The sequence below is a fragment of the Paenibacillus sp. F411 genome (assembly GCF_017582705.1).
Lineage (GTDB): Bacteria > Bacillota > Bacilli > Paenibacillales > Paenibacillaceae > Paenibacillus_AQ > Paenibacillus_AQ algicola.
The window spans coordinates 1-115,343 of sequence record NZ_JAGFIP010000007.1; the positions used below are offsets into that span (position 1 = coordinate 1).

Here is a 115,343-nt window from a genome sequence, read left to right on the forward strand (position 1 = left end):
GCATTCCCACGGTGAGAGACCGCGTCATCCAGATGGCAGCGAAACTCGTCATGGAACCGATCTTCGAGGCGGATTTTCAGGAAACGTCATTCGGATTCAGGCCAAAACGAAGTGCAAAGCAAGCGTTAGATCGCATTCGGAAAGCATGCAACCGCAAAGGGAATTGGGTGGTCGACGTCGACATCCAAGGGTACTTCGACAACATTAATCAGGAGAAACTCATTAAGCTGGTAGAAATGCGAATCAGCGATAGACGAATTCTGAAGCTGTTGAGGAAGTGGCTAAGTGCAGGTGTCATGGAGGAAGGCAATGTCAGACGCTCAGATTTGGGTACACCACAAGGTGGGGTCATTTCACCACTGCTGGCGAATATCTACCTGAATTACTTTGATCTCCTGTGGGAACGGCATGGCAGAAAAATGGGGGAACTCACACGTTACGCGGACGATCTGGTGGTCATCTGCAAAACAAAGAAGGATGCAGATCGGGCGTACGAACTCATTAGAGTTATTATGGACCGCCTAGAGCTAACGTTACATCCAACCAAGACACGCATCGTTGGACTATGGACAGGAGAAGAAGGCTTTGATTTTCTAGGCATGCACCATCGAAAGACGAAAGCCGAGACATCCAAAGGCAAAGTATACTATACGACCCAGCAGTGGCTGTGTCGCAAGGCGGAAGAGCGAATCCGAGAGGTCGTGAAGGAGCGACTTGCTCCGCCGAATATGCGTCACAAGACTTTCCAGGACCACCTGGGATATTTAAACCCAAAAATACAGGGGTGGCGCAACTACTACTACACAGCCTACAGCCAAAAGAAGATGGCAAAACTAGATTGGTACATCTTGCAGCGCTTAGCAAAGTGGGTTGCCAAGAAGCGTCAACGCACGCGATGGATGAGTTCATTAAGCGAAGTGAAAGCATTGTCCAAACAATATGGACTTAAAACGCTCTTGTGATCTGCACGCACATGAATGACGAACATCGGAAAGCCGTATGAGGGAAAACCTCACGTACGGTTTGATGAGGAGGGGCAGAATTTATCTGCCCTTTACTCTAGTATGCCTTGGTGAAGAGCAGACTCTAGCACAAGGCTGTACATATTCTTCTCTCCCGGTTCATAAAATGGGACAAAGCTTATGGCTGTGGGGAGGGCGCAGGATGTTCGGAAGCGAAAGCAGGAAAAAAATAGCGGTGCTGACAGCTACGGTGGCTAGTATTAGCAGTCTTGCGGTGATAACAGGGTCTGTGGATTATGTGAGACAGCTGTCTCATTCTGCTGTCATGTATGATGAAGTGCAGAGCACAGCGGTGGATGTTCAGCTTCTGGAACGCATTCAAGCCGAAGCGGCTCAGAACAGAGTAGAACCCATCGATGCTAAAGTGGATTCCGTATGGAAGGCCATCCCCGGCTATAACGGCCGTGAAATAGACGTGGAGGAAACCTACAGACGCGCTCTGAAAAGGAAAAGCGTTGAAGAAATTCCTTACGTGTACCGGGAAATTCCCGCCAAGGTGACCCTGCAGGACCTCGGTCCCCATCCCATTTACCGGGGGAATCCGAACAAGCCGATGGTGTCGCTCATGATTAACGTGGCTTGGGGCAACGAGTATATCAAGCCCATGCTGCATACGCTGGAGACGGAGGGCGTGAAGGCCACTTTTTTTCTGGATGGGAGCTGGCTAAGCAAGAATCGGGAGCTAGCGTTGGACATTGTGAACGGGGGGCATGAGGTAGAGAATCATGCGTATACCCATCCCAATATGAGCCAGCTTAGCGCCCCCCGTGCAGAGAGCGAGATTACGAGAACCCAGGAGCTGCTCAAAGAGAGCCTTGGCGTCACCAATACCTGGTTTGCACCGCCTTCCGGCGACTATAATCAACAAACGGTACAGCTTGCCCATGCCAGAGGCTTGAAGACCGTGCTATGGACACTGGATACGGTAGACTGGAAGCATCCTCCAGCTCAAGCGGTCGTCGATAAAATATCGGCTAAGGTCGAGCCGGGCTTCTTGATCCTGATGCATCCGACGGACTCCTCCTCGCAGGCACTTAAAGGTATGATTCAGGGAATCCGCGCAAAGGGACTGCATATCGGAACCGTATCCCAAACCTTGTCCCCGGAGCGTGTGCCGCCTTCTGAAAGTTGAGTGGATCTGGCAAGTTTGCTACAATGTGTGGATGGAAAGAATCATCTAATAGAACAATGGTGTCAAGTCAGGAGGGCCCCGCGTGAAAAAAATAGAGCTGTCGAACGGCCTGAGAATTGTGATGGAGCAAATTCCGACCTGTCGTTCGGTTTCCTTCGGGATCTGGGTCAAGACCGGATCGCGGAATGAGACGCCGGAATTGAACGGGATTACACATTTTATCGAGCATATGATGTTTAAAGGAACGGAGCGCTTTGATGCTCGGGCGATCGCGGAGCAGTTTGATGCCATCGGCGGGAATGTTAATGCGTTTACTTCTAAGGAATATACCTGCTATTATGCGAAAGTGCTGGATGAGCATTTGCCGATTGCGGTTGACGTCTTATCGGACATGTTTTTTCATTCCAAGCTGGACTCTGGCGAGCTGGAGAAAGAGAAGAACGTCATTCTCGAGGAAATCTCCATGTACGAAGATACTCCAGACGATCTGGTCCATGATTTGATGTCGATCTCGGCTTATGGCGACCATCCGCTGGCATATCCTATTCTGGGCACGAAAGAGCGCTTGGAAGCCATGGACTCTGCGGCATTGAGATCCTATATGAATCGGCATTATACGATCGAGAACACGGTCATTGCTCTCGCAGGAAATATCGACGACTCCGTTATTGAGCTGCTGGAGCGTCATTTTGGCAAGTTCCAAAACCGGGGTGAGAACGATGTGCTGAGCGTCCCGGATTTTCAGGATGGCCTGCTGTTCCGTAAAAAGAAAACCGAGCAGAACCACATCTGCCTCTCCTTCCCGGGGAGCTCGATGCATGATGAGCTGCAGTATGCCATGGTGCTGCTCAATAATGCGATTGGCGGCGGTATGAGCTCGCGCCTGTTCCAGGAAATCCGCGAGAAGCGCGGATTGGCTTACTCGGTATATTCGTACCACAGCTCCCATGCAGACAGCGGTATGTTCACGATCTACGCTGGAACAGCTCCGAAGCAGACGAAGGAGGTCCTGGAGCTGACTCGGAATATGATGGCCGAGCTGGCTGAGAAGGGCATGTCGGAGGAAGAGCTGGCTAAAGGAAAAGAGCAGCTGAAGGGCAGCCTTATTCTGAGCCTGGAGAGTACGGGAAGCCGAATGAACCGGCTGGGCAAGAATGAGCTCATGCTGGGCAGACACTACAGCCTTGACGATATGATCTCAAGAATTGAAAAGGTGTCTATGGAGGATATGGATAAAGTACTGGACCGGATGTTTGCGGTTCCGTTCGCCCTGGCGATGGTAGGATCAAACGACAAGGCGCTGAATGGAATGAGGAGGGACGAGTTTGTTGCACTACGTACAAATTAAACGCATGCCGGGCTGCGAGGATATTCACCTCCCGGTAAAGATGACTGAGCTTGCCGCAGGATTCGATCTGCACGCTGCCTTGCAGGAGCCTGTCGTGCTAAACCCGGGGGAACGCACGCTGATTCCTGCCGGCTTCGCTATGGCGATGCCAGGCGGTCTGGAAGCGCAGATACGCCCGCGCAGCGGCCTGGCGTACAAGCATGGCATCACCTGCCTGAATACACCGGGGACCATTGATGCAGATTACCGCGGAGAGGTAAAGGTACTGCTGGTGAACCTGGGGCAGGAGCCGTTTGTCATTGAGCGCCATGAACGAATTGCTCAAATGGTGTTCCAAAGCCTTCCTCAGGTGGAGCTCCAGCAGGTCGAGGAGCTGTCCGATACGGTAAGGGGAGCCGGGGGCTTCGGCCATACCGGGAAGTAGAAGAAGCAGCATGTATGTGCTGTCATAGCTTCATCATAAGCTGCAGCCGTTCCGGACTATCCGGAACGGTTTTTTTGTCTTTCCTTGAGGTGCTGCACACCTCCGGCTGGGCCTCCGCATAAGATGCCGTATACTGCTATTGGAAAGGAGCGAGGCCCTGCATGCTGACAGGAATCCGGACGGTCTTGATTGGTGGCGATGCACGCCAGGTTGAGGTTATCCGAAAATTGGCGGAGATGGATGCTTCCGTAGCCATCGCTGGCTTTGACACACTGCAGGATTCCTTTCAGGGCGTACTCCGGGAGCCGCTTACTGCGAAGCTGCTGTCTGGCGCAGACGCTCTGATTTTACCTGTGGTAGGCTGTGACGATGAGGGATTGATCGGCGCTTTATATGCGGAAGGCTCGCTGAAGCTGGAGGAAGAGCATATCCAGGCGATGCCAAAGCATGGGGTAGTTTACACAGGTATGGCTAAGTCGTTTCTGAAATCACTATGTGCAAAGCACAGCATCAGGCTGGTGGAGCTGCTGGATCGGGACGATGTGGCGATATACAATTCCATTCCAACGGCGGAAGGCGCCTTGATGATGGCCATTCAGCATACGGACTTTACGATACACAAATCCACCTGCATGGTGCTTGGGATGGGTCGCACCGGCTTTACAATGGCCCGAAGCCTTCAAGGGCTAGGAGCCCGGGTCAAAATGGGCGTTCGCAGAAGCGAGCATTATGCCCGCGCCGAAGAAATGGGCTGGCAGCCTTTTATGATGAAGGATCTCGAGCAAGAGGCGGCTGACATTCAGCTCTTGTTTAATACGATTCCTGCCATGGTCGTGACGGCGCAGGTGTTATCCAGAATGCCGCGGGAGGCTGTCATCATTGATCTGGCCTCGGCACCTGGCGGCTGTGATTTCAGATATGCGGAGAAGCGGGGCATCAAAGCGATGCTTGCCCCCGGACTCCCGGGAATCGTTGCCCCCAAAACAGCGGGAATCATCATGGCCAATACACTGGTCGAGCTGATTTCGGAGCAAACCAAAAGTCGGGAGGAAGCTTGAGATGAACTGGAACGGAAAAACGGTCGGCTATGCCTTGACCGGCTCTCACTGTACGCTGGAGGAGGTTATGCCGCAGATTCAGCGGTTTGTTGACGGAGGTGCGCGTGTCGTTCCCATCGTATCCAATACGATCATGAATACGGATACCCGATTCGGATCATCGGAAAATTGGCAGAAACAGTTGAAAGAAATAACGGGGAATGATATTATTTCTACAATTGTTGAAGCAGAGCCGCTGGGTCCTTCCAAGCTGCTGGATGTGCTGGCGATCGCACCTTGCACCGGCAATTCCATCAGCAGGCTGGCCAATGCGATGACAGACAGTCCGGTGCTAATGGCCGCGAAGGCTCAGATGCGAAATGGGCGCCCGCTGGTGCTGGCGATCTCGACGAATGACGGGCTGGGACTTAATGCAGCTAATATCGCGAAGCTATTGGTAACCAAAAATATTTATTTTGTACCATTTGGACAGGATAATCCCCAGCAGAAACCGAATTCCCTCGTGGCCCGCATGGATCTGGTTCCGGAAACCTGCGAAGCGGCTCTGACGGGGATGCAGCTGCAGCCGATGATTATCGAACGGTTTCAATCAGCATGATTCTTAAAGCTTGACCAGAAGTTATTCATGAAGGGGAGACGTGTCAGATGAGCGAGCAAAAGTATAACGTAGCCGTTGTAGGAGCTACAGGAGCGGTAGGAGAACAGATTCTGAGCCTGCTGGAGAAAAGAGATTTTCCGGTAGCAGAGCTGAAGCTTCTGTCTTCCGCGCGTTCTGCAGGCAAGGTTCTTACATTCAAAGGACAGGACGTAGTTGTAGAAGAAGCAACCCCTGACAGCTTTAAAGGCGTGGATATCGCTTTGTTCAGTGCCGGCGGTGATGTGAGCAAGGAGCTGGCTCCACATGCAGTTTCCCACGGTGCCGTATGTATTGACAATACGAATGCATTCCGTATGGACCCTGACAAGGTACTGGTTGTGCCAGAGGTGAATCCGGAGAAAATTCAGGAGCATAACGGGATTATTGCGAATCCGAACTGCTCTACCATTCAGATGGTCGCAGCACTGAAGCCGCTCCATGATGCCTTTGGCATCGCCCGGATCATTGTGTCCACCTATCAGGCCGTGTCCGGAGCAGGACACAAGGCCATTGAGGAAATGCTGCGTCAGAGCAAGGAGATTCTCAATGGAAACGCTGACGTTCAGCCTGATATTTTGCCGGTGGGCTCCTTGCCAGTCAAGCATCAAATTGCATTTAATGCGATTCCCCAAATCGATAAATTCACAGACAATGGATATACATTGGAAGAAATGAAAATGGTCCGTGAGACTAAAAAAATCATGGGCGACGAATCTATCGAAGTGTCAGCAACCTGTGTCCGCATTCCTGTCATTAACGGCCATTCCGAATCCGTATATGTGGAATTCAAGAATGACTATGAGCTGGAGGAAGTAAAGTCGCTTCTAGAGAAGGCTCCGGGAATTACGCTGGTGGATGATCCTGCATCCCAAGCTTACCCGCTCGCTAGTGATGCGGTCGGTAAGCCGGATGTCTTTGTGGGACGTCTGCGCCGTGATCTGACTCATTCCCGCGGTCTCAATATGTGGATTGTATCGGATAATCTGCTGAAGGGCGCGGCCTGGAATGCTGTGCAAATTGCAGAAATTATCGTTTCCAACCGAAACGGCCGGGCTTAACAGCCGGCCGTTTCAGCCGCTCGGCGCCTGGTTTATCGTCTTGCGGTTCCTCAAACGGAGGAATCTTCATGCGCATCCTGGTTCAAAAGTTCGGCGGAACCTCGCTATCGACTCCGGAAGCAAGATCCAGAGTCATTCAGCACATCAGGCGGGAGCTGGAGCAGCAGCTTCATCTGGTAGTTGTAGTATCCGCTATGGGGCGGAAGGGAGATCCCTACGCTACAGATACTTTGCTGGAGCTTGCTTCGAGCAATAATGCCCTGCTTCCCGTAAGAGAGAGGGATCTGCTGCTCTGCTGCGGAGAACTTATATCAGCCGCAGTGCTGTGCGGCCAGCTATGTCGAGAAGGCATTGCTGCAACGGCGCTTACCGGCGCCCAGGCCGGTTTCATTACGGATGATCATCATGGCAATGCCCGTATTCTTTCGGTCAAGCCTGATCGTATATTACAGGAGCTTGAGGCTTCCAGGGTTGTTATCGTAACCGGGTTTCAGGGACAGAGCAAATCCGGAGAACTGACGACACTGGGAAGAGGCGGCAGTGATACCTCAGCGACGGCGCTGGGAGCCGCGCTCCACGCCGAGATGGTCGATATATATACCGATGTAAACGGAATTTTGACGGCAGATCCCCGGATTGTAGAGGATGCCCGGCCGTTAAAATACGTCAGCTATAGCGAGATTTGCAATATGGCTCAGCAGGGAGCGAAGGTGATACATCCACGGGCTGTGGAAATCGCAATGCAGTCGCAAGTCCCGCTGCGTGTCCGCTCTACGTTCTCTGACAATGAGGGCACATTGGTTACCCGGCCTGAGTCCTTCAAGGATGCTGCTGAGGCCGACATTGTGGATCGGTATGTAACCGGTGTAACCTACATGAGCCATATCACGCATATTTCAGTGGACTGTGCCTCGCTGCAGGATACGCCGCTTCGTATATTCCGAAGAATGGCGGAGCACGCCATTAGTGTAGACTTTATTAGCGTAACGCCGGAAGGCGTGCGTTACACGGTATTTGATGATGACGCACAGAAGGCGGAGCAAGCGCTCAAGGACTTAGGACTGAATCCTCACATTTCCAAGGGCTGCGCCAAGGTATCCATTATTGGCGGAGGAATCAATGGAGTGCCGGGGATCATGTCCCGTATTATAGAGGCACTGAGTGAGCATGGTATTCCAATTCTTCAATCCGCAGACTCCAACACGACGATCTGGCTGCTCGTCCGGAATGAAGATATGGGAAATGCACTTCGCTCGCTGCATAGCAAGTTTGAGCTTCACCGGTAATGTCAGCCTAGAGCTTTTGTGCCGGATAACAGTTAGGAGGAAACGATAGTGGACTTCGGAAGATTAATTACCGCCATGGTCACGCCCTTTGATGGAGATGGAAATATCCACTGGGACGAGACCGCCAGACTGATCAATTACCTGATTGAGGATCAGCTGTCCGACAGCCTAGTCATTGCAGGAACCACCGGGGAATCCCCGACCTTATCCGAGGATGAGAAGCTGAAGCTGTTCTCCTTCGCCGTGGAGAAAGCGGCTGGCCGGTGCAAGATCATTGCCGGCACGGGAAGCAACAACACCCATCATTCGATCGAGCTGACGAAGAAGGCGGAGCAGTGCGGTGTTGACGGCATTCTGCTGGTGGCGCCTTATTATAACAAGCCTAGTCAGGAAGGGCTGTATCAGCATTTCCGGGCGATCGCCGAGAGCACAAGCCTGCCTGTGATGCTTTACAATGTACCGGGACGTACGGGAATCAGCCTGGGAGTATCCACAACACTCCGTCTTGCAGAGCTGGATAACATCGTCGCAACGAAGGATTGCGCGTCTCTAGACCAGCTGACCCAGATTGCATCCGCTGCACCTGCCGGATTTGCCGTATACTCCGGCGATGATTCCTCAGCGCTGCCGGCATTGTCTGTAGGAGCCTATGGAATCGTCAGCGTAGCGAGCCATGTTGCCGGAGCACTCATGAAGGATATGATTCAAGCGTATCTGGAAGGGCGCAACAGCGATGCTGCTGCCCTCCATCAGAAGCTGTTCCCGCTGTTCAAGGGATTGTTTGAGTGTCCTGAGCCGCTTCCAAATCCGTCTGCAGTGAAATTTGCGCTTGCGGAGCAAGGATTTCCAGTCGGCTCCGTGCGGCTCCCGCTGCTGAGCCCGAATGATCAGGAGGCCGAGTTCATCCGTAGTCTGCTGGCCTCCTTGTCCTCATAAATACAGCACTGACGGTGTAAGACAGCCGGCGCTTCTCCATTTGGAGAGCGCATCGGCTGTTTTTTTGTATTTTGCATGATCACACGCGATAAAAATTGAACTCAGCAGGGCATCCTATATCTCACTGGGTGGGCGACTTGTGTTTAACGTTTTTTTTCATGTATAATGGGTTCAAGAGACTGGGTGCGGTATATTTTAGTAAATTAATATAACATTGGTCGACGTCCAAAACCATAGGAGGGTTAGATACACTTGTCAAAAAAAAATAACAGCGATAAATTATCGATTTTTGCCCTGGGCGGCGTCGGTGAAATCGGGAAAAATATGTATGTCATTCAATATGCTAACGACATCGTTGTCGTGGATGCGGGATTGAAGTTTCCGGAAGAGGACATGCTGGGAATTGATATTGTCATTCCTGACATTTCTTATTTGACAGAGAATCGTGACAAGGTGAAAGGCATTGTGCTGACTCACGGACACGAGGATCACATCGGCGGCCTGCCATACGTGCTGAAGCACTTGAACGTTCCTGTTTACGGTACCAAGCTGACGCTTGGGCTGGTAGAGAACAAGCTGAAGGAAGCAAATCTTCTTGGCGAAACCAAAAGAGTGCTGATTCATGCCGATTCCGAGATCAAGCTCGGAGAAACACTGACAGCCACCTTCTTCAGAACCAATCATAGTATTCCGGATTCCGTCGGCGTATGTATTGATACACCAGAGGGAAGCGTGGTTCACACCGGTGACTTCAAGTTTGACCACACTCCGGTAAATAACCAATATGCAGACCTGCAGCGCATGGCGGAGATCGGCAGCAAGGGTGTACTCGCACTGCTGTCGGACAGCACCAACGCAGAGAAGCCAGGCTTCACGCCATCAGAGAAGAATGTAGGCGTGGTGCTGGAGGATATTTTCCGCAAGGCGGAGCAGCGCGTGGTAGTAGCCACCTTTGCTTCGAACGTTCACCGTATTCAACAGGTTGTGAATGCAGCCGAGGAGACTGGCCGCAAGGTAGCTGTAATTGGACGCAGTATGGTAAATGTTGTGTCTATCGCTTCGGAGCTTGGATACCTTCACGTGCCTGAAGGCATGCTGATTGAGCCGGAGGAAGTAAACCGCATGGCAGCAGACCGGGTCGTTGTGCTCTGTACCGGCAGCCAGGGTGAGCCAATGTCTGCGTTAACACGCATGGCCCGCTCGACTCACCGTAAAGTGGACATTCTGCCAGGCGATACTGTAATTATTGCAGCCACACCAGTGCCGGGAAATGAGAAGTACATCGGCCGGACCATTGATGAGCTGTTCCGTCTTGGGGCAGAGGTCATCTACAGCGGTTCCAATTCCGGCGTACACGTATCCGGCCACGGTAGCCAGGAAGAACTAAAGCTGATGCTGAATCTGATGAAGCCCCAGTTCTTTATTCCTATCCATGGTGAATACCGGATGCAGCGCAAGCATGCACTGCTGGCAGAGACCGTCGGTGTAGAGCCTGACAACATCTTCATCACGGATTTGGGAGAAGTGGTTGAGATTCAGAACGGCTCGGCTCGGAAGGCTGGTAAAGTGACAGCTGGCAATGTACTGATCGATGGACTCGGCGTCGGTGACGTCGGTAACATTGTCCTGAGAGACCGTAAGCTGCTGTCTCAGGACGGTATTCTGGTCGTTGTCGTAACTCTGAGCAAGCAGAATGGCTCCATTGTTTCTGGACCGGACATTATCTCTCGAGGGTTTGTATATGTTCGTGAATCCGAAGGGCTGCTGGAAGAAAGCAACCGCATCGTTTCCAGTACGCTGCAGAAGCTCATGAGTGAGAACGTAAACGAATGGGCTTCCTTGAAGACCAGCGTGAAGGATGCGCTGGGTCGCTTCCTGTACGAGCAGACTCGCCGCAGACCGATGATCCTTCCGATCATCATGGAGGTATAGCCGCGATACCGTTTCATTCATAAGGCACACAGTCGCCCTTTTCCGCGAGAACGTTGGACGGTTCTTGCGGAGAAGGGCTTTTTGCTGCGTTTAAGGATGCCAAGGATGATTCAGCATGCTTTCTGACATAATAGCTAGGAGGAAGGTAACCAAGCAGAAGGGCAGGGGACATGCATGAGTATGAAGCAAAACGAAATTGCACGCAAAACAGCCGGCAAGGGTGAGAGTATGCCGGAGGCTGATATGCCAAGTGAAGAGCACAAGAAGCAGGCATCTTTAGAAGCGGTTCAACAGCTTGGCCAGACGGGTGTGGCGACATCCGGAGAATCCAATATCTTCTGTATGACCATTATCGGCCAGATTGAAGGACATACCGTTTTACCACCGCAAAATAAGACGACCAAATACGAGCATATGATTCCACAGCTGGTGGCGGCGGAGCAAAATGCTAAAATTGAAGGACTTCTTATTATTCTCAATACGGTTGGCGGTGATGTTGAAGCTGGTCTGGCCATTGCAGAAATGATATCCTCATTGACTAAGCCGACGGTGACAGTGGTGATTGGCGGAGGTCACAGTATTGGTGTTCCGATCGCCGTTGCGGCGGATTACTCTTTTATTGCCGGCAGTGCGACCATGACCATACATCCCATTCGCATGAGCGGATTGGTGATCGGTGTTCCGCAAACCTTTGAATATATGGAGAAAATGCAGGAGCGGGTCGTCCGATTTGTAACTCAGCATTCCGGCATTACAGAAGCCCAGTTCAAGGATCTGATGTTCAAGACGGGAGAGCTGAATCGGGACATCGGGACCTCGGTGTCGGGAGCCGATGCGGTTAAATACGGCTTGATGAATGAGGTTGGCGGTATTGGCCAGGCACTGGCGAGACTAAACGGCATGATTGGAGAGCGTAAGACCTTGGGTGCAGGAGGGCTTACGCAATGACCTTATATACAGTAATGCCACTGGAGATGGTGTTCTCTGGAGGAGAGCCTGCCGCACCGGATTCACCGCTTGTGATCGAAATGCGGCTTAACGGCGTTCTGCTGGAGGCGGAGATCATCGACCATCAAAGCGCCAGGATCGTAAGGCTGCTGGATTGCCAGCTGTCGGATTATTTAAATCCGGCGTATATGCCTGGCAGCCAAATATCTTTTATTCCGGTCCTCCATGCATAAGGGGGGCCGTTTTTTTGACACCTGGCGAATGCCAGAGTGCACAGCTTTTTGGCGCCACCGCATTTATTTTTGCCCGCGAAACAGAACATAGGTACGCCATGGTAATGTATGCTATAATATGGCTTCGGGGGTGACATTATTGGCAAAGCGTAAGCGGAAGAAGAGGGCTGTATTTGCCTCGGTGCTGAAATATGAAATTTATGGAATTATATTGATGACCTTATCGGTTATCGCATTATCGGGAGAAGCACCGGTAGGACGTTCACTATCCAAGATGTCGGGCTACGTGCTTGGTAAATATTATTTTGTCATACCCTTGATCGGCATTTACTATGGATTAATGGTGATGATTCACCGAAAATGGCCCAAGGTCTGGAACAGCCGCCGAACCGGCGTGCTGCTGCTGCTGCTGGCACTTACACTTATGAGCACCATCAGCGCTATGGAAGCCAAGCTGGCACCGATTGGGCAGTTTACTTCCGGCAATGTGCTGTCTCAAATACATAGTGATTTACAGGGTGAGCTGCTTTATGCAGAGAGTGATGGAAACCATCCTGTTCTGGGCAAGGATATCGGAGGCGGGTATGTGGGAGCTTTGCAGCTTTCAGCACTGCTGCTGTTCTTCGGAGCCATTGGAGCACGCCTCATTATGATTGTTATGCTTATCATCAGCTTTATGCTGATCACCAACTTGTCATATGTTGAGCTGATGAGAATGCTCCGCACGAGAGCGGTAAGAGCAAGCGGCTTGCTTCAGAAAAGAATGCAGTCGTACAAGTCTGCCAAAGCCTCCGGCGTGCGTAAAGGAAATCCTCGGCTTCCTGATGATGACGATGATCTGGACGATTTGGAGGAGCCAGAGCTCGCTTCCCGTCCGGGGCGGCCCGTGTTCTTCCAGCTTTTTAATCGGGAGGGCAAGGACCAGCATTCCGGAAAAGGATCACAGACAGAGCTGCAGGATGAGGAAGCCTTCGGGCCCCAGGATATTTTGTACGGAGGGGATTCGCTGAATACTGACGATCAGGAAGCATTGCAGGATGGGGCAGCCACACACGAGACCGCAGAGGCGCCCGGCGGTGCACCGATCATCCGGGATTTCTTTGAGCATGTGAAGTATGAGGATGCCCGGGAAGAGGATGAGCTTCACGATCATGATGCATTGCCGATCCAAGACGCATTGACTCCGCTGCATGCGGAAGGCCAGTCCCAGGACGTAAGCCTGATGGATACCAAGGCGGATTCTATGGATAAGGACAGTAACGGGGAGGGTGCCGAGCCTGCGTTGTCTGCAGACGTAGAGGGTCAGCCCGAGGCGCCGCTGGCTCCGCCGATGCCACCGCCGAAGCCTTACAGGCTGCCGCCGTTCCGCCTGCTCTCGAAACCTGCCGGAAGCGGAAAGCCTGGAGATCAGAATGATTACAAGCAGACCGCCCGGAAGCTGGAAGCTACGATGGAGAGCTTTGGCGTTCGCGCCAAGGTGCTGGAGGTCGTTAGAGGGCCTTCCGTGACCCGCTACGAAATCCAGCCGGATATCGGAGTAAAGGTCAGCCGGATTGTCGGTCTTACGGATGATATCGCGTTAGCGCTTGCTGCGAAGGATATCCGTATGGAGGCTCCCATTCCCGGAAAGTCAGCAATCGGCATTGAGGTGCCGAATCACGAGGTGTCCCTCGTGACGATGCGAGAGGTGATGGAAACGCCGCTGTTCCAGGATGCGGAGTCCAAGCTGTCCATTGCCTTTGGACGCGATATTTCAGGTCAATCCATTGTTGGAAATTTGGCGCGGATGCCCCATCTGCTCGTTGCCGGTGCAACCGGCTCCGGTAAATCCGTGTGTATTAACGGCATTATTACGAGCATTTTGTATAAGGCGAAGCCCGATGAGGTCAAGTTTCTCATGGTCGATCCCAAGATGGTGGAGCTTAACGTATACAACGGCATTCCTCATCTCATGGCTCCGGTAGTCACGGATCCTAAGCGAGCCTCATTGGCCCTGAAGAAAATTGTAGTGGAAATGGAAAAGCGATATGAGCTGTTCTCGAAATCCGGGACACGGAATATTGAAGGCTACAATACTCTGGTAAAGGATAATCCTTCCGCTGTACTGCCCTATATTGTAGTCATTGTGGATGAGCTGGCTGATCTAATGATGGTGGCCGCGAACGACGTGGAAGAGGCGATTACCCGTCTTGCGCAAATGGCCCGTGCGGCGGGCATCCATCTGATTATTGCGACTCAGCGCCCATCTGTAGACGTAATTACCGGCGTCATTAAAGCGAATATCCCATCCAGGATTGCGTTTGGTGTTTCGTCTCAGGTGGATTCAAGGACGATCCTCGATATGGCCGGCGCGGAGAAGCTGCTGGGACGCGGAGATATGCTGTTTATGCCGATGGGGGCGTCGAAGCCCATCCGTGTTCAGGGAGCTTTTATGAGTGATCAGGAAGTAGAGAACATCGTCAATTTTGTGCGGGATCAGGGTCAGGCGGAATATGATGATTCGCTTGTGCCGGAAGTGGAGGACACGATCTTAGGAGAGGATGATACCCTGGACGAGCTGTATGACCAGGCTGTATTGATTATTCTGGAAGCCAAGCAGGCTTCGGTCTCTCTGCTGCAGCGGCGAATGCGTGTTGGATATACGCGTGCGGCACGATTGATTGACTCGATGGAGGCGAGAGGCGTGATTGGTCCATATGAGGGCAGCAAGCCCCGCGAGGTCATCATGTCTCTGGAGCAGTATCAGCAAAGCAAGATCAGTTCATAATGCAGAAGAGGCTGTCTCACAAGATCTAGGGTCTTGCGGGATGGCCTCGTTTGTTGTTGCGAGATGCTCGGCGTACGAAACGTTCCTCACCTCCCTCACTCCACCATGTCTTTATTTTTGTTTCAGATCTCACTCAAGTGAGCTGCCTCATTAAACAAGAATCTACTTTTGGTACAGCCTCTTTTTATGTTTTGCTGGGATCGCGATCCATCGTTATTCCTCCTGCGGCAGTCGATACAGCTTGCGGTACTGGCTTGCGGTCATCTTGATCGTTTTCTTAAAGGTGCGGTCAAAATGGGTCAGGCTCTCAAAGCCGGTTTGCTCTGCGATATCAACGATCTTCGTGTCAGTCTCGCTGAGCCTTCTCTGCGCCTCCCGGATTCGGGTGAGATTGACATACGAGATGATGGTGAAGCCGGTCACTTCCTTGAACATCCGGCTTAAATAGTAAGGACTGATGTAGAAGGTATCGGACAGCAGCTCCAGCGTTATTTTGTTCTGAAAATGCTGATGAATGTACTGCACGATGTCCATCATCTTCTCATGCAGCGGATTGATCGGATAGGCTGCAGGCGCTGAAGGGCGCTGCTTGAAGCGAGAGATGAGCAGCAGCAGCTCGGTCAGCAGCAGCTGGAGATAATCCTGATAGCCGTCCTTTTGCAAGGTAGCCTCCTGAGACATTTTATTGAAAATCTGCAGGGTCTGTGCCTGCTCCTGGGGCTGCAGTGGAACGAGCGGATCGCCCTGCGAGAACAGTGGCAAGGCAGTCTGCCCACCGGAAAGAGCAAACGACTCATCAAAGTTGATGACTATCCGCTCATGCTCAGGTCCGCCGCTCATAAAGCTTTTATGCACATCGTATCTGTTAATCATAACCAGGCAGCCTGGCTGAATCCGATACAGCTTCTCCTTGATGAAGTAATTCCGTTCTCCGGACATGAGATAATATATCTCATACGTGCTGTGATAGTGGTTATTCCGCTCGAACGGGAGCCGGCGCCTTATATGATCGAAATAGAATGAGGATTCCTCATCCCCGTAACTGGCGAGCGGCAGATCCTCTGGGTGAGCCATGGATGCTTCCTCCTCTGCGAAAAGCAAGATATGTCCTATTATAACGGAAATGAGCAATAAATGAGAAGAAAATAAACCAATGATGCTTTATGATAGAACCAAACTACAGAACTGGCGGTGAGCTTTTATGAAACCTTTTATGGATGAACATTTCTTGCTCAATAGTGAAAGTGCTAAAACGCTGTATCATGACTATGCCAAACCAATGCCCATTATCGACTACCATTGTCACCTGAGCCCGGCAATGATTCGCAGCAATCACCGGTTTCAGAACCTGACTGAGGCCTGGATTAACGGAGATCATTATAAATGGCGCGCGATGCGTGCAAACGGCGTGGAAGAAGCTTATATTACGGGCGGTGAAGGGGTCAGCGATTATGACCGTTTCCTGGCTTGGGCAAGAACGGTGCCTATGACGGTTGGCAATCCGCTCTTTCACTGGTCCCATCTGGAGCTGCGCCGAATATTCGGGATTCACCATCTGATCAATGAGCAAAATGCGGAGAAAATCTGGCAGGAGGCCAATGAGAAGCTGAAGGAAGACAGCTTTACAACCCGCGGGTTGATTCAAGCCAGCAACGTTGAGGTTGTGTGCACGACAGACGATCCGGTGGATACCTTAGAGGATCACATTGCTCTGGCGAAGGAGCCGGGCGTTCCGTTCCAAATGCTCCCTTCCTTCCGTCCGGATAAAGCGCTGGAAATTAACCGAAATACGTTCCTTCCTTGGCTTGATAAGTTAGGGCAGGTTTGTGGAAGTGACATTCGCAGCTATGAGGATTTGCTTACAGGATTGAAAAAGCGCGTGGAATTTTTCCATCAGGCTGGCGGACGAGTGTCTGACCATGCATTGGATTATGTGCCATATCATAAAGCTACCCGGGAAGAGGCAGCGGCAATCTTTATGAAAGCGCTCAAGCAGGAGAAGGTGTCCCATACCGAAGAACAGCAATACAAGACCTATACACTGCTGTACCTGGGCAAGCTGTATGCCGAGAAGGGCTGGACGATGCAGTTCCATATGAATGCGAGCCGAAACAACAATGCTTTAATGATGCAGCAGCTGGGACCGGATACGGGCTATGACAGCATCGGTGACAGTCCGGTTGCGGCTCCATTGGCTTCCCTGCTGGATGAGCTGGAAACGGCAGGGGCCTTGCCGAAGACGATTTTGTATTCCTTGAATCCGAATGATAATGACATTCTTGCGGCGCTGATCGGAAGCTTCCAGGGCGGCGGTATTCCAGGCAAAATTCAATTTGGCTCGGCCTGGTGGTTTAATGATACGAAGGATGGCATGATTGCGCAGTTGAGCAGCCTGGGCAATATGGGACTGCTGAGCCGTTTCGTCGGAATGCTGACGGATTCGCGGAGCTTCTTGTCCTACACCCGGCACGAATACTTCCGCCGAATTCTATGTAATCTGCTCGGCGAGTGGGTAGAGCAGGGCGAAGCGCCGGCTGATATGCAGTGGCTTGGAGGAATTGTACAAGATATTTGCTACGGCAATGCAGAGCGCTACTTCCAATTCGGGGGAGCCAAGGGAGGGACTTCGCATGGATAATGTGAAGCAGGCAAGCCTCTTATCTCTGGAGCAGCTCCAGGATTCAGAAAAAAAGCAGGCCGAAGCGTTGAGAGAACAGCCGGTCAAGGTGCTTCAATTCGGTGAAGGAAACTTCCTGCGGGGCTTTGCAGACTGGATGCTGCAGCATTCCTTCAAGCAGGGACATTTTCGGGGCACGGTGGCTGTAACTCAGCCCCGCCCTACCGGACGTATGAAGCTTGAGCGGCTGCGAAGCCAGGACGGGCTGTATACACTGCTAACCCGGGGGATACAGAATGGGGAGCAGGTTGATCAGCAGGAGGTTATATCGGTCATCAGCCGTATGATTGATCCTTATGAGGAGTGGAATGATTTTCTGGCGCTGGCAGAGCATCCGGAGCTGGATATCATTATCTCCAACACGACAGAAGCGGGACTGACTTACACACCGACTCCTTATTCCCTGAATGAGCCTATGCTGTCATTTCCGGCGAAGCTGACGCTGCTGATGTACTGCAGATATCAGTTTTTCGAAGGGGCAGGGGATAAGGGATGGATGCTGCTTCCCTGCGAGCTGATCGAGCGCAATGGAGAGCGGCTGCAGGAAATTGTGCTGATGCACGCCCGCGACTGGAAGCTGGAGGAAGGCTTTATCGCATGGGTGCAGGAGCATAATCTGTTCTTGAATTCACTAGTGGACCGGATTGTACCGGGCGCTCCTTCGGATGCCGCAAGCTGGCAGGCTCAGCTCGGCTATCAGGACCAGATGCTGAATACGGCTGAGCCGTATCATCTGTGGGTGATTCAGGGACCTGCTTCTCTGGATGAACGTCTGCCGCTTCAGCGGGCAGGACTGAATGTACATTGGGTAGAGGATCTGGCACCCTATCAGCTCCGCAAAGTGCGTCTCCTGAATGGGACCCATACCTTGATGGCATCCATCGGATTGGTGCATGGCTGTCAGAGTGTCCGGGAAATCGCTGAGCATGCCGAATGGGGAGCAGAGGCCCGCAAGGCGATGCTGGAGGAAATGGTTCCCGCTGTGCCGCTGCCCGCGCAAGAGATGCAGGTGTATGCAAGCGAAGTGTGGGAGCGGTTCCTTAATCCGTTCGTAGAGCACCGGCTGGGCGATATTTGCTTGAACAGCATGTCCAAATTTCGTGTTCGGCTGTTGCCGACCCTAAAGGCCTATCACGAGCAATTTGAGAAGCTGCCTGAAAAGGTTGTGAAGGCACTGGCATGCCTCATCTTTCTGTACGATGCACAGGAGCAGGACGGAGGATGGTCAGGCCGGACACTGGATGGCGCAAGGGTTAAGCTTTCGGATGATGAAGGCGCACTCCGCTTTATGCAGAGCAGCTGGGACGAATACCGAAACGGTGCGGTCAGCCGCTCCGGGCTCATCCAGCGTATTCTCGGCAATGAAGAGCTATGGGGTGAAGATCTAAATGAGATTTCAGGACTGCCTGAGGCCGTTTGGGCGGAACTGGAGGAATTGGAGCTGAGTCAGTCATGAGTCATGTCATATTACTACAGGACACCGATAATGTTGCAGTAGCACTTCATCCGCTGACTGCCGGCAGCGGTGCAAACTACCGTCTGGATGGCAAGGAGCATGGTCTGGAGGTGCTGAATGATATTCCGAAGGGACATAAGCTGGCTGTACGCCTTATCAAAGCGGGCGAGCCTGTAATGAAATATGGATACTCTATTGGCGTTGCTGTGTGCGATATTCCGGCAGGCACATGGGTTCATTCCCATAATTTAAAGACGGGACTGGGCGACGTTCTTGAATATCAATACGAGCCGTCAGCACCTGCACAATGCTCAGCCGAACCCGCAGCGCCTCTATACTTTGAAGGGTACACACGTGAAAATGGCGAGGTCGGCATCCGCAATGAGATCTGGATTATTAATACGGTCGGCTGTATTAATAAATCCTGCGAATTGCTGGCCAAGCTGGCGCATGAACGCTACCGCGGCCAAGGGGTAGACGGGGTGTATCACTTTGCTCATCCTTACGGCTGTTCCCAGCTGGGCGATGACCTGTCTTATACGCAGACTCTGCTGGCCTCTCTGGCTCAGCATGGTAACGCTGGAGGGGTGCTCGTGGTCGGTCTCGGGTGTGAGAACAACCAGATCGAGTCCTTCAAGGAGCTGCTGGGAGATCTGGATCCCGATCGGGTGCGCTTTATGAAATCGCAGGCGGTAGAGGATGAGATTGAAACCGGACTTGAGCTGATTGATCAGCTGGTGTCCCGTGCCTCGCGCTATCAACGAGAGCCGCTGCCGTTCAGCAAGCTGAAAATCGGCCTGAAATGCGGCGGATCGGACGGATTATCAGGAATTACAGCCAATCCGTTAGCAGGACGCATCGCGGATACGATTACGAATCAGGGAGGAACCGCTCTGATGACGGAGGTGCCGGAGATGTTTGGTGCCGAAACCATCTTTATGAACCGCGCAGTAAATAAAGAGCTGTTCCAGCAAGTATGTCATCTGGTAAATGATTTCAAGCAGTATTTCGTGGATCATAACCAGCCGATCTACGAAAATCCTTCACCCGGCAATAAGGACGGCGGGATAACGACACTGGAAGAGAAATCGCTTGGATGTACGCAAAAAGGCGGCCAAGCCCCCGTCACCGGGGTACTGAAATACGGAGAACGTGCGAGTCTGCCGGGCTTGAATCTGATTCAGGGTCCTGGCAACGATCTGGTATCCGTTACAGCATTGGCCGCTTCCGGGGCTCACCTCGTGCTGTTCACCACCGGCAGAGGCACCCCCTTTGGGGGCCCGGTCCCAACGGTGAAGATTTCCACCAATTCCGAGCTGGCCAAGCGCAAAAAGCACTGGATTGATTTCAATGCAGGCACGCTCCTGGAAGGTCAGAGCATGGATGAGCTTCATCAGGATCTGCAGGAATATATTGCAGCACTCTGTTCTGGCAAAGTGGCGGCTGCCAATGAAAATAACGGCTTCCGTGAAATCGCGATTTTCAAGGACGGAGTTACCTTGTAATACAGACCGTTTTGGTCGCCATGGATCAACGATGTGTCTATTCATTCATTATTGCACGCGAAACACGAAGCCGGGCTCATGCTGCCCGGCTTCTTCCTGCTTCCTTGGCGGAGCTGCTTGAAATTGCCGTTTATGGTGCATAGGAACGCAGCGGCCTTGTCATAATAAGGTCAGCGAGCATTGCAAACCACCATAGAAAGGTAGAGTGCAGCATGAACAATACCAAGGTATGGCTGCTGATCGGCATTGCAGTCATTGTATCCGCCGCCGTATTCCGCACCGAGCCGGCAGACCAGCCTGCTCCTACTCCTATAGCGCAGGTCCCATCTATGCAGGAAGAGCAGGAGCTACTGCCTGTGTTTAGCCAGGAGGCTGTGAAATACGGCTCCACTGGTGAGGATGTCTATGAGCTGCAGGGCAGATTAAAGCATCTGGGTTTCTATAACGGCAAGATTGACAGTGTCTTTGGGCCTGACACCCTGAAATCGGTGAAATGGTTTCAGTCCAGGTTCGGCATGAAGGTTGATGGCATTGTAGGCCCGAAGGTCAAGCTGAAGCTGTACAATGCTACGAAGGACTTCCGTCCGACTGAGCCGAAGCTGCATGAGAACGACGGCAAGAGTGCAGGTGAGCAGGAGCAGGGTGGAGCCGCCAGCTTGGCCTCTGGCAATACAATGGGCCTTTCAGACAATGAGCTGAAGATTATGGCGAATGCTGTTTATGGAGAAGCCCGCGGCGAGCCCTTTGAGGGACAGGTTGCTGTCGCGGCAGTAATCCTGAATCGGGTCAAATCGCCCACCTTCCCGAATACGCCATCCGGCGTTATTTTCGAGCCCCGGGCCTTTACTGCGGTAGCAGACGGACAAATCTGGCTGGAGCCGAACGAGCAGGCTAAGAAGGCGGTGATCCAGGCGCTGAACGGCTGGGATCCTACGGGCGGCTGCACCTACTATTTTAACCCGGAAACGGCCACATCACCGTGGATCTGGACCCGGCCTCAAGTAAAAACCATAGGCCAGCACATCTTCTGCATGTAATGGTTTGAGTGAGAGCAGCCGAGGCTTGTCTTCGGTTGCTTCTTCTCTTTGAAGTGGGTTAGAATGGAAGTTAACGATATGCCAATGAAATAAGAAATCTACGTGGTAAGGGAGTTTTGGACGTTGACGACAATAACGGGATTTGAACACGGCCAGGTCGGCGGAATACGGATCCATGTGCTGCCCACCCGGCGCTTTAAGACTTTTGCCATCTCGCTGTATGCCGGTACTTCCCTATCGGAAGAAACTGTGACTTCCACTGCCTTGACTCCATTCGTGCTGCGCCGCGGGACGGTCAGCTATCCGGAAACCCGGGCTTTCCGTGAGCGTCTGGAGCAGCTGTACGGAGCCGGCTTCGGCTTTGACGTCTATAAACGGGGCGACCATCAGATTGTTCATTTTCGGATGGATACGATTAATGATTCATTCGTGCAGAGCGAGGAAGGCCTGCTGGAGTCTTCCTTCGCCTTTCTAGGGGAAGCATTGTCCTCTCCGGTGCTGGAGCAGGGAGTGTTTCGCAGCTCCTATGTGAAGACAGAGCGTGACACCGTGCGGAAGAAGCTGGAAGCGATTATTAACGACAAGATCCGTTATGCCGCTGAACGCTGCGTGGAAGTGATGTGCAGTGATGAGCCTTACCGCCTTCATCCTTTGGGTCAGCGGAGCGATCTGGACAGCATCACACCGGAGAGCTTGTACGCAGCATACACACAATGGCTGAAGAATGCTGTCTTTGATTTATATGTGGTTGGCGATACCGATCTATCGCAAGTAGAGGAGCTCGTTGCGGAGCATTTTCAGATAAATCGCACTGAGCCTTCCCAGTATGAGTCCTCGGTCGTGACCACAAGATCCCGGGAGCCGCAGACCGTGGTAGAAAAGCTGGATGTCAACCAGGGCAAGCTGAATCTCGGGCTGCGAAGCACAATCACATACCGCGATGAGGATTACGCTGCTGCACTCATGTATAACGGAATACTAGGCGGTTATCCGCATTCCAAGCTGTTTGTGAACGTCCGTGAGAAGGCTAGTCTGGCGTACTATGCATCCTCCCGTTACGACGGTCACAAAGGGATTGCTACGATTCAGTCCGGCATAGAGATTCCGAATTATGAGAAGGCTGTGGAGATTATTAAACAGCAGCTTCAGGATTTGGCCTCCGGGCAAATTACAGAGATGGAAATGACGCAGACCAAGGCGATGATCCGCAATGTCGTGAAGGAAATGCAGGATTCTGCATTTGAGATGATTGCTTATGATTTTAACCGGGTCATTTCCGGAAAAGAACGCACGGCCCAAGAGCTGCTGGAGCAGGTTGAGTCCATTTCTGTAGATGATGTTCAGCGCGCCGCGAGCTCTTTTCAGCTGGACACGATATATTTCCTGAAGGGTCAAAAGGAGGAGTAGCCGGTGGAACGCATACAATACGACAACCTGCAGGAGACACTGTATTACGAAGTGCTGGATAACGGATTGCATGTTTATGTGCTGCCGAAGCCCGGCTTCCAGAAGACCTATGCCACCTTTGCCACGAAATACGGATCGGTCGATAACCGATTCCAGGTGCAGGGCCAGGAAGAAACCTCGGTGCCGGATGGCATTGCACATTTCCTGGAGCACAAAATGTTTGAAGAGCCGGAAGGCGGTGACGTCTTCGCCAAGTTCGCATCCAAGGGCGCATCGGCGAATGCGTTTACGAGCTTTGATCAAACGGTTTATCTGTTCTCGGCTACCGAGCATGTCCTGGATAATCTGGAGACCTTGATTGACTTCGTGCAGACTCCGCACTTTACGGATGAGAATGTAGAGAAGGAGAAAGGTATCATTGGCCAGGAAATCAATATGTATCAGGATAATCCGGACTGGCGTTTATATTTCGGTTTAATTGAAGCGATGTACAAGGTGCATCCAGTTCATATTGATATTGCAGGAACGATTGAGTCGATCGGAACGATTACGAAGGAAGATCTGTATACCTGCTACAATGCCTTTTATCACCCTAGCAATATGCTCTTATTCGTCGTGGGCGGGGTAGACCCGGAGCAGACCATTGCGATGGTCAGAGAGAACCAGAGTCGGAAGTCGTACCCGCCGCAGGGTCAAATTCGGCGTATTTTTGACGAAGAGCCGCAGGCGCCGTTCCAGGAGCGGAAGGTAAGCAGATTGGCTGTCTCGCTGCCTAAATGCTTGTTTGGCTTCAAGGAGAAGGTCACGGGACTTGGGGCCGAGGAGCAGCTGCGAAGAGATCTGAGCAGCAAGCTGATGTTGGATCTACTATTCAGTCCCAGCACGGAGCTGTATCAGAAGCTGTATGATGAGGATTTAATTTCGGATAATTTCTCTCACGAATTCAGCAGCTCGGTACAGTATGCATTCTCTGCGGCCGGCGGGGACACGAGAGATCCGGAGCTTCTGCTGAGCCGGATTCGTCAAGAGCTGGAGTCTCTGAAGGCAAAGGGATTTCATGCTGAGGATTTTGAACGGGCCAAAAAGAAAAAAATGGGCGGGTATCTGCGCATGCTTAACTCGCCGGAGAACATTGCGCATGAGTTTACCCGCTACCAATTCCGGGGCGCAAACCTGTTTACTGTCTTGCCGATCTATGAATCCATTACACTTGAGGACGTTAACCAGCGGCTTCAGGAGCATGTGCAGTGGGATCAGCTGGCCGTATCTCTGGTACTCAGCCCGGAATGATCTCACGGGGAGAGGTGAAGCCGATCGGGGAGATGACGGTGCTGGTAACGGGGGCCAGCCGGGGCATCGGGGCTGCAATTGCGGAGCGGTTTGCCGCGGTTGGCATGAATATCGTCATCCATTATTCAGCCTCCCATGAAGCGGCCAATGAGGTCGCGCGCAAATGCATGGCGAGCGGTGCGAAGGTGCTGACGGTCTCTGCCGACCTAAAGGATAAAGAGCAGATTCTGCGAATGAAGGAGAAGCTGCTGGACCACGGGATGGAGCCGGATATTCTGGTGAATAATGCCGGCATTGCCCATTATGGCCTGCTGTCAGACGTTTCCGAAGAGGAATGGGATGAGCTGATGGCTGTCAATCTGAAGGGGCTGTTTCTGTGCGCTCAGGCTTTTATGGGCCGCATGGTTTCCCAGCGCTATGGACGCATTATTAATGTGTCCTCGGTCTGGGGACAGTCCGGGGCAGCCTGCGAGGTGCTGTACTCCACCAGTAAAGGCGGAGTGAATGCATTTACGAAAGCGCTGGCCAAGGAGCTGGCTCCTTCCGGTGTTACCGTGAATGCGGTGGCCCCGGGCGCAGTGGATACTTCAATGCTGGATCATCTTCAGGGAGACGATTTGAAGCTGCTGGAGGAGGAAATTCCTGTCGGGCGCCTGGCCCAGCCGGATGAAATCTCTTCGCTGGTGTACTTTCTGGCCCTGCCGGAATCCGGTTATATTACAGGGCAAGTCATTAGTCCGAACGGTGGCTGGATGACCTGATCCATCAAGGTGAAGCATGACTTGGATGCTGCGGGTGGCGGATTTACCCACGCATAGCTGAGGAAGAGGGCGGACATATTAGTATTGTTCATCCCTAACACCCAATGCGAAATCACAAGGAGGCTTACATCATGTCATCCGTACTCAAGAACTTCGATTCCTGGAAAAAGTTTCTCGGCGAGCGTGTCGTTCAGGCCGAAAAAGCAGGCATGGACGAGAACACTATTTCTCAGCTGGCCTATGAAATCGGTGATTTTCTGGACGAAAAGGTCGATCCCGGCAACCATTCCAACCGCGCTCTGAAGGAAATTTGGGATGTGGGCAACGAGGAAGAGCGCCGCACGATCGCGAAGCTGATGGTCAAGCTGGCCAAAAATAACGCCTAAATCACCGCTAAGACCGGTGCTTTGCAAAAGTCATGAAAAGCCCCCTTGCTTCAGGGGGTTTTTTTATCCCAGGTTACAGAGTTGTCCTTGCCTTTCATTTTCATTTTATATATCATTAACGTGACCCGTTTCTCGACTTTTTACCTTTGAAGTTTGTCGAAATGTGATGGGAAAGAAGCAATGATGAGGTGTAATTGTGGAACCTAAACAATGGTATATGGAGTACAAGATACATAAGAACCGACCGGGCCTGCTGGGTGATATCGCATCCATGCTAGGGATGCTGGAGGTCAATATTCTGACCATTAACGGGGTTGAGGGACAGACCCGGGGCATGCTGCTCGAGACAAGTGATGATGAGAAAATCTCTCTGATGGGCCAGATGCTGAATAAAGTAAGCAACATTACAATTACTGCCCTGAGACCGCCTAAGCTGGTGGACATTCTGGCGGTTCGACATGGCCGTTACATTGACCGGGATTCGGACGATCGCAAAACGTTCCGTTTTACACGTGATGAATTAGGACTTTTGGTGGATTTTTTAGGAGAACTGTTTAAGAGAGAAGGCAATCAGGTGATTGGACTTCGGGGTATGCCCCGTGTCGGCAAAACAGAGTCTATTATCGCCGGCAGTGTCTGCGCGATGAAGCGCTGGACTTTTGTATCCTCTACGCTGCTGCGTCAAACGGTTCGCAGTCAGCTGTCGGAGGAAGAGCTGAATCCATCCAATGTTTTTATTATTGATGGGATTGTGAGCACGATTCGCTCGAATGAGCGGCACTATCAGCTGCTTCAGGATATTATGAGCGCCCCGAGCACGAAGGTGATTGAGCATCCGGATATTTTTATTCGGGAATCGGAATACAGCTATGATGATATTGATATTATTATTGAGCTTCGAAACAACCCGGGCGAGGAAATACTCTATGATACGATTACCGGCACATATAGTGATGATCTATAGAGGGTGATCTAGCACCGTAAAATCCAAGGGGAGGTGATGGCATGTCCGAACTGGGACAACAATTGAGAGAAGCGCGTCTTCAAAAAGGAATGAGTCTGGATGACGTGCAGGAGATAACGAAAATACGCAAACGCTACCTGGAAGCCATCGAGGCTGGCGATTATAAGGTGCTTCCCGGCAGCTTCTATGTACGGGCCTTCATCAAAACCTACGCGGAGGCGGTGGGTCTGAATCCGGATGAGCTGATGGAGGGACATAAGCAGGATATGCCGAAGGCTGCACCGGAAGCCACGATGGAGCCCGTTATTCAGAAGCGCTCGAGCCGAGCTTCCTCGGATCGCAACACAAGCTGGCTTCCGACGGTATTGATGTGGACTTTTCCGGTATTAATCGTTGCAGTCATCGTATACTACGCTTTCCTCGCGAACAAAAGTGATCCGAATGAAGGCTATACAGCTGTGCCGCCTGCCCAAGAGCAGCCAAGCGGCGAAGGCGCGTCCGGAGAGGGCGGCGGCGGGGAGCAGCCTGCCGAGCCATCGGATAACGGGGAAGCGGGAACAGATAATGCGCCTGTTGATGAGGAACCGGCTGAGGGCTCCGGAGAGGATGCTGAGGGCAACGGAGACGGTGCAGAGGACGGCAATTCGGAGGAAGAACCCGCCGAGGAGGAACCTGTGAATGTGTCTGTTACGCAGGACCGCTCGGAAGGAAAGTATACGATCTTTAAAGTGGCATCCCCTGCGGGTGCCGGTGTACCGGTTGAGATTACAGCCAGCGGAACGAGCTGGGTTGAAATTTACCGGGGCTATAATTCTCAGGGTGAGAATTTATATTATGGCAACATGAATGCGGGCGATGTTTTCACCGATGAGATGGATGCTCAGGGGCTGTACATCAAGTCAGCCTACTCTCCAGCGACAGTTATTAAAGTAGGAGGACAGGTCGTTACTGACGGCAAGTCCACCTCGAGACTGTTTTTTGAGCCTGTGGATGCTGAAGCTAGCGGTGAATGATCTCTCCGGTGATGATGGTGCTGGCAACGGGCCTGAATAAGGCTGGCATACACCGGGAAGAGTAACAGGTATAAGGTTTGCGATGCAGACCTGCCTGTACTCTCTTGGAAAAGGATGGCCTTGTTATGACTGTGAGCTGGATCGTTACGGGGCTGGGCTTCATTGTCAGCCTGTTAGGCTATTATCTGATCCCTTCGGATTGGGGCTACGGCATTCTGGGCTTTGGTCTGGCGCATATTGCGCTTGGTGTTCTGGATATGTTCCGTCAGCCTGCCCGCAGCGGCGAAAAGTCCTAAACTGCAGCAGCCCTGTTTCCGTTGAAGGAGACGGGGCTGCTGTTTATCTCTGTCCGTTCTGCTGTATATATTTAGGGGCATTAGACTTCATGCCTAACAATCTCTTATAATAGATAAATATTATGTCGTTGAAAGGAATGGTCACAGCTAATGGCTTCAGAAAATTCGTTTGATATTGTATCCAAGATGGACATGCAGGAGCTGAACAATGCCGTCACTCAAACGGAGCGGGAGATTGAGAACCGCTTTGACTTCAAGGGCAGTAAGAGCAGCCTGAAGCTGGAGAAGGACGCATTGGTTATTGTTTCGGATGATGAGTATAAATTGAATGCGGTCATTGATATTTTACAGACCAAGATGGTCAAGCGCGGCTTGTCGCTGAAAAATGTCGAATACGGCAAGCTTGAGCCGGCCTCCATGGGCACGGTGCGTCAGCGTCTGTCCTTGAAGCAAGGAGTTGATCAGGAGAATGCGAAGAAAATTAACATTCTGATCCGTGATTCTAAGCTGAAGGTAAAGAGCCAGATTCAAGGGGACCAGATTCGTGTAACTGGCAAGAGCCGGGATGATCTGCAGGACGTTATGCAGCTACTGCGTAAGGCCGATCTGCCGCTGGACCTTCAATTTACGAACCTGAAATCATAATGTAGGCTCACACGGAAGAAACTCGTTCTCTTTTTGACACGGTGCAGTGCTTAATATTATACTGAAACTCGGCATTGAGGCATTCAGTAGGTTATGCATTTACATACAACTACGGCGCTGGAAGCCGATTCGCTTGAAGCTGACGGCACGGCTCGTTAGGAGAAGAACCCCATTGCAGGGAGGCTGTTTCATGAATTTACCGAATCGCATAACGATCGCGCGAATTTGCTTGATTCCCGTTATGATGATTTTTCTGCTCGTCGATTTTGATTTTTATCCGGAGCCGATTGTGTGGGAGGGCTTCTCGCTGCCCTTTAATCAGCTGATCGCAGCCTTGATATTTATTCTGGCTGCAAGCACGGACTGGATAGACGGGTACCTGGCCCGGAAGCACAATATGATTACCAACCTGGGAAAGCTGCTTGATCCGCTGGCTGACAAGCTGCTCGTTGCGGCGGTACTGATTTCTCTGGTCGAAATGGGCAAGGTAGAATCATGGATCGTGGTCGTCATCATCAGCCGGGAGTTTGCGGTTACAGGCCTGAGGCAGATTGCTTTGCTGGACGGCGCAGTAGTAGCTGCAGGAAATTCTGGAAAGCTGAAGACGATTGTTCAGATTGTGGCGATCTCGGCGCTGTTGATCAACAATTTTCCGTTCGTATTTGTCGGAATTCCGTTTGATCGCATTGCCATCTGGGCTGCAGCGATCATAACGATTTACTCCGGAGTCGAATACTTTGTAAAGAACAAGCATCTTTTGCGCGGTGTTGGCGCGTCATAGCAATAGGAGAAATCCTATTGCTTTTTTCTTCCATAAAGTGCCCATCGTATAGCTATAAAATTTGAGATCACGACATACAGAGAGGCTGGGAGCTATGAAGGCTGAAATTATTGCTGTAGGTACAGAGCTGCTGCTGGGGCAGATCGTGAACACGAACGCACAATTTTTATCCAGAGAGCTGGCTGGAATGGGAATCGATGTGTATTATCAGACTGTTGTGGGCGACAACCTGTCACGTCTGAAGGAAGCGCTGCAGCTATCCAGCGCGAGAGCCGATATTGTCATTCTCTCCGGTGGACTGGGTCCGACCCAGGATGACTTGACGAAGGAAGCGGTGGCCGAATACTTGGGCACGAAGCTTCACTATGACCGTCTTGCGCTGGATAAGCTGGAGCGCTTTTTTCAGGATCGCAGCAAGCCGATGACGGAGAACAACAAGCGCCAAGCACTGGCCATTGACGGCGGTACCCCGCTGGACAATGAAACCGGGCTTGCAGTAGGCAATGCGGTGTCTAAAGATGGCAGACATTATATAATGCTGCCGGGACCACCCAAAGAGCTGATCCCCATGTTTCAACAGGAGGTCAAGCCGTGGCTGTTGCAGCATGTTCTGACCGATGAGCTGCCTATTTACTCCAAGATGCTGAAATTCGCCGGCATTGGAGAGTCGGCATTGGATGACCGTCTTACAGACCTGATTACGGCCCAGAGTGACCCTACGATTGCGTTATACGCCAAAGATGGAGAGGTTACGGTTCGTATTTCCACGAAAGCAGACAGTGAATTGAAGGCGATGGAGAAGCTGGATCAGCTGCAGGCTGAGATTGAAGCTATCGTGCCGGATCACATGTATGCCAGCCAGGATGTGCCGATCGAGCAGGTGATCGTAGACCTGATGGCCGATCAGGGCCTGACACTGAGCGCTGCCGAAAGCTGCACCGGGGGGCTCGTTATGGAAACGCTGACGTCCATTCCGGGAAGTGCCACAATGCTGCGCGGAGGTGTGGTCTGCTACACGAACGAAATGAAGCATAAGCTGGTAAACGTACCGTTACATTTGCTGGAAGGGGAGAACGCGGCAGGAGCGGTCTCAGCAGAAACGGCCGAGGTGCTCTGTGAGCAAATCCGAATGATTACAGATAGTGATTTCGGTTTGTCGATCACAGGGGTGGCTGGTCCGGGATATGCGGAGCGCAAGCCGATCGGGCTTGTATATATCGGAATTGCCGAGCGCGGTAAGAAGACAGAGGTTCACGAGCTGCACATCAAGGGAAATCGGGAGACGATTCGGGTTCGGGCGACCAAAGCATTGCTGTATCGTTTGTGGAGACGCTTGAAAGCAACCGAGCAGTAAAATTTTAACATTTTACTTGCCGCATTCTCCTCAGACAGGTATAATGGAGATACGGAAGAACCGTGGCATTCTATAGAGGAAAGCCGCGGTTCTTATTTTTTTGTCACGTGCCGGGGCTCCTTGAGGGGGTAAACAGCGGCACACAAAAAAACGAATGTATGTTCGAAAAAAAGCTTGGCAAACGTATCAAAACAAGGTATTATTATGTTATCAACATTTGAAGGGTTGTGGATGAATTGTCAGATCGTCGTGCTGCGCTGGATATGGCGCTCCGCCAGATTGAGAAACAGTTCGGTAAAGGCTCCATCATGAAACTCGGTGAGTCTACTCATATGCAAGTTGAAATCGTGCCAAGCGGCTCCTTGGCGTTAGATATAGCTTTAGGTACAGGCGGACTTCCAAGAGGCCGTATTGTTGAGGTATACGGACCGGAATCCTCGGGTAAGACAACAGTGGCACTGCACGCCATCGCTGAGGTTCAGAAGGTGGGCGGACAGGCTGCATTCATTGATGCGGAGCATGCGCTGGATCCATCTTATGCAAACAAACTGGGCGTTAACATTGACGAACTGCTGCTTTCCCAGCCGGATACGGGAGAACAGGCTTTGGAAATTGCCGAAGCACTGGTTCGCAGTGGGGCGGTTGACATTATTGTCATTGACTCTGTAGCAGCACTGGTGCCGAAAGCGGAAATCGAAGGCGATATGGGTGATTCCCACGTGGGTCTGCAGGCGCGTCTGATGTCACAGGCTCTGCGTAAGCTTTCGGGTGCTATCAGCAAATCCAAGACCATTGCAATCTTTATCAACCAGCTGCGCGAGAAAGTTGGCGTCATGTTCGGTAACCCGGAAACGACGCCGGGCGGACGAGCTCTGAAGTTTTACTCTACGGTACGTCTGGACGTGCGCCGGATTGAGAGCATCAAGATGGGCAACGACGTGGTGGGTAACCGTACCCGTGTCAAGGTAGTCAAGAACAAGGTAGCGCCTCCGTTCAAGCAAGCGGAGCTGGATATTATGTACGGTGAAGGTATTTCCAGAGAGGGCAGCCTCATTGATATTGGCACGGAACTGGACATTGTGGACAAGAGCGGTGCATGGTACTCCTTCTCCGGTGATCGTTTGGGACAGGGCCGGGAGAATGCGAAGCAGTTCCTGAAGGAGCACCCGGAAATTGCTGAAGTGATCGAGAACAAGATTCGTGAGGCCAGTAACCTGACAACGAATGTTCCCGTGCAGAGCGATAGCGAGAAAGCACAGGAAGATATGGAAGAACAGGAATTGTTCAAGGCAGAATAATTGATCTCCTTTTCATGGTAGATCGTGTGAAAATCCCGCACCGTGTTGAAGAACACGGTGTTTTTTTTCATCTGTAACGTGGAGTCATGGTACAGCAAAGCTGGAAGGAGAGGACTCATGCATCGTTATCAACAGGAACAACAGCTGGAAGGAACGGATTTATCGGATTTTCCAGAGGGAGAGGACCTAATCATTACAGCTGTAGAAGCTCTTCGCAAGCCAAGACATCGCTATCTTATATGGTTTGGACCGTATAGTATGTCTGTGCATGAGGACGTGATGATCAAGTATGTGATGACGAAGGATGCTGTCTTCCATAAAGCAGAGCTATTGGACATCGTAATGGCTGACGAAGAACAGCGTGCCTATGTGGAATCATTAAAATTTCTGGAACGAAAGCCGAGAACGGCGAAGGAGATTCAGCAGCGGCTGATGCAGAAAGGAATGACCGAGGATGCCATTCAGAAATCACTGCAGCGGCTAAGCCAGGAAGGTCTCATTGATGATGCCTGGTATGCAAAGCAGTGGGCCGAGCAGCGGATATCCGGTCACAAGAAGGGCAAAATGTGGGTAAAGCAGGAGTTAAAACAAAAGGGCATTGACAGCGAGATCATTACGGAGGCCCTGGATGAAGTGGATGAAGAAGCAGAGCTGGAGAGCTGCTATATCATCGGACGAAAGAAGTGGCAGCAGAGTAAAGGGGAGATCTTTGAGCGCAAACGGAAGACTGGAGCCTTTCTGATGCGCCGGGGCTTCACGGGCGACCAGGTGCGCAAGACCGTGAATCGGCTGGTGCAGGAGGAAGGACAGGATGAAGAACTGGAGGACGAGTCCTTTCATTGAGCAGCCGTTCGGGCAGCTGGAGGTTTCCCTGTGCTTTCCCTTGACAATATCTTTTCCTAAATACTAAAATAAATAGTGAATCGTTATCATTCATAAAGCCTTTTTCCTTCCCAAAAAGCGACTTTTATGAAAGATTCATATTCAACCAATTCATAGTGAAGTGCAATGCTGCCGCAAGGCAGGCTATGCACGGTGGTACGTCCGTGTGCTGCGTGGACGGCAGAGGCTTCTGCCGCAATTTTATGAATGAAGTTAAGGTGTTTTGACAACTGCACATTCCCAAGGAATGCCTTGGAGGAACCAACGAGGAGGTGACACAGATGCAGATGCCAGTATGGGGCTGGATCCTCGTTCTCTTGGTAGCCGCTATATTCTTTGGGTTCGGTTATTTTATTCGCAAATCCCTTGCAGAAGCTAAAATTTCCAGTGCGGAACATGCCGCCGTCCAGATCGTCGAAGATGCGAAGAAGGAAGCGGAAGCGCTGAAGAAAGAAACGGTTCTCGAAGCGAAAGATGAAGTGCACAAGATTCGAGCCGAAGCTGAAAAAGACACCCGCGAGCGCCGCAATGAAATACAGCGGCAGGAACGGAGATTGTTGCAAAAGGAAGAGTCGCTGGATAAAAAATTAGAATCTTTGGAACGTAAAGAAGAGCAAGTGGCGAACAAAGAGAAACGAATCGATGAAACCCAACAGCAGATTGATTTGATTTATAAGAATCAAGTCACAGAGCTGGAGCGGATCTCCAATCTGACGATGGAGGATGCTCGCAGCATTATTCTTAGCAATGTAGAACAGGAAGTTCGCCATGAAACGGCACAGATGATTAAAGAGATTGAGCAGCAAGCGAAGCAGGAAGCGGATAAGAAATCGCGTGAAATTATTACGCTGGCTATTCAGCGCTGTGCTGCCGATCATGTTGCAGAGACAACCGTTTCTGTAGTCACACTGCCGAATGAAGAGATGAAGGGCCGAATTATCGGTCGTGAAGGTCGGAATATTCGAGCACTGGAAACGCTGACGGGTATTGATCTTATTATTGATGATACGCCAGAGGCCGTGATTCTGTCTGGCTTTGATCCGATCCGGCGCGAAATTGCTCGCACCGCCTTGGAGAAGCTGGTCGCGGACGGACGTATCCATCCGGCCCGCATCGAAGAGATGGTGGAGAAATCCCGGAAGGAAGTGGATGAACGTATCCGGGAGTACGGGGAACAGGCCACCTTCGAGGTTGGCGTTCACGGATTGCATCCAGATCTGATCAAAATTCTCGGTCGCCTGAAATTCCGTACAAGCTACGGCCAGAACGTGCTGAAGCACTCCATGGAGGTCGCGTATCTCACAGGCCTGATGGCTGGCGAGCTGGGAGAAGATATTACTCTGGCGAAGCGGGCAGGCTTGCTGCATGACATTGGTAAGGCGCTGGATCACGAGGTGGAAGGATCACACGTGGAAATCGGTGTCGAGCTCGCGAAGAAGTACAAGGAGCATCCGGTGGTCATCAACAGTATCGCATCTCACCACGGTGATTGCGAAGCCACATCCGTGATTGCAATGCTCGTCGGAGCAGCAGATGCTTTATCTGCAGCGAGACCGGGCGCAAGACGAGAAACGCTGGAGACGTACATCAAGCGGCTGGAGAAGCTTGAAGGGATTACAGAATCCTTTGATGGCGTGGAGAAGTCCTACGCGATTCAAGCGGGCCGTGAGGTTCGCGTCATGGTTCAACCAGAGAAGATTGATGATGCGGAAGCATTCCGCCTGGCACGTGACATCACGAAGAAGATCGAGAATGAACTGGATTATCCAGGTCATATCAAGGTTACGGTCATTCGAGAGACGCGCGCGGTGGATTACGCTAAATAAGCAATGGACCCCTGAAGTGGCCGAGGAATTCGGCCACTTTTTTAAATGTCTGAGCTGAGACGTAAGAGATGAACCCACAAGGAGTGATTGGCATCAACGTATTATTTATCGGTGACATTGTAGGCAGCACAGGACGAAAAGCACTTCGAGCGACATTGCCGGCACTGAAATCCAAGTACAATCCGCATATTATTATCGTTAACGGTGAAAATGCAGCATCCGGCAGAGGGATTACCTCAGCCATTGCGAATGAGTTCTTCAATTGGGGCGTGCATGGCATTACGATGGGCAACCATACGTGGGATAACCGGGACATTTTTGAATTTATTGACGATGAGCCGCGTTTGATTCGCCCTGCTAACTTCCCGGCAGGCACTCCAGGTAGAGGCTACACGGTCGTTAAAGCTAACGGCAAGGAGCTGGCGATCATCAACGTGCAGGGAAGGACCTTTCTGCCGGCGATCGAATGTCCGTTTCGGACTACCGATGAGATTGTGGATGAACTGAAGCAGAAGCACAAGCATATCCTGGTGGATTTTCATGCCGAGGCGACTTCGGAAAAAATTGCTATGGGCTGGCATCTGGATGGACGGGCATCCATTGTCGTTGGAACTCATACGCATGTGCAAAGCAACGACGACACAATCCTGCCGGAAGGAACAGCTTATATTACAGACACCGGCATGGTTGGCTCCAAGGAAGGTGTGCTGGGAATGCAGCGGGACAGTGTGCTGTATAAATTCAAGACACAGCTTCCGGCACGCTTTGTGGTGGATGAAGGGAAATGGCATCTTCATGGTGTGTTCGTGAAGCTTGACGATGCGACCGGCCGTGCCATAAAAATTGAAAAAATCCGCCGTTACGAAGATGAATGGCAGATGGATTAAAATATTCTCCAGCGGTTAAAGAGTAAATAAGGGCAACTGGCAAAAAGAAGGAATTTTTTGGACATCCGCGAATAACATGGATATAAAATAAACTTTATTTTATATAAGCCATGAAGCCATGAAAGCCATGAAAGCAAACCATCACTCAACATTCCCAGGGGAGGTACTTACCATGGAAGTATTAAAAGTTTCAGCAAAATCCAATCCAAATTCAGTTGCAGGAGCGCTTGCAGGTGTGCTTCGTGAGCGTGGAGGTGCAGAGCTTCAGGCGATTGGAGCCGGAGCCCTGAATCAAGCCATTAAAGCCGTAGCGATTGCCCGGGGATTTGTAGCACCGAGCGGGGTGGATCTGATCTGTATCCCTGCTTTCACGGATATTGTTATTGATGGAGAAGACCGGACCGCGATTAAATTGATCGTCGAACCAAGATAAGGGACGGAATGTTGAGAGGATGAGCCTGTTTACATGAACTTGGTAAACAGGCTTTTTGCTATGATTTAAAGCTGCAAGGGGGGCGCATATGACAAAGGTTGTGGATTTTCACTGTGATGCACTGAGTAAGCTGTGGGAGAAGCCCGGATTGGCTTTTTCAGATGCTAAAGAGCTGGATGTATCCTTCAAAACGATGGAGCAGGGCGATGTAGCTCTGCAGGTGTTTGCGGTGTTTTTAGCCGAGCGGTTCGGCAGACCCAGCTTTGAACGCGTTCTGGCTCAGCTGGACATATTCCGGAATAAGCTGGCCGCAGGACCTCTGGAGTGGCTGAAGTGGAAGGAACAGATTGCAGAAATCAGAAGCGGCAGGCAGCGCTTTGGCATGCTTTCGTTGGAAGGGCTGGACGGGCTGGAGGGAAATTTGTTTTATGGGCAGCTGTGCTATGAGCTCGGAGTGCGGTTTATGGGCTTGACGTGGAACCATGCAAACTGGGCTGCTGACGGGGTGATGGAACCGCGGGGCGGTGGACTGACACGCAAAGGCCAGGAGTTCGTTGAGCTCTGCCAGCAGCTAGGGATATTACTGGATGTGTCTCACCTTTCCCCTGCCGGCTTCTGGGAGCTGGCTGAGATGAGCCGGCGTCCGCTGATTGCCTCTCACTCCAACTGTATGTCGGTATGCAGCCACCCGCGGAATCTGAGTAATGAACAAATTCAAGCGTTAATCGCCATGGATGGCTTGATCGGACTGACCTTCGTACCCTGGTTTATCCGAAATGAGGCCAAGGTGGTTACTCCCGAGGATCTGCTTCCGCATATTGAGCATGTCTGCTCCTTAGGAGGCGCAAAGCACCTGATGTTCGGGTCGGATTTCGACGGAATTGATGAGTGGGTAAGCGGGCTGGAGAATGCGTCTCGCTATCCGGAGTTTATCAACGTGCTGCTGAGGCATTATCCGGAGGAGCTTGTCAATGACTTCATTTCTGGCAACGCGCTGACCTTCCTGGAGAAGCATCTTCCATCACAAAATGGATAGCAGAACACAGCTAGAAAATATTTCTTGCCATTTTCACATTAAACCGATAAACTTTATCGTAATTAAAAAAAGCAATGGTGATATGACGCTTCAGAACTTATAATAGAACAAGTGCAGAACAGCTGCGACGCTGAGATGATGCATGGATTGGAAAAGGAGTGGAATTGTTTGATTAACCAGTTATCGTGGAAAATTGGCGGCCAGCAGGGTGAAGGTGTCGAGAGTACAGACCGGATTTTCTCAACAGCTTTGAATCGTCTGGGCTATTATCTTTACGGCTACCGTCATTTCTCGTCCAGAATTAAAGGCGGTCATACGAATAATAAAATAAGAATCAGCACGGATCCCATTCGCTCAATCTCGGATGATCTGGATATTCTCGTGGCCTTTGACCAGGAAAGTATTGACCTCAATGCGCATGAGCTGCGTCCGGGCGGCGTAGTGGTAGCAGATTCCAAGTTCAACCCGACCGTGCCGGACGGTACCCAGATCCGCTTGTTCTCTGTACCCATTACGGCCATTGCTGAAGAGCTTGGAACGTCACTGATGAAGAACATGGTAGCTTCCGGAGCGTCGTGGGCGCTTCTGGGACTGCCGTTAGACGTATTTAACCGCGCGGTGGAAGAGGAATTTGGCAGAAAGGGCCCGGCTGTCGTAGAGAAGAACCTGGAGGCTGTGAAGCGAGGCTCAGACTATGTCCTGGAGCTGGCCGGAGGCCCGCTGGATGAATTTAAGCTGCTCCCAGCAGATGGTAAGCAGAAGCTGTTTATGATCGGTAACGATGCCATTGGACTTGGCGCGGTAGCAGCAGGCTGCCGTCTCATGAGCGCATACCCGATTACCCCGGCTTCTGAAATTATGGAATATTTGATTAAGCAGCTGCCTAAATTTGGAGGCACAGTTGTTCAAACCGAGGATGAAATTGCTGCGGTGACCATGGCGATCGGTGCCAATTACGCTGGCGTCCGGACGATGACAGCGTCCGCAGGCCCGGGCCTTTCGCTCATGATGGAAGGTATTGGTCTTGCAGGCATGACAGAGACACCGGTAGTTATTGTAGATACCCAGCGCGGCGGACCGAGTACAGGCCTTCCAACGAAGCAGGAGCAAAGTGATATCAATGCTATGATTCACGGAACACACGGTGAAATTCCGAAGATCGTGCTGGCGCCAAGCTCCATTGAAGAGTGTTTTTATGATACGATCGAGGCCTTTAATTTGTCGGAGAAATACCAGGTGCCGGTCATTCTGGTAACCGATCTGCAGCTGTCGCTGGGCAAGCAGTCCTGTGAGCCGCTGGATTACAGCCGGATTGTGATCGATAGAGGAAGCCTAGTAGCCCAGGCGCCGGAGCTGGAAGAGAAAGAGCTGTTCCCGCGCTATGCGCTGACTGAGAATGGAATTTCGCCACGGGTACTGCCAGGACAGAAGAACGGCATTCACCACGTGACCGGAGTCGAGCATGACGAAACCGGACGTCCGTCCGAATCTGCGATCAACCGAAAGAACATGATGGATAAGCGTCTTGGCAAGCTGTCGGGTCTTGAAGTCAGAGATCCGGTTCTGGTAGATGCGCCTTATGAGACACCGGACCTGCTCATTATTGGAATGGGTTCGACGGGAGGTACCATTGACCAGGGCAGAGAGCTGCTGGAGAAGGACGGCATCAGCACCAATCATTTGACGGTACGCCTGCTGCATCCGTTCCCGGTGGAGGAAGTGCTGCCCTATGTGGAACAAGCCCGACAGGTTATCGTGGTGGAGAACAACGCCACTGCACAGCTTGCCGGCCTGGTGAAGCTGCATTGCGGACATGGAGACAAGATCAAGAGCGTACTGAAATATGACGGGAATCCGTTCCTGCCATCCATTATTTATCATGAGTGCAAGCAGATCTGCACAGCAAGCAAGGAGCTGGTATAATGGCAACCTTTAAGGAATTTCGTAACAATGTGAAGCCGAACTGGTGCCCAGGCTGCGGAGATTTCTCCATTCAGGCTGCGATCCAGCGGGCCGCAGCGAACACAGGATTAACACCGGAGGAGCTGGCGGTAATTTCGGGCATTGGCTGCTCCGGACGGATCTCGGGCTACATTCATGCCTATGGCCTGCATGGTATTCATGGCCGTGCACTCCCGATTGCGCAGGGAGTCAAGCTCGCGAACCGAGACTTGACGGTTATCGCTTCCGGCGGTGACGGAGACGGCTTTGCGATCGGGATGGGTCACACCATTCATGCTATTCGCAGAAATATGAACATCACGTATATCGTAATGGACAATCAGATTTATGGCCTGACCAAGGGACAAACCTCTCCCCGCAGTGCAGAGGGCTTCGTGACCAAGAGCACGCCTAGCGGCTCGATCGAGACGACCTTGTCGCCATTGGAGCTGGCCTTGTCGGCGGGCGCTACGTTTGTGGCTCAATCCTTTTCCAGTGACATTAAGCAGTTAACGGCATTAATTGAAGAGGGCATCAAGCATGAAGGCTTCTCAATTATTAATGTATTCAGTCCATGTGTGACCTTCAACAAGGTGAATACCTACGAATGGTTTAAAGAGAATATTGTCAATCTGGACTCTTTCCCGGATTATGATCCGAGCAACCGGATCCAGGCAATGACGAAGCTGATGGAAACGGGTGGATTGCTGACCGGTCTGATCTATCAAGACCAATCACGCAAAAGCTATGAGAATCAGATTCAAGGCTTCAAAGAGACGCCTCTGGCCCAACAGGACCTGGCGTTAACCGAGGAGCAATTTGACCATTTGATGGCAGAATTCAGATAATTGTTTGAACAGGCAGTGCGGCTTCCGTGCTGCCTTTTTATTTTTGGGTAATAGAGAGTATAATGGACGTTGGCATGACAGCATATAGAGAAAAACAAGGAGTGAGACAGATGAGTAAAACTGTTCCGGTGGGGGTTTCCGCCCGCCACATTCATTTGAGTCAGGAGCACATCGAAGCATTATTTGGAGCCGGCTATCAGCTGACAGAATTCAAGCCGCTCTCGCAGCCGGGTCAATTTGCTGCCAATGAAACTGTAGCTGTGATCGGCACCAAGGGTCAATTTGACAAGGTTCGTATTTTGGGTCCTGCCCGCAAGGCATCCCAGCTCGAAATATCCCGTACCGATTCCTTCGCAATCGGTGTTAAGGCACCTGTTCGCGAATCTGGCTATATTGATGGTACGCCGGGGATTACAATCAAAGGTCCGGCCGGTGAGGTAACCCTGGAGCAGGGAGTCATCGTGGCCGCGCGCCACATTCATTTTCACACCTCAGATGCAGAAAAATGGGGGATACAGGATAAAGATCTGCTCAAAGTTCGCTTGGGTGGAGAGCGGGGCCTCGTTCTTGAACATGTAGTAGCCCGCGTATCCCCGGACTTTGCACTTGATATGCATATTGATACCGATGAAGCCAATGCTGCCGGTGCGTCCACTGGAGATACAGCAGAAATCATCGACTAGCCGTTCCCTGCGGTGCAGCCGCCTTGACCTAGAGCAAGCCTTCGGGCTTGCTGAGGCCGGGGCGGCTTTTTCATGTTAACGTGTGGAGTAAATAAGCAGCTGATGCTGTGGCGCAGCATGTTTGTCAGGGGCTCAAGAATAAGGACCCCGGCAGTAGCCGGATGGGGAAGATCATGATATAATCAGAGACAATGCCTTTATTGGCGGTAATGTCGTTTAAGGGACTTTTACGGATTTAAGGAGTGACCAGCTGAATGTCCAAGGAGAAGAAGGATTACTCCAAGTATTTTGATTTTTCCGATGCGAAAGTGCTCTCCGAGGATGAGCGCGGCAAAAGAATCCGCATTCGCGGCCGGGAGATTAACATACTATCGGAGCCTGATCATAGACAAGAGAAGCAGCGCGGGAAACAAGATGTACAGGTACTGTACAATACAGAGGTGCCTGAAGAGTTTAAACATATCGGCAAAGACAAGTACTATTTGGTATATACGTATGGCTGTCAGATGAACGAACACGATTCGGAGACGATCAAGGGGCTTCTGGAGCAAATGGGCTATATGCCGACAGAGGACCGCAAGCAGGCAGATATTATTCTGCTCAACACCTGTGCGATTCGCGAGAATGCGGAGGATAAGGTGTTCGGTGAGCTGGGGCATATGAAGCATCTGAAGGTGGAGAAGCCGGATCTGCTGCTGGGTGTCTGCGGCTGTATGGCGCAGGAGGAAGGCGTAGTCAAGCGGATTTTGCAAAAGCATGGCTTTGTGGATCTGGTCTTCGGCACACATAACATTCATCGCCTGCCACACCTCATTCAGGAGGCTCTGCTCAGCAAAGAGCTCGTTGTGGAGGTATGGTCCAAGGAAGGCGACATCGTCGAGAATCTGCCCAAGAAAAGAGAAGGTCTGCGCGGCTGGGTTAACATCATGTACGGCTGCGACAAATTCTGTACCTATTGCATCGTGCCTTACACCCGTGGTAAAGAACGGAGCCGCCGGCCGGATGATGTGATTGCCGAGGTGCGTGAGCTGGCCAGACAGGGCTTTAAGGAAATTACGCTGCTGGGCCAGAATGTGAACGCCTACGGGAAGGATTTTACGGATATTCAGTACGGTTTCGGAGACCTGATGGATGAAATCCGCAAAATTGATATACCTCGAGTGCGCTTTACGACCTCTCATCCGCGGGACTTTGACGATCATCTGATTGAGGTGCTGGCGAAGCGGGGCAATCTGGTGGAGCATATTCATCTCCCGGTTCAATCCGGCAGCAGTGAGATCCTGAAGAAGATGAGCCGCAAGTATTCGCGGGAGGTTTATCTGGAGCTGGTCGGAAAGATCAAGCGAGCCATCCCGGACGTTGTTCTGACTACAGATATCATTGTGGGCTTCCCGGGCGAAAGTGATGAGCAGTTCGAAGAGACGCTCTCCCTGGTCCGTGAAGTAGGCTTTGATTTCGCCTACACCTTTATCTATTCTCCGCGGGAAGGAACGCCTGCAGCGGTTATGGAGGACAATGTTCCGATGGCTGTCAAGAAGCAGCGTCTGCAGCTATTGAACGATGCAATTCATGAATACAGCCGCAAGAGCAATGACCGGATGAAGGATGCCATTGTGGAGGTTCTGGTAGAAGGGGTCAGCAAGAACAAGGATCATATGCTGTCCGGGAGAACGCGCAGCAATAAGCTGGTCCATTTTGAAGGCACCGAGGATCTGATTGGCAGCTTGGTGCATGTTCGTATCACTGATCCAATGACCTGGTATATCAAGGGCGAGATGATGGAGCCTGTCATTCCTGCAAGCGATGCGGTTTAGGTTGTGCAAGTGTGGATTGATAATACTATGAATTGGAGCGATGAACGTGACTCAGGAACAGCGTGTAAATAATTACGGAATGGCTTCCTTTGACAGCCGCGACCTGGTAATCCGGGAAGATATTATGAAGAAAACGAAAGAGCTGGCAGAGCTCATTTCGACAAGTGAGGAAGTCAAAATGTTTCAGCAGGCGGAGGAGAAAATCCGCAGTCATGAGCATGTGCAGAAGCTGATTCAAACGATCAAGAAGAAGCAGAAGGAAATCGTGGCGTTTGAAACCTTCCAGAACCAGGACATGGTAACCAAAATCGAACGTGAAATTGATGAGCTTCAGGATGAAATTGACGCTATTCCTGTTGTGTCCGAGTTTCAACAGAGCCAAAGCGATATTAACTATTTGCTGCAGCTCGTGATGTCAGTCATTCATGATACCGTCTCGCAGAAGGTAAATGTCGAGACAGGTAAAGAAGCGCCACCGAGCAGCTGCGGCTAGAAAAGGTGCGGACCTGGGGTCCGCACCTTTTCTCTGTCTTTCCTTAACAACATGAAATGTAATATCTAAGGGTATCGTAAGGAGCAAGGAATTCTCAGGAAGGGCTTGACAGTCCAGATTAGTATGTCATAATGATATTATCAAATTAAAAGTAATGGTGATCACATGACGCAAAATGCAGATCCATCTCAATCTACTACGAAGCGCTACCGGACTCCCGATGGCGTACCGGCCGATATTGTAATGTTTACCCTGACGAAGCGGGAGCGAAAGACCGTCACCAAGACCCTGCCGATTCGTGAGCTCAAGGTGATGCTGATCCGCCGTAAATCCTGGCCTTGTGCCGGCATGTGGGCGCTGCCTGGAGGATTTTGCCGGGAAAGCGAATCTATATATGATGCTGCGACACGAGAGCTTAAGGAAGAAACCGGAGTCGATGGCGGCCATCTGGAGTACCTTGGCGTATATAGTGACCCTGGGCGGGATCCACGCGGATGGATTATCAGCCATGCCTTTTACGCCTTAGTCGAGGAATGGATGCTGGAGCACCGGCAGGCTGCGGATGATGCGGAAGAGGTCGGACTTTTCACCGTGAGCCAGGCTCTGGATGAGCTGGAGCTCGCTTTTGACCACCGACGCATCATTCTGGATGCTTACCGCCAAATTCAGCAGCAAATGCTGCAGACGACGATTGCCAAGCAGTTCCTGCCGGAGGAGTTTACGTTAAGCGAGCTGTATCAGGTCATTCAGACGGTCGTGCCGGAATTTAAGGAGCCGAACTTTATTCGTAAGATCACATCTACACGCAGCCGCCAGGGAATTCTGGAGGAGGTGCGGAATGAGGACGGAAAGCCGGTGAGCTCCAATCAGTATTCCCAGCGTCCGGCACAGCTGTACCGATTCACAGACCATACACCACTGCTATCCATGTACACTTAATCTCGGGGAACTGAAACGTGCTGAGGGATCGCTATATCTTGCAGCGAGCCTCCGTAGAAGCAAAGTGCTTTGAAATAAGGTGAATAAGGAGTGTGTATAGACATGAAGGCATTAATCGTAATTGATTTTACCCATGATTTCGTAGACGGCAAGCTCCCGGTAGGAGAAGCAGCTGTCGCGATCCAGCATACCGTGGCTGAGCTAACCCGCCGCTATGTGGAGCAGCAGGATTTTGTCGTCATGGCCGTAGATTTGCATGAAGAGAACGAAGCCTACCACCCTGAAGCCAAGCTGTTTCCGCCGCATAACCTTCGAGGGACTGAAGGCAGAAATCTCTTTGGTGCACTGGAATCGGCATATAAAGAGAATAAGGAACAGATTTACTGGATGGACAAGAGCCGATACAGTGCTTTTTGCGGAACGGATCTGGATGTCAAGCTGAGAGAACGCGGCATTCGGGAAATCAGCCTGATCGGAGTCTGTACAGACATTTGTGTGCTGCACACGGCTGTGGATGCTTACAATCTGGGCTATAACATCACGGTATATAAGGATGCAGTAGCCAGCTTTAATGCTGCAGGACATGATTGGGCCTTAACACATTTTGAAGGAACTCTGGGCGCGAGGGTAATAAACAGCAACTAAAACCCGGGACCGGCTCTTGAACGAGGCACCGGGCAGCGGACGAAGGAGGAGCATCACATGAAGGCTGGACTGGCTTTGCATACGGATAAATATCAGATCAATATGATGTACGCACATTGGGTTAACGGCTCTCACGAGACTCGGGCCGTATTCGAGGCTTATTTCCGCAAGCTTCCCTTCGGCAACGGGTATGCTGTGTTTGCCGGCCTGGAGCGAATTGTTAACTATATTAATCAATTGCAATTCAGTGAAGAGGATATCGCTTACTTAGCCAAGCAGGAGGAGCAGTACGAGCCTGCCTTTCTGGAGGAGCTGCGTCATTTCCGGTTTCAAGGAACGATACACGCGATGAAGGAAGGCTCACTGGTCTTCGCCAACGAGCCTTTAATCCGGGTAGAGGGACGCATTATGGAAACGCAGCTGGTGGAGACAGCCATCTTGAACTTTATGAATTTTCAGACGCTGATTGCAACTAAAGCTTCCCGGATCCGCCAGGTTGCGAGCGGAGATACCCTGCTGGAGTTCGGAACCCGCCGTGCGCAGGAAGCAGATGCTGCCGTATGGGGAGCCAGGGCTGCATATATTTCGGGATTTCATGCTACCTCCAATATGCTGGCCGGTGAGCAGTTCGGCATTCCAACGAAGGGCACGCACGCGCATTCCTGGGTGCAGACGTTTCATAATGAGCAGGAGGCATTCGATATTTTTGCCCGGGTTATGCCTGATCAGGTGACGCTGCTGGTTGATACCTACGATACCTTGTCCAGCGGTGTGCCGAACGCAATCCGGACGGCGAAGAAGCTGGAGGCTCAAGGGAAACGAATGAACGCTATCCGCCTGGACAGCGGAGATCTTGCGTATCTATCCATCAAGGCGCGTCAAATGCTGGATGATGCGGGCCTATCTTATGTCAAGATTGTCGCCTCCAATGATCTGGATGAGAATACGATTCTGGATTTGAAGGCACAAGGTGCCAAGATTGATATTTGGGGCGTAGGCACCCAGCTGATAACGGCAGCGGATCAGCCTGCTCTGGGCGGCGTATACAAACTGGTGGAGCGGGAAGTAGATGGAGCCATGAAAGCCACCATTAAAATTTCTGCCAATCCGGAGAAGGTGTCCACCCCTGGCAAAAAGGAAGTGTACCGAATTATCTCCAAAGGAAGCGGGAAAGCCATTGCAGATTACATCTGCTTCCCTGAAGAGAGCATGCCGCCGGAGGGAGGCAAGCTGAAGCTGTTTAATCCGCTACATCCTTACATGCGCAAGAATGTCCGGGACTTTCAGGCGGTGCCGATGCTGACGCCTATATTTGACCAAGGCCAGCTCGTGTATGAGCTGCCGACACTGGAGGAGATCCGTGAGCATCATAATGGACAGCTGCAGCAGTTCTGGCCAGAATATCTCCGCAAGCTGAACCCCGAAATCTATCGTATTAATTTAAGCGAGCAGGTGTGGGAGCTGAAGCAGCGCTTGATCGCGGAGTATATGGAGGAGCTGGGACAGGATCAACAGGACGAGGATTAAAGGTAGATGAGGAGGGACCTGCTGAGGCAGGTCTTTTTTTGCGTAAAGGCTTTTAAAGCAGCGGCATGTAGATCATTATTTCTCGGGAAAGCGCAGAAGGCGTCATTTCTCGGGAGCTTTACAGGCAATTCGACAAGGGGAGGCTATTTCCAGTTGTTCTCTACACCTTAGACTCAAAAGACACAATAAATAATTATCATAAATGTCATGCCATAATATTGAAAATTTGGTATTGTAGTATACAGGGTGCAAATAAAACGTAAGTCTAGGAGAGAAAACTTGATATGGTCAACAAAGTGATGAACAGTATAAAATTTGATCTAATGATTTTACTGCGTAGATGGTTTTTCTGGATTTCTTTCATTCTATTAATCATAGGTTTACTGTACATTGTGTGGTTTCGGTTAGTGTCTGGTGACGCAGGGGGAGCATTAACCTCCAGTGCAGCAGTCGTGCAGATTGGTATGTTGTATTTTTCGATCATCGGGTTCTACATGGTCCGTCAAGATAACACTAACCAGATGTCTGAACTTGTGAATACGATCTCAATGGGATACTTACATAAATTCATTTCCAAATTTGTCTGTGTTGTTTTCCTGATTGTGGGCTATGCTCTCCTTTCTCTGTCTATCATTTTGTTATTCTTCAATAGGTTTGGAGTTCCATTTGAGATGTATATCAAAACCGTATTATACATCATGCTTTATTATGTGCTGCCGTTTTGGATCTCTGCCTGGCTAGGATGTTTGCTGGGAGGGAGTGGGAAGTTCAAAGCCTCATTGCTGGGATTATTGCTGTTCAATATTTTTGCGGGGCCGATGAATACCTTAATCCTTACGAATTTGATGGCTGTTCTAAATATCAATCTATATCCATTACTATCCATCCTCAATTTAGGCCAGTCCGATATTCATCTGTTATATGATCCCATATACGGATTTCCATTAGAATTAAACCGCTGGCTTATAAAGCTGCAATGGCTCGCCTTACTTGTAATCATGATAATTCTTAAATTAAAGATGAAACAAGAGATCAAAATGCCTAGTGCAATTGGAGGCGTTATAGTTTGCATGGCCTTGATTATTATCAATCAGTATATCATTTTGCAGCCCAGCCAAGTGATTCATACACTAAGCGAGAAGGATTCGAAAGAGCTTTATGACAAAAATTTTTATTCCGAGATGGTTGTTGATCAGAAAGCTAAAGAGCCCATTGAATTCCAAGTTCAATCGTATCAAGTGAAACTGGATGTAAAAAGGTCATTGCAAGTACAAGCAGATTTAGATTTACGGATGGGGAAGAATGTAGATAAGCTTACTTTTAGCCTATACCATAATTTTCATATTGAACATATACAAGACGAGACAGGAAATAATCTTCAATTTCACCGGAATCAAGACAGATTAGAGATTATACTTGCAAAGAATGTTGTGAAGGGGGAGTCGGTTCATCTGCGTATAACATATAGCGGGATAAGCTCTCCTTATTTTTACGCGAATGAACAGGCCGTTTTACTTCCTGCATACTTTAACTGGCTCCCGTCTCCGGGTTATTACCCATCTATGATTAATCAAGACGGCTACCGATTAGTGCAGGTGCCAAGCAGCTTGATTGACACTCCCATAAGCTATGAGCTGCGATACTCAGGTGATAAACATATTTTTACGAATTTGACCCAGAGCAGTCCAGGAATTTGGAAAGGGGAAACGAGCAGCGGCATAACCGTTGTCGCGGGAATGGTCAAATCACAAAGGATGGATCAAATGACGGTATTTGATTCGTTATCCAATTATAAAGCAGAAGAGTCCATAAGAAATTATATTGATGCTATACAGCAGATTCGCCCTAAGATTTTAGATGATTTTGGTATTCAAAAGCCACAATTGACAAAAATATTTTTTCTCCCCCTTCCCATTGAAGCAGCCAAAGTATTTAAATCAACATGGGATCTCGGAGACTATTGGATTGTATCGACTCAGAGCCATCTAAATCATGACATTCTAAACTATGAAGCTTTAAATGTGGCAGGAATCACGAGTAGCCTGCTGCGCTCACCCGAAATCTCTATGAATGCAGCTAATGAGGATTTGATGCTTGTGGCTTATGAACATTGGTATTATCTACAGCACAATATCGATGAGAAAAGCTCATTGGCTCGATTTGTTGACTATGGATATATAGACCCCGAATTTAAATTGTGGATAGAGAAAAATTCAGAGTATCAGGAAGAGATGAGAACATTTTTTAGACATTGGCTCGTCATGATCGAAAAAGGAGCCAACGAAAGACAAATTAAACAATTTATCGCGGATAAAATGGAAGAAGGGCGGGTGTGAGCATGCTGTTATCTATTGAGCATATTTCTAAACAGTATGGAAATAATCAGGCATTATCAGATGTTTCACTTCAAATAAAGCCAGGCATGTTTGGACTTCTGGGGCCGAACGGAGCCGGTAAATCTACACTCATGCGAATTTTAGCTACATTAATTGACTGTAGCGAAGGCACAGTGTCATACAATGAGATCAGATGGAGCAATAAACGCGAGGTTCAAAGATTGATCGGATACTTGCCACAGCATTTTTCATTGTTCAAGAATGTGAAGGTTATGGAACTGCTTCAGCATATTGCAATTCTTAAACAGGTTGAGGATTATAAGCGCAAAATAATAGAAATCAGTGAGCATGTCAATCTTACAGAGCAGCTCCACAAGAAGGTCGGTGCTCTCTCGGGAGGAATGCTCAGGAGATTAGGCATTGCTCAAGCTTTGTTAGGAAATCCCCGAATATTAATTGTCGATGAACCGACAGCAGGATTAGATCCTGAAGAACGAATCCGGTTTAGAAGGTTATTAAGAGGATTGTCTAAAGATAATATAGTGATCATTTCCACCCATATTGTGGAGGATGTTGTCGCAGTATGTGACGAGGTCGCAGTTCTTCATAAAGGTAAGCTTCTCGTAACGGGTGAAATTAATAATGTTGCAGCTATAGCTCAAGGAAAAGTTTGGAAGAAGGAACTGGACAAGGAAACGTATTATCGTGAATCTGAACATATTGAAGTCATCTCAACAGAGTCTGAAGGTGGAAAATTCATCATTAAGTTTCTGTCAGACAAACCTGTGGAAGGGGCTTACCAGGTTAACGCCGGGCTTGAAGAAGGGTATCTTTATCTGATGGGAAAACAAACAAACTCATGAACATGATGAAATTATTTCGTTTTGACGTGATGGCTTTAGGGTTCAACGCTGTTATCCCTGTTTTTTGCCTTTGTGTAACTATGATATATGCTGTGTTAACTCACCATAATGAAGCCTATTATTTACCGGCAATGGAATATATCATTCCTGCAGCGGGAGTCTGGTGGACGATTTGTATTTTTTACAATATCCTAGAAGAGGAGGGGAGTGAAACCTTATTTACCTACCCTGTGTCTAGATTTTATTATGGTGCTTACAGAGCAGCTGTCTTTTTTATCCTATATATCGTAATTGTATTTATTTCGTTTCATTTCATTGTACAGTATACCGACTACAAACAGCTGCTAGCGTATTTTATCCAAATTGCCGTTCAGACTTTTTTTATATGCGGATTGGGTTTATTGTCTATGGTCCTTGTGCGTCAAATAGGGTGGGCATTATTCGTCATTATGGGCTATTGCTTCACACAAATCCTGTCTAGAGGAAGCCTGGTGCCTTTATTGAATATTTATTATTTTCGAGGAGAATTGCCAGACGACTATTCATGGGATCGTAAGCTGCTCCTAACCCTCATTGCTGGCATTACATGGTGGGCCGTTGCGCAAGCCATACTGCAAAAGTCTCAACGATATGCTTAAAATTTGAGAACACTCTTAAGTGCAACAGCATCCAGCTTGCACTTGAGGGTGTTTTTTCAGTCGAAGTCATACAGTGATGACATCTAAATTACCATCTGCGAAAGAACTGTACTACAATGGGTATATTAAAAATGAAAGCAAATGGTCAGGAGGATTTAGACATGGGGATACCTGAAGCTTTTCAAGCGTATGTGGTAAATAAGGATGAACAAGGATTTCGGGCTGGCGTGACACAGCTGGGTCCGGAGCAGCTGCCGGAGGGTGATGTATCGATCCAGGTCTCCTACAGCAGCGTCAATTACAAAGACGGCCTTGCTTCTATACCAGATGGAAGAATTGTGCGGCGCTATCCGTTCATTCCAGGCATTGATTTGGCGGGGACGGTGGTGCAGTCCAGTCATCCTGAATATGAAGCAGGCGATCATGTGCTTTGCACAGGCTATGACCTTGGAGTCAGCCATGAAGGAGGCTTCAGCGAATATGCGCGTCTGAACGGCGATTGGCTGGTGAAGCTGCCGGCCGGCTTGTCAGCGAAGGAAGCTATGGGCATCGGTACGGCGGGCTTCACTGCGGCACTGTCGGTTCATGCTCTGATTCATAATGGACTGAAGCCGGAGCATGGTCCGGTCCTAGTGACGGGTGCAACCGGGGGAGTAGGCAGCTTCGCAGTGTCTATCCTATCGCGGCTTGGTTATGAAATTGTGGCATCCACGGGTAAAAAAGAGAAGGAGGAGGCCTGGCTGAAAGCTCTCGGAGCGCATCAGGTCATCTCCAGAGACGAGCTTCCCCCGGAGAAACCAGGACCGATTTCCGCTGAACGATGGGCAGGTGCTATTGATCCGGTTGGCGGCGAGAGGCTGGCAGATATTTTGAAGCAGCTGAAGTATGGAGGCTCTGCAGCATTATCCGGCTTGACGGGAGGAACCGATTTCCCCGGTACGGTATATCCGTTCATCCTTCGAAATATCCGACTGCTCGGCATTGACTCGGTCTATTGCCCGATGTCTGTAAGAAAGGATGTCTGGTCTCTGCTGGCAGGACCATGGAAGCCGGAAAGTGTGCTGGCTGAGGGAATTCGCGAAGTAGGTCTTGCAGAGCTGCCAGCCACCCTGGGGCAGATTCTGCAGGGTCAGGCCGTCGGAAGAACGGTGGTTTCGATGTCATAGAAGGAGGATGCCTAAAATGATGAAATCTTGGGGCAAAGCGGCAGCGGCAGGTTTATTGGCCTTTGGAATTGCAGGCTGCAGCCAGGACGTTGTTGAGCGCGAGGTGGAGCAATATAACGGACAAGCCTTCGAGGAAGGAACGCAGGAAGCAGCGCAAGAAGGACGCGGATTGAATGGGAAGTTCCTGACGATGATGAAGGAGCGCTTTCAGGATGAAGGCATGGAGCTGACGAAAGAATCGTTTACTGAAGCTCAGGATGGAAGCATCCAGTATCAGTATCTGATTAAGGATGCAGAGGATCAGCAGATCAAGCTGTTCGTTTATCCGGATGAAGAGACACGTATGGCTCAGATGAAGGAGCTGTATGGCGGAGCTGTGGAAGAAGGCGGTGAAGGCTTGGACGCCGTACTTGTCGAAGAGAAATCCTCAGCCTTCGTCTACTTGTCTTCCGGTGAGAATCAAGGCCAGTATGAGGAACAAATCAAAAGGATTGCGTCCGAGCTGTTGAAATCCAATGAGCTTCACGCAGGGGACCATACGAATGAGTCGGATGATAACAAATAATAACACCACAACAACGCTCCGGTATGCACCGGAGCGTTGTTGTGTTAAGTGAGAAATACAGGAATGCAGATATGCTTGGGTATTCAGCTTATGAGCTTATGATACCGGCTTTTTCAGCTCCCGCACAACGTGTCTGAGCTCGGGCAGCAAAATCTTGTCCATAGCGAGTCTAACGGCATTGACCGAGCCCGGCATGGAGAAGATAGCCGTGTCCCCGATCGACCCACCCACAGCGCGGCTCAAAATCGCTGCGGAACCGATCTCCTGATAGCTGAGGAAACGAAAAACCTCCCCAAATCCGGCGAGCTCCTTACTCAGCATGGAAGCAACGGCTTCATACGTTGTATCTCTTCCGGAGATACCTGTACCGCCAGTAAGCAAGACGGCGTCAATGTCAGGACGGCTGGAAGCGTCATATAGAAGCTCGCGGACTTGTTCATAATCATCCTTTACGATTGTTCGTCCAGCCACGATATAACCTTGAGTCTCCAGGAGCTCACATATCAACCGACCGCTCTGATCTGTTTCTAATGTACGGGTGTCCGAGACGGTAATAACCATACAGCTGACCGAGGCCGGTGCCTCTTTACGATGTTCTTCTACTGAGTTCATGGTATGTACTCCTTTCTTGAATCAAACATTAAAAATATGAATCCTTGGTTGCTCTTCGTCTTTCACTTATAGTACACTCGCTAACAGAACGTGTGGAAAGGAAAGAGAACAATATGCGAAACAAGATGACTCCTGTATACATATTATCAGGTTTTCTAGGGAGCGGTAAAACGACTCTGCTAACTCGGCTGCTGCAGCATTGGAAGCAGGAGGGCCTAAAGCCTGCCGTGGTTATGAATGAGATTGGCGAGGTGAACATCGACAGCCTGGCGGCGGGGGCAGACGTCCCTACCTCTGAGCTGCTCAGCGGGTGTGTGTGCTGTACCATCCGGGCGGATTTTGCCGCGGAGCTCGGCATGCTGCTGCAGCGCGATCGTCCGGATGTCATCGTGGTGGAGGCGACCGGAGCCGCGAATCCGATGGAGATCCTCGACGGTGTCGCCGAGGCTTCCCTCTTTTTAAATATTGAGCTTCAGCAGATGATTACGGTTGTAGATACTCCGCATCTTCTTCACCTTCACCGGGAGCAGCGGGCCAAAACCTATCGGCTGATGCAGGAACAAATTCGCTGCGCCAATGTGTTAATCCTGAACAAAGCAGACCGGCTAAGCCAGGACGAATTGTCAGAGGTCACAGAGATTGTGGAGAAGTGGAACCGGTCTGCAGTTGCCTTCGAGGCTGTTCGATGTCATGTCGATCTGGAGCCGATGCTGAGTGCGGTTAGCCGTTCAGAACAAAGTGCCGCTGTACCTGAGGGAGCGTCGGATGATGAAAGAATGAATACACCAGGCCGCAGCTTCAAAGGCGGAGCAGCTTCTCATGACACCCATGCTCATGTCATGTCCTATACCCATCATCTTCAAGGTCCGCTGGATAGCCGCAAATTCGAGGCATGGATTCGCGAGCTACCGCGTGATATATACCGGGCCAAGGGCATCCTGACGTTTCAGGATACGGCGAGCCGTTACCTGTTCCAATATGCCTTCCGCGAGACGGATTACACCCGGCTGCCACAGGAGGTGGAGCTGCGAGATGTGCTGGTCTTTATCGGGGAACAGTTTGATCGTACAGCATTGAAGCAGCAGCTGCAAAAACTGTCAGAGCCAACTTGATTCAGCGGCTTGGATTTTCGTTTAATACATTTTCATCAGACATTATCATGGGAGGTAAACATACATGAGTCAAGAATTACAGTATAAAGATTGTATTGAGGCTTGTTTTGAAGCCGTGAATGCCAGCAACGTCTGCTATGTTTCCTGCCTGAAGGAATATGATATTGCCATGCTGCGTGAATGTATTGAACTGACTCGGGAGTGTTCAGATATTTGTTCGTTTGCAGCGGATGCCATGAGCCGTATGAGCCCGTTTGCCTCGGACATTTGCAGCCTGACGATCCAGATTTGTGAAGCCTGCGCTGCAGAGTGTGAGAAGCATCCGCATCAGCATTGCCAGGACTGTGCAGCCGCTTGCCGTCGCTGCGTGGAGGTATGCCGCGAGATGTGCTGTGTCGCCTAATTCACAAATTAACTTCATCATCTAAAGCTTCACAACCTGAACTTGTCATGGCCAATGGACGGGTTTAGGTTTTTTTGTGATTGAAGGAGGGGGAATCTTCCTATACCATAGAAGGTGAACACGATAAACACGAAATAGCAGCGATGTATAGGAGGACTCTATGAATCAGACACGTTTGCTGGACAGCGAACACTCCAAAGAGCTGTTAACCTATTTCGGTTTGGCGGTCTATTATTCCCAGGCTCTGGAGCAGCAGCTGGCGAATTTGCTCATGCTCATCAAGCTGTCCAAGGGTCAGGTGCCTTCGGAAGAAGATTTTACGCAGCTGTATCAGCGTAAGCTAAGTAGCTCGCTAGGTCAGCTCGTTCAGGAAATACAGCACTATTTTCCCTTTTCCGAGGAAGAGACGGTTCAGCTGAAAGAAGTATGGAAACAGCGCAATTATATTGTCCATGATTATTTTAAAGAACGAATTCATGATACGTTTAGTCCGGCGGGCCGTTCCCGGATGATTCGAGAGCTGAATGCCTTTAAGGATCAGGCGCAGGCTCTGGAGCAGAAGCTTCAAGGCTATTCGGGAGAAATGTATATCAAGCTCGGTTTGGACGGGGATCGGCAGGATGAGTCAAGTCCGTCTTAGCTGCAGCCGGGAAACAAAAACGCGATAAACTGAAACATCTGGCTGCCCGATGGCGTCTGTAAGGTATAGGAGGTGCATATTATGAAAAAATCAACCAAGATGATCTCAGCGTTACTTATGTCATCCGCTCTGGTGGGCAGTATGTCAGCTTCTGCGTTTGCTTTTTCCGATGTGGAGGATAGCAGCCAGCTCGCCATTGTGAAGGATCTGCAGCGCGCCGGAGTGATTAATGGGATTTCAGAGGACCGATTTGCTCCGAACCAGTCTCTTACGGCCGCACAAGCGGTGCAAATGATCGTGAATGCGACAGAGCTTCAGGTATTTCCGAATTTCAGCGGTCAATCGTTCAGCTCAGTGCCGGACGGTGCCTGGTTCAGTGAAGCAGTGAACATTGCAGCGATGCACGGGCTGCCGGTCACGAACGAGATGGCGTGGAATAAGCCAATCAACCGGGAGACCTTTGCCGGATTGCTGCATGCCGCTGTACAGTCTACCGGTGATTATCCGATTATCGCGATCCATATAGAGGTTGCCGATGAGGAAAAGATCTCCGAGGAATTCCGGGGCGCGGTGCAATTTCTGCTCATTACGAACATGGCCGATTTGAATGACAAGGATGAGTTTCAGCCGAAGGAAACCTTAACGCGTATGGAAGCCGCCCAAATGGTGCATGCTGCAAGGGACTTTCTGAACGGCTTTCCGAATGAGAAGCCGCCTGTTGAAATTCCGCCTGTTGAGGGAGGAGATCAGGTCTCCAGCGATGTAATCAAGGTGGACGAGAATGTGAACAGGGTAGTCATTACGAAAAGCGATATGCCGCATCCTGGCTACGGCCTCATGGTATCCTCTATAGAGTTCATAAGTGATTGGGAAGCGGTGGTGTATTACTCGGTCACTCCGCCGGATCCAGACAAAATGTATCCTCAGGTGATTTCAGAAGCGACGGCGGAAGCCTACGTTCCTGCACCGTATAAGGTTACCGTGAAAGAAGCACCGTCTTCACCGTAGATAACCACATCTAAATTGGAAAAGGGCTGTCCCAATAGGGACAGCCCTTTTCCGTTCAAACGAATTGGCTGTTTAGAGCTATTATAGCTTCACGGCTGCTTTTTTCATGATGGCCGGTACAGGTATAGCTTCACGCTCACGCTGAATGCTACCGCCCGCAGCCTCCGGTGAGCCTTGCTGCAGCTGATACATGTTAAAGTATTTGCCGCCCTGTGCCATCAGCGTATCATGGGAGCCCTGCTCCACAATTTCACCGCGATGCAGAACGAGGATCTGGTCTGCATTTCGAATGGTCGAGAGGCGATGGGCAATGATAAAGGTAGTTCGGCCCTGCTTCAGCACCTCCAGCGCCTGCTGAATGATCGCCTCGGTTTCGGTATCAATGTTGGCTGTGGCTTCATCCAGAATCAGGATCGCCGGATCGAAGGCGAGGGCGCGGGCGAATGAAATGAGCTGGCGTTGACCGGCAGACAGCGTACTCCCTTTTTCGATGACGGGTTCGTCAAATCCGAGCGGGAGATGGCTCAGCAGCCGGTCGGCACCGACCGCCCTTAACGCCTGATCCACCTGTTCCCGGCTAATCCGCGGATCACCGAGACTAACATTGCTGGCGATGGTGCCTGTAAAGAGATAAGGGTCCTGCAGGACAATGCCCATATGCTGGCGGAGCCACTGCTTCGGAATTTCCGTGACCGGCTTTCCATCAATCGTAATGCTGCCCTTTTGCGGATCATAAAATCGGAACAACAGGTTAATAATCGAGCTTTTGCCGGAGCCGGTATGACCGACGAGCGCCACGGTTTGGCCCTTGGCTGCCTGGAAGGAAATATTCTTCAGCACGTAATCCTTTTTGTAGGCAAAGGAGACATCTTTGAATTCAACATCTCCCTGATATCTTGGCATGGAGCCATCCGTCACGGCTTCGCCGGGCTCATCCATGAGCTCGAAGGCTCTTTTGGCAGATACGATGGAGGAGTCCAGTGCAGCAAGCTGGTTGACCATTCCGGTAATCGGCTGGAACATCCGGCCCATCAGATCGACGAAGGCGTACAGCACCCCAATCGAAATGATTCCCGTTGCGGACAAGGACGCAGACCCGAAATACCACAAGATGACGACGAGCGCAATGTTTCGTAAGACGTTAACCAGATTGTGCGTCGTCAAGGAGTTCAGATTCAGCATTTTATTCTGATGAGCCATATAATCGCGGTTGAGCTCCTCAAATTCCTCGCGGGTCGCTTTCTGGCGGCGGAAGACCCGAATGATCGGCATGCCTTGGATGGATTCATTAATGATGGCATTAATTTCACTTAAGCGCGAGCGAATTACCACATTGTAACGGGTGGCAAATTTCCGGTAAAGGACAATCCAGATGAGAAGCATCGGAATAATAAACAGGCTGATCAAGCCAAGACGCACATCCAGCAGGAACAAGGCAATGTACACACCGGTAATGTAGACGATGCCGGATGCAAAGTTAGACAGCACGGCAACGAACAGATCCTTCACGGCTTCAGTGTCATTGGTAACGCGGGATACGACCTTGCCGGCCGGCAGATTGTCGAAATAATGGACAGGCAGGCGCTGAATATGGGCATAAACGTCAGTGCGCAGCTTCTGAATGACACGGTTGGCTGCCGACTGCATCCAGAAGGTACGAGTAAAGACGGCCAGCATGGAAATGAATATGGCAATCATAAACAGTCCGACCAGCTTGTAAACGCCGGGCAGCTCCGGCTTGTAAAAGCTGAACAGCTCGCTTGTGCTCAGCTTGACGGCAGGATAGCTTTGTGTGGAATCGCCGTACGTAATGCTCATGATTCCGTCCTGAAAAGAGCGGCTGCCTTCGGCACGTTCTACAGGCTCGTTAATGAAATAAAAGCTCGTTCCGCTCTGCAGCAGCCGTACCTCTGCACCGCTGTTTTCTTCGGCGCTTAATCGGTCTGCTCTTTTATAGTAAGTGCCTTGATATAGTGCGGCTCCTTCCGGGGAGTCGGTTTCGTAATAGGGCTGTTCGATGCCGAGCACGTGCTCGTCGATCATCGTCTTGGCGATGAACGGTCCGGCCAGCTCGGCGGCGACACCGATTGCGAGCATGAGAAGCGCTGCGATAAACGTTCCCTTGGCTGTCAGCGCGTAACGGAAGAGCCGTCTGGCTATTCCGGTCGTATTGGGTATGGATTGAGATTGGTTTCCGCTCAAGCAGAACACCTCCTAGGATGAAAGATGATTTTCAAGCTGCTGCCGTTCATATTGCTCCCGGTACCAGCCATTGGCTGCAAGCAGCATTTCATGCGTACCCTCTTCGGTAATGGCTCCGTCCTCCAGTACAACAATCCAGTCTGCATGCTGGATCGCAGAGAGGCGATGTGTGGAGATAAGAGTGGTTTTGCCGGAACGCTGGGTCCGGATATGTTCAATGATTTTGGCTTCCGTGCGGGCATCAACGGCGGATAAGGCATCGTCCAGAATGAGGATCTCCGGGTCTGCGATAAAAGCTCTGGCCAGAGACACGCGCTGCTTCTGACCGCCGGACAGCGCGACTCCTTTCTCGCCGACAAGCGTATCCAGCCCGTCGGATAAGGTGTGCAGATCCTGATCGAATGCTGCCGTTCGGATGGCTTCCATAATGGTTTCGTCATCGGCATCTTTTTTGCCAAATTGAATGTTCTGTCTCACCGTCTTGGAGAACAAAATCTGCTCCTGCGGGACATAGCCGATCCAGGCATGCAGCTGCTCCTTGGACAGATTCTCTACCGGTACGCCGGCAAACAGCAGCCTTCCCGTGCCAGCAGGATACTCATGCAGCAGCTGCTTGAGCAGGGTGGATTTACCGCTGCCGGTCCGGCCGACAACGCCAAGGGTCTGCCCACGTTTCAGGGTCAGCGAGATGTCCTTCAAGTTATCCTCGCCAGAAGAAGGATAGCGGAAGCTGAGGTGGTCAAAGACGACGCTATCCGGTGTGCGGACATGCACAGGCTGCTCCGGCTCGGGCACGTCTGGCGGAACAGACAATGTGCTGTTCACACGGTCCAGGGAGGCGTTCCCCCGCTGCATAATGTTAATGAGCTCTCCGATGGCGAACATGGGCCAGATCATCATGCCCAGATACATGTTGAAGGATACCAGGCTGCCCAGCGTGATCTCGTTCTGGAAAACCATATAAACCCCGTAGGATAGACCGATCACATAGCTGAGTCCAATGGAAAAGTTAATCGTTGGCTCGAACAAGGCATCGACCTTGGCTACCGCCAGATTCTTACGGTAAACATCATCCGTAATGTCCTGAAATTTCTGCTGATCCTCACGCTCCTGCACATAGGCCCGGATCACGCGGACGCCGGCAACCGACTCCAGCACCTGATCATTCATCACGCCGAAGGCATCCTGGGCGGCAGTGTAGCGCTTGTGTATAGCTCTGCCATAGATAACCATACCGACGGCAATCAAAGGAAGCGGCAGAATGGCAGCTAACGTTAACTTCCAGCTGACCAGAAAGCCCATCGCAAACAGGATGACGACCAGGAAGAAGGTGGAGTCGGTCATGACGAGCATGCCAAAGCCCGCTGTAGCAGCGACAGAGCGCAAATCATTCGTGGCCTTGGCCATAAGATCCCCGGTCCGGTTCTTCTCGAAAAAGGGGGGCATCATGCCCAGCAAATGATTCATATAGCGGGTGCGTAGCAGGCGCTCCACCAGATTCGCTCCGCCAAAGATGCGGTGCATCCACACGTATGTACAGAGATAAATGACGGCAACAAGACCGAGAATAAGCAGCAGATATTGAGTCAGCCCTCCCCAGGAGATGGAGCCTGTTACAATGTCATCAATGGCATTACCGAGCAGTAGAGGCGGCAGGAGCTCCAGGCCTCCGCACACAATGAGGAAAAACAATCCGACGAGATATCGTTTCTTCTCCAGCTGAAAAAACCAGCCTAAATTTTTTAAAACGGCAAACATATGATTGGTTCCATCCTTTCATCATCCAAATCAACAAGCTTCTGACGGGTATTTACAGCCAAAAAAAGCATATCCTCCGAAAACCGGATGATATGCTCGGTGTAAACCTATCATGACCACGGAAGTGTATCAACGTACCGCGGCGTCATCGTAGAAGGATACCAGGGCTAAACTGGCGACTTCCGAATGAGTGAAGCATGCAGCGGGGCGTTGTCAATATTCAATTGGTTCACTGTACGGCCAGGATGTGTATACATAACAATGACTGTGTTGAACACTTGGATCGCCCCTTTCTTTAAGATTTGACAATTATTTGAATTCATTTGGTTCGTCTGAATTTTATCACCATGTCTTTCAGAATGTCAAACTTATTTTTTAGCCGCATGACGGGGTCAGGCCTCATCGCGGGTTCACAGCATGTCCTGAAAGCGCCAAAAACATTTGTAACCTCTACATAGAATGCGTTATGATAAACATTATATATGTCAGGTGAGATGGTCAAGGAGAGTGAAAGATATGAGGATCCAAGTCAGTCAAGAAGCCGCTTCCTGGTTTATTCGAGAGCTGGAGCTGCAGGCCGGAGCCAAGGTCCGATTCTTTCCGCGTTATAGTGCAAGCGGAGGGCTGCATCCCGGCTTTACATTGGGACTGGCTATAGAGGAGCCGCAGCATTCGGGCATCGACGCCAAAGTGAATGATGTTACGTTTTATATGGAAGAGCGGGACCTTTGGTACCTCCGCGGCTTTGACCTTGAGGTCAAATATGAGGAATCACAAGAGGACATTTCGTATACGTATACAGAAGAAGGCGCGGGGCATTAGAGAGCTGCTCTTACAATTCGCGCATTGAAGGGGCAGGGGAGGTTCCGGGTAATGAGCGTGTATAACCGAGATATTCGTCAATATATCGGCCGCAGTGTGGTGTTTAAGATCAAGGCAGCTGTCATGGCAAGGAATGAGGCTGGCGAGGTGTTGCTGCTGAAGAGGCCGGGGCGTGATGTGTGGGGCTTGCCGATCGGCGGGATTAAGCCGGGAGAGTCGATGGAAGAAGCGGCGGCCCGGGAGCTGTGGGAAGAGAGCGGACATCATGCCGGGGAACTGGAGCTGCTGGATCTGCTGTCCGGACGGGATTATGTGAAGAAGCATGTCAATGGTGACGAGGAATATTACGTCATCGGGGTTTATGCTGCTCACGGGCTTAAGAGTGTCATCGATCTGCCGGAGGAAAGCGACACCTCGATGAAATATTTCGCGAGGGATGCGCTGCCCGTCACAGACGGCTTGACCACCCGTATTTTGCACAAGCTGTTAGGGCAGCCTGACGAAAGCTGAATGAAGGCATAAAAAAATCCCCGCAAGGGGAATTTTTTATGTGCTTGAACGCTTACACCTGAGCAGCATCGTCATCCAGGGCAAAGTCAAAATCGTCAATATCAAATACCTGTACAGGCACCTCGGCACTGATCATGCGCTGTATCAGCTCGTACTGATCGGTAAGCAGCGGCACAGAAAGCCGGGCAGCGGCGGCCAGCAGCTCGGTTTCCACCGGGTCAAACAATTCGCCGTAGGGTGCATGATCAATCGCATTCATGACGATCACGACCGTTCTTTCGCCGACAGGGATGGATGGACTCTTAGCCCAAGGCGTCTGCAGCGCCTTGTCTATTTTCTTCTTGTTCAGGGGCTCCTCAAAATAATGAATCAGTTCATTGATCTTGGTGCGCACATGCTGGTCATCAGCAGGCGTATGCATCAAAGGCTCATCGCTGCTGCTGAGCTCGTACAACTCCAAAATGGTGGTATAGGGTATGATATATTCTACCGGTCTGGGCGGGGTCAACAGCTGACCGTAAATGGCCAGCATCACCGCTTCCGTCACAAATATCGTGCTCATTCTCATCCTCCTGCGAAGCACAAGCCGTTTCCAACATGCTTTTTATGAAATACGTTTCCAAAATATCAAAGCATTGACGACGCCAAATGTCAACCTGTACAACCGGAATTCACAACCAGAAAGGGGCTGCCGACAGCATTTGAAAGCCTGGAAAATTTATTATCCCTTTGTAAAGCCTTATATCAAGTGGATTGTATTTACTTTGTTCATTGGCATGATCAAATTTACGATTCCGCTTCTGCTTCCCCTCATCATGAAGTATGTGGTGGATGACCTGCTCACCAATTCTGATATGACGCCGCAGCAAAAGATAGAGCAGCTTATGCTCATCCTGACAGGTACACTCGTGCTGTTTATCGTCGTACGGGGACCCGTTGAATATGTAAGGCAGTATTTTGCTCAGTATATTACAAGCCGCATCCTGTTCGATATGCGTAATCGTCTGTATGCCCATTTGCAGAAGCTGTCGCTGCGTTATTACCAGAATACCAAGGTCGGCGAGGCTATTTCCCGGTTCATTAATGATGTTGAGCAATCCAAGAACCTGGTTGAGGTCGGCATGATGAACATCTGGCTGGACATGTTTACACTGACGTTCGTGTTAATCGTGATGTTCTTTATGAACCCGGTGCTGACTCTCGTCTCCATTGCCGTGCTTCCACTGTATGCCATTGCAGTAAACCTGCTCTACAAGCGCTTGAAAAAGCTGACGAAAGACCGCTCGCAGGCACTCGCGGGCATCCAGGCGTACCTGCATGAACGGATTCAGGGGATCTCGGTCATTCGCAGCTTTACTTTGGAGCGTTATGACCAGCGCAAGTTCGAAGGCATCAACGGCAATTTTCTGAAAAAAGCAATGGCGCAGACGCGCATGAACGCCCTTACCTTCTCCATTATTAATACGTTAACCGACATCGCCCCGATCCTCGTCATCGGCTATGGCGGATACCGGGTTATTCAGGGAGATCTGACGCTCGGTACGTTCGTCGCGTTCTTCGGTTATTTGGATCGTCTCTATGCACCGCTGCGCCGATTGATAAATTCCTCCACCGTGCTGACACAGGCTACCGCTTCTCTGGAACGGGTCAAGGAGCTGATGGATGAGCCTTACGATATTGTGGATCAGCCTCATGCAAAGACGCTTCGTACAGCCGGAGATATCCAGTTTGACCGGGTGTGCTTTAAATACAGCACCGGCACGGACTGGGTGCTGAAGGATATTAACCTGCACATTAAGCAGGGACAAACCGTTGCATTTGTCGGAATGAGCGGAGGTGGGAAGTCGTCGCTCATCGGGCTCATTCCCAGATTTTATGATGTACAGGAAGGCAGGGTGCTCGTCAGCGGGCAGGATATTCGGACGGTATCCCTGGAAAGCCTCCGAAGCTCGATCGGGATGGTGCTGCAGGATAATTTCCTGTTCAGCGGCTCGGTGCGGGAGAATATTATGCTTGGGAACCCGGAAGCCGATGAAGAGTCTGTCATGGCTGCTGCACAGGCTGCAAACGCCCATGAGTTCATCATGAGCCTGCCTTTAGGGTATGACACCGAGGTGGGAGAGCGGGGCGTCAAGCTGTCCGGCGGACAAAAGCAGCGGCTGGCGATCGCTCGGGTGTTTCTGAAGGATCCCGATATTCTGGTGCTGGATGAAGCGACCTCGGCGCTGGACCTGGAATCCGAGCATCTGATCCAGCAGGCACTGCAATCTCTGTCCAGTAACAGAACGACGCTGATCGTCGCTCACCGTCTGTCTACCATTACGCATGCCGATCAAATCGTCGTACTGGAGAACGGTCAAATTACAGAGCAGGGTACCCATTCCGAGCTCATGGAGCGCGAAGGCAGCTATGCCCGATTATATAATGTGCAGCATTTCGATACTGTTAGCTGATGTAAACCTGCTCATACGAAACAGCCTCCACCGCAGACATGATCGCAGGGTGGAGGCTGTTTTGTGATGCAGTATGATTCAGGATTTACCGAGAAACAGCGATAGCAGGCCGGCCGCAATGAGAGGACCTACCGGAACTCCGCGGAACAGCGCAACTCCCAGAACGGTACCGATCAGAAGACCGGCAACAATCGTAGGCTGCGTCCCCATCAGATGGGCTCCGCGCCCGCCCAAATAAGCAACGAGCATACCAATGCCGATGGCAAGCAGTGATTTCCAGCTCAGAAAGGATTGGAGGATGGTGTCCAGGCTGATCTTCCCGCTGGCTAACGGAGTCATGACGCCAATCGTGAGAATGATGATTCCGAGTGTCAAGCCATGCTTCTCCAGCCAGGGAAAGGCCTGCTGCAGGCCGCTTACCCGAAGCAGCAGCAGCACAATCATAGCGATCGTGATGGAGGTATTGCTGCTCATAATCCCGAGCGCCGCCAGTCCCAGCAAAATTAAAGCGGTCATGTCCATGAACCTTCAAGCTCCTCTCCTGGCCAAGGCCTCATGATTCCGCGGGATGGCCAGCAAGGTGCTCGGCGATGAGGCGGCCATGATATCGTCCGGTCTCAATGAATACTTCATTCGCGTTGCGACCTGAAGCAATGACGCCTGCCACGAACAAGCCCGGTACCGTCGTTTCCATCGTATCGGGATTGAACCGGGGCTTCTCCATTTCCTCGTCGAGTTTCACTCCGGAGGAGGCAAGCAGCTGCCGATCCGGCCGAAAGCCGGTTAGTGCCAGCACGAAGTCATTCTCAATGATCTGCTCTTTTCCTGACAGGGAAGAGATAGTCACCTGAGCCTCCTGGATGTCTGTTACGCTGGATTCCAGATGAAGCGCGATTTTCCCCTTATGCACCATGCCTTCAAATAACGGGCGTACCCAAGGCTTGATATTCGGCGAAATTTCACTGCCGCGGTAGACGACACTGACCTTGGCACCGACCCGGACGAGCTCCATGGCGGCATCGACGGCGGAGTTGCTGCCTCCGATAATGACCGTGTTCATGCCGGCATAAGGGTGTGCCTCTCTAAAATAGTGAGATACCTTGTCGAGGTCCTCCCCGGGGATTCCTATATAATTCGGGTGGTCAAAGTATCCCGTAGAGATGACGACATTTCGGGCCGTGCGGGTCCCCTCGGTGCCATTACGCTTGCGGGTGCTGACGATAAAGCTGTCGCCTTGCTTTTGGATAGAAAGAGCTTCTTCATACGGGGTGATCGCTAGCTGATAATGCTCGGCCACTCGGCGATAATATGCCAATGCCTCATCGCGGTAAGGCTTGTCATTCGATAGTGCGAACGGCACATCGCCAATCTCAAGCATTTCAGCGGTGCTGAAAAACTGCATATGCGTCGGATATAGATAGATGGAATGCACAAGATTATGTTTGTCAATAAGCTCTGCGGACAGTCCGCGCTTCTGGCATTCGATCGCCGTAGACAGGCCGCAGGGCCCTGCCCCGATAATTAAAACGTCTAGCATATATGGCTGCGCCTCCTTATGTGGTTAGCTATGTGTGGAAACAGTATTATTTATCCTACCGCAAAAAGAGACCGAAATCCAACGGCATCCCTATAAAAATTTCAAGCAGTTTAAATTTTTTGTCTTTCTATATATTGAACTGGGATTAGCTGGAATCAAATTGCATCACTAGATATGGATAAAGTTAGCACTATAAAGCATTTTTCACTGCGGATTGTTGCTCATTCGGGCCCGGTTTGTCCTGTTTCCAAGCGTTTAAGAGCCGGAAAGTACGGTTAAATAAAAAATACCCGCAGTCAGGAAATATTTTCCCTTCCTCCCCCGGTTGATGATCCTAATGTCGCTTTGAATGATGAATGAAAAAGTCAGGAGTGAGAGGCATGTCCATTGATCGTTTTATCTTAAGAAAATTGGGCACCTGTCAGGAAGCTAACACAACCTTCAACCTACTAAAGCTGTTTCAAATTCGTGTTCTTAAAGCCCAAGCCGAGGAGGAGCAGCGGATCCGCCATGCCTAGCACGGCGGTGACCGCCAGGTTCTTCTACACAAAAAAAGGCTATCTCTTAGAAAAGAGATAGCGCAAGAGAATCATTTTCGCTTTTGCTGTGAAGAATGGCCTCAGAGCCCTCGATCTCGATGCTGATCAGGGAGTTGAGGCATTTTTTCAGTGCCTTTTTCCCGTTATTGATTTTATCGTCCAGGGCGCTGGTCAACAGCTTTAGAACTTTTTGTACCGGCTGCTTATTATCCGTGGTGAAATATACAGGAACCGGTTTGTTTTGGAACATAATTAGCATTTTCATGTGATCACCTCACGAAAATATAGTTTCATGATAGTTGCATTATAAACGTCCAAACTTAAAATAACCTTAAAATGAGATATTTAATCACCAACCTATGGCTGTCCGTGACATTTTTGTGAATGAGCTGACAAGGAAGGAGCTGAATTTCAATAATATTGCATTTTTTTGCTATCTATATTGATTTATATAGTAAAATAAGGGTGAATGGATGAATATGGACTGGATTTCCCTGTTTCAATATCTGCGCTGGTGCTTTTGGACTAGGGTGTTCGAGGTCATATAGGGAGAAAGGAATATGACACAAATTGACAGGGTAGACTCACTGATGATATAGTTACAACAATGTAACCAATTAAATATAATGCAGAAGGGGTGGCATTCCTGCATGATTTTGACGGTAGTCAGCGGACGCAGAAGTGATGAGACCTTTGATATAGATGTACCTGACAGCTGTACCGTCCATCGTCTAAACGAGCTGCTCGGACTCCGGCTGTTCCAGGAGCTGCCCGAGCCGGGCGTACAATATATATTGGAAGCCAAATTTCCGGAGGGACTATGGTTTCAGGTTCAGGAAGGAAGCAGCCTCGTCGAGGCAGGCCTTCGGGAGGGCTCATACATCCGCCTGCAGCGGGCATTTTCAACAACGCTGGAAACCGCCCCGGTATACGGACGAAGAAGCTTGTTCCAGGAACCGTGAAGGTGTAATGAAGCAGCTTACATAATGTGATATTGAGGAGGCGCCCCATGAACGTCTTGTATCAGAGATCTCCGCGGATTAAACCCGCTCTTCAGCAAGAGGATATGGAAATATTCAGGCCTCCCACAGAACCGAGCAAGCCATCATTTTCTATGATTTCGATCATCATTCCCGTCATTATGACTGCATTGATGATCGCATTTTATGTCTATATGAATATGTCAGGACGTATGGGCAGCGGCGGATTTATGATGTTTCAGATGATCATGATTCCGATGATGCTCATGTCCTATACCCTGCCCTTCTTTATGTATCTCAGTAATAAGAAGGTTTATCGGAAGCGGCTTGAAGAAAGAGACCGGATGTATCGCGCCCAGCTGGAGCTGCACCGTGAAGAGCTGAAGGAGCGTCAGCGGGAACAGGTAGAAACCATGTTTGAGATTCATGGTGATCCCGAGGTATGCAGCCAGATCGTCAAAAGCCGCAGCAGCAGGCTCTGGGAAAGATCTGTGGAGGATAGTGATTTTCTGGAGCTGCGGGCCGGAAAGGGTCAGGTCCCTTTCTTCGTCCACATCAAGCCGCCCAGATCAGATGGATACGAGAAAGATCCGCTTATTGAAGCGGCGGAAGTCCTGGCAGCTGATTTTGCGGTCGTTGAAGATGCTTCAATTACGCTGCCGCTGAATCAGTCCAAGGTGATCGGGGTGGTTGGTCAGCGGGAGCATGCTCTGAATGCCTTGCGCGTGCTTGTCGCTCAGATGACCGTGCGCCATTCGCCGGATGAGGTGAAGCTGGCGGCTTTTTACGAGGAAAAGGAAGCGGATGAATGGGACTGGATGAGATGGTTCCCGCACTGCTGGGATGATGACCGCTCTGCACGATATCTGGCAGATCGACGCAGCACCGCTCATCAGCTGGCCGACGAGCTCTTCATGCAGCTCAATCGCCGCCGCCGAAGCGGCAGCGATTATGCCGCTCGCTCGATGAATATTCCGGCCTACATGATTCTGCTGTCATCCGCCCAGCTGATTGAGGAAGAGCCGCTGCTGCCGCTCCTCATGGAGGAAGCGGAGGCGGTGGACGCTATAACGATTGTGCTGTCTGACCGAAAGGAATCCCTGCCGATGCAGTGTCAGCTGATTTTGGAGGCGGGCAAAGACCGAGCCGTGGTTACGGTCAAGGAGGATGGAAAGGCGAGACAGCAGGGCTTTGATATCGATCATGTATCTCGGGACCAGATGGAGGCTTTGGCTCGATATATGGCTCCAATCCGACTGAAGCGCTCGTCCGCTTCAGACATTCCTTCCACCTTAACGCTATTTGAAATGATGGAGATTGAGACCATTGAAGAGCTGGATCTCCACCGCAGATGGCAGCAGAACCGTTACCCGGACTCACTGCCGGTAGCGATGGGTGTGCGGGCTGGCAGCAAGAGGATCAATCTGAATCTGCATGACAAAATTGAACGCGGCGGCCATGGCCCCCACGGGCTGATTGCCGGAACTACAGGCTCCGGCAAAAGTGAGGTTATCCAGTCCATAGTTGCTTCTCTGGCGGCAGAGTTTCATCCGCATGATCTGGCCTTTATGCTTATCGATTACAAGGGGGGAGGCATGTCGAACACCTTCCTTCACCTGCCTCATGTCGTTGGAACCATCACTAATCTGGATAACAACCTGATCGAGCGTGCAAAAGTGTCCTTAAAAGCAGAGCTGGTGCGCCGGCAGAAGCTGTTGAACGATGCTGGCAATCTCCAGCATATTGATGAATATTACAAGCTGCTCCGCAGCGGGCAGGGCGTACCCCTGCCGCATCTAGTCATTATTATTGACGAATTCGCACAGCTCAAGAAGGACCAGCCCGAATTTATGGATGAATTAATCAGTATTGCGGCAATCGGACGGACACTCGGCGTGCACTTGATTCTTGCTACGCAGAAGCCGGCCGGGGTTGTCGACGATAAAATCTGGAGTAATTCTCGCTTTCGAATCTGTCTGCGCGTCCAAAGTGAAGGCGACAGCCGGGACATGCTGAAAATCCCGAACGCTGCCTGGATCAATAAGCCGGGTCGCGGCTATTTTCAGGTCGGTAGTGATGAAGTGTTTGAAGAGATGCAGTTTGCCTGGAGCGGTGCGCCATATACAGTACATCAAGATGATCAGGATGCTGCTGTTCAGATCCGTGAGCTGCGCCTGAATGGGAAATATGAGCCGATGCTTGCGCCCTCGCAGGCATCGAAGGTGCATCAAGAAGAGCCCATGAAGCAGCTGCAGGTGTTCATTAACCAGGCAGCTGAGGCTGCAAGTGCTCATGGAATCTCTCGGCTTCCGGGACCATGGCTCCCGCCGCTGCCGGAAACGCTGGAATTGGAGGAGGTCGAAGCCCTGACTGCTCAGGAGGATCAGCTTGCTTCGGCAGGTAGTCTTCCTTTAACAGCTTCTGCGGGGCTTGTAGATGATCTGACTCAGCAATGCCAGCGGCCGCTCTTGCTAAATCTGGAACAGGGCCATTGGGTCATCTATGGCATGCCGGGACTCGGCAAGACCACGCTGATCCAAACGATGCTGATGTCCCTGGCCGCGCAATATCAACCTGACCAATGGCATGGATATATCGTGGATATGGGCCGGACGATGCGAGACTTTGCCGGACTGCCGCACATCGGTGCAGTGATGACGACGGAGGAGGACGACCGGATAAAGCGGTTATTCCGTTTCCTGGCCCGGACCGCAGCCACTCGCAAGGAATTGATGGCCGAGGCCGGCGTCAAAACCGCGTCGTCTTATCGGCGTTCAATGTCAAGTGCTTTGCCGCAGCTGATCGTTGTGATTGATGGCTATCTTAATTTCAGAAATACGTATGCCGATGAAAATGATATGCTGGAGTATTTGCTTCGGGAGGGTGGAAGTCTCGGCATCACCTTTATCATCTCAGCGAACCGGATCTCCGATATATTTGAAAAGGTTCGCAGCAATATCTCGCATGCATTGAGTTTCGAGCTGGCAGATCCATCGGATTATTATTACGCAGTCGGACGTCCGACCAAAGCACCAAGTCAGCTGCCGCCGGGCCGCGGGCTGGTAAAGGGACAGGTGCCGCCGCTGGAATTCCAGTCAGCTCTTCCGGCCCCGGGCCGGGATGAGGGGGAGCGTTCGGCAGCGCTGCGTAAGCAAATTCAACAGCTAAGCCACTCCTGGAGTGGAGAGAAAGCACCCGCTATTTTGTCACTGCCGGAGAAGATCCAGCTGCATGAGCTGCTGGACATGGATCAGCCTTACAGTCAAGCCGCACATCAAGCGTCGCGTCAAGTGACGCTCGGTCTAACCACCGATGATTTGGATCCCTTTAACCTTTCGCTGGAGGAGGGCCCGCATTTCATCATTGGCAGTCCCATGGAGGGAGGAAAGACCTCCTTTATGCTGAGCTGGATGCTGTCTATGGCTCTTCATTCTTCTCCGGAGGAGCTGGAGCTATATACGGTAGATACCCGTTATGGCAGCCAGGGCCTTGCTTCTTTAAGTCAGCTGCCTCATGTCAAGGGGACTGCTTCAGATGAAGAGGAGCTGACGGCATTGATCTCCAAAATCTACGAAGCGGTTCAGCTGCGAACGAAGGAAGAAGAGCATAGACCCATTGTGCTTATGATTGATGATGCGGATGTGCTCAGCAAGCAGCTTAATGATTTCACAGTAAAGGATCAGCTGTCTTCCATTGTACGGCTGGGCAGAGACCGTAACGTTCATGTCATCATTTCCGGAGTGCCTGCTGATTTCCCGACATACGGCGTGGACTGGTTCTCGGATATTAAAGCAGCTCAAGCAGGATTCCTGTTTGGTACTTTGGACTCTAACGATTTATCCTTCTTTAGAATTCCTTTTTCGGAATCCAACCATAGTGCTGGAGGACTAAAGCTCCTTCCTCCGGGACAAGGGTACTATATAAAACGTAAATTTTCCAGAATCAAGGGCGCAGTTCCTTTTACAGAGGTCTGGAATCCAGAAAAATGGGTCAAGGAAATTCGTGACCGATGGCATGTTGTAGTTTGAAGGGAGGTGGCTCATAATGTTGACGATTCCTGCTTCTAAACAGGGGACGATTACACTTGATGATAAAGAGTTCTTTTTCCTAGCAGGTATTCTTGGCTCTGATCGCCTGCTCGGCGTCAAAGATCCTTTCAGTGGATACTTAACGGAAGAGATTGCGCTGGAATGGGAGTCAGCAAAAACCTCCTTGCTGGAGAAAAATTATTTAATATTAGAAGACACTGGAGAGCTTTCGATCCCTCCTGAGGTGTTTTCTAGGGTAGCTGTAGCCGGTCTTGCTGAAAGAGCGTGCTGGCTGAAATATGAACATCTGGGAACCAGCTTCGAAGGGTATCTCCATGTTGTCGGAGACCAGGTGATCCAGGTGTGTAAATGCGGCGTAAACGACCAGCAATATGCCCTGACTGAGCTGGGCACCGTGGAAAGCACCTGCCAGAGACTGGTAGACGATTTAGCTCTCAGTGAGGCTCCTCTTGGTGAAATACCGGCCCTGCTTCTGAGCCGTAAAGAATTTAGTGATATATTCACATCCTCTGCGACGGTTTCCGGTGATGCGATTGCGGACCGGCTGGCCAAGCTTACAGATGATGCCGAAGGCTCATTGGCTCTCGCCAAGTGCATGAAGAACAAGGTCTCCTCGGGAGAGCTTCAATTGTCAGTTTGGAATGGATATCGCTGGGAGAGCCAGAATGCGGCCTTTATATCTGATGAATCCATCAGCTGGCTGCTGCGTATGAGTCTCCAGGGTGATCAGGACTGGCTGACGGCTGCGCCGGCAACCCGTGAACATTTTTATCAGATGCTAATGATGTGGTTAAAACAGTGAGTCAGCCCGAATGAAAGGTGAGGACCTATGCGTATTTCTGTCGAACCGGAACGGCTCCGGTCATTAAGCCGGCAGCTCCTGCACTCCGGTAGTCAATTTGCAGGGATGAGTAATCAGCTCGGTGAGGCCATGAATCCCCTCGTCTGGGAAACCTCGCTTAAGGCAGCAGTGATGGACGAGTGGCATCTCGCCCAGCGGTTGGGCATGCAAGTGGGTTCTCTGCTGGAAAGGCTGGGCCAGGAGCTGGCGGGAAAGGCCGATTTGTTTCAGGAGACGGATCATCAATACAATTCCGTGCTGAACCATGCCCTCGTAGGAGGAGTTTCGCCGGTTTCTCTTTTTGCAGCCTCCAGGCAGGAAATGTCTCGTTCCATTCTGGCTCCAGCGGGAAGCTCGCCCGATATTTCCAATCCAAGCTCTGTAGTTCAGGCGGTTGGCATGGCGACAGCGGAAGGCAAGGAATCGGCCAAGCAGGCGGCCCTTTCGGGACAGGGCTGGACCTTCGCAGATCCTTCACGCTTAGCGCCTGCTAATTAAATCATCCTGAACAGTTTCAAATATGGGTCATTGGTGGTAATTGGAAAATGGGTCGGATGACATTTTGATATTGAATGTGATCTGGGCTACGATGTTTTCAGCAGTTAAATATGCATTCATATTAAAGGAGGAAACATACATGGCAGGTCGTATTTTAATTACCCCGGAGCAAGTTGAGCAGGTAGCCAATCAATTTAAGCAGAGTGGTGATCAAAGCCAACAGATCGTCAACAGCCTGACACAGTCCGTCAACAGCATGGAAGGTCAATGGGACGGTATGACGAAGCAGCGTTTCTTCCAGGAGTTCCAGGAGGCCAGCCGCCTTATGAACTCATTCGTTCAAACACTGGAAAGCATCAGCAGCGAGCTGAAGGCGATTGCACAGAAGTTCCGTATGGCTGATCAGACACGCTAGTAGAAGTGAACCAAGCTATAGCATATCAGGATATGAAAGCAGAAACCGGGTGGTTATGGACTCCCGGTTTTTCTCTAATTTGATCTATGAAACAGAATCTTAATTTTGACAATAGAAAGGGGGAGCTGCAATGGGTTTTCAGCCTGCACCCGGAGATCAGATTACAATTAATAATACGGCGTACAGAGTAGGGCAGCATCCTGCGGCCCCGGGACTTGCTTATGCACAGGCAGGAAGGCAGGGGATCGTTTACCAGCTGCTGCCTGTAAATGGCTCACCGTATGAAGCTAAAGCGCTGAAGGTGTTTTTTCCTAAATTTCGTATGCCGGCGATGGTCTATCAATCGGATCATATGGCTGGCTATAAAGAAATACCTGGTCTGCAGGTTTGCAGCCGAGAGGTGCTCACTCCCGAAAGAAACGGAGAACTGATAGCCCGGTATCCTGACCTGCTGTATGCTGTCATCATGCCCTGGATTCATGGGATGACCTGGTTTGATGTCATTAGCGACCAGCGGAGCCTGAGCCGGAGCGAAAGTCTGACGCTGGCCAAGGCACTGGCTGCGATCGGCTCCAGTATGGAGCAAAAGGGTCTTGCGCATTGTGACCTTTCCGCGCCTAATGTCATGCTTCCGTTTTTTTCGGAAGTGGAGCTTCCTGAAGGAGCCGCCGCTGTGGAGCTGGTGGATGTTGAGCAAATCTATAGTCCCAAGATGGACCGGCCAGACGTTCTGCTGGCAGGCTCGCCAGGGTATGCCGCGCATCGGGCGGTTCAGAGCGGTCTCTGGAGCTCTTACGCAGATCGCTTTGCAGGTGCTGTCATCGTTGCGGAGATGCTTGGCTGGAGCGATGTCGCTGTCGTAAGCAAGTCCTGGGGCGAAAGCTATTTCGACCAGCATGAGATGCAGACCGGCTGCGAGAGGTATTTCTTATTGAAGAAGTCGCTTGGCCAGCGGTGGGGGGCAGCCATTAGTGATCTGTTTACCCGAGCGTGGGACAGTCAGGATCTGAGCAGCTGCCCTACCTTTGGGGAATGGCTGGTTGCGTTATCCGCCGTTTCTGTTGAAGAGCCGGCTTCGGTGACGAAGCAAGACTCTGCCCACGAGGCGCCTGAGGCCGCTGCGGGAGCCGTTCGCAAGCCTGTCATTGATGAAGCGCTAGCGGCTCAGCATGCCCAGGATGCTGCTGCCAATCTGGGACTTCAGCCGGATACCGGCGAGGTGAATGATCATGTTGTCGCGCGGCTGTTTCATCAAGCCCGGGATCTGGAGGCCGCAGGCAATTTGACAGGAGCGCTGGAGATTTTCCGTTCGGCGTATCATTTTGTTCAAAAAGACAGTCCATTAGAGGTTGAGCTGGCGGCTGCTATTCATGATCTGGAGTCACAGCTCTATCCTCCGCAGGAAGAGAAGAAGGCCTGGAGAGCCATCGCAAGCTCCAGGAAATTTATGATATCTACGGCTGCGGGCATTGCTGTCCTGGCCGGCTCTGTATTTACAGTGAACCAGATTCTGGCGGACCAATCAGAGGTCCGACAGCAGCAGGAAGCCTCAGCAGCCACGCAGCAAGAAGATGAAGAGAAGGAACGTGCAGCAGCAGAAGCCGCAGAAAAGGAAGAAGAGGCTGCCAGACTGGCTGCGCAAAAAAAAGCCGAGGACGCTGCTCGCCTGAAGGCAGAGGAAGAAGAGAAGGCGAAGCAGGAGGAAGCCGACAAGCTCGCTGCCGAGAAAGCAGCACTGCAGGAAAAGTATGACAAGCAGGCGAAATATGAAGCGTATCTCGCTCAGCTAGAGGCCAAAAAAGAAAAGCAGGCTCTGCAGGAAAAGTACGACAATCAGGAGAAGTATGAACAGTATCTGGCTTTGCTAGAGGAGAAGAAGCAGCGGGAGGCTGAGGAGAAAGAGGCAGCAGCTGTCCGTGCCGCAGAAGAGTCGCGAGCAGCAGAGGCAGCCCGGGCTGCAGAGGCAGAGCGCCAGGCGGCGGCCAAGCGGCAGGAGGAAGCTCGTAAGCAAGAGGCTGCTGCCAAGGCCGAGCAGCTCAAGAAGCAGAGAGCGGAAAATGTGGTGACTCTGATAGCTTACTATAACAAAGCTTATAACGCTCAAGTAACCGACAACTTACCGAGAGCAAGAAATTTCGCCCGGAGCTTTCAGACGATGTATCAGAAGGATGCGACCTATTACAATTCAGTCGGCTCCATGAAATCACGCAGCAGCAATATTAATTTATTCTTAAACAACAGCGGGTTCTGGCTGCCGAGCCTTTAACTTCAATGACATTGACGCAGGGGTGTATGAGGTGAATTATAGTATTCAGGCTTCACAGCGGACACCGGCACTCATCATTTATTTAATTGATATCAGTGCCTCTATGAATATGCTGATGGAGGGCAAGCGCCGCATTGATGTCGTCTATGACGCGCTGTCCCTGGCCATTCGGCAGATGGTATTTCGTTCTACCAAGGGTAATCGACTGACGCCTCGCTATCGCATTGCTATTCTGGCATACAGTGATGACGTCTATGATTTGCTGAACGGCATCAAGGGTATTGACGAAATTGCAGCGATTGGCTCGCTGCCAGACCTGACCCCGAAGCGGTTCTCGGATTCTGCCAAAGCCTTTCTGCAGGCCGAAAGAATCCTGAAGGCTGAAATTCCGAATATGCAGGACTGCCCGGCCCCTCTCGTTTGCCATATGACTGATGGTGTAGCTACAGGGGAAGACCCTGAGCCGATTGCGAAGCGGATCATGAGCATGAGTGTCCCGGATGGCAATGTTCTCGTCGAGAATATATGTATATCGGACCATTTGCTGAATCAGCCGGTAACAGAGCCGCGCCGCTGGAAAGGGATTCATGCCGACACTCCTCTTGAAGATGAGCATGCCCTGAAGCTCCGGGCTATGTCCTCCGTACTGCCGGACAGCTACCGGGAAATGCTGCTGGAGGCAGACTATCAGCTGGCGTCTGGTGCGCTTATGATGCTGCCTGGCACCTGTGCTGAGCTGGTATCGATCGGATTCCAGATGTCAGCGGCGACCCCGGTTCGTTAACGCTATGCGATTATCACCAAACCGAAAGCTTGCCGGGAAACAAAAAACAGGGCCTGTTGATGGCTTCACGTATGTGAGTGGACAGCATGAGGAGCAGCCGGTCTCCAGCCTGAAAAGCAGGTTCAATTGCCGTTATGCCTACGGCCGAGCCTCGGAGACGGCTCAGCTGCAAGAGCAGGGTCAGGATTATATGGCCTTTGCCGTAGATGGAAGAACCTGCAGCTTCGTGCTGTGTGACGGTGTGAGCATGAGCTACCGCGGAGATTTCGCAGCTCGTTTTCTGGGAGAGGGTCTTCTATCCTGGCTGCGAACGGAGGCTGAGCCAAGCCGCCATCTGCTGCAAAAAAGGCTGGTGCAGCTGTCTCAAGCTGCCAGGCTGGAGGAGGAAGCTTTGTCTGTAGATCAGAATGCTCCGCTCTTGCTGAGAGACATCCTTCAGGAGAAGAAACAGAACGGCAGTGAAGCGATGTACTTATGCGGCCGGATTGAGCTCCCTGGCAAATTGGGGCGCAAAGGCCGGCTGTGGCTGGCATGGCAGGGCGATTCCCGGCTGCGTTTGTTTCAGCAGCAGGCCGAGGTGGCTTCACCCTTCTCGGGAACCTTTCGAACCGGTGATCGCTGGTCTACACGGACTGGACCGAAGGGCACACCGAATGTCTATGAATGCCGTCTTCACGCTGCAGGGGCTTATCGCTTGCTCTTGTACAGTGACGGACTCAGCGATCTCGATGGTATTTCCGAAGTGGTGCCTGATGAGGATCTTCAGGTGTTGATGGATGCGAGGCATACAGAAGGGCTGGAGGATGACGCTTCTTTTTTGGAAATATCATGGTAAGAGCTTACTGAACTGCAGATGCAATATATAGGGACTTCTTTTCGGCTGCAAGCCGGAAGGGAGTTCTTTTGCTGTGGAATGATTATTACATCACGATTTGGGTAATCTTGTGACAGATGAAGCTTACTGCTCATTATATGAAAGGAGATGAATGGGATGAACCAGGAACCTAGTCGTTTTCAAGGAAAGACGGCCATTGTTACCGGAGCGGGCTCGGGGATTGGAAGGGCTACTGCGGTAAAGCTGGCCAAGCAAGGGGCCAATGTCGCATTGTTTGATCTGGTGGATGAGCGGACACATGAGGCGGAAGTCGAGCTGAACGGGATTCGTGAAGGCTGTGCTAAATCCTATGATGTTGATACCTCGGATCCAAAGCGTGTGGAGCAGGCCGTGAAGGAAGCGGCAGAAGCGTTTGGAGGCATTGATATTGTGTTTGCAAATGCAGGCATTAACGGGGTGCTCTCACCAATTGATGAGCTAGAGCTTGAGGATTGGCAGAAGACGCTTCAGGTCAACCTGGACGGTACCTTCCTGACCATCAAGCATACCGTGCCCTATTTGAAAAAGCGCGGGAAAGGCAGCATCATCATTACCAGCTCAGTCAACGGCACCCGGGTATTCACAGGCTTCGGCATGATTGCCTACAGCACCACCAAAGCCGGACAGGTCGCTTTTGCCAAAATGGCAGCGCTGGAGCTGGCTCAATTCCAGATCCGCGTGAATGTCATTTGTCCCGGCGCGATTTCTACGAACATTGGACAAAGCACGAAGGTAAAAGGGCATGTGGATGAAATTACGATCCCGATCGAATACCCCGAAGGCGGTCAGCCGCTTCAGCACGGCTCGGGTGAGCCGGAGGATGTCGCTGATCTGGTAGCCTTTCTGGCCTCGGACGAGTCCCGGCACATTACCGGAGCTCAAATCTTTATAGACGGCGCAGAGTCCCTGCTGCGCTAATCAGCCGAAACCATTCATGCAGAGAAGCGGACCTGACATCCGTGATCTCTGCATGATTTCGTTATAACAGGTTTAGCACATCCGGTGTCAGCATAACAGGCTCTTTAGGTACTCGTTCCATGGAAAAAAGCGGAATCAGCTCTTGCGGGCTCAGCTCCTGAAGGCTGCCTATTAATCCGGTGATCCAGGCGAGCCAGCCGACAATTCGCCGGGGGTTCACCCCCCGCTGACGCAGCTCCCGTATACTGAGACCTTGTGTCCGCTTGGCCAGGCGGTTGCCCTTTTCGTCCAGAAGCAAAGGAAAATGGGCAAAGCGTGGAGGTGTCAGTTCCAAAGCCTCATATAGCATAAGCTGCCTCGGCGTAGAATCCAGCAGATCAGCGCCCCGAAACACATCAGTGATGCCCATCGCGGCATCATCCACCACGACGGCCAGCTGATATGCGTAGATGCCGTCTGCCCGCCGAACCACAAAATCACTGCTTGCATAACCGTTGACTTCAATGGGTCCAAGAATACCATCCTGAAAGCCTGGAAATCTCTCCTTCACTTTGAAACGAAGAGAGGGCGTTTTGGTTCGGGCTTTAAGCTGCTGCTCGGATTGGCTTAAATGACGGCAGGTTCCAGGATAAAGAGGGCCTTCGGCACTCAAGCCATGAGGCGCGCTCGGGGCGGCCAGAATGTCTGCCCGGCTGCAATAGCAGGAATAAAGCAGCCCCTGTGCTTGCAGCTTATCCAGTGCTTCCCGATAAAGCTCCAGACGCTGGCTTTGAACATAGGGCCCGGCATGTCCGCCCGCGTCTGGACCTTCATCCCAATTCAGTCCGAGCCAGGTGAGGTCATGGACAATGCTGTCTGCAAAATGCTGCCGGGAGCGGCCGGTATCTACATCCTCCATTCGGAGCACAAAGGCTCCTCCTTGGCTGCGAAGCTGCAGCCATGACAGCAGGGCGGCCATGGCATTACCAACATGCATATGTCCCGAGGGGGTAGGGGCAAAGCGGCCCCTGGACAAGATATCTGATTCAGGCTGTAACACAAGCATCACCTACTCTAGCGAAATGATCTGTCATCCTTAAACCGATTCTTTGAAATTCATGCCTTCTATTGTAACGCAGACATTGTACAGAAGCTATTGATCAATAGTGATCCACCGTCTACAATATCTGCATGCCTGTTGTCAGCAGCATTACAAGCTTCCTCAGGCATGAATCTAATGAATAAAGTAAAGGAACAGGGACCACCTCATGAAATCGGAACAACTACCCATTGATCAAATACTGCCTACGCTGCTGCATCATTTCAGAGACAACACAAGCGGCGTTTTAATTGCAGAGCCAGGGGCGGGGAAGACGACACGCGTGCCCCTAGCTTTTCTTACGGAGACGTGGCTAAAAGGGCATAAAATTATCATGCTTGAGCCGCGGCGTCTGGCCGCCAGGTCTGCGGCTGCATTTATGGCGAATGCCCTTGGTGAGGCTGTCGGGGCCCGGATCGGATACCGGGTTCGAGCGGACTCCCGGGTCAGTCCGGAGACTGTCATCGAAGTCGTAACCGAAGGCGTGCTTACCCGTATGCTTCAGGAAGACCCGGAATTAACCGGTGTTGGGATGATTATCTTTGATGAATTTCACGAACGAAATCTTCATGGAGATCTGGGTCTGGCTCTGGCCCTGGAATGCCAGAGCGTGCTCCGCGAGGATCTGAGGCTGCTGGTGATGTCAGCTACGATGGAGGCTGAGCCGGTATCCAGGCTGCTGGGCGGGGCAGAAATCATAACTTGCTCCGGCAGGAGCTACCCGGTAGAAACGTTTTATATGCCTCCGCCTTCCGGTCAAGCGCTGGAGGTATCTGTCGCGGCCGCAATCATTCGCTCTTTGCACGAAACGTCTGGAGATATCCTCGTATTTCTGCCCGGCATGAAGGAAATTGAACGCACGGGCAGAGCATTGCGAAGTGCAGGGCTGCCTGAGCATGCTGTAGTGCGTCAGCTGCACAGCCGTTTGCGTCAGCCGGAGCAGGAGCTCGCGGTTGCACCGGACGCTGCTGGCCGCCGCAAGATCATTCTGTCCACCTCTATATCTGAGACGAGCCTGACAATACCGGGTGTAACAGCTGTTGTGGACAGCGGCTGGATGAGGACAGAGGAGTACTCCCGCCGTACCGGACTTCCGCAGCTCGTCACGCGCAGGGTATCCAGAGCATCTGCCGACCAGCGGCAGGGACGTGCCGGCCGTGTTCAGGCAGGAGCTTGCTACAGATTATGGAGTCCTGAGGAGCATGCTGCACTTCAAATTCATACGCCTGCCGAGATCCTGCGCAGTGATCTGTCCTCGTTGACGCTGGAGCTGGCTGTATGGGGAATTCAGGACCTGGCGGAGCTGCATTGGCTCGACGAGCCGCCTTCTGCTTCTATGGACGCTGGAAGAGAGCTGCTGTCTCTGCTGCAGGCCGTAGACGCCGCTGGCAAGGTGACACCGCATGGACGTAGTCTTGCAAAGCTCGGTCTTCATCCGAGGCTGGCTCATATGCTGATCAAGGGAAAGGAGCTTGGCCAAGGGTCACTGGCGTGCCTGCTGGCGGCTTTTTTGCAGGAAAAAGAGTCTGGTGCAGACACAGGCGGCAACCCGGATCTTGCCGTCAGGATAGAGCGGCTTATAGATCAGCTATCCAGGGATACAGCAGACTCCAGCCACAATGATGGAACTCCGTGGTCAGAAATCAGTCGGGAAATGAGACGTCTGATGAGCAAGCTGAACGTCAAGCCGGTGCTGCCCATGGATGCTGACGGAAGCAGCCTGCTGCTGGCGTTTGCCTACCCGGACCGGATTGCAGTACAGCGTGAACAGGGACATTTCGTGCTGCGAAGCGGCCGCGGTGCCGTGTTCCGAGGAGACACTCCGCTTGCGAGGCTTCCACTCATTACCGCCGCCGTTGTGGATGACCGGGGAACGACGGCCACGATTCAGGCTGCAGCGAGCCTGGAGCTCCATGTCCTGGAGCGGCATTTTAAGGAACAGCTGTACATGAAGAAAATTGTTAACTGGCATGAAGAAGCAGGACGAATTAAAGCGGTTCAAGCTGTGATGCTGGGGCATCTAAAGCTGTCAGAGCGCATGGACCCGCATCCAGACGAAGCGGCTGTGATTCAAGCTGTGGTGGGCGCGGTTCGCAGGGAAGGCTTGGGACTTCTGTCCTGGAGCACGCAGTCATTGCAATGGAAGCAGCGTATGCAGTTTATGAGCAGTCATAACACTGATTGGCCGAGCGTGGACGATGAAGCTTTACGGGATACGCTGGAGGAATGGCTGGCCCCATACTTAAGCGGTGTGCGAAGCAGGCAGGATCTCAAGAAACTGAAGGCGGGAGAACTGCTTGCCCATAAGCTGAGCTGGGACCAGCGGCAGAAGCTGGAGGAATGGGCGCCCACGCATATTCAAGTGCCGAGTGGATCCCGGATTCCGATTCAATATGAAGATCCGGCGGCACCCTATGTGGAGGTCAGGCTGCAAGAGGTATTCGGGCTGCAGCAGACGCCGCGTCTGGGAGCCTCCCGAACGCCGCTTACCTTTCATCTGTTATCTCCGGCACGGAGGCCGGTGCAGATTACGAAAGACCTGGAGAGCTTTTGGCAGCATGCCTATTTTGACATTAAAAAAGACTTGAAGGGTCGATACCCGAAGCACTACTGGCCGGAAAATCCGCTTGAGGCCGAGGCCACGAACAAAGTCAAGCCAAGAACGTCCCGTTAACGTTTGGCCAACTCCGGCACGGGGTAATAGATGTCAGACTACACCCGAACAAGGAGGCGTTAACGATGGAAAAGCATGTCGTAGGGGTATTTGAAACCGAGCAAGAAGCGATCAAAGCCATTCAACAGCTACAGGATCGAGGCGTTTCAGGGGAACGTATATCTGTATTATCGAAGGATAAGCAGGAGATGGAAACGGTATCGGAGGAAACCGGTACGAAGGCACCGGAGGGTGTTGCAGCGGGAGCAGCTACAGGCGGAATTCTGGGCGGCGTTACCGGCCTGCTGGCCGGAGCGGGAGCTCTTGCCATTCCGGGGATCGGCCCGATCCTGGCAGCAGGACCTATCGCGGCAACCTTAACAGGCGCTGCCGTTGGAGCCGGCGCAGGCGGCCTGGTGGGCGGCCTGATCGGCTTAGGTATTCCGGAAGAGGAAGCCAGGGAGTATGAGGGTTATATTAATGAGGGCCGGATCCTGGTATTGGTCGATGACGAGGAGCGGCATGACGATGTGCATGATATTTTTAACTCTAACCGCTCCCTTAATTCAGATCGGTATTCTCGTACAGATAGCCGGACTATTGACGGCCTGCCCAATAACAACACTCTGCTGTAAAATAAGGCTTAACCCTACAGAAGTGGCGGACGAAATCGTACCGCCGCTTCTTTTTTACTTCTGATAATATTATTTCAACATATGAAAAATTCACAAAAACAAACTCTAAAAATAATCGTGTTCATTTTACACGATGTAAATCCTTCTCCCGTTTCTAGAAGCAAGCAGGAGGTTTAAAAGGGAAAGTGAGGCGAGATTAGTCAAGCATAGGACAGATAGTATACAATATGAGACATATAGAGTGTGAATTGGGGGGAGGGGTCGAAAGATGGCCTTTATGATCGCTCAAAGGGCGTTTATCAAAGTGTATTTAATTACCATGGTAGAGCAGCAGCGGGGATACGGGTATCAAATGCTGGAAGAAATGCGGCAAGAGTTCAAAAGCCATGGCTATTCGCCGCCGCAGAGTGAAATCTATCGTGCCCTGCATGAGCTGGTTCAGGAGGGCGTCTTCTATCGGACCAAGCAGCTTAAAGGCAGTGATCCTAAAGTCGATTTTCAGGAGATCGTGCTATATCACTTTACAAGTGACGGGGCGGAGAAGGCCAGGCTGTATAAGAAGCAGGTGAAGACGGATTTGGACCGCTGTCTGGGTATATTGAACAAAGCAGTAAGAGACAATTACTGACCTATAGCAAGGAGGTTTTTTTCCGTGAGCACGAAATTACGTTTTGGTATTATGAGTACAGCAAAAATTGCCCGGAATTCCATGATACCCGGCATTCTGAAATCGGATCGCTGTGAGGTCACTGCCATTGCCAGCCGGAATGCGGAGAAAGCCGCTGAGGTCGCTGAGCGTTTTGATATCCCGAGATCATACGGCTGCTATGATGAGCTGCTAAATGATCCCAATGTGGATGCTGTCTATATTCCGCTCCCGAACCATCTGCATAAGCCATGGTCTATTAAAGCCATGCAGGCGGGCAAGCATGTGCTGTGCGAGAAGCCGGCTGCCCTGAATGAGCTTGAAATTCGTCAGGTTGCGGAAGCGGCGCAGGAGCATAAGCGAGTATTTGCCGAGGCGTTCATGTATCGTTATCATCCGAAGCATGCCCGGGTACGGGAACTGATCGAAAGTGGAGAGATTGGTCAGATCCGCGGCATTCATGGAAGCTTCACCTTCAATAATGCCGGAGACAAAAGTAATGTGAGATACAGCCGGGAAATGGGCGGAGGCTCTGTCTACGACGTGGGCTGCTATCCGATCTCCGCCGCCCGCATGATCTACGGGATGGAGCCCAGAGCCGTCACTTGTCATGCGATGTTCTCCGAAGAGCATGATGGAGTCGATATGATGGCTCACGGCATGCTGGAGTTTGAAGAAGGGTTGGGCTTGACCTTTGAGTGCGGCATGTGGGCTTATTCAAGGTGCAGCCTCGAAATTGCCGGCACGGAAGGACGCATCGAGCTTCCATCTGCGTTCGGCTGGGAACGGATGGAAGACCAGGCTCAAATTCTGATTCATACGCCCCGGGGCACCCGGGAAGAAAAGCTGGGGGCGCATAATCACTTTGCGCTGCAGGCGGATGCTATGGCTGCAGCAGTGCTGGACGGAGTTCCGCTGCCCTACGGCATGGACGATGCCATTTATAACATGAGGGTCATTGATGCCTGTCAGCGGGCTATTCACACGTCAAGCCGGGTTCTTATTCCTTAACCTTTTTAGGGCTATGAAACATACGCAAACAGCCGGCAGATGGACTGCCGGCTGTTTGCAAGCCTTGAAATGTCATTATTTACGCCTTGCCTTCATTGTGGTAATCATCCTCACCGGGCTCGACATCCATCGCCGGCGAGGTCGCTGTTCCGTATTGCTCCACCGAATCCCAGGCCCCTGCATCATCGAATTTTCCTTCAGCCTGCTGGCGGTGAATACCTGCTCCGCCGGGAGGTGTCGTGATGACCTCTTCTTCGGCAGGGCGCCGGTCCGATCGATTCTGCTCCGGGGTATGCTCTACACAATAAGCGGTATATGGGATGGCTTCCAGCCGCTCATAAGGAATATCCTGTCCACATTCAGCACAAGTGCCATACGTGCCTTCTTCCATACGCTCAAAAGCGTTCTCAATGTCATCCTGCTCCTGGGTCAAGCTTTCATCGATCGCCAGATCCCGGCTGCGTTCAAAGGTTTCGGTACCGATATCCCCGGGATGATTATCAGCAGAGCTCAGTTCTCCTGTAGACTCTCTCAACGATTCATCAGACAGCCTTTCGTCCTGATCTCCTTCCTGCGGGCCGAAATGCTGCTCCAGCCGCTCTTTTTCTTCCTGAAGGCGCGCTTTTAACGTTTCCTGTTGTTTTTCGCTCAAATGGCTCATATCTATAACCTTCCCTTCCATATTATAATAAGAGGTGATGCCGGACTTTCATGTAGTCTCCTTACCCCGAGGAAGGGCAGTGCAATCATTCAGCGAAGAAAAGGCGTGGATACTCCATGAACGAGATGAACGAGAAGCAGATGGTCTACATAGAAAGCAAGCATGATTTTGATATGTCCTGGATCAGGTACAACAATGCTCGGGTACAGTCAGCAAGCTGTTCCCGAAAGTGGAGGGATTATTGATGGATGAACACATGAAACGAAGATTAGACAAGCAAAGAAAGCTGTTCCGTCAGCTGGGCATTCAGATGGATGCCCTGTCCATACACGAGAAGGAATTCAATACGAAGCTGAGAGGCTATGACGCTCAAGAGGTGGATACCTTTCTGGACGATGTCATTAAGGATTACGAACGCTTTTATGCAACCATCTCGGATTTGATGGATAAATGGCAGGAGCAGCAAATGATTATTCGTGATCTGAAAGCCGGGCTGCGTCCAGAGCAGGAGAAGCCGGGCATTGACCCGGCAGTGATGGAGGAGGCGGTGAGCCGCCTGGAGGCAGATCTTGCACTCCTCAAGAAAGTGATTCGACCCGAACCGAAATACTATATTGACTAAATGAGCAGATCGACATTACAGGGGGAGGCCAGTCCTTTGCCGCCGAATCGCCGTGCGTTTAATATCAGAGTAAAAATTATTATCGGCTATCTGCTGGTGATCGCCTGTCTGGGCGCATTCCTGTGGGTCGTCTCCGGCCGTATGGCCGTGCTGCATCAGGAGGCCGATTTTATCGGCCGCCATGACATTGAGGTGCACCGCCTCGCCCATGAAATCGAGAAAAGCCTGCTGGAGCTGGAGAATGGACAGCGTGGCTTCGTGATCACTGGAGATCCGGAATATCTGGAGCCTTATGAGGAAGCCTTGTCCACCTGGGAGTCGGATTATAACAAATTGATCCGGCTGATCGAGAACAATGACAATCAAATTAACGATCTTGCAGCGATCAAGAACAATATTGAGAAGTGGATTGAAACCGCAGGGCAGCCTGCCGTTCGGATCAAGCAGGCCGGACAGGATGAAGAAGCTCTGCAGTTCTTTATCAATGATCCCGGGAAGTCCACGATGGATGTGCTGCGAAATCAGTTTACCGTCTTTCGCACAGCTGAAAGAGAGCTGACGGCCGCAAGGGTGGATCAGATGAAGAGCCGCAACCTCGAGCTGCTGTGGACCATGTATGGCCTTTGGAGCGGGATCGCACTGGCTACCTTGGCCGGAGCTTTCATTATTTCCAGAACCATCGTGAAGCCGATCAACCAGGTGTCGGAGACGATCCGGGAGATCGCCAAGGGAGGCAATCTGTCCCGCAGAATTGTAGTTACGACCCGGGATGAGGTATACACGCTCGCCGAGGAAACCAATAAGCTGCTGGAAAGCGTAAGCCGTCAGGCCTGGATCAAGGATCAGGTGACCGCCATGACGACACTCCTTCAGAACGCCGACAAGCTGGACATGCTGACCCGGTTTTTTACGCACCGTGCAGCGAGAGTGCTTGGCGCGCCTTATGCCGCGCTTTTCCTGCAGCATGAGGATCAGCATCTCATGAAGGCGTCCGCGTTTGCCGATCCCGACGGCGAGCCCTGGAATAAAGTGAGAGACCGGTTCCAGCCGGGTGAGGGACTGGTTGGACAGTGCGCGGTGGAGAAGAGGATATTAACCTTTGAGGACGTACCGTCCAACTATGTCCGGATTGAATCCGGACTGGGGGATGCTGAGCCAAGCTGTTTGATCGTAGCGCCGATTATGACGGATGACAATGTGGAAGCCGTGCTGGAGCTTGCCTTATTCAAGCCATTAGATGCCGCCTGCATGCAGCTTATGGAGCAGCTGCTGCATGTGTTTGGACAAGCGCTGGGATCCATGAAGAGCAAGCTGGAGATTCAGAAGCTTTACCGGGAATCTCAGGCCCTGAACGAGGAGCTGCAGCTGAAATCGGAAGAGCTGCAGGCTCAAACCGAAGAGCTGCAGAGCCAAACCGAGGAGCTGCAGGTTCAGTCGGCCGAGACGCGTCAGCTGAACCATGAGCTGGAAGCGCAGAAGAACGCTGCCCTGTTTGCTGCCAGCGAAATTGAACGCTATGCGGAGCAGGTGGAGCAAGGGTCTAAATACAAATCGCAATTTTTGACAAACATGTCCCATGAGCTCCGCACTCCGCTGAACAGCATGATGATTCTGTCACAGATTCTGTCCGAGAACAAGAACGGCAATTTGTCGGAGGAGGAGCAGAACTATGCTTCGGTCATTCATAAATCAGGTACGGAGCTGCTGAATCTGATCAATGACATTCTGGACTTATCGAAGGTGGAGGCCGGCAAGCTGCAAATCGAGATGGATATGGTTAATGTAACGGAGCTGCCGGAAATGGTCGTGAACCAGTTCGGCAAGCAGGCAGAGGAGAAGAATTTGCAGCTGAGCGTGCATATTGAGCCTGATGTTCCCGATGCCTTTTGCTCGGATGGACTGCGGCTTCATCAAATTCTGCGGAATTTGCTGTCTAACGCCATTAAATTTACGGAGTCCGGCGGGGTTGCGTTATCCATCGCAATGCTGGAAGAAACGGCGGCAGAAGGGTCGAGGCCGCAGGGCAGGATGATCGCGTTCAAGGTTACGGATACCGGCATCGGAATTGCGGAGGAGAATCTGGCTCCGGTGTTCGAGGCGTTTCGTCAGGGAGATGAATCCACGGCCCGGAAATACGGCGGCACAGGGCTCGGGCTGACCATATCGCTTCAGCTGGCCCGAATGCTGGGTGGTCATCTCGAGGCGCAGAGCAAGGTAGGCGAAGGCAGTACATTTACGCTGCTCCTCCCGGCAAGGCCGCCGGCTCTGCTGGATCAGCAGATGTTCTCGCAGCCGGAGGCTGCAACGAGCCTGGAGAGCGGCAGTCCTCCTTCAGATTCTGAAGGGTCGGGGGATGAAGACGGAGAAGAAGGCTTCTCCGATGAGCCTGTAAATTACAGGTTTGAGGGACAAACCGTACTGATTGTGGATGATGACATTCGTAATGTATACGGGCTCGCGAACGCGCTGGAAAAGGCCAATTTGAACGTGCTTACTGCTCAGCATGGGGATGAAGGTCTGGACATTTTAGCCTCCGGCGAGCAGGTGGACATTGTTCTGATGGATCGAATGATGCCGAAGCTGGACGGATTACAGGCCTTAACGCGCCTCCGCCAGGTAGAAGCCTATGAACAGCTTCCTGTTATTATGCTGTCAGCGCGGGCAAATGATGAGGATGAGGCGCAGTGCAGGGCTGCCGGCGCGGATGCATACATTATGAAGCCGATTCAGCTGAGCGAGATTTTTGCAGAGATGCATACTCTCATGAAGCGTGCAGATTCCGAGATGCCTGGATTGGCAGATGGGTGACCATGTGGCGATCACCTTGGTGAGTGGCGTTGGACTTTATGAATCTCTTTCAGCCGATGGATGCTGCATAAATGAGCAGTACAATCAGTCCGGCACCGGCAATAATCAGATGAATCCAGCCCAGTGAACGCACGGCGGCTTTATCTCCCTGACTCTTGGTCGAGAGCAAATGCCTGTCAAACATAAATAACAATAAAGCACTGATCACAAGAATACCGACAATGTACCAGGGGTAATGTGTCTGGCTCATAAAAGGCCCATCCTTTCTTAGCAATACAGGTTCTATGAGCCAGTGTTTGTCGTTTTCCTTGATTTTATGTAGTTCTATGATATTCCGGAAATTCAGCGTCAGAAGGAGCGCTGGTTTCCGGTTTTTTTGCAGATTAGCCTTACTTGCCTAAAGACATAATAAGCTTCACAAGCCGTTACACTTTAGGCAGGAGGAATGAGCAGGATGAGCAATACAAAAGCAGCAGCAAAGCCCGGCGTCAAGGAAGACAAGCAAACCTTAAAGTGGTGGCAGCTTTCACTGCTTGGTGTTGCTTCTACGATTGGCACTGGATATTTCTTGGGCTCGAGCCTCGGCATCAAGCTTGGCGGACCATCCATCTTGATTGCTTTTCTGCTCGCGGCAGCCGGAACGTTTATTGTATTTGATGTGCTGGCCAGGATGACCGCAGAGGACCCGCAGGAGGGCTCCTTCCGATCCTATGCCAAAAAAGCATACGGCCGCTGGGCCGGCTTCTCTACAGGCTGGATGTACTGGTGCTCCGAGGTGTTAATTATGGGAAGCCAGATGACGGCGCTTGCGCTGTTCACAAGCTTCTGGCTGCCGCAGGTGCCGATGTGGATGTTCGCGTCCGGCTATGCGGTGCTGGGACTGCTCGTCATCTGGATCGGAAACAAGGTATTTGATCGATTGGAAAATGTGCTGGCGGTGCTCAAGGTCGCTGCGATCGTCATGTTTATTGTGATTGGTGTTATTGCGCTCCTGGGCTGGCTATCGGGCGGCATCAAGCCTAATGTCCCGTTGTCAACAGCCGAGCTGTTTCCGACCGGAGGTCTCGGGCTGTGGTCCTCGCTTATTTTTGCCTTTTACGCCTTTGGAGGGATTGAGGTTATGGGCGTAATGGCGATCCGGCTGAAGGATCCTAAGGAGGCACCTAAATCCGGGCGTGTTATGATTATCGTGCTGACGATCATCTATATTTTCTCTTTGGGGCTGGCCTTAACATTGCTGCCGTGGAACCAGTTCTCCACCACCAAGAGCCCGTTCATCGTCGCTCTAGGATCTTACCAGCTGCCCTTTGTCCCCCACGTCTTTAATGCGGTGCTGATTGTGGCCGGCTTCTCAACGATGGTGGCTTCTCTGTATGCAGTTACGACGATGCTCGTCACGTTGTCGGAGGATCATGATGCCCCTGGGCTGTTCAGCAAAAAAATGTTTAAGCAAAAAACGCCGCTCTATGCACTTAGTCTGACGGCTGGCGGACTCCTTCTGTCCATCGTGCTCTCTTTGCTGATGCCCGGCAAAATTTATGAGTACCTGACGACGGCTGCCGGATTAATGCTGCTGTACAACTGGTTCTTCATTCTGGTGTCGGCAGGCCGCAACTTGAAGCTGACCAAGTGGGGACAGGTCAAAAGATATACGGGCATGCTGCTCATACTGCTCGCTGTGAGCGGCTCTATTTTTCATCACACCAGCCGGCCGGGCTTCTGGATCAGCCTGGGCTTTATTCTGCTAATCCTGGCCGTTGTGCTTATCATGCAATCGGTATGGCGCAAGGCAGAGAAGCTCCAAGGGAAGGGGAAAGCAGCCTCGAAGCTGCGGGCCAAGCCGGTTCGATAGCCTTACCCAAACAGTGCTGCAGCTGCCCGCCAGCCGAAATACAGGCCAAAGCCGATAAGGGATAAACCTGAAAGCACTGAAATCCAGGTAATGGCCCGGTCACTTAGCATCTTGCGGAAGGAGCTGGCGATTGCGGCCATGACCACATCCCAGATCAATACGCCGAGGATGATGGCACCGCTGAAGAGCAGCAGGTCGCCGGTACCATGATCTGCAGCGGTCTTGACCATCACCGAGCCGTAGATGCCGAGCCAGAACAGAATCGTCATGGGGTTGGACAGTGCCATAAGAAAGCCGGTACGTACAGAAGCCAGCAGCGAATCATCCTGGTGATGGGCGCTGACATTTACTTTGCCGGCCGATAAAACACTCTCAATACCGGTATACACCAGCACGAAGGCGCCGAAGGCCCATAAGAACGTCTGCACAAACGGCGTGCTTACAAAGTGAACGACACCCATATAGACCAGCACCATATACACAATATCCGCGAGAACGGCACCAACGCCGAGAAGCCAGGAATGCAGAAATCCTTTCTTCAGCCCTTTATCCAGCTGTGCGGCATTGATCGGACCAATCGGAGCGGACAAGGATAATCCAAGAAAAATATAGCTGAGCAACACACTCATGCGCTTCTCTCCTTCGCATTGACTAGAATAGGCTTGCCATTGACAGCCTGTACTCAATATATTCAGGATGCTGGCCCCTCATTCTAGATTTGGAATGAAGAGAAATTCGTGCACGGTTTAGGAGGCTGATATTCATGATCTTTCGTATCGGGGTCGTGGCGGACACACATATGCCAAGAATGGCGAAGCAGCTGCCGAGCAGGCTGACAGAAGAGCTCTCCGCCTGCGACCTGATTATTCACGCAGGTGACTGGAGCCATCCTGACGTCTTTCAAGCATTATCCATGCTCGCTCCTGTGGAGGGCGTAATTGGCAACGCAGATCCCGAAGAGCTTAAGCTGCAGCTGGGGCTCACCAAAGTAATTGAAGTGCAAGGTGTCGTGATCGGAATCGTTCATGGTCACGGCTCCAAGGGAACGACCGAGCAGCGTGCGCTGCAGGCCTTTGAGAATATGGATAACATCCAGTGCATTATCTATGGTCACTCCCATATTCCGGTTTTACGGGAAGAAAGGGGGATCCTGTTGATGAATCCCGGTTCGCCGACAGACAAGCGAAGACAGCCGCAGTATTCATGGGGGATCCTGGAGATTGAGGAGGGGGTGCTGTCCGGCAGGCTTGTTTTTCATGGGGACAAAAATTAACTCAGGCTGCTGTTCATTTTACATAGCGCTAATGCTGTGGTAACAGCCCTCCTGTATCGTACTGGTTAGATGCAAGTCTAACCGTAGGGGGGAGTCAGGATGGCGGCTGAAGCCATAAAGGAACTGGAAGACTTTCTGGAGCTGGTCAGCAGGCATGAGCGAAAAATCCGGGACCTGCTGGAGCGTTCCTACTTAACCGAACAGGAAATCCGGTTTATTCTGGACCATACATTGGTCATTCCTGGGAATGGCGATAGTCTTTAAATGCATATGAAGTGTCTAGCGTGCCCGGAACCGGGCATGCTTTTTATTTGGTTGAGAAGTGAGGGCATAGGCAGCAGCTTTTGAAGTGACTGTAAAACGGTTAATATAAAATGAATCAGGACAAGGCAGGGAGTGAGGACCATGGAACAAGCTTCTCCGAGCCATATTCATATTGGCTTGTCCGGCTGGGGAGATCATGATGATCTGTACGAGGCGGGTACAAAGGCAGGAGAGAAGCTGGCTGTGTATGCCCGGCATTTCGACATCCTCGAGATGGATAATTCTTTCTATGCAATCCCTTCACGGGAGCGAATGCAGAAGTGGAGCGCACAAACGCCGGACACATTCGGATTTATCGTCAAGGCTTACCAGGGGATGACCGGTCATGAGCGTGGAAAACATGACTACGATGATTCCAGATCCATGTTCACAGCCTTTCAGAACTCCGTAAACGTGCTGAAGGAGGAAGGTAAGCTTCGAACGGTCCTGTTTCAGTATCCGCCGTGGTTTGACTGTGATAAGAAAAATGTGGATATTCTAAAAAAGACCCGAGAGTGGATGCAGGACTATCCGGTAGCGCTCGAGTTTCGGCATCAGAGCTGGTTTGCGCCGGAATTTCGCGAGAAGACACTTGACTTTATGAGGTCTGAGGGCTGGATTCATAGCATTGCAGATGAGCCGCAGGCCGGAACAGGCTCCGTACCGCTCGTGCTTCAACCGACTCAGGAGCATGCGGTCATGGTTCGGCTTCACGGCAGAGATCCTTCCGGCTGGCATTCCAGCGGGAAGGATAACTGGAGGGAGACCCGGTATCTATACCGTTACAGTCAAGAAGAGCTGGAGGAATGGAAGGCGCACGTGGAGCAGCTTCTGGGCAGCACCAAGGCCTGCTGGATTATTTTTAATAACAATTCCGGCGGAGACGCTGCTGCCAATGCCAAGCAGCTTCAGAAGCTGCTTCGGTTGCCTACAGGTCCTGCAAAGCTGGAGCAAATGCAATGGAATGTATAAGAAGCCGTTATGGATTCATCTGTTTCCGAGATCAATATTATATAAAAGCGCTATTTTCGGACGGGATGCTATTTAGAGTATAATGTGAATGTAAAATGTTTAGGAAATTCCGTCCATAACCATCAAAATAATCTGACGGAGGGAGTCAGCAATGAAGACCCTTGACCGAACAGCAGAGGGACCCTGGGAGAAGTACCACGGTCCGAATTTAGGGTACATCCAAGAGCAGTATGAGAAATTTTTGGAGGATGCGGAGTCTGTAGATCCTGCTTACCGCGAGTTATTCGCGAACTGGGGACCGCCGCCATCCTTTGCAAAAGGTGAAAAGAAAGCGGATACGCAGGCAACGGCAGCCGGCTTTAACCGTGAAATGCTGAAGAAAAGTGTAAATGCCGGGAAATTGGTGTGGAATATCAGAACGTATGGTCATCTGGCCGCAGACATTGATCCTATCGGGATCTCAGCCGAAGCGGATACTCGTCTTCTGCAGCCTGAAACCTATGGACTCAGTCAGCAGGACCTGACAGCACTGCCTGCGGAGGTGGTGTGGGACGAAGCTCCAGAGGATGTTAAGAACGGCTGGGAAGCGATTCAGAGACTTCATCAAATATATACAGGCACCATCGCTTATGAATTCAGTCATGTGCATGAGGAAGAAGAGCGGAACTGGCTGAACAGCCATGCTGAATCCGTGGTGCATCAGATTGTCCTGAGCAAGGAAGAACGTCATCACCTGCTCAAGCGTCTGTTTGAAGCAGAGCAGTTCGAGGATTTCCTTCATCGTAATTTCGTAGGTGCCAAGCGCTTCTCTGTAGAGGGCAATGATGCTTTGGTTCCAATGCTGGATGAGATCGTTCGGGAAATGGCCCATGAGCATGTCGATTCTGTATTGATCGGTATGGCTCACCGGGGACGCCTGAACGTGCTTGCTCATGTCCTGAAGAAGGAATACAGCAAGATTTTCTCGGAGTTCATGCATGCTCCTACGAACAAGCATTTAGTGCCTTCCGAAGGCACAATGGGCATTAATTATGGCTGGACCGGCGACGTAAAGTACCATCTGGGAGCAGACCGCTTCGTGAAGGAAGGGGAAGCGCATGAAATGCGTGTTACCCTCGCGAACAACCCGAGTCACCTGGAATATGTGAATCCGGTCGTTGAGGGCTTCACCCGCGCTGCACAAGAAGACCGCACACAGCCTGGATATCCGAAGCAGGATGAGAACAAGGCCGTTACGATTATTCTTCACGGGGATTCTGCGTTCCCAGGCGAAGGCGTCGTTGCGGAAACATTGAACTTTAACAAGCTGCCGGGCTTCCGTAACGGGGGAACCATTCACGTCATCGTGAACAACCGGATCGGCTTTACGACTGAAGGCCGGGATTCCCGTTCGACTTACTATGCGAGTGATCTGGCTAAAGGCTACGAGATTCCGATTATCCATGTCAATGCAGATGATCCGGAGGCTTGTATTTCTGCTGCCCGTCTCGCAAGCGAATACCGCAACCGATTCAAGAAGGACATTCTGATCGACCTCGTGGGCTATAGAAAATACGGCCACAACGAGACCGATGATCCGGAAACGACGCAGCCTCTCATCTATCAGAAGGTGAAGAATCATGCCAGCGTCTCCAATCTTTATGTAGATACACTGATCCAGCAGCAGATGATTACTGCGGAGGAAGCCGATCAGCTGAAGGCTAAGGTTCAGAGCAGCCTGAAAGAGGCGTACGATATCGTGAAGAACAGCGAGTCTTCTGATCACGTGCTGCTGAACATCAAGCCGAGCGGAGACAAGAAGAAGCCGAAGGCGAAGACGGGCGTGGCTCTGGAGCAGCTGCGGGAGATCAACCGGGAGCTGCTGAACTGGCCGGAGGGTTTCACGGTCTATCCGAAGCTCAAGCGTATTTTGGAGCGCCGCAGCACGGCGCTGAATGAAGGCGAGAAGGTAGATTGGGGCCATGCGGAAACATTGGCTTTTGCTTCTATTATTGCCGATGGCAATCCGATCCGGATTACCGGTCAGGACGCTGAACGGGCAACCTTTGCACACCGTAACCTGGTGCTTCACGATTCCGTGAACGGCTCAACATTCTGTCCGCTGCACCGCCTGCCGCAGGCGAAAGCATCGTTCGCTATTCATAACAGTCCACTCTCTGAGGAATCTGTACTGGGATTTGAATATGGCTACAACGTATATTCACCTGAAACGCTCGTAATCTGGGAAGCTCAGTATGGTGATTTCACAAACTGTGCCCAGGTTATTATTGACCAATTCATTACTTCCGGCAGCTCCAAATGGAGACAGAAGTCAAGCCTCGTTATGCTGCTGCCTCATGGCTATGAAGGTCAGGGTCCAGAGCATTCCAGTGCAAGACTGGAGCGTTTCCTGCAGCTGAGCGGTGAAGATAACTGGATGGTCGCTAATCTGACTACAGCAGCACAGTATTTCCATCTGCTGCGCCGTCAAGCCAGTCTGCTGAACACAGAGGATGCGAAGCCGCTCGTATTGATGGCTCCGAAGAGCTTGATTCGGAACCCGCGTGCAACCTCTGCCATCACAGACTTTAGCGAAGGCTCCTTCCAGGAAGTCATTCCGCAGCCGGGCCTCGGACAAACACCGAAGAAGGTAGAGCGTCTGATCCTGTGCTCGGGTAAGGTAGCGATTGATCTGGAAGAAGCACTTGATAAGCAAGAGGGAGAAGATTTCTCCTGGCTGCATATTGTGCGTGTAGAACAGCTGTATCCATTCCCGAAGGAAGAGATTGCAGCCATGCTGAAGCCGTTGACGAGCCTGAAGGAAGTACTGTGGGTTCAAGAGGAGCCGCAGAACATGGGAGGCTGGAGCTATATGGAGCCGCGCATCCGTGAAGTTGCCGGCAAAGAAGTAGAAGTACGCTATAATGGACGTCCGGAGCGCTCAAGTCCTGCCAGTGGATACCAAGATGTGCATGCTTATGAGCAACAAAGCATCACGTCCTTTGCTCTGAATCGTAAAACTATCAATCATCAGATCTCATTGGGGAGGTAACGGCTGTGAGCGAAATTACTGTACCGGCTATGGGCGAATCAATCACTGAAGGAACAATTTTTAAATGGCATGTTAAAGAAGGGGATCAGGTTCAGGTAGGCGACGTGCTGCTGGAGCTGGAGACGGATAAGGTAAACCTTGAAATCAGCGCAGAAGACCAGGGCGTCATCGAGCAAATCCTCCGCCAGGAGGGTGACAATGTGACAATCGGCGAGGTCATTGGCCGCATTTCAGCGCAAAGCAATGACGCTGCGGCGCCGTCCAAGCCTGCCGAAACCCAGGCTGCGCCTGAGGGTGCAGTGACGAAGGAAGCGGTAGAGAAGCCGGTTCAGCCGGCTGCTGCTGCTGAGCCTGCAGACAATAGCGGTTTGACCGCTTCTCCTTCAGCCCGCAAGCTTGCGAGAGAGCGCGGCATTGATCTGAACCAGGTTCAGGGACGCGATCCGAACGGCCGGATTTACCATGAGGATGTCAAGAACCACAATGAGTCCAGCAGCAAGCCGTCTGCATCTGCACCTAAACAGGAAAGCAGCCCGGCTGCAGCTGCTCCAGCAGCTTCAGAGTTTGGCGGCAAGCCGGTCGAGCGCAAGCGGATGTCCCGCCGCCGTCAGACGATTGCGAATCGTCTGGTGCAGGCACAGCAGACCGCAGCAATGCTGACAACCTTTAACGAAGTGGATATGACTGCGATCATGGACGTCCGCAAGCGCCGGAAGGATGCTTTCAAGGATAAGCATGACGTGAACCTGGGCTTTATGTCCTTCTTCACAAAAGCAGTGGTTGGCGCCTTGAAGCGTTACCCTCTGCTGAATGCTGAAATTGATGGGGATGACATCGTAGAGAAGAAGTTCTATGATATCGGCATTGCCGTATCTGCCAAGGAAGGCCTTGTAGTTCCGGTTGTTCGCGACGCGGATCGGATGGGCTTCGCTGCCATCGAGAAGGAAATTGTGAATCTCGCGAATAAAGCGCGCAGCAACACCCTGTCCTTGTCCGAGCTTCAGGGAGGCACCTTTACCATCACGAATGGCGGCGTGTTCGGCTCTCTGCTGTCCACTCCAATCCTGAATGCTCCACAGGTCGGTATTCTGGGCATGCATAAAATCCAGCTTCGTCCGGTAGCCATTGATGCCGAGCGTTCCGAGAACCGCCCAATGATGTATATCGCTCTTTCCTACGATCACCGGATCGTAGATGGAGCAGAAGCGGTAGGCTTCCTCGTAACGGTGAAAGAGCTACTGGAGGATCCGGAATCTTTGCTTCTGGAAGGCTAAGATTTGAACTCATAAATATTCAATTTTTAAATACAGCCTAAATAAAGACCGTCCATGGCCATCCACTCCCTTTCTGTAACAAATCAGGGGAGTGGATAGCGGGACGGTCTTCTCTTTAAGATTACATAGCTCACGCCCCGAGAAATGTTCTCGGGGCGTGACAGGAACTTTATTCGTTGGTTGGGGAACTGGAGGTGTTCTCTTCGCTGCGCGGATTCCAGTTTTCTGCCTGCGGCTCGATGTCACTTCCGTTCTTCACTTTGTTGCGCTGCTCCTGGGAGTCGGTTTCCGTGCTTTGTTCATTTCTGACTTCTTCTCCAGATGGCTGATTCATGGAAAATTCCTCCTTCAAGGGTTATGATAACGTATGTCTGTACAGTCAGGTCAGTTTGATCCGATTCGATCCGAACCTAAAGTGTCCAGCCTGTATAGATGTACATACCCTGTCTGATCTCGCGGCAAACAGCAGCTGCATTGATTTTGAACAACGATGAAGTGTAACATAACATGAGAACAAGGAACGCGGTGAAGCCATAGCTTACGCGAAAGCTGAAAGGAGAACTTAACGATGATGAGAAATACAAGCAATGAAGGCAAGGTATTGGTGTTTACAGGTGCTTATGCTGAAAGCCATGAGACGGGAATATGCGTGTATGCGTTTCATCCTGAAAGCGGGGATTTAGAGCTGTTGGATCAGCAAGCAGGCCTCAAGAATCCTACCTTTTTAAATGTAGATCCGAAGCGAAGACTGCTGTATGCCATTGGTGAGACGGAGCAGGATGGACAGAAGCGCGGCGAAGTGGTGACCTTTGCCATTGATGTCGAAGCAGGAACATTGAAGCTGCTATCGCGCAGCAATTTCAGCGGCAGCTCCACCTGCCACATCCAACGAGATGAGAAGGGTCAATACCTGCTGCTTTCCAGCTATCATGGAGGCTTTGTCGATCTGGTATCTCTGGATGAGAACGGGATTCCATCACAGCTATTGGAGGAATATAGTCACACCGCTTTTCAAGCGACAGAGAATGACAAGCCTAAAGCTCACTCTGTCTTCTTCAGCCCGGACGAGCAGTACATTATGGCTCAGGATTTAGGGCTAGACAAAATCATGGTATCTCAGATTGATGCAGAGGCTGGTAAGCTGAGCAATCGTCATGTGGTTGATCTGAAGCAGGGAGCCGGTCCGCGTCATTTGGCATTTCATCCTGACGGGCAATATGCATACGTCATTAATGAGCTGAATTCTACAATCACAGCGTTCAGCTACAAGGCAGCAACCGGTGAGCTGACAGAACAGCAGACCGTTTCTACATTGCCTGCAGGGTTTGAAGGAGAGAATGGGTGTGCAGAAATTGCGGTGTCGAAGGATGGTCGCACCCTGTACGGCTCAAACCGCGGACATGACAGCCTGGCCGTTTATAGAATACACCCTGAAAACGGCAAGCTGGAGCTTCTTCAGCATATTTCTACGGAGGGTGGCCACCCGCGCCATTTCTGTATGCTGCCAGGTGAGAGCTTCTTGACCGTGGCGAATCGGGACGGCAATAACCTGGTTATGTACGAGGTGAATCAGGAGGATGGCACGCTTACCTATACTGGAAAGACTGTTGCTCAATCCAAGCCTGTATGTGTGAAGCCTGCGGTCTTTGAATGATCAGGACCATCAGAGCGATAGAGATTCTGAAATTGAAATGGTTTATGACCTAAATTATTAATTTTGATGGTCATTATTACAATTATTGTAAGATGACAGATTCAGAGAGCAAGCCCTTAGGGTATGTAATAACATGCTGTTGAAGTGTTATGACTATCTAAGGAGGGTGTTGTACTCATGTCGTCAGAGAAACGTTTGGAAGGTAAGGTTGCCGTCATCACCGGCGCTGGCTCAGGAATCGGACGTGCAGCTGCCCTTCTCATGGCCAAGCATGGGGCTAAGGTATTGTTAATCGACATTAATTCAGATTCCGTAAAAGAGGTCAGAGAGAAGATCGTCTCTGAGGGTGGTGAAGCTCTGAGCGGAAATTGTGATATTTCGAAGCCGGAGTCGCTGGTGGAATGCTATAAGCAGGCCATTGAACAGTGGGGCGGCATTGATATTGTGTTCGCCAATGCAGGGATTAACGGAACCAAGAGCCCGATCGAATCATTGGAGCTGGATGAATGGGATCAGACCATTAACACGAACCTGCGGGGCACCTTTGCCACCGTTAAATATGCGATTCCTCATCTGAAAGATCAAGGCGGCAGCATCATTATTACGAGCTCCATCAACGGAAACCGGACCTTCACGAGCTTTGGCATGTCTGCCTATAGTACGACGAAGGCCGGGCAGGTTGCTTTTATGAAGATGGCTGCGCTGGAGCTGGCTCAATTCAAGATTCGGGTTAACGCGATCTGTCCGGGTGCGATCTCCACCAACATTGACGAATCGATGGAAGAGAAGCCCGAGGTTGAAGAGGTTCGAATTCCGATTGAGTATCATCAGCCGTTGGCGGAAGGTCCTGGTCAGCCGGAGCAGGTTGCGAAGCTGGTTCTGTTCCTGGCCTCCGATGACGCCTCCCATATTACCGGTACAGAAGTCTACATTGACGGAGCAGAATCGCTGCTTCACTAATGCTCTCTACACAAGCCTCCTCTTGCAGGAGGCTTTACCATTTCTAGATTTGACATTAAAAATCCCCCTACCTATAATGGGGGTGGTGATGTTATGGGAATTGTCATTGTAGAAATCTGTGATAGTAATCTGATGAGTGCTCTGGAGCTGGAACGGCTGGAAGAGCTGTACCCCGAAATCGCCGTCATGCGTGCAGACTGTATGAATCTGTGTGGACTATGCAAGCTCCGTCCTTATGCATTGGTCAATGGCAAAAGAGTCATTGGTGCAACCACGGAGGAATGTGTAGAGAACATCAAGCGTGCGATTGAGGGAGAGCTAGCCCTCTATCTGGAGCCATAAAAGAACAGGGATGTCGACCCGATCCGGGCTGACATCCCTGTTTTGAATGTATGTCCAGTGAATGAACCAGATTAGCCTGCGGCTACGGTTTCCTCACAGGAAGTACTGCAGAAGCCATGATGCTGCTCTTCGCAGGCTTCACAGCAAATATGCTGCAGATGGCAGGCATCGTTGGCACAGTTGATAAAGGTATCAGCAGGCTTGCCGCAGTGATGGCACTTGCCGACCACAACATCCTCATCCGTGTTATTAATGCGTACTGAAATTCGCTCGTCAAATACATAGCATTTACCGTCAAACAGCTTGCCCTGGACCTCGGGGTCTTTGCCGTACGTTACAATGCCACCCTCCAGCTGAGCAACATCCTGGAAGCCCTCCTTCATCATGAAGCCCGTCAGCTTCTCGCAGCGGATGCCGCCGGTGCAATACGTAAGAATCGTCTTGTCTTTGAATTGCCCCATATTCTCGCGGATCCATTCCGGGAATTCACGGAAAGAGTCTACATCAGGCCGGATTGCGTTACGGAAATGACCCAGGTCATATTCGTAATCAGTGCGACCATCGAGTACGATAACATCCTCGCGCTGCAAAGTCTCGTAGAACTCCTTCGGGGACAGACGTTTACCGCTAATCACGTTAGGATCCAGCTCTTCATCGACACGGAAGGTAACGAGCTCTTCCCGGTGACGAACGAAAATTTTGCGGAAGGCGTGCTCCTCGGCAGGATCAACCTTGAATACCATATCGGCAAACAGCGGGTTTGCCTTCATATGGCGCATATAAGCTTCGGTCTGCTCTACAGTTCCTGAGATTGTTCCGTTAATGCCTTCTGACGCGATCAGAATCCGGCCCTTGACGCCCAGCTCCTTGCAGTACTGAAGATGCTCATCTTTAAAGGACTCCGGATCCGGAATCGTTACAAACTTATAATACAGCAAAATCTGATACGGAGGCTGATGGCTTTGAGATTGTTCGTTATTCATCTATATCACCTGTTCTATGGTAGATTTCCTTCTTCTTGGCTTCGGTCTGACAGGCATGAAACATGCTCATAAAATTGTAGTGAAAATCCTGGTCTTAGTCAACTTTAATGTATAGAAACTTTGGGAGGGGCTGCCTTTAAATCCCGCGGCCCAGCTTAGAAGCCGAAGTTACCCCCGTTTGAAAATCACATTGACGGAATCGGCGTTAAACCTTTAAAATGACTTAATAAACCGTTGTTCAAAACTTTTTTACGCGCCAATGCTTTGATTGATAAAAGCGTCTCAGCGGTGTCGCTTTTTGTCTTTCATGAAACAGAATTATGTAGAAGAGAGAGGGGTTCATTCACAATGAAAAAGAACAAGTTATGGTTATCTTTAAGCTTATCGGCTCTGCTGCTGACTGCAGTAGGCTGCGGTGACAAGCCGGATACAAGCAGCGGGTCCACTGGTGAAGGCTCAAATGAGCAATCTTACAGCATCGCAATTTCCCAGTATGTAGAGCATCCGTCACTGGATGCAACCAGAGAAGGAATTCTGGCGGCGCTGAAAGACAATGGCATCACCGAAGACGATAACCTGAAGGTCGATATGAACAATGCGCAGGCGGACCCGACGAATAATCTGTCCATTGGTCAGAAGCTGAAGAATACTGACGCTGATCTTGTGCTTGCGATCGCTACACAATCTGCAATTGTCGTAAAAGAGAATGTTACCGACAAGCCGGTCCTGTTCGCAGCAGTTACTGATCCCGTGGATGCGAAGCTGGTTTCCGATCTGAAGCAGCCGGGCGGCAATGTTTCGGGCGCATCGGACACGAACCCGGAAGCAACAAAGCAGCTGATGACCTTTATCCATGATCATTTTCCAGAAATCAAAACGGTCGGCTTGATCATTAATGAGGGCGAGGCTAACGCGGTAGTCATGTCCAAGACTGCGGAGGAAGCCCTTTCGGAACTCGGCATGACCCTGATCAAGGCCCCGGTAACGAACACCTCGGAGGTGAAGCAGGCAGCCGAGTCGCTCGTAGGGAAGGCAGACGCCTTCTTCATTACACTGGATAACAATGTCGTCAGCGGTGTGGATACAATCATCCAAACTGCGAAGGAGAACCAGATTCCGTTCTTTTCCAGTGACCGCGATACCGTTGAGAAGGGCGCCATTGCTACGGTAGGCTTCAAATATTTTGACCACGGCTACCAAGTGGGATTAATGGCCGTTGAGGTGCTGAAAAATGGCAAGCAGCCGGCAGAGATGGAGGTTACCTTCCCGGATAAGCTGGACTTGATCCTGAACGTCAAGGCAGCAGCGGACTACGGAATTACGATTTCGGATGACATGAAGCAGGAAGTGAAGGATCCGGAGAATAACATTATTGAGTAAATAGTGAGGCGCGGGAGCTGAAACTGCCCGCGCCTTCCTTAATCCTGAAGGAGGTTTCCACATTTGTTTGACTTCATCTTTGATTTTATAAGCAACCTGGATGGTCCGATTGAATTGGGATTGCTGTATGCGCTTATGGCACTTGGCGTGTATATTACGTTCCGCATTCTTGACTTTCCGGACCTGACGGTAGACGGGAGCTTCACGACAGGCGCGGCCATCGCGGCGGTGATGATTACTCACGGTGTGAATCCCTGGATTTCGACGCTCGCGGCATTCGGCGGCGGCATGCTCGCCGGTGTCTGCACAGGGCTGCTTCATACGAAGGGTAAGATTAATGGACTGCTGTCCGGTATTATTATGATGATTGCCCTGTACTCCATTAATATGCGTATTCTGGGCAAGCCGCTGATTTCTTTAAGCGGCAGTGACGACATCTTTTCCACATGGGATCCGCTTTGGCTGATGCTGATCATTGTCGTCGCGGGCAAGCTTTTGCTGGATGTTTTTTTTCGGACGGATCTGGGCCTTGCGCTTCGCGCGACCGGGGACAATGCCCGGATGATCCGCAGCTTCGGCGTTAACACTGACATGACCAAGATTCTGGGCCTAAGCCTCTCCAATGGTCTGGTGGCGCTGTCGGGCGCGGTGGTTGCGCAGCAGTCAAGCTTTGCTGATATTTCGTCCGGCATTGGCATGATCGTGATCGGACTCGCCTCCGTCATCATCGGTGAAGCCATCCTGGGGACGGGATCGATCTTTCGCACTACGCTGGCGGTTGTGGTCGGCTCTGTGATTTACCGAATTGTGGTCGCTCTGGCCTATGAAATTGACTGGCTGGAATCGTCCGATCTGAAGCTGATCACCGCTTTGATCGTTATTATCGCGCTGGTAGTTCCAACCGTTCGCCGATCAATGAGGCAGCGCTCAATGGCGCGCAGGCGATCAGAAGAAATTCTGTCGGGTTCCGGCAATGGAGGTGCTTGATTGTGCTGAAGATGAATCATGTATCCAAGCTGTTTAATCCCGGCACTGTTGATGAAAAGGTGGCTCTGATGGACATCCGCCTGGACATGAAGCCTGGCGATTTTGTAACGGTCATTGGCAGTAATGGGGCGGGTAAATCAACGCTCATGAATATCATCTCGGGCGTGATGAAGCCGGATGCCGGTGAAGTAAGCATCGACGGACATTCAATCTCCCATCTTCCCGAGCACCGCCGAAGCCGCTGGATCGGCCGGGTGTTTCAGGATCCGATGGCGGGAACGGCGCCCAATATGACCATTGAGGAGAATCTGGCGATGGCCTACCGCCGCGGAGCCTCCCGGGGCTTCAGCGTTGGCGTTACCTCTTCTCGGCGAGCCATGTTCAAGCAGGAGCTGGAACGGCTTGGCATCGGGCTGGAGCATCGCTTGCGGGCCCGTGTCGGACTCTTGTCCGGCGGCGAGCGTCAGGCGCTCAGCCTGCTGATGGCTACCTTTACCAGACCTCAGATTCTGCTGCTGGATGAGCATACAGCGGCGCTGGATCCTGCGAGAGCCGAGCTGATCACAAAGCTGACGAATGAAATTGTGCGAGATATGAACCTCACAACATTAATGGTGACGCACAACATGGAGCAGGCCATTCGTCTCGGAAACCGTCTGATCATGATGAACAAAGGAGAAATCATTCTGGATGTGGATGAAGAACGGAAGAAGGGATTAACGGTAGAGCAGCTCCTCGGCGAATTCGAGAATATTAGCGGCCACAAGCTCGCTGATGACCGCATCATGCTGGGAACCCAATAAGCACGCTCTAATCGTGGCCGGACTGGATCGTTTGGTCGGCACCTGGGAAGTCCCGAGGATCGTTTTCGTGCAGCTCCCGGTTCTCATAATCAAAACGGTTCGGCGGCCGCTGCTCCTCACGCCAAGGCGTACTTTTACCCATGGAAGCCTCAAGTGAAGATCCATAAGGACCATCTGGAAACTCTTCAGCCACCGTATCATTGCGCTGGGATTCCACAGTAGAAAGATCGACATCGTAATGGGAGGATGTGTCTGGAATCTTTTTCATCATGTACCTCCTGTATTAAGCAGAGTTGTAGAAAGTATAGCCGGTATCCGGCATATTATTCAGAGGCTCTGCAGCAATCTGCTATGAGCTATTGAAACCGCTCCTTGTCTTTGAGGGTCCCAAACGACACTGCCCTCATATTGACAGGGGCGGTTTTTGGCGCTTTACCGACGATCTATGGTGTCCGGAGTAAAACATCTTCTTTTGGTTTAATGTATTAGGTAAAAAGTAGCGAAGGAGATGGAGATCAGAGATGAAGGACTGCATCATTGTTGGTGGCGGAATCGCAGGCCTCCAGGCTGCAATTCAGTTAGGGAGATATGTGGATTATGACGTTTTGGTCATTGATCAGGGACAGGGCCGTTCGACGCTCTGTAAGAAATATAACAATATATTGGGCTGGACTGAGGGGATTTCCGGTGAAGAGCTGCGCCGGCGGGGACGTCAGCAGGCGAAATCCTTCGGGGTAGCGTTCGCGGAGGACTCTATTGAATCCGCTCAATCTACGTCAGACGGCTTTATCTTGAAGGGAGCGCAGGGTTCACGGTATGAAGCCAGAACGCTGCTGCTAGCGACCGGCTTGAGTGACCGTATTCCGGAAATCGAGGGCCTGTATCCAACGCTGGGAGAGAGTGTCTATGTGTGTCCAGACTGTGATGGCTACGAGATTCAGGACCGGAGAACGGTTGTGCTGGGCTCCGGCTCATCCGGGGCGGGCATGACACTCTTGCTGCGGGAGCGGACGAAGGACCTGATCTATATCAATCACGAGCAGACTCCGGTAGATCAGGAATTGCTCTCGTCCATGGAAGCTTACGGCATACAATATATGGAGCAGCCTGCTGCAAAAATCCTGCAGGAGCAGGGGAGCCTGAAGGGGGTTCAGCTCCAATCGGGAGAAATGATAGAGGCCGAGCGCGGCTTCGTCTCTTTTGGCGGCAATCAGGTGCATTCCGGACTTGCGAAGCAGCTCGGGGCAGAGCTGGCGCATAACCGCCATGTCATCACAGACCCCCGCACCAAAATGACGACAGCTGAGCATGTATGGGCTGCCGGGGATCTCGCCGTACATTCCGAGCTGGCTACAGCTGCGATGGGAGACGGGGTTATCTCTGCCATATGGATTCACAAAGCGCTGAAGAAGCTCAAAGCCTCTTCGTAAAAGGTACGTTTTCAAGAAAAAAGCCTATAAAACTATTAAATCCGATAAATAACATCGGAAAAGTAAAAAATAGATTGCCATTTTCTTGGATGTGTATTATGATGTTCTAAATTGTAGCCCGCTATAATTGAACTCTACAACTTTATATGAGAGAAACAGGTGCGAAAGAGAGTACTCTTTTGCTTAAAAGGGAAGACCGGTGTAAATCCGGCGCGGTCCCGCCACTGTAACGGAGAAGCAGCCTGGCCATTAAAGTCACTGATCGGCATCCTTGTCGATTGGGAAGACGGCCAGATTGCGATGATCCCGAGAGCCAGGAGACCTGCCTGTTTCGAAAACACTGCAATACCTACGGGAGATAGGGAGGTGTAAGAAGCACGCAGCTTTCATTTCAGGCGGGCATCTTTACCTATGTCTTTAGGTGAGGATGCCCTTTTCTTGTTTTTTTTTACACAAAGCAGTTACATTGGGTTAATATTTGGGGAGGGGAAACTATGACAAACGTACAAAGTGCAAGCTTGGGGTATCCAAGAATCGGAGAGAACCGAGAGTGGAAGAAAGCATTGGAGGCATTCTGGGCCGGAAAGCTGGAGGAGCAGGAGTTTCTGCAAACGATGAAGTCTATTCGCCTGAAGCATCTGAAACTGCAGCAGGAGAAAGGGATTGACTGGATTCCGGTCAATGATTTCTCCATGTACGATCATGTGCTGGATGTGTCGTTTATGTTCGGACTCATTCCACAGCGCTTTGACAGCCTGGGCGATAAGCCGTCCCTGAAGCATTACTTCGCGATGGCTCGGGGCAGCGATAATGCCACAGCCTGTGAAATGACGAAGTGGTTTAATACCAATTATCACTATATTGTGCCGGAACTCGGAGAGAAGCAGCCGGTGCTGGTTCACAACCGTCCGCTGGAGGCGTATCTGGAAGCGAAGCAGGAGCTTGGCATTGAAGGCAGACCGGTGCTTCTCGGGCCTTATACTTTTGTCCAGCTGTCCAAGGGGTATCAGCCGGAGCAGCGTCAGCAGGTTCTGGATGGGATTCTTCCACTGTACGCTCAAGTGCTCGCAGAGCTGCAGGCTGCCGGCGTGCAATGGGTTCAGCTGGATGAGCCGGCCCTGGTGACGACGCTGCCGGAAGAGGATCTGGCCAGCTTGAACCGAATTTATAGCGAGCTGCGCTCGGCTGCTCCACAGCTGAAGCTGATGCTGCAAACGTATTTTGATGCGTTGGAGTATTATCCTGCGGTGACTCAGCTTCCAGTTGACGGCATCGGCCTGGATTTTGTTTATGGCAAAGCAGACAATATCCGCGCGCTGGAGCAGCATGGCTTTCCGCAAGACAAGGTGCTGGGAGCGGGGATCATTGACGGACGGGGTATCTGGAGAGCGGATCTCAATAGCGAGCTGAATCTTCTGGAGACCATTGCCAAGCAGGTGGCTCTGGACCGTGTCTTGATTCAGCCGTCGAGCAGCCTGCTCCACGTGCCAGTGAGCACAAAAGGGGAAAGCAAGCTGGAGCCTGTTCTTCTGGACGCCCTTGCGTTCGCAGAGGAGAAGCTGGACGAAATTAGGATTCTAAAGCAGGCGTTGCAGCAAGGAAGAGAAGCCCTGCAGCAAGAGATTGATATCGCTGAAGCGGCCGTGAAGACCTTGAATCAATCACTGCATCGCCAGAAGACCCATGTGCAGCAGCTTGTCGCGAACCGGCATGAGGAGCCGTCCAGCCGTACTTCGCCGTTTGAGATTCGTTTTGACAAGCAGCAGGAGAAATGGCAGCTCCCCTTGCTTCCAACGACGACCATTGGCAGCTTCCCGCAAACAACGGAGGTTCGTAAAGCGCGTCAAAGCTGGAGAAAGGGTGAATGGTCTCAAGAGCGGTACCAGACGTTCATTCAGGAGGAGATTGCCAAGTGGATCAAGATCCAGGAGGACATCGGGCTCGATGTGCTGGTGCACGGCGAATTTGAGCGTACAGATATGGTTGAGTTTTTCGGAGAGAAGCTGGGCGGGTTTGCCTTTACCTCCGGCGGCTGGGTGCAATCCTATGGCTCGCGCTGCGTGAAGCCTCCGGTCATTTATGGCGATGTGGAATTTCTGAAGCCGATGACGACGGAAGAAACCGTGTATGCTCAATCTCTGACCACGAAGCCCGTCAAAGGCATGCTTACCGGTCCGCTGACCATTCTGAACTGGTCCTTTGTGCGCAACGATATTCCCCGTGAGGAGACGGCATTCCAGATTGCATTTGCACTGCGTCAAGAGGTTGAAGCCTTGGAGCAGGCAGGGATTGAAATGATTCAGGTTGATGAGCCGGCGCTCCGAGAAGGTCTTCCTTTGAAAAAGAGCCGTCACCAGCACTATCTGGAGGAGGCTGTTCTGGCCTTCAAGCTGTCCACCTCCACCGTGAGTGATACGACTCAAATTCATACTCATATGTGCTACTGCGAATTTCACGATATTATTGATTCCATCCGGGCTCTGGATGCGGATGTCATCTCGATTGAAACCTCACGTTCCCATGGCGAGCTGATCTCTCATTTTGAAGAGCATACGTATGATCTCGGGATCGGACTCGGCATGTATGATATTCACAGCCCGCGGGTGCCATCCGTGGAAGAAATGGTATCCATGATGGACCGGGCGTTATCTGTTCTCGACCATAAGCTGTTCTGGATTAATCCAGACTGCGGACTGAAGACGAGAGGACTTGCGGAGACCGTGGCGTCGTTGGAAAATATGGTGAAGGCCGCACAAATCTACCGTAAAAAAAGCGCAGCCGTCCTGAGCTAGTCCAGCTTAAAGCGGTGCAGCTGATCCTCTTGTCCGGCCTGCCGAAGAATCTCTCTCTGCCTGGGTCCGATCAGATCAAAATGCGGATAGGGCATTCTTCGGTGGATATACGCCGGATCCAGGTCATGTGCGAGGCACCACTCTGCAAGCCGGTTCAGGTCACTGCAGCCGACCTTTGTCACCGTAGTGAACTGCGGAAACCTGGGATCATACCAGTAATGGGTCAGGAAGGATATGACTCCGGCTGCGGTCTGCTGCTGCCAAGCTCTTAATTCTTGTCTCGTAATGCCGAAGGCCATGTGTGTATCATCCTTTGCAAGCTGTATATTTCCCCATTATACCAGCATATATATAGAACCGTACAAGTTGCTGGACCTGCTGACGAACCGAGACTAGATAACAGGTCTATGGCAGATAAGGGGGGAACGTCAATGCTGCTGCAAAAGCTGGTGCTGCACGTCAGCCCGGAAAATCACAATGATTTTGAAAGCGCGGTTCGCTCCATGTTTGAGCATATTGCCGGGATGCGCGGCTACATGGGTCATGAGCTGTACAAGTGTGTGGAGAACGAGCATGAATATATGATTATGCTTCGTTTGGGATCTATTCAGAATTATGCTGACGGCCTCCATCGCTCTCAGGAGCTGGGTGATTGGCTGAAGGCCCTGCAGCCTTTTTTCAAAGTGAATCCTGCACAGTCCTGCTACATTGATATTCGTGTCGAAAGCAGAGCTCAGCTGGAGCAATCCTTGCTTCAGGAAGCTCCGCCTCCATCGACATAGCCCATGCTGCACATCAACAGGCTTGTCCTGCGGCTCCTCTTTACAGAGGAGCTTTTTTTCGTGAGAGAAAGGATTGCAGTAACCCCATGGCGAATGAGGGGAGAACGACTTCACTAGAAGGGGTGCATCATCATTCATCATATGGATATACAATCACTGGCGGAATCCATCCGCTCAAACGTTTCCAGCGTCATCGTGGGCAAGGATGACCTGATTGATAAGCTGTTCATCGCTCTGGTTACGTCCGGTCACGTTCTACTGCAGGATGTGCCGGGCACCGGTAAAACGATGCTGGCTAAAGCTTTGGCAAAATCGGTGGAATGCGAGTTTAAAAGAGTCCAGTTTACACCGGATCTGCTGCCCTCGGACGTAAGCGGCATTTCGTACTTTAATCCCAAGTCCTCGGAGTTTGTGTTCCGTCCGGGACCGTTATTTACGAATATTTTACTGGGCGATGAAATCAACCGTGCATCACCCAGAACACAATCAAGCCTGCTGGAATGCATGGAGGAGCGGCAGATTACGATTGATGGCATTACGCATACGCTGGAGGAGCCCTTTATGGTCATTGCCACCCAGAATCCACTGGAGCAGCAAGGCACCTTCCCATTGCCTGAGGCGCAGCTGGATCGTTTTCTGTTTCAGCTTTCGATGGGATATCCTGAGACGGACGAGAGCATCCAGATCCTAAGGCGCTTTATAGAAGGGAAGCCGCTTCAGGAGCTGCAAGCCGTCGTTACGGTGAAGCAGCTGATCGATGCCAGGGAAACGGCACAGGGTGTGCATGTCAGCGATCCGATGCTAGAGTATATCACGCAGCTGGCCGAACGAACGAGAGGGGATGAGGCGGTTGTGATCGGCATTAGCCCACGCGGCTGTCAAGCCCTGCTAAAAGCAGCTCAGGTGCAGGCAATTCTAGGAGGCCGGGGCTACGTCATTCCGGATGATGTGAAGGCACTGGCTATTCCGGTATGGGCACATCGTCTCGTACTAAAAGGGACATATCTGAGCCGATCCAGCTCCTCGGCATCAGAAGTGATTTCCCGCATTCTGCAGGAGGTCCCGGTGCCTACAGAAGATCCGGAAGCCCTATAGGAGCAGAGCTATGGGAGCTTACTGGGTTCTGTTCATTGCCGCTTTGCTTCTGCTGCTGCAGGCTTATTTATTCCGCAGATTTGCGTTATCCCGGCTTCAGTATTCCCGTGTTTTTCAGGTGACCACCTGCTATGTAGGGGATACTGTGGAGCTGATCGAAAGAATCGAAAACAAGAAAGCGCTGCCTGTTCCCTGGCTGCGAGTAGAATCACAATTCAGGAGCGGACTGTATTTCAAGGGACAGCCCAATCTGGATGTCAGTGAAGGGGAGTATCATCAAAATCACAAAAGCTTTTTCAGCCTGATGCCCTGGACTCGAATCATTAGACGACATCAGGTGATAGCCCGGCAGCGCGGAGTCTATGTACTGGGCACCGTATCCATGACGGCTGGAGATTTGATCGGTATGTCCAAGGTGGTCAGAAGTCATCAGTTGAACGGCGTGCTGTATGTCTACCCCGTACCACTGGATATTTCGCAGATGGAGCTGCCGGTGAAGACGTGGATGGGAGACATGCTGGTCAAGCGATGGCTGCTTCCGGACCCGTTTCAAACCTCCGGTATTCGGGAATACCGGGAAGGCGATGACGTCAAGGATATTCACTGGAAAGCCAGTGCCCGCAGCGGAGAGCTTCAAGTGTACCGTAAAGAAGCTACTGCCGACAGCAGGATCATGATCTATCTCAATGTGGAGGACCATGAGCATATGTGGAGCCGAGCTACCCATACCGAAGCGCTGGAATACGGGGTTTCTCTGGCTGCAGGCATTGCCGTCCATCTGCTGTCACAGGGCATGGTTGTGGGCTTTGGCAGTAATGGAACGACGGACCGTGACTCCAAGCTAACGACCTTGATTCCCGCTGGAGGCGGTCCTGCACAGTGCGAGGATATTCTGGCAGTGCTTGCTGCCCTGGACTTTCGCCGTGCCGGATCATTTCATGATTATCTGGAGCTGGAGCTGCCACAGTCCGGCTGCGGGCATGATATTGTGCTGCTGACCTCGTATAAGAATGAAAAGCTGGAACGTCTAATGGATCAATACCGTCAGGATGGATATACCATACAGCTTCTTACACTGGACAATCACAGCATCACGAAGCAGGAGGTGCAGCGATGAGAATTCGTGCCGGACGAGCTCTGCTTCGCGTACTGACTCAAGGAGCAGTGGAATGTCTGTTGTTCTTTCCGCTGCTCTGTATACCGGGTATGCTTGGGAAGCAACAGATCTCCTTTACGTTTCTGTTTGCTCTCTTGCTGGTTATTGGATATGGCGCGGGCTGGGTTATTCATCAAGGAATCAAGCAGAATCACCGCTGGAAAAGGGCTGCAGGCGCCTTGCTCTGGACGCTCAGCGTCTCCAGTCTGACCTTCGGAATGACATGGGTGTCGATGGCCGCAGCTCCTTTCGTATGTATTTCGTTTTACCGGGGGGGACGCATGGGGTCTGAGAAATGGTCCGTGATGTTTCCAGGCAGCTATTTTTTGAGTGGCTTGATCTTGTACGGATTAACAAGCCTCTGGATCCAGTTCTCCCCGCCATTTCAACAATATCAGGCCCTGCTGACCTGGATGGGCGCAGTGGCATTAACGATTACATTGCTGTGGTCTAACCGAAGCTATGTGGAGGAAAATACGCTATCAGATCAGGAGCAACCGGTCTTGGAGAATAAAGTGCTGCTGCACAACCAGATCTGGGTCTGGCTGCTTCTGGTGATCATTGCAGCCGTTGTGCTGCTGCCTCAGCTTAGAAGCCTCGCGGAAGAGGCATGGCACAGCCTCTTATCCTGGCTTGCTTCTTGGCTGAAGCAGCCGGAGCAGGTCCCTCCAGCAGAACCGCGTCCTCTGCCTGAAGGACCTCCGCCAATGCTGCCCGGCGAAGAGGAAGCTTCACAGCCTCCGGCCTGGATGCGTTGGGCAGAGCGTTTTTTTATGAACGCTGTATTGGCCATAGCCGGGATCGGGGCACTTTATATCCTGTATAAGCTGATGCGGAATATGAATGGCTGGCTGTCCCGGCTGTCAAGATGGCTGCAGCAGCTGCAGCAGCGTTCCCAAGAGCACGGTCTTGCTGAAGGGTTTGAGGATACGGTGGAGGTAATTAAGCCAGAGCGCAAGGTGACAAGGCACGGCCGGCGTTCCAGGTCAGAGCGGAAGAAGGCGACCGGCGCATGGGCGAAGGACCACAGAATGGCAGTGCGGCAGCTGTATCAGCAATTTTTGCTGAAAAGTATCTCCAGGGGTTACCGGTTCAAGCGCTATATGACGCCTCGGGAGACCCTGGAGGATCTACAAAACTTTGAGTCTGCCAAAGTGAATGCCCCGGAGGAGTTGACTGCTCTGTACGAGAAGGCGAGATATGGAAATGAACCTATAAATCAGGAGCATATTCAGCATTTGAAGCAACTACTGAAGAAGACGAAGAAGCAGGAGTGAGCAACAACCATGTCCGTTCTTTGGGATCCGCCGTACAGCGCATTATCTTTTGACTAAATCTAAATGAATTCAGGGTGGATAGATTCACCCTGAATTCTATGGGGAGGAATTTATGAGTAAAATGTTACTAGTACCTGATATTTTAAAGCAAATTGTAACGACAGAACAAAAAGTAATTTCCCAAGATTCGAACCTTATTACTTATCAATTTAAGGTTTCAATCCCTGAGGATTATCTTGATAAACATAACATTTCTGGATTCAACTTTTCTCTCCATGCAGATCAAGTCAATTCAACATCCAGAAAAACTATTTTTAGGGCTTTTATTCCTTTAATATTAGTTGATTTTAACATCAAGCCAGTTGATTAATCAAAATATGTAACTGCAATCATTCATACTCAATGGTCATCAGACGTTGTATGCTTATCATCGATTTAACTGGGAGTTTATCCAAAAGCAACAAGCGAGCATAACGAATAAATAACGTGAGAATATTTAAAAGTCGTTTTGATGACCGCTAATGAGGTTTAGTGGACATCGGGGTAAAGTAAAAGAATCTCATTTTCAAGCTGCATAGAGTCCTTAGCGTATATTTTCGTTAAAATGGTTTGCTGGACCCCTACATCGAGATTACCACAACTAAACGTAAGTGGAGAGGGCTGGTATATAATAATGAAAAGAACGAGAAAAATTATTTGGGTTCTATCTCTTATTCTACTTTTTGGTTTTTTTATCTTTGTTTTTTTTGGAAACCCCATAAAATACTACACTCTCAAAGGAGAATTCGAAAAATTCTTAGAAGAAAAACACGACCAAGAATTTATTGTGGGTAGGATTAGCTTTGATATCATGCACAGAACCTATCATTCCTACGCAACTCCCAAGAATGATCGTAAACTAAAGTTCTATATAGGACAAAACAATATAACCAGAGAAATTGATGAAGCATATGAATATGAAAAAAATAGACTTTATGAGAGTAATAAAGGAGCCATTCCTGCAATTATATGAAGGGTCATGGAATGGGACACATTCACTGCCCGAATACAAGGAGCACGCCGGACCATCGACTTTCGTGAAATTGAATCGGCAAGCTATATGCCTGGAAAAAATAACGTGAGGCCCCAGATTTCACCTAATGAGATCGTGGGCTTCTTTTGTTGTCCACGGTCGATCAGGCCGTTTACATACACATTCACAACTGCATATTTGGCGCTCCGGATCTCGAAAAAAATGAGAGGCTGAGGACTTATTTTTTTGTCTAAATAGGCGGGCCAACGTGGAGAGCAGTGAGCACTAGGCAAAAACCGCTCAAGGCGAAGTTGGAATCCGATGTAGAGCACGTAGTGCCGCCGAACCGTAAATACCAGACGGACCCACGTATACTCGTTAAGGGGTAGTACCAGCGTAGCTGATACCATCCGCGAACGTATGGATTAAATAGGAAATTTGTTAATAGCCTCGTTATATTCTAATTGTGCATCAGCAATTGCCAATTTCGAATACACTTCCAACGATTTTCTACTTTCGTGCCCAGAATACGGTTGAATCAGAGCGTCGTCGATCCCTTGCCAGACAGATTATGAGATAACTTGGCCTCCTTCGAGTATTTGGTTAAATTCTTACGAATGCCTCTATCCGTGTATTTCTTTTTCTAAGACGACTCGAATAAATAGACAGCTTGCTTCTTTTTCATTGAATCTGTGTGCATGGCCAACAACTCTTTGAATGATTCGGGGAACGGGATAATGCGGTCTTTACTGTCCTTTCCTTTGTTAATCCGTATCTGGCAGTAATGAAAGTCGATGTCGGCCAACTTAATATAGATTGACTCACTGACCCGGACGCCGGTACATCAGAGTCTTTACGATCATCATTTCCTGAAAATCTTTGGCTTTTCAAACTACTTCATAGTAACGTTTCAGTTCTTTTTCTGTCGGTACATAGGGCGGTTTTTTAGAAGGCTTGGGAACCTCGATTTCAAGTTCACTCCTCAAATGCTGAAAAAGACTCTTCAAATAAGCATACTCTGACCGTTCTGCGCGAAAATATTTCGCCAGTTCACGTGCTTTCTTTTTCGCGGATACGCGTTTTTTAATCATGGGAGTTCACCTTCCAATTGCAGTCTTTCCTTCATGTCCAATCGGAATGTACCATATGGATTAACATGTGTATAGAATAAGGGCGTTACCGCACGTAAATCTTCCAATATCATTAGATCAAACCACTTCTTCTCTGATAAGACGTTCTGAAACATGATGGTATTAATGTTAGACCAGGCAATTTTGCAACAGATGAAGAGATAAATCGGTCTCTTGATTTTCCATAGGATTAGTGGTGATTTCTCCACCCTTGTCATAGAAGATAAACCTATTCGTTAATTTGAGCTAATGTGAAAAAGACTGCTATACACTAAAACGTAATATCAGTACCGCACGCGGATAAATATTAGCTTCATAATTCGACAAAATATTTCGAGTCTGATTGAGTATTTGTGACCATTCACAGAAATATTCAAAAATGATAGGATAGACCCAGAAATGAAAGGGGTTGATCTCAAGTAAGTTGAACTTCTTCTGTGCACTAAATTCTAAATTCAAAGTTAAGTGTTGTTCTAAGACTATGGATGTGTTTTTCATGTTGAAAAATTTGTGTAAATTGTCGCGCTAGACAAGGTTTTAAAAATTTGATGTATTCAACTCCGAGACTTACACAACCACACCAATATCAAAAGATTTCCCCCTGTCATACTCAGCATCTCAATAACATCTGTAGTTTTTTGAAATTATAATCGAATATACTAAATAGAGCCGGGGATCATAATCTCCGGCTTTTGGCTTAAAACATTAATCGTGCCCGGTTCGTTTAGAAAGTGAGGGACAGGAGAGGTGAATTAATAGATGAAAATCAATAAATTAAATTCCATTATTCTGCTACTTGCAGTTGCATTAGGTTTTATACTTGGGTGGCTCTTGATGCCTAGTGTTGTAAATGATAAATGGACTCCGGATAAGATCAGTCTTTACTATAATGAAGAACAAAGCCAAGTTACAAAAGTAGAGCAGCCACAAATTTTCGATCAGATCATTCATTTAATTATATTTGAAAAAGGAGATATGATGTCAGGAGGAAATCCTCCATTATCTGAAGAAGAGATCAATGAGATGAAAAAATCTGCAGTAGAATACTTCTATAATAAACCGATCTCCATACAGATCAATAACGGAGATGGTAAATCCGAAAAAATAAAATTCAAATCTATTCTTTTTCCAATAGATGAAAAATGGAACGGTGCGGCATATATACAAACAACCGATTCAACTTATTTGTATTTCGTATCAAGGCCGAATTTAGATTTCATATTAAGGCATATCTAATATTGACTCTTACGGTTCATTTTTTTATTGCGGTGTAGTCTTAAAGGTGGTTAGTACAGATACTTAAAATGAAACTATTCTAGACAATAAAAATATCCAATATAATCCATGTGTTTGCGGGTGGTGTCAGCTACGCTGGTACTACCCCATTAAGGCGTAACCATGCCTGAGCCAAGAGTGATGGATTCTTTTTTTTTCAGAAAAGACTAATCTTTTATTCGACAAAATCCGATATAAGAATTACATATTTTTCATCAAAGTGTAGACGTAAGGTGGAAAATATTATAATATGAACACTTGTAACGTGAATTTTATAGTAAAGGCGGTGCTAAACTACTTCAAAAGTGTCATTTTATTAATCTAATTATGACAATATCGTAACTGTCTCGTCCTGTCGTACTGTTTATCTTAACCCTACATCGGAGGCGACATTTTGAAAATAAAATATTTAGTATCCAGTGCTCTCGTCGTAACGCTCACCATGACGGCTACCTTCACCGGAGCATTGGGGAAAGCCCAAGCGCAGTCCGGGACTCAGAGCTACAGCGCATCAGCCGGTTACAGCAGTACAGCGGGCCAAGATCCATGGAGATATCAGAAGCTGTCCGGCACCGTGTTCTCAGACCTGGGCTATAATTCAGCCACTCGTCGCTGGGATCATAGCGGCTCTTATCCATGGGTATCGTCCAATGCGGGGCATCCTGGCAAGGATTTTGATTCTGTTCGAACATGGGTAGCGCCGGCAGACGGCAAGATTTCGATCAGCGGCACGGTGGCCAAGGGGGATTCGCTGGGAGATGGTATCCGAGCCATCATACAAAAGGACTCGGTAAAGCTATGGAGTGCTCATGTGACGTCTAAGGCGGAGGTAACCCCTAGCGGAGTATCGGAGGTTCCGGTGAAGCAGGGAGCGAAGATTCATTTTATTATCAACAGGGTGAATTCGATCAACAATGACCATACCTTATGGAATCCCCGCGTTGACTTTACTCCGGCACAGTCGCCAGCAGCAGGCATATCTGATTCAAGCGGAGCTACGGCAGAGACCCCACCTGTTAATCATCTAAATGTTGAGGGATTTGGCGCAGTTGCCAATGACAACAAAGATGAT

General features: G+C 50.8%; 109 protein-coding genes, 1 pseudogene and 1 riboswitch (1 of these 111 running past the window's edge). Of the genes and pseudogenes, 91 read left to right on the top strand and 19 right to left on the bottom strand.

The window, feature by feature from the left end; translation table 11 throughout:
• The 13 genes from ltrA to JJQ72_RS09155 all read left to right on the top strand — a co-directional run.
• Positions 1-962: group II intron reverse transcriptase/maturase (gene ltrA, locus JJQ72_RS09095; RefSeq protein ID WP_208203457.1), on the top strand; the 962-nt coding region annotated here is incomplete at its 5' end.
• Positions 963-1,164: 202 nt separating this feature from the next.
• The gene (locus JJQ72_RS09100) at positions 1,165-2,154 is read left to right on the top strand and encodes a polysaccharide deacetylase family protein (RefSeq protein WP_208203458.1); all 990 of its coding nucleotides are present in this window, start codon (positions 1,165-1,167) and stop codon (positions 2,152-2,154) included.
• 82 nt (positions 2,155-2,236) lie between these two features.
• The gene (locus JJQ72_RS09105) at positions 2,237-3,502 is read left to right on the top strand and encodes a M16 family metallopeptidase (RefSeq protein WP_208203459.1); all 1,266 of its coding nucleotides are present in this window, start codon (positions 2,237-2,239) and stop codon (positions 3,500-3,502) included.
• Entirely contained in the window at positions 3,480-3,926 is a 447-nt protein-coding gene (gene dut / locus JJQ72_RS09110) for a dUTP diphosphatase (RefSeq protein ID WP_175415285.1), read from the top strand. The genes JJQ72_RS09105 and dut overlap by 23 nt, the downstream gene beginning before the upstream one ends.
• Before the next feature lie 161 nt (positions 3,927-4,087).
• Entirely contained in the window at positions 4,088-4,984 is an 897-nt protein-coding gene (gene dpsA / locus JJQ72_RS09115; protein WP_208203460.1) for a dipicolinate synthase subunit DpsA, read from the top strand.
• A 1-nt stretch (position 4,985) separates the two neighbouring features.
• Positions 4,986-5,582: a dipicolinate synthase subunit B gene (locus tag JJQ72_RS09120; RefSeq protein ID WP_138226074.1), complete on the top strand. Its 597-nt coding sequence runs from the start codon at positions 4,986-4,988 to the stop codon at positions 5,580-5,582.
• Positions 5,583-5,629: 47 nt separating this feature from the next.
• Entirely contained in the window at positions 5,630-6,679 is a 1,050-nt protein-coding gene (locus tag JJQ72_RS09125) for an aspartate-semialdehyde dehydrogenase (protein WP_138226073.1), read from the top strand.
• 68 nt (positions 6,680-6,747) lie between these two features.
• Entirely contained in the window at positions 6,748-7,965 is a 1,218-nt protein-coding gene (dapG, locus tag JJQ72_RS09130; RefSeq protein WP_138226072.1) for an aspartate kinase, read from the top strand.
• Between the two features lie 48 nt (positions 7,966-8,013).
• Positions 8,014-8,901 (top strand): 4-hydroxy-tetrahydrodipicolinate synthase, encoded by an 888-nt coding sequence (gene dapA, locus JJQ72_RS09135; protein ID WP_138226071.1) that lies wholly within the window; start codon positions 8,014-8,016, stop codon positions 8,899-8,901.
• Between the two features lie 252 nt (positions 8,902-9,153).
• On the top strand, positions 9,154-10,833 hold the full coding sequence (locus JJQ72_RS09140; RefSeq protein ID WP_138226070.1) for a ribonuclease J: 1,680 nt from the start codon (positions 9,154-9,156) through the stop codon (positions 10,831-10,833).
• Positions 10,834-11,061: 228 nt separating this feature from the next.
• The gene (locus JJQ72_RS09145) at positions 11,062-11,781 is read left to right on the top strand and encodes a ClpP family protease (protein ID WP_138227782.1); all 720 of its coding nucleotides are present in this window, start codon (positions 11,062-11,064) and stop codon (positions 11,779-11,781) included.
• Positions 11,778-12,014: a YlzJ-like family protein gene (locus JJQ72_RS09150; RefSeq protein ID WP_208203461.1), complete on the top strand. Its 237-nt coding sequence runs from the start codon at positions 11,778-11,780 to the stop codon at positions 12,012-12,014. Before JJQ72_RS09145 ends, JJQ72_RS09150 begins: the two co-directional genes overlap by 4 nt.
• Positions 12,015-12,132: 118 nt before the next feature.
• Positions 12,133-14,781, top strand: coding sequence for an FtsK/SpoIIIE family DNA translocase (locus JJQ72_RS09155; RefSeq protein WP_243895987.1), 2,649 nt, complete (start codon positions 12,133-12,135; stop codon positions 14,779-14,781).
• Between the two features lie 213 nt (positions 14,782-14,994).
• Here the strand turns inward: JJQ72_RS09155 and JJQ72_RS09160 are convergent, their stop codons facing one another.
• Complete coding sequence (locus JJQ72_RS09160) at positions 14,995-15,855, bottom strand: AraC family transcriptional regulator (protein WP_208203462.1); 861 nt, start codon at positions 15,853-15,855, stop codon at positions 14,995-14,997.
• A 127-nt stretch (positions 15,856-15,982) separates the two neighbouring features.
• Between JJQ72_RS09160 and uxaC the strand changes: the two genes are divergently transcribed.
• The 33 genes from uxaC (at position 15,983) to JJQ72_RS09325 (ending at position 51,173) form a co-directional block, all read left to right on the top strand.
• Positions 15,983-17,419 (top strand): glucuronate isomerase, encoded by a 1,437-nt coding sequence (uxaC, locus tag JJQ72_RS09165; protein ID WP_208203463.1) that lies wholly within the window; start codon positions 15,983-15,985, stop codon positions 17,417-17,419.
• Positions 17,412-18,914, top strand: coding sequence for a tagaturonate reductase (locus JJQ72_RS09170; protein WP_208203464.1), 1,503 nt, complete (start codon positions 17,412-17,414; stop codon positions 18,912-18,914). The genes uxaC and JJQ72_RS09170 overlap by 8 nt, the downstream gene beginning before the upstream one ends.
• The gene (locus tag JJQ72_RS09175; protein WP_208203465.1) at positions 18,911-20,419 is read left to right on the top strand and encodes a UxaA family hydrolase; all 1,509 of its coding nucleotides are present in this window, start codon (positions 18,911-18,913) and stop codon (positions 20,417-20,419) included. The genes JJQ72_RS09170 and JJQ72_RS09175 overlap by 4 nt, the downstream gene beginning before the upstream one ends.
• A 212-nt stretch (positions 20,420-20,631) precedes the next feature.
• Positions 20,632-21,456 (top strand): spore cortex-lytic enzyme, encoded by an 825-nt coding sequence (gene sleB, locus JJQ72_RS09180; protein WP_138226063.1) that lies wholly within the window; start codon positions 20,632-20,634, stop codon positions 21,454-21,456.
• Positions 21,457-21,579: 123 nt separating this feature from the next.
• Positions 21,580-22,863 (top strand): EF-P 5-aminopentanol modification-associated protein YfmF, encoded by a 1,284-nt coding sequence (gene yfmF / locus JJQ72_RS09185; protein ID WP_243895988.1) that lies wholly within the window; start codon positions 21,580-21,582, stop codon positions 22,861-22,863.
• A gap of 3 nt (positions 22,864-22,866) precedes the next feature.
• The gene (gene yfmH / locus JJQ72_RS09190; RefSeq protein WP_208203466.1) at positions 22,867-24,153 is read left to right on the top strand and encodes an EF-P 5-aminopentanol modification-associated protein YfmH; all 1,287 of its coding nucleotides are present in this window, start codon (positions 22,867-22,869) and stop codon (positions 24,151-24,153) included.
• Entirely contained in the window at positions 24,150-24,914 is a 765-nt protein-coding gene (gene ymfI, locus JJQ72_RS09195) for an elongation factor P 5-aminopentanone reductase (RefSeq protein WP_208203559.1), read from the top strand. Before yfmH ends, ymfI begins: the two co-directional genes overlap by 4 nt.
• A 131-nt stretch (positions 24,915-25,045) precedes the next feature.
• Positions 25,046-25,300 (top strand): DUF3243 domain-containing protein, encoded by a 255-nt coding sequence (locus JJQ72_RS09200; protein WP_138226061.1) that lies wholly within the window; start codon positions 25,046-25,048, stop codon positions 25,298-25,300.
• 196 nt (positions 25,301-25,496) lie between these two features.
• Positions 25,497-26,264, top strand: a complete 768-nt coding sequence (locus JJQ72_RS09205; RefSeq protein ID WP_208203467.1) for a DUF3388 domain-containing protein — start codon at positions 25,497-25,499, stop codon at positions 26,262-26,264.
• 41 nt (positions 26,265-26,305) lie between these two features.
• Entirely contained in the window at positions 26,306-27,277 is a 972-nt protein-coding gene (locus tag JJQ72_RS09210; RefSeq protein WP_138226059.1) for a helix-turn-helix domain-containing protein, read from the top strand.
• A 125-nt stretch (positions 27,278-27,402) separates the two neighbouring features.
• Positions 27,403-27,573 (top strand): DUF4175 domain-containing protein, encoded by a 171-nt coding sequence (locus JJQ72_RS09215; RefSeq protein ID WP_138226058.1) that lies wholly within the window; start codon positions 27,403-27,405, stop codon positions 27,571-27,573.
• A 150-nt stretch (positions 27,574-27,723) separates the two neighbouring features.
• Positions 27,724-28,218, top strand: a complete 495-nt coding sequence (locus JJQ72_RS09220) for a YajQ family cyclic di-GMP-binding protein (RefSeq protein WP_138226057.1) — start codon at positions 27,724-27,726, stop codon at positions 28,216-28,218.
• A 190-nt stretch (positions 28,219-28,408) separates the two neighbouring features.
• Entirely contained in the window at positions 28,409-28,999 is a 591-nt protein-coding gene (pgsA, locus tag JJQ72_RS09225) for a CDP-diacylglycerol--glycerol-3-phosphate 3-phosphatidyltransferase (protein ID WP_138226056.1), read from the top strand.
• A gap of 94 nt (positions 29,000-29,093) precedes the next feature.
• Positions 29,094-30,353 carry a competence/damage-inducible protein A gene (locus JJQ72_RS09230; RefSeq protein WP_208203468.1) on the top strand — a complete coding sequence of 420 codons (1,260 nt, stop codon included), beginning with the start codon at positions 29,094-29,096 and terminating at the stop codon, positions 30,351-30,353.
• 236 nt (positions 30,354-30,589) lie between these two features.
• Entirely contained in the window at positions 30,590-31,651 is a 1,062-nt protein-coding gene (gene recA, locus JJQ72_RS09235) for a recombinase RecA (protein ID WP_138226054.1), read from the top strand.
• A gap of 117 nt (positions 31,652-31,768) precedes the next feature.
• Entirely contained in the window at positions 31,769-32,494 is a 726-nt protein-coding gene (locus JJQ72_RS09240; protein ID WP_208203469.1) for a regulatory protein RecX, read from the top strand.
• Positions 32,495-32,820: 326 nt separating this feature from the next.
• Positions 32,821-34,359, top strand: a complete 1,539-nt coding sequence (rny, locus tag JJQ72_RS09245) for a ribonuclease Y (protein WP_138227779.1) — start codon at positions 32,821-32,823, stop codon at positions 34,357-34,359.
• 68 nt (positions 34,360-34,427) lie between these two features.
• Positions 34,428-35,246 (top strand): TIGR00282 family metallophosphoesterase, encoded by an 819-nt coding sequence (locus tag JJQ72_RS09250; protein ID WP_243895989.1) that lies wholly within the window; start codon positions 34,428-34,430, stop codon positions 35,244-35,246.
• 172 nt (positions 35,247-35,418) lie between these two features.
• Positions 35,419-35,679: a stage V sporulation protein S gene (locus JJQ72_RS09255; protein ID WP_006211249.1), complete on the top strand. Its 261-nt coding sequence runs from the start codon at positions 35,419-35,421 to the stop codon at positions 35,677-35,679.
• Positions 35,680-35,767: 88 nt separating this feature from the next.
• On the top strand, positions 35,768-36,715 hold the full coding sequence (locus tag JJQ72_RS09260; protein WP_208203470.1) for a dipeptidase: 948 nt from the start codon (positions 35,768-35,770) through the stop codon (positions 36,713-36,715).
• Between the two features lie 168 nt (positions 36,716-36,883).
• The gene (locus JJQ72_RS09265) at positions 36,884-38,638 is read left to right on the top strand and encodes a 2-oxoacid:acceptor oxidoreductase subunit alpha (protein WP_138226051.1); all 1,755 of its coding nucleotides are present in this window, start codon (positions 36,884-36,886) and stop codon (positions 38,636-38,638) included.
• Positions 38,638-39,504 (top strand): 2-oxoacid:ferredoxin oxidoreductase subunit beta, encoded by an 867-nt coding sequence (locus tag JJQ72_RS09270; RefSeq protein WP_138226050.1) that lies wholly within the window; start codon positions 38,638-38,640, stop codon positions 39,502-39,504. The genes JJQ72_RS09265 and JJQ72_RS09270 overlap by 1 nt, the downstream gene beginning before the upstream one ends.
• Positions 39,505-39,614: 110 nt before the next feature.
• Positions 39,615-40,187 carry a phosphate propanoyltransferase gene (gene pduL, locus JJQ72_RS09275; protein ID WP_138226049.1) on the top strand — a complete coding sequence of 191 codons (573 nt, stop codon included), beginning with the start codon at positions 39,615-39,617 and terminating at the stop codon, positions 40,185-40,187.
• Between the two features lie 254 nt (positions 40,188-40,441).
• Positions 40,442-42,001, top strand: a complete 1,560-nt coding sequence (miaB, locus tag JJQ72_RS09280) for a tRNA (N6-isopentenyl adenosine(37)-C2)-methylthiotransferase MiaB (RefSeq protein ID WP_138226048.1) — start codon at positions 40,442-40,444, stop codon at positions 41,999-42,001.
• A gap of 79 nt (positions 42,002-42,080) precedes the next feature.
• Positions 42,081-42,494, top strand: coding sequence for a YlbF/YmcA family competence regulator (locus tag JJQ72_RS09285; RefSeq protein WP_138227777.1), 414 nt, complete (start codon positions 42,081-42,083; stop codon positions 42,492-42,494).
• 165 nt (positions 42,495-42,659) lie between these two features.
• A complete protein-coding gene (locus JJQ72_RS09290) occupies positions 42,660-43,433 on the top strand; it encodes an NUDIX hydrolase (RefSeq protein ID WP_138226047.1) in 774 nt (257 codons plus the stop codon).
• A gap of 102 nt (positions 43,434-43,535) precedes the next feature.
• Positions 43,536-44,078 (top strand): cysteine hydrolase family protein, encoded by a 543-nt coding sequence (locus tag JJQ72_RS09295; protein WP_138226046.1) that lies wholly within the window; start codon positions 43,536-43,538, stop codon positions 44,076-44,078.
• Positions 44,079-44,135: 57 nt separating this feature from the next.
• On the top strand, positions 44,136-45,605 hold the full coding sequence (locus JJQ72_RS09300; RefSeq protein ID WP_138226045.1) for a nicotinate phosphoribosyltransferase: 1,470 nt from the start codon (positions 44,136-44,138) through the stop codon (positions 45,603-45,605).
• A gap of 284 nt (positions 45,606-45,889) precedes the next feature.
• Positions 45,890-47,941 carry a hypothetical protein gene (locus JJQ72_RS09305; protein WP_208203471.1) on the top strand — a complete coding sequence of 684 codons (2,052 nt, stop codon included), beginning with the start codon at positions 45,890-45,892 and terminating at the stop codon, positions 47,939-47,941.
• Positions 47,942-47,943: 2 nt separating this feature from the next.
• Positions 47,944-48,804 carry an ABC transporter ATP-binding protein gene (locus JJQ72_RS09310; RefSeq protein ID WP_208203472.1) on the top strand — a complete coding sequence of 287 codons (861 nt, stop codon included), beginning with the start codon at positions 47,944-47,946 and terminating at the stop codon, positions 48,802-48,804.
• Positions 48,801-49,442: a hypothetical protein gene (locus tag JJQ72_RS09315; RefSeq protein WP_208203473.1), complete on the top strand. Its 642-nt coding sequence runs from the start codon at positions 48,801-48,803 to the stop codon at positions 49,440-49,442. The genes JJQ72_RS09310 and JJQ72_RS09315 overlap by 4 nt, the downstream gene beginning before the upstream one ends.
• A gap of 161 nt (positions 49,443-49,603) precedes the next feature.
• Positions 49,604-50,608 carry an acrylyl-CoA reductase family protein gene (locus tag JJQ72_RS09320; protein WP_208203474.1) on the top strand — a complete coding sequence of 335 codons (1,005 nt, stop codon included), beginning with the start codon at positions 49,604-49,606 and terminating at the stop codon, positions 50,606-50,608.
• Positions 50,609-50,624: 16 nt separating this feature from the next.
• The gene (locus tag JJQ72_RS09325; protein WP_208203475.1) at positions 50,625-51,173 is read left to right on the top strand and encodes a hypothetical protein; all 549 of its coding nucleotides are present in this window, start codon (positions 50,625-50,627) and stop codon (positions 51,171-51,173) included.
• 96 nt (positions 51,174-51,269) lie between these two features.
• On the opposite strand, the gene JJQ72_RS09330 is transcribed toward JJQ72_RS09325, so the two are convergent.
• The gene (locus JJQ72_RS09330; RefSeq protein WP_208203476.1) at positions 51,270-51,785 is read right to left on the bottom strand and encodes a MogA/MoaB family molybdenum cofactor biosynthesis protein; all 516 of its coding nucleotides are present in this window, start codon (positions 51,783-51,785) and stop codon (positions 51,270-51,272) included.
• A gap of 113 nt (positions 51,786-51,898) precedes the next feature.
• Here JJQ72_RS09330 and JJQ72_RS09335 point away from each other — a divergent pair, with 113 nt between their 5' ends.
• The 4 genes from JJQ72_RS09335 to JJQ72_RS09350 all read left to right on the top strand — a co-directional run bounded on the left by JJQ72_RS09335 (position 51,899) and on the right by JJQ72_RS09350 (position 54,948).
• Positions 51,899-52,897 (top strand): CobW family GTP-binding protein, encoded by a 999-nt coding sequence (locus JJQ72_RS09335; protein ID WP_208203477.1) that lies wholly within the window; start codon positions 51,899-51,901, stop codon positions 52,895-52,897.
• 64 nt (positions 52,898-52,961) lie between these two features.
• Positions 52,962-53,300 carry a four-helix bundle copper-binding protein gene (locus JJQ72_RS09340; protein WP_138226039.1) on the top strand — a complete coding sequence of 113 codons (339 nt, stop codon included), beginning with the start codon at positions 52,962-52,964 and terminating at the stop codon, positions 53,298-53,300.
• Positions 53,301-53,460: 160 nt separating this feature from the next.
• A complete protein-coding gene (locus JJQ72_RS09345) occupies positions 53,461-53,940 on the top strand; it encodes a hypothetical protein (RefSeq protein WP_138226038.1) in 480 nt (159 codons plus the stop codon).
• 81 nt (positions 53,941-54,021) lie between these two features.
• Positions 54,022-54,948: an S-layer homology domain-containing protein gene (locus JJQ72_RS09350; protein WP_208203478.1), complete on the top strand. Its 927-nt coding sequence runs from the start codon at positions 54,022-54,024 to the stop codon at positions 54,946-54,948.
• A gap of 81 nt (positions 54,949-55,029) precedes the next feature.
• Here the strand turns inward: JJQ72_RS09350 and JJQ72_RS09355 are convergent, their stop codons facing one another.
• Positions 55,030-57,150: an ABC transporter ATP-binding protein gene (locus JJQ72_RS09355; protein WP_243895990.1), complete on the bottom strand. Its 2,121-nt coding sequence runs from the start codon at positions 57,148-57,150 to the stop codon at positions 55,030-55,032.
• A 12-nt stretch (positions 57,151-57,162) separates the two neighbouring features.
• Positions 57,163-58,908 carry an ABC transporter ATP-binding protein gene (locus JJQ72_RS09360; protein WP_138226035.1) on the bottom strand — a complete coding sequence of 582 codons (1,746 nt, stop codon included), beginning with the start codon at positions 58,906-58,908 and terminating at the stop codon, positions 57,163-57,165.
• A gap of 516 nt (positions 58,909-59,424) precedes the next feature.
• Between JJQ72_RS09360 and JJQ72_RS09365 the strand changes: the two genes are divergently transcribed.
• Both JJQ72_RS09365 and JJQ72_RS09370 read left to right on the top strand, forming a co-directional pair.
• Positions 59,425-59,730, top strand: a complete 306-nt coding sequence (locus JJQ72_RS09365; RefSeq protein WP_138226034.1) for a HesB/YadR/YfhF family protein — start codon at positions 59,425-59,427, stop codon at positions 59,728-59,730.
• 51 nt (positions 59,731-59,781) lie between these two features.
• Positions 59,782-60,240, top strand: a complete 459-nt coding sequence (locus JJQ72_RS09370) for an NUDIX domain-containing protein (protein ID WP_208203479.1) — start codon at positions 59,782-59,784, stop codon at positions 60,238-60,240.
• Between the two features lie 52 nt (positions 60,241-60,292).
• Here the strand turns inward: JJQ72_RS09370 and JJQ72_RS09375 are convergent, their stop codons facing one another.
• Positions 60,293-60,802: an ADP-heptose synthase gene (locus tag JJQ72_RS09375; RefSeq protein ID WP_138226032.1), complete on the bottom strand. Its 510-nt coding sequence runs from the start codon at positions 60,800-60,802 to the stop codon at positions 60,293-60,295.
• A gap of 139 nt (positions 60,803-60,941) precedes the next feature.
• Here JJQ72_RS09375 and JJQ72_RS09380 point away from each other — a divergent pair, with 139 nt between their 5' ends.
• A complete protein-coding gene (locus tag JJQ72_RS09380) occupies positions 60,942-62,693 on the top strand; it encodes an ABC transporter ATP-binding protein (protein ID WP_279591710.1) in 1,752 nt (583 codons plus the stop codon).
• A 78-nt stretch (positions 62,694-62,771) separates the two neighbouring features.
• On the opposite strand, the gene JJQ72_RS09385 is transcribed toward JJQ72_RS09380, so the two are convergent.
• Together JJQ72_RS09385 and JJQ72_RS09390 are read right to left on the bottom strand one after the other, a co-directional pair.
• Positions 62,772-63,215: a DUF441 domain-containing protein gene (locus JJQ72_RS09385; protein WP_138226030.1), complete on the bottom strand. Its 444-nt coding sequence runs from the start codon at positions 63,213-63,215 to the stop codon at positions 62,772-62,774.
• 31 nt (positions 63,216-63,246) lie between these two features.
• On the bottom strand, positions 63,247-64,230 hold the full coding sequence (locus JJQ72_RS09390; protein WP_138226029.1) for a YpdA family putative bacillithiol disulfide reductase: 984 nt from the start codon (positions 64,228-64,230) through the stop codon (positions 63,247-63,249).
• Positions 64,231-64,610: 380 nt separating this feature from the next.
• On the opposite strand from JJQ72_RS09390, the gene JJQ72_RS09395 reads away from it, so the two are divergent.
• Entirely contained in the window at positions 64,611-64,748 is a 138-nt protein-coding gene (locus JJQ72_RS09395) for a hypothetical protein (protein WP_175415284.1), read from the top strand.
• Positions 64,749-64,794: 46 nt separating this feature from the next.
• Here the strand turns inward: JJQ72_RS09395 and JJQ72_RS09400 are convergent, their stop codons facing one another.
• Positions 64,795-65,034: a hypothetical protein gene (locus JJQ72_RS09400; RefSeq protein WP_138226028.1), complete on the bottom strand. Its 240-nt coding sequence runs from the start codon at positions 65,032-65,034 to the stop codon at positions 64,795-64,797.
• A gap of 385 nt (positions 65,035-65,419) precedes the next feature.
• Here JJQ72_RS09400 and JJQ72_RS09405 point away from each other — a divergent pair, with 385 nt between their 5' ends.
• The 9 genes from JJQ72_RS09405 (at position 65,420) to JJQ72_RS09445 (ending at position 76,394) form a co-directional block, all read left to right on the top strand.
• Positions 65,420-65,731 (top strand): hypothetical protein, encoded by a 312-nt coding sequence (locus tag JJQ72_RS09405; RefSeq protein WP_138226027.1) that lies wholly within the window; start codon positions 65,420-65,422, stop codon positions 65,729-65,731.
• 47 nt (positions 65,732-65,778) lie between these two features.
• A complete protein-coding gene (gene essC, locus JJQ72_RS09410) occupies positions 65,779-69,777 on the top strand; it encodes a type VII secretion protein EssC (RefSeq protein ID WP_208203480.1) in 3,999 nt (1,332 codons plus the stop codon).
• Between the two features lie 16 nt (positions 69,778-69,793).
• Positions 69,794-70,600 carry a hypothetical protein gene (locus JJQ72_RS09415; RefSeq protein ID WP_208203481.1) on the top strand — a complete coding sequence of 269 codons (807 nt, stop codon included), beginning with the start codon at positions 69,794-69,796 and terminating at the stop codon, positions 70,598-70,600.
• 27 nt (positions 70,601-70,627) lie between these two features.
• Complete coding sequence (locus tag JJQ72_RS09420; RefSeq protein ID WP_208203482.1) at positions 70,628-71,137, top strand: WXG100 family type VII secretion target; 510 nt, start codon at positions 70,628-70,630, stop codon at positions 71,135-71,137.
• A gap of 139 nt (positions 71,138-71,276) precedes the next feature.
• On the top strand, positions 71,277-71,552 hold the full coding sequence (locus tag JJQ72_RS09425; protein WP_138226023.1) for a WXG100 family type VII secretion target: 276 nt from the start codon (positions 71,277-71,279) through the stop codon (positions 71,550-71,552).
• A 130-nt stretch (positions 71,553-71,682) separates the two neighbouring features.
• Entirely contained in the window at positions 71,683-73,818 is a 2,136-nt protein-coding gene (locus JJQ72_RS09430; protein WP_208203483.1) for a serine/threonine-protein kinase, read from the top strand.
• A gap of 31 nt (positions 73,819-73,849) precedes the next feature.
• Complete coding sequence (locus JJQ72_RS09435) at positions 73,850-74,602, top strand: vWA domain-containing protein (RefSeq protein WP_208203484.1); 753 nt, start codon at positions 73,850-73,852, stop codon at positions 74,600-74,602.
• Between the two features lie 4 nt (positions 74,603-74,606).
• Positions 74,607-75,437, top strand: coding sequence for a PP2C family serine/threonine-protein phosphatase (locus JJQ72_RS09440; protein WP_233280993.1), 831 nt, complete (start codon positions 74,607-74,609; stop codon positions 75,435-75,437).
• A 156-nt stretch (positions 75,438-75,593) separates the two neighbouring features.
• Entirely contained in the window at positions 75,594-76,394 is an 801-nt protein-coding gene (locus tag JJQ72_RS09445; protein ID WP_138226020.1) for an SDR family oxidoreductase, read from the top strand.
• A 61-nt stretch (positions 76,395-76,455) separates the two neighbouring features.
• Here JJQ72_RS09445 and gluQRS read toward each other — a convergent pair whose 3' ends face one another.
• Positions 76,456-77,433 carry a tRNA glutamyl-Q(34) synthetase GluQRS gene (gene gluQRS, locus JJQ72_RS09450; protein ID WP_347880734.1) on the bottom strand — a complete coding sequence of 326 codons (978 nt, stop codon included), beginning with the start codon at positions 77,431-77,433 and terminating at the stop codon, positions 76,456-76,458.
• Between the two features lie 208 nt (positions 77,434-77,641).
• On the opposite strand from gluQRS, the gene hrpB reads away from it, so the two are divergent.
• The 4 genes from hrpB to JJQ72_RS09470 all read left to right on the top strand — a co-directional run bounded on the left by hrpB (position 77,642) and on the right by JJQ72_RS09470 (position 82,417).
• The gene (gene hrpB, locus JJQ72_RS09455) at positions 77,642-80,146 is read left to right on the top strand and encodes an ATP-dependent helicase HrpB (protein ID WP_208203486.1); all 2,505 of its coding nucleotides are present in this window, start codon (positions 77,642-77,644) and stop codon (positions 80,144-80,146) included.
• Positions 80,147-80,211: 65 nt separating this feature from the next.
• On the top strand, positions 80,212-80,760 hold the full coding sequence (locus tag JJQ72_RS09460; protein ID WP_138226018.1) for a general stress protein: 549 nt from the start codon (positions 80,212-80,214) through the stop codon (positions 80,758-80,760).
• A 268-nt stretch (positions 80,761-81,028) separates the two neighbouring features.
• The gene (locus JJQ72_RS09465) at positions 81,029-81,388 is read left to right on the top strand and encodes a replication termination protein (protein WP_138226017.1); all 360 of its coding nucleotides are present in this window, start codon (positions 81,029-81,031) and stop codon (positions 81,386-81,388) included.
• A gap of 24 nt (positions 81,389-81,412) precedes the next feature.
• Positions 81,413-82,417 carry a Gfo/Idh/MocA family protein gene (locus tag JJQ72_RS09470; protein ID WP_138226016.1) on the top strand — a complete coding sequence of 335 codons (1,005 nt, stop codon included), beginning with the start codon at positions 81,413-81,415 and terminating at the stop codon, positions 82,415-82,417.
• 79 nt (positions 82,418-82,496) lie between these two features.
• On the opposite strand, the gene JJQ72_RS09475 is transcribed toward JJQ72_RS09470, so the two are convergent.
• A complete protein-coding gene (locus JJQ72_RS09475) occupies positions 82,497-83,078 on the bottom strand; it encodes a TraR/DksA C4-type zinc finger protein (protein ID WP_138226015.1) in 582 nt (193 codons plus the stop codon).
• Positions 83,079-83,322: 244 nt separating this feature from the next.
• Between JJQ72_RS09475 and JJQ72_RS09480 the strand changes: the two genes are divergently transcribed.
• On the top strand, positions 83,323-83,700 hold the full coding sequence (locus tag JJQ72_RS09480) for a DivIVA domain-containing protein (RefSeq protein ID WP_138226014.1): 378 nt from the start codon (positions 83,323-83,325) through the stop codon (positions 83,698-83,700).
• A 36-nt stretch (positions 83,701-83,736) separates the two neighbouring features.
• A complete protein-coding gene (locus JJQ72_RS09485) occupies positions 83,737-86,508 on the top strand; it encodes a CHASE3 domain-containing protein (RefSeq protein ID WP_243895991.1) in 2,772 nt (923 codons plus the stop codon).
• Between the two features lie 49 nt (positions 86,509-86,557).
• On the opposite strand, the gene JJQ72_RS09490 is transcribed toward JJQ72_RS09485, so the two are convergent.
• Entirely contained in the window at positions 86,558-86,758 is a 201-nt protein-coding gene (locus tag JJQ72_RS09490) for a hypothetical protein (protein WP_138226012.1), read from the bottom strand.
• Positions 86,759-86,962: 204 nt separating this feature from the next.
• Between JJQ72_RS09490 and JJQ72_RS09495 the strand changes: the two genes are divergently transcribed.
• Entirely contained in the window at positions 86,963-88,360 is a 1,398-nt protein-coding gene (locus JJQ72_RS09495) for an amino acid permease (RefSeq protein ID WP_233280990.1), read from the top strand.
• 2 nt (positions 88,361-88,362) lie between these two features.
• Here JJQ72_RS09495 and JJQ72_RS09500 read toward each other — a convergent pair whose 3' ends face one another.
• The gene (locus tag JJQ72_RS09500; RefSeq protein ID WP_208203488.1) at positions 88,363-88,989 is read right to left on the bottom strand and encodes a LysE family translocator; all 627 of its coding nucleotides are present in this window, start codon (positions 88,987-88,989) and stop codon (positions 88,363-88,365) included.
• A 134-nt stretch (positions 88,990-89,123) separates the two neighbouring features.
• Between JJQ72_RS09500 and JJQ72_RS09505 the strand changes: the two genes are divergently transcribed.
• The 5 genes from JJQ72_RS09505 (at position 89,124) to odhB (ending at position 95,213) form a co-directional block, all read left to right on the top strand.
• On the top strand, positions 89,124-89,633 hold the full coding sequence (locus tag JJQ72_RS09505) for a metallophosphoesterase family protein (protein WP_208203489.1): 510 nt from the start codon (positions 89,124-89,126) through the stop codon (positions 89,631-89,633).
• A gap of 99 nt (positions 89,634-89,732) precedes the next feature.
• Positions 89,733-89,897 (top strand): hypothetical protein, encoded by a 165-nt coding sequence (locus JJQ72_RS09510; RefSeq protein ID WP_175415282.1) that lies wholly within the window; start codon positions 89,733-89,735, stop codon positions 89,895-89,897.
• Positions 89,898-90,038: 141 nt separating this feature from the next.
• On the top strand, positions 90,039-90,908 hold the full coding sequence (locus tag JJQ72_RS09515; protein WP_208203490.1) for a DUF72 domain-containing protein: 870 nt from the start codon (positions 90,039-90,041) through the stop codon (positions 90,906-90,908).
• 151 nt (positions 90,909-91,059) lie between these two features.
• Positions 91,060-93,939 (top strand): 2-oxoglutarate dehydrogenase E1 component, encoded by a 2,880-nt coding sequence (locus tag JJQ72_RS09520; RefSeq protein ID WP_208203491.1) that lies wholly within the window; start codon positions 91,060-91,062, stop codon positions 93,937-93,939.
• A 5-nt stretch (positions 93,940-93,944) separates the two neighbouring features.
• Positions 93,945-95,213 (top strand): 2-oxoglutarate dehydrogenase complex dihydrolipoyllysine-residue succinyltransferase, encoded by a 1,269-nt coding sequence (gene odhB, locus JJQ72_RS09525; RefSeq protein WP_208203492.1) that lies wholly within the window; start codon positions 93,945-93,947, stop codon positions 95,211-95,213.
• A 169-nt stretch (positions 95,214-95,382) separates the two neighbouring features.
• On the opposite strand, the gene JJQ72_RS09530 is transcribed toward odhB, so the two are convergent.
• Positions 95,383-95,547 (bottom strand): hypothetical protein, encoded by a 165-nt coding sequence (locus JJQ72_RS09530; RefSeq protein ID WP_175415281.1) that lies wholly within the window; start codon positions 95,545-95,547, stop codon positions 95,383-95,385.
• Positions 95,548-95,784: 237 nt separating this feature from the next.
• On the opposite strand from JJQ72_RS09530, the gene JJQ72_RS09535 reads away from it, so the two are divergent.
• From JJQ72_RS09535 to JJQ72_RS09545, 3 genes are all read left to right on the top strand, one after another.
• Entirely contained in the window at positions 95,785-96,867 is a 1,083-nt protein-coding gene (locus JJQ72_RS09535) for a lactonase family protein (RefSeq protein ID WP_208203562.1), read from the top strand.
• A 177-nt stretch (positions 96,868-97,044) separates the two neighbouring features.
• Entirely contained in the window at positions 97,045-97,827 is a 783-nt protein-coding gene (locus JJQ72_RS09540; RefSeq protein ID WP_138226006.1) for an SDR family oxidoreductase, read from the top strand.
• Between the two features lie 93 nt (positions 97,828-97,920).
• Positions 97,921-98,169, top strand: coding sequence for a YuzB family protein (locus JJQ72_RS09545; protein WP_138226005.1), 249 nt, complete (start codon positions 97,921-97,923; stop codon positions 98,167-98,169).
• 71 nt (positions 98,170-98,240) lie between these two features.
• On the opposite strand, the gene trhO is transcribed toward JJQ72_RS09545, so the two are convergent.
• Positions 98,241-99,152 (bottom strand): oxygen-dependent tRNA uridine(34) hydroxylase TrhO, encoded by a 912-nt coding sequence (trhO, locus tag JJQ72_RS09550; RefSeq protein ID WP_208203493.1) that lies wholly within the window; start codon positions 99,150-99,152, stop codon positions 98,241-98,243.
• 348 nt (positions 99,153-99,500) lie between these two features.
• Here trhO and JJQ72_RS09555 point away from each other — a divergent pair, with 348 nt between their 5' ends.
• The 3 genes from JJQ72_RS09555 (at position 99,501) to JJQ72_RS09565 (ending at position 102,322) form a co-directional block, all read left to right on the top strand.
• Positions 99,501-100,532, top strand: coding sequence for an ABC transporter substrate-binding protein (locus tag JJQ72_RS09555; RefSeq protein ID WP_208203494.1), 1,032 nt, complete (start codon positions 99,501-99,503; stop codon positions 100,530-100,532).
• 75 nt (positions 100,533-100,607) lie between these two features.
• The gene (locus JJQ72_RS09560) at positions 100,608-101,519 is read left to right on the top strand and encodes an ABC transporter permease (protein WP_138227772.1); all 912 of its coding nucleotides are present in this window, start codon (positions 100,608-100,610) and stop codon (positions 101,517-101,519) included.
• 2 nt (positions 101,520-101,521) lie between these two features.
• On the top strand, positions 101,522-102,322 hold the full coding sequence (locus JJQ72_RS09565) for an ABC transporter ATP-binding protein (RefSeq protein WP_138226002.1): 801 nt from the start codon (positions 101,522-101,524) through the stop codon (positions 102,320-102,322).
• A gap of 7 nt (positions 102,323-102,329) precedes the next feature.
• On the opposite strand, the gene JJQ72_RS09570 is transcribed toward JJQ72_RS09565, so the two are convergent.
• Complete coding sequence (locus JJQ72_RS09570) at positions 102,330-102,590, bottom strand: hypothetical protein (protein WP_208203563.1); 261 nt, start codon at positions 102,588-102,590, stop codon at positions 102,330-102,332.
• 253 nt (positions 102,591-102,843) lie between these two features.
• Here JJQ72_RS09570 and JJQ72_RS09575 point away from each other — a divergent pair, with 253 nt between their 5' ends.
• Positions 102,844-103,752, top strand: coding sequence for an NAD(P)/FAD-dependent oxidoreductase (locus JJQ72_RS09575; protein ID WP_208203495.1), 909 nt, complete (start codon positions 102,844-102,846; stop codon positions 103,750-103,752).
• 140 nt (positions 103,753-103,892) lie between these two features.
• Positions 103,893-104,096, top strand: a riboswitch (cobalamin riboswitch).
• A gap of 150 nt (positions 104,097-104,246) precedes the next feature.
• Positions 104,247-106,544 (top strand): 5-methyltetrahydropteroyltriglutamate--homocysteine S-methyltransferase, encoded by a 2,298-nt coding sequence (metE, locus tag JJQ72_RS09580; protein ID WP_208203496.1) that lies wholly within the window; start codon positions 104,247-104,249, stop codon positions 106,542-106,544.
• On the opposite strand, the gene JJQ72_RS09585 is transcribed toward metE, so the two are convergent.
• Positions 106,541-106,843, bottom strand: coding sequence for a hypothetical protein (locus tag JJQ72_RS09585; protein ID WP_138225999.1), 303 nt, complete (start codon positions 106,841-106,843; stop codon positions 106,541-106,543). The genes metE and JJQ72_RS09585 overlap by 4 nt on opposite strands.
• A 132-nt stretch (positions 106,844-106,975) precedes the next feature.
• On the opposite strand from JJQ72_RS09585, the gene JJQ72_RS09590 reads away from it, so the two are divergent.
• The 6 genes from JJQ72_RS09590 to JJQ72_RS09615 all read left to right on the top strand — a co-directional run bounded on the left by JJQ72_RS09590 (position 106,976) and on the right by JJQ72_RS09615 (position 111,866).
• A complete protein-coding gene (locus JJQ72_RS09590) occupies positions 106,976-107,326 on the top strand; it encodes an antibiotic biosynthesis monooxygenase family protein (RefSeq protein WP_175415280.1) in 351 nt (116 codons plus the stop codon).
• 141 nt (positions 107,327-107,467) lie between these two features.
• Positions 107,468-108,421: an AAA family ATPase gene (locus JJQ72_RS09595; RefSeq protein ID WP_208203497.1), complete on the top strand. Its 954-nt coding sequence runs from the start codon at positions 107,468-107,470 to the stop codon at positions 108,419-108,421.
• Positions 108,422-108,431: 10 nt separating this feature from the next.
• Positions 108,432-109,538, top strand: a complete 1,107-nt coding sequence (locus JJQ72_RS09600) for a DUF58 domain-containing protein (protein ID WP_208203498.1) — start codon at positions 108,432-108,434, stop codon at positions 109,536-109,538.
• Entirely contained in the window at positions 109,535-110,854 is a 1,320-nt protein-coding gene (locus tag JJQ72_RS09605) for a DUF4129 domain-containing protein (RefSeq protein WP_208203499.1), read from the top strand. Before JJQ72_RS09600 ends, JJQ72_RS09605 begins: the two co-directional genes overlap by 4 nt.
• A gap of 112 nt (positions 110,855-110,966) precedes the next feature.
• Positions 110,967-111,224: a hypothetical protein gene (locus tag JJQ72_RS09610; RefSeq protein WP_208203500.1), complete on the top strand. Its 258-nt coding sequence runs from the start codon at positions 110,967-110,969 to the stop codon at positions 111,222-111,224.
• A 303-nt stretch (positions 111,225-111,527) separates the two neighbouring features.
• Complete coding sequence (locus JJQ72_RS09615) at positions 111,528-111,866, top strand: YfjL-like protein (RefSeq protein WP_208203501.1); 339 nt, start codon at positions 111,528-111,530, stop codon at positions 111,864-111,866.
• A gap of 643 nt (positions 111,867-112,509) precedes the next feature.
• On the opposite strand, the gene JJQ72_RS20490 is transcribed toward JJQ72_RS09615, so the two are convergent.
• The 3 genes and pseudogenes from JJQ72_RS20490 to JJQ72_RS20500 all read right to left on the bottom strand — a co-directional run.
• Positions 112,510-112,671, bottom strand: coding sequence for a site-specific integrase (locus JJQ72_RS20490; protein WP_233280988.1), 162 nt, complete (start codon positions 112,669-112,671; stop codon positions 112,510-112,512).
• Positions 112,672-112,753: 82 nt separating this feature from the next.
• Positions 112,754-112,957 (bottom strand): hypothetical protein, encoded by a 204-nt coding sequence (locus JJQ72_RS20495; protein WP_233280987.1) that lies wholly within the window; start codon positions 112,955-112,957, stop codon positions 112,754-112,756.
• Positions 112,954-113,230, bottom strand: a pseudogene (locus tag JJQ72_RS20500) (Tn3 family transposase); the annotation flags it as partial. The gene JJQ72_RS20495 and the pseudogene JJQ72_RS20500, both read right to left, overlap by 4 nt.
• Positions 113,231-113,755: 525 nt before the next feature.
• Here JJQ72_RS20500 and JJQ72_RS09625 point away from each other — a divergent pair.
• Together JJQ72_RS09625 and JJQ72_RS09630 are read left to right on the top strand one after the other, a co-directional pair.
• A complete protein-coding gene (locus tag JJQ72_RS09625; RefSeq protein WP_138225993.1) occupies positions 113,756-114,232 on the top strand; it encodes a hypothetical protein in 477 nt (158 codons plus the stop codon).
• Positions 114,233-114,665: 433 nt separating this feature from the next.
• On the top strand, positions 114,666-115,343 hold the 5' portion of the coding sequence (locus JJQ72_RS09630) for a right-handed parallel beta-helix repeat-containing protein (RefSeq protein WP_243895992.1). It continues 963 nt past the right edge of the window; only the first 678 of its 1,641 coding nucleotides appear in the window; it begins with the start codon at positions 114,666-114,668; the stop codon falls past the right edge of the window.

Bases quoted from the DNA above. Each gene is read 5' to 3' on its own strand.
- JJQ72_RS09100 (WP_208203458.1), top strand. From the start codon at position 1,165: ATGTTCGGAAGCGAAAGCAGGAAAAAAATAGCGGTGCTGACAGCTACG.
- dpsA (WP_208203460.1), top strand. From the start codon at position 4,088: ATGCTGACAGGAATCCGGACGGTCTTGATTGGTGGCGATGCACGCCAG.
- JJQ72_RS09120 (WP_138226074.1), top strand. From the start codon at position 4,986: ATGAACTGGAACGGAAAAACGGTCGGCTATGCCTTGACCGGCTCTCAC.
- JJQ72_RS09125 (WP_138226073.1), top strand. From the start codon at position 5,630: ATGAGCGAGCAAAAGTATAACGTAGCCGTTGTAGGAGCTACAGGAGCG.
- dapG (WP_138226072.1), top strand. From the start codon at position 6,748: ATGCGCATCCTGGTTCAAAAGTTCGGCGGAACCTCGCTATCGACTCCG.
- JJQ72_RS09145 (WP_138227782.1), top strand. From the start codon at position 11,062: ATGCCGGAGGCTGATATGCCAAGTGAAGAGCACAAGAAGCAGGCATCT.
- JJQ72_RS09150 (WP_208203461.1), top strand. From the start codon at position 11,778: ATGACCTTATATACAGTAATGCCACTGGAGATGGTGTTCTCTGGAGGA.
- JJQ72_RS09155 (WP_243895987.1), top strand. From the start codon at position 12,133: ATGGCTTCGGGGGTGACATTATTGGCAAAGCGTAAGCGGAAGAAGAGG.
- JJQ72_RS09160 (WP_208203462.1), bottom strand. From the start codon at position 15,855: ATGGCTCACCCAGAGGATCTGCCGCTCGCCAGTTACGGGGATGAGGAA.
- uxaC (WP_208203463.1), top strand. From the start codon at position 15,983: ATGAAACCTTTTATGGATGAACATTTCTTGCTCAATAGTGAAAGTGCT.
- JJQ72_RS09170 (WP_208203464.1), top strand. From the start codon at position 17,412: ATGGATAATGTGAAGCAGGCAAGCCTCTTATCTCTGGAGCAGCTCCAG.
- JJQ72_RS09175 (WP_208203465.1), top strand. From the start codon at position 18,911: ATGAGTCATGTCATATTACTACAGGACACCGATAATGTTGCAGTAGCA.
- sleB (WP_138226063.1), top strand. From the start codon at position 20,632: ATGAACAATACCAAGGTATGGCTGCTGATCGGCATTGCAGTCATTGTA.
- ymfI (WP_208203559.1), top strand. From the start codon at position 24,150: ATGATCTCACGGGGAGAGGTGAAGCCGATCGGGGAGATGACGGTGCTG.
- JJQ72_RS09200 (WP_138226061.1), top strand. From the start codon at position 25,046: ATGTCATCCGTACTCAAGAACTTCGATTCCTGGAAAAAGTTTCTCGGC.
- JJQ72_RS09210 (WP_138226059.1), top strand. From the start codon at position 26,306: ATGTCCGAACTGGGACAACAATTGAGAGAAGCGCGTCTTCAAAAAGGA.
- JJQ72_RS09215 (WP_138226058.1), top strand. From the start codon at position 27,403: ATGACTGTGAGCTGGATCGTTACGGGGCTGGGCTTCATTGTCAGCCTG.
- JJQ72_RS09220 (WP_138226057.1), top strand. From the start codon at position 27,724: ATGGCTTCAGAAAATTCGTTTGATATTGTATCCAAGATGGACATGCAG.
- pgsA (WP_138226056.1), top strand. From the start codon at position 28,409: ATGAATTTACCGAATCGCATAACGATCGCGCGAATTTGCTTGATTCCC.
- JJQ72_RS09230 (WP_208203468.1), top strand. From the start codon at position 29,094: ATGAAGGCTGAAATTATTGCTGTAGGTACAGAGCTGCTGCTGGGGCAG.
- JJQ72_RS09240 (WP_208203469.1), top strand. From the start codon at position 31,769: ATGCATCGTTATCAACAGGAACAACAGCTGGAAGGAACGGATTTATCG.
- rny (WP_138227779.1), top strand. From the start codon at position 32,821: ATGCCAGTATGGGGCTGGATCCTCGTTCTCTTGGTAGCCGCTATATTC.
- JJQ72_RS09250 (WP_243895989.1), top strand. From the start codon at position 34,428: ATGAACCCACAAGGAGTGATTGGCATCAACGTATTATTTATCGGTGAC.
- JJQ72_RS09255 (WP_006211249.1), top strand. From the start codon at position 35,419: ATGGAAGTATTAAAAGTTTCAGCAAAATCCAATCCAAATTCAGTTGCA.
- JJQ72_RS09260 (WP_208203470.1), top strand. From the start codon at position 35,768: ATGACAAAGGTTGTGGATTTTCACTGTGATGCACTGAGTAAGCTGTGG.
- JJQ72_RS09270 (WP_138226050.1), top strand. From the start codon at position 38,638: ATGGCAACCTTTAAGGAATTTCGTAACAATGTGAAGCCGAACTGGTGC.
- pduL (WP_138226049.1), top strand. From the start codon at position 39,615: ATGAGTAAAACTGTTCCGGTGGGGGTTTCCGCCCGCCACATTCATTTG.
- miaB (WP_138226048.1), top strand. From the start codon at position 40,442: ATGTCCAAGGAGAAGAAGGATTACTCCAAGTATTTTGATTTTTCCGAT.
- JJQ72_RS09285 (WP_138227777.1), top strand. From the start codon at position 42,081: ATGGCTTCCTTTGACAGCCGCGACCTGGTAATCCGGGAAGATATTATG.
- JJQ72_RS09290 (WP_138226047.1), top strand. From the start codon at position 42,660: ATGACGCAAAATGCAGATCCATCTCAATCTACTACGAAGCGCTACCGG.
- JJQ72_RS09295 (WP_138226046.1), top strand. From the start codon at position 43,536: ATGAAGGCATTAATCGTAATTGATTTTACCCATGATTTCGTAGACGGC.
- JJQ72_RS09300 (WP_138226045.1), top strand. From the start codon at position 44,136: ATGAAGGCTGGACTGGCTTTGCATACGGATAAATATCAGATCAATATG.
- JJQ72_RS09305 (WP_208203471.1), top strand. From the start codon at position 45,890: ATGGTCAACAAAGTGATGAACAGTATAAAATTTGATCTAATGATTTTA.
- JJQ72_RS09310 (WP_208203472.1), top strand. From the start codon at position 47,944: ATGCTGTTATCTATTGAGCATATTTCTAAACAGTATGGAAATAATCAG.
- JJQ72_RS09315 (WP_208203473.1), top strand. From the start codon at position 48,801: ATGAACATGATGAAATTATTTCGTTTTGACGTGATGGCTTTAGGGTTC.
- JJQ72_RS09320 (WP_208203474.1), top strand. From the start codon at position 49,604: ATGGGGATACCTGAAGCTTTTCAAGCGTATGTGGTAAATAAGGATGAA.
- JJQ72_RS09325 (WP_208203475.1), top strand. From the start codon at position 50,625: ATGATGAAATCTTGGGGCAAAGCGGCAGCGGCAGGTTTATTGGCCTTT.
- JJQ72_RS09330 (WP_208203476.1), bottom strand. From the start codon at position 51,785: ATGAACTCAGTAGAAGAACATCGTAAAGAGGCACCGGCCTCGGTCAGC.
- JJQ72_RS09335 (WP_208203477.1), top strand. From the start codon at position 51,899: ATGCGAAACAAGATGACTCCTGTATACATATTATCAGGTTTTCTAGGG.
- JJQ72_RS09340 (WP_138226039.1), top strand. From the start codon at position 52,962: ATGAGTCAAGAATTACAGTATAAAGATTGTATTGAGGCTTGTTTTGAA.
- JJQ72_RS09345 (WP_138226038.1), top strand. From the start codon at position 53,461: ATGAATCAGACACGTTTGCTGGACAGCGAACACTCCAAAGAGCTGTTA.
- JJQ72_RS09350 (WP_208203478.1), top strand. From the start codon at position 54,022: ATGAAAAAATCAACCAAGATGATCTCAGCGTTACTTATGTCATCCGCT.
- JJQ72_RS09360 (WP_138226035.1), bottom strand. From the start codon at position 58,908: ATGTTTGCCGTTTTAAAAAATTTAGGCTGGTTTTTTCAGCTGGAGAAG.
- JJQ72_RS09365 (WP_138226034.1), top strand. From the start codon at position 59,425: ATGAGGATCCAAGTCAGTCAAGAAGCCGCTTCCTGGTTTATTCGAGAG.
- JJQ72_RS09370 (WP_208203479.1), top strand. From the start codon at position 59,782: ATGAGCGTGTATAACCGAGATATTCGTCAATATATCGGCCGCAGTGTG.
- JJQ72_RS09375 (WP_138226032.1), bottom strand. From the start codon at position 60,802: ATGAGCACGATATTTGTGACGGAAGCGGTGATGCTGGCCATTTACGGT.
- JJQ72_RS09385 (WP_138226030.1), bottom strand. From the start codon at position 63,215: ATGGACATGACCGCTTTAATTTTGCTGGGACTGGCGGCGCTCGGGATT.
- JJQ72_RS09390 (WP_138226029.1), bottom strand. From the start codon at position 64,230: ATGCTAGACGTTTTAATTATCGGGGCAGGGCCCTGCGGCCTGTCTACG.
- JJQ72_RS09395 (WP_175415284.1), top strand. From the start codon at position 64,611: ATGTCCATTGATCGTTTTATCTTAAGAAAATTGGGCACCTGTCAGGAA.
- JJQ72_RS09400 (WP_138226028.1), bottom strand. From the start codon at position 65,034: ATGAAAATGCTAATTATGTTCCAAAACAAACCGGTTCCTGTATATTTC.
- JJQ72_RS09405 (WP_138226027.1), top strand. From the start codon at position 65,420: ATGATTTTGACGGTAGTCAGCGGACGCAGAAGTGATGAGACCTTTGAT.
- essC (WP_208203480.1), top strand. From the start codon at position 65,779: ATGAACGTCTTGTATCAGAGATCTCCGCGGATTAAACCCGCTCTTCAG.
- JJQ72_RS09415 (WP_208203481.1), top strand. From the start codon at position 69,794: ATGTTGACGATTCCTGCTTCTAAACAGGGGACGATTACACTTGATGAT.
- JJQ72_RS09420 (WP_208203482.1), top strand. From the start codon at position 70,628: ATGCGTATTTCTGTCGAACCGGAACGGCTCCGGTCATTAAGCCGGCAG.
- JJQ72_RS09425 (WP_138226023.1), top strand. From the start codon at position 71,277: ATGGCAGGTCGTATTTTAATTACCCCGGAGCAAGTTGAGCAGGTAGCC.
- JJQ72_RS09430 (WP_208203483.1), top strand. From the start codon at position 71,683: ATGGGTTTTCAGCCTGCACCCGGAGATCAGATTACAATTAATAATACG.
- JJQ72_RS09440 (WP_233280993.1), top strand. From the start codon at position 74,607: ATGCGATTATCACCAAACCGAAAGCTTGCCGGGAAACAAAAAACAGGG.
- JJQ72_RS09445 (WP_138226020.1), top strand. From the start codon at position 75,594: ATGAACCAGGAACCTAGTCGTTTTCAAGGAAAGACGGCCATTGTTACC.
- hrpB (WP_208203486.1), top strand. From the start codon at position 77,642: ATGAAATCGGAACAACTACCCATTGATCAAATACTGCCTACGCTGCTG.
- JJQ72_RS09460 (WP_138226018.1), top strand. From the start codon at position 80,212: ATGGAAAAGCATGTCGTAGGGGTATTTGAAACCGAGCAAGAAGCGATC.
- JJQ72_RS09465 (WP_138226017.1), top strand. From the start codon at position 81,029: ATGGCCTTTATGATCGCTCAAAGGGCGTTTATCAAAGTGTATTTAATT.
- JJQ72_RS09475 (WP_138226015.1), bottom strand. From the start codon at position 83,078: ATGAGCCATTTGAGCGAAAAACAACAGGAAACGTTAAAAGCGCGCCTT.
- JJQ72_RS09480 (WP_138226014.1), top strand. From the start codon at position 83,323: ATGGATGAACACATGAAACGAAGATTAGACAAGCAAAGAAAGCTGTTC.
- JJQ72_RS09490 (WP_138226012.1), bottom strand. From the start codon at position 86,758: ATGAGCCAGACACATTACCCCTGGTACATTGTCGGTATTCTTGTGATC.
- JJQ72_RS09495 (WP_233280990.1), top strand. From the start codon at position 86,963: ATGAGCAATACAAAAGCAGCAGCAAAGCCCGGCGTCAAGGAAGACAAG.
- JJQ72_RS09500 (WP_208203488.1), bottom strand. From the start codon at position 88,989: ATGAGTGTGTTGCTCAGCTATATTTTTCTTGGATTATCCTTGTCCGCT.
- JJQ72_RS09505 (WP_208203489.1), top strand. From the start codon at position 89,124: ATGATCTTTCGTATCGGGGTCGTGGCGGACACACATATGCCAAGAATG.
- JJQ72_RS09510 (WP_175415282.1), top strand. From the start codon at position 89,733: ATGGCGGCTGAAGCCATAAAGGAACTGGAAGACTTTCTGGAGCTGGTC.
- JJQ72_RS09515 (WP_208203490.1), top strand. From the start codon at position 90,039: ATGGAACAAGCTTCTCCGAGCCATATTCATATTGGCTTGTCCGGCTGG.
- JJQ72_RS09520 (WP_208203491.1), top strand. From the start codon at position 91,060: ATGAAGACCCTTGACCGAACAGCAGAGGGACCCTGGGAGAAGTACCAC.
- JJQ72_RS09530 (WP_175415281.1), bottom strand. From the start codon at position 95,547: ATGAATCAGCCATCTGGAGAAGAAGTCAGAAATGAACAAAGCACGGAA.
- JJQ72_RS09535 (WP_208203562.1), top strand. From the start codon at position 95,785: ATGAGAAATACAAGCAATGAAGGCAAGGTATTGGTGTTTACAGGTGCT.
- JJQ72_RS09540 (WP_138226006.1), top strand. From the start codon at position 97,045: ATGTCGTCAGAGAAACGTTTGGAAGGTAAGGTTGCCGTCATCACCGGC.
- JJQ72_RS09545 (WP_138226005.1), top strand. From the start codon at position 97,921: ATGGGAATTGTCATTGTAGAAATCTGTGATAGTAATCTGATGAGTGCT.
- trhO (WP_208203493.1), bottom strand. From the start codon at position 99,152: ATGAATAACGAACAATCTCAAAGCCATCAGCCTCCGTATCAGATTTTG.
- JJQ72_RS09555 (WP_208203494.1), top strand. From the start codon at position 99,501: ATGAAAAAGAACAAGTTATGGTTATCTTTAAGCTTATCGGCTCTGCTG.
- JJQ72_RS09570 (WP_208203563.1), bottom strand. From the start codon at position 102,590: ATGAAAAAGATTCCAGACACATCCTCCCATTACGATGTCGATCTTTCT.
- JJQ72_RS09575 (WP_208203495.1), top strand. From the start codon at position 102,844: ATGAAGGACTGCATCATTGTTGGTGGCGGAATCGCAGGCCTCCAGGCT.
- metE (WP_208203496.1), top strand. From the start codon at position 104,247: ATGACAAACGTACAAAGTGCAAGCTTGGGGTATCCAAGAATCGGAGAG.
- JJQ72_RS09585 (WP_138225999.1), bottom strand. From the start codon at position 106,843: ATGGCCTTCGGCATTACGAGACAAGAATTAAGAGCTTGGCAGCAGCAG.
- JJQ72_RS09590 (WP_175415280.1), top strand. From the start codon at position 106,976: ATGCTGCTGCAAAAGCTGGTGCTGCACGTCAGCCCGGAAAATCACAAT.
- JJQ72_RS09595 (WP_208203497.1), top strand. From the start codon at position 107,468: ATGGATATACAATCACTGGCGGAATCCATCCGCTCAAACGTTTCCAGC.
- JJQ72_RS09600 (WP_208203498.1), top strand. From the start codon at position 108,432: ATGGGAGCTTACTGGGTTCTGTTCATTGCCGCTTTGCTTCTGCTGCTG.
- JJQ72_RS09605 (WP_208203499.1), top strand. From the start codon at position 109,535: ATGAGAATTCGTGCCGGACGAGCTCTGCTTCGCGTACTGACTCAAGGA.
- JJQ72_RS09610 (WP_208203500.1), top strand. From the start codon at position 110,967: ATGAGTAAAATGTTACTAGTACCTGATATTTTAAAGCAAATTGTAACG.
- JJQ72_RS09615 (WP_208203501.1), top strand. From the start codon at position 111,528: ATGAAAAGAACGAGAAAAATTATTTGGGTTCTATCTCTTATTCTACTT.
- JJQ72_RS20495 (WP_233280987.1), bottom strand. From the start codon at position 112,957: ATGATTAAAAAACGCGTATCCGCGAAAAAGAAAGCACGTGAACTGGCG.
- JJQ72_RS09625 (WP_138225993.1), top strand. From the start codon at position 113,756: ATGAAAATCAATAAATTAAATTCCATTATTCTGCTACTTGCAGTTGCA.